The organism is Allochromatium palmeri (assembly GCF_009720725.1).
Lineage (GTDB): Bacteria > Pseudomonadota > Gammaproteobacteria > Chromatiales > Chromatiaceae > Thermochromatium > Thermochromatium palmeri.
Genome location: NZ_WNKT01000006.1, coordinates 1 through 113,490 on the forward strand (window position 1 = coordinate 1; position 113,490 = coordinate 113,490).

104 protein-coding genes (1 of these 104 only partly in view) are annotated in these 113,490 nt (G+C 63.1%); 56 read left to right on the plus strand and 48 right to left on the minus strand.

Annotation, left to right across the window (positions count from 1 at the left end):
• Positions 1-219: 219 nt before the first annotated feature.
• Complete coding sequence (locus GJ668_RS04375; RefSeq protein WP_155448907.1) at positions 220-1,440, minus strand: argininosuccinate synthase; 1,221 nt, start codon at positions 1,438-1,440, stop codon at positions 220-222.
• A 193-nt stretch (positions 1,441-1,633) separates the two neighbouring features.
• Here GJ668_RS04375 and GJ668_RS04380 point away from each other — a divergent pair, with 193 nt between their 5' ends.
• The gene (locus GJ668_RS04380) at positions 1,634-2,455 is read left to right on the plus strand and encodes a UDP-2,3-diacylglucosamine diphosphatase (RefSeq protein WP_155448908.1); all 822 of its coding nucleotides are present in this window, start codon (positions 1,634-1,636) and stop codon (positions 2,453-2,455) included.
• Between the two features lie 30 nt (positions 2,456-2,485).
• On the opposite strand, the gene GJ668_RS04385 is transcribed toward GJ668_RS04380, so the two are convergent.
• The 5 genes from GJ668_RS04385 to GJ668_RS04405 all read right to left on the minus strand — a co-directional run bounded on the left by GJ668_RS04385 (position 2,486) and on the right by GJ668_RS04405 (position 6,796).
• Positions 2,486-3,445, minus strand: coding sequence for an HD-GYP domain-containing protein (locus GJ668_RS04385; RefSeq protein ID WP_155448909.1), 960 nt, complete (start codon positions 3,443-3,445; stop codon positions 2,486-2,488).
• Positions 3,446-3,579: 134 nt separating this feature from the next.
• Positions 3,580-4,011 carry a BLUF domain-containing protein gene (locus GJ668_RS04390; protein ID WP_186342887.1) on the minus strand — a complete coding sequence of 144 codons (432 nt, stop codon included), beginning with the start codon at positions 4,009-4,011 and terminating at the stop codon, positions 3,580-3,582.
• Between the two features lie 276 nt (positions 4,012-4,287).
• The gene (locus GJ668_RS04395) at positions 4,288-5,637 is read right to left on the minus strand and encodes an ammonium transporter (protein WP_155448911.1); all 1,350 of its coding nucleotides are present in this window, start codon (positions 5,635-5,637) and stop codon (positions 4,288-4,290) included.
• Between the two features lie 24 nt (positions 5,638-5,661).
• Entirely contained in the window at positions 5,662-6,000 is a 339-nt protein-coding gene (locus GJ668_RS04400) for a P-II family nitrogen regulator (RefSeq protein ID WP_155448912.1), read from the minus strand.
• Between the two features lie 73 nt (positions 6,001-6,073).
• Positions 6,074-6,796, minus strand: a complete 723-nt coding sequence (locus GJ668_RS04405; protein ID WP_155448913.1) for a TorF family putative porin — start codon at positions 6,794-6,796, stop codon at positions 6,074-6,076.
• A gap of 485 nt (positions 6,797-7,281) precedes the next feature.
• Here GJ668_RS04405 and ubiK point away from each other — a divergent pair, with 485 nt between their 5' ends.
• From ubiK to GJ668_RS04425, 4 genes are all read left to right on the plus strand, one after another.
• Positions 7,282-7,548: a ubiquinone biosynthesis accessory factor UbiK gene (gene ubiK / locus GJ668_RS04410; RefSeq protein WP_155448914.1), complete on the plus strand. Its 267-nt coding sequence runs from the start codon at positions 7,282-7,284 to the stop codon at positions 7,546-7,548.
• 15 nt (positions 7,549-7,563) lie between these two features.
• Complete coding sequence (locus GJ668_RS04415) at positions 7,564-9,081, plus strand: YifB family Mg chelatase-like AAA ATPase (RefSeq protein WP_155448915.1); 1,518 nt, start codon at positions 7,564-7,566, stop codon at positions 9,079-9,081.
• A 130-nt stretch (positions 9,082-9,211) separates the two neighbouring features.
• Entirely contained in the window at positions 9,212-10,453 is a 1,242-nt protein-coding gene (locus tag GJ668_RS04420) for a PilT/PilU family type 4a pilus ATPase (protein ID WP_155448916.1), read from the plus strand.
• Between the two features lie 27 nt (positions 10,454-10,480).
• Positions 10,481-11,536, plus strand: coding sequence for a PilT/PilU family type 4a pilus ATPase (locus GJ668_RS04425; protein WP_155448917.1), 1,056 nt, complete (start codon positions 10,481-10,483; stop codon positions 11,534-11,536).
• Here GJ668_RS04425 and GJ668_RS04430 read toward each other — a convergent pair.
• The 5 genes from GJ668_RS04430 to GJ668_RS04450 form a co-directional block, all read right to left on the minus strand.
• Positions 11,466-12,719, minus strand: a complete 1,254-nt coding sequence (locus GJ668_RS04430; RefSeq protein WP_155448918.1) for a DUF3322 domain-containing protein — start codon at positions 12,717-12,719, stop codon at positions 11,466-11,468. The two genes, GJ668_RS04425 and GJ668_RS04430, sit on opposite strands and share 71 nt — an antisense overlap.
• Complete coding sequence (locus GJ668_RS04435; protein WP_155448919.1) at positions 12,716-16,123, minus strand: ATP-binding protein; 3,408 nt, start codon at positions 16,121-16,123, stop codon at positions 12,716-12,718. The genes GJ668_RS04430 and GJ668_RS04435 overlap by 4 nt, the downstream gene beginning before the upstream one ends.
• Entirely contained in the window at positions 16,116-16,790 is a 675-nt protein-coding gene (locus GJ668_RS04440; RefSeq protein ID WP_155448920.1) for a DUF4194 domain-containing protein, read from the minus strand. Before GJ668_RS04440 ends, GJ668_RS04435 begins: the two co-directional genes overlap by 8 nt.
• 44 nt (positions 16,791-16,834) lie before the next feature.
• Entirely contained in the window at positions 16,835-18,301 is a 1,467-nt protein-coding gene (locus GJ668_RS04445) for a DUF3375 domain-containing protein (protein WP_155448921.1), read from the minus strand.
• 61 nt (positions 18,302-18,362) lie between these two features.
• Positions 18,363-18,932 carry a Uma2 family endonuclease gene (locus tag GJ668_RS04450; protein ID WP_155448922.1) on the minus strand — a complete coding sequence of 190 codons (570 nt, stop codon included), beginning with the start codon at positions 18,930-18,932 and terminating at the stop codon, positions 18,363-18,365.
• 176 nt (positions 18,933-19,108) lie between these two features.
• Between GJ668_RS04450 and GJ668_RS04455 the strand changes: the two genes are divergently transcribed.
• Both GJ668_RS04455 and GJ668_RS04460 read left to right on the plus strand, forming a co-directional pair.
• Positions 19,109-19,495 (plus strand): VanZ family protein, encoded by a 387-nt coding sequence (locus GJ668_RS04455; RefSeq protein ID WP_155448923.1) that lies wholly within the window; start codon positions 19,109-19,111, stop codon positions 19,493-19,495.
• A 40-nt stretch (positions 19,496-19,535) separates the two neighbouring features.
• On the plus strand, positions 19,536-20,411 hold the full coding sequence (locus tag GJ668_RS04460; RefSeq protein WP_155448924.1) for a TauD/TfdA family dioxygenase: 876 nt from the start codon (positions 19,536-19,538) through the stop codon (positions 20,409-20,411).
• Between the two features lie 33 nt (positions 20,412-20,444).
• Here the strand turns inward: GJ668_RS04460 and GJ668_RS04465 are convergent, their stop codons facing one another.
• The gene (locus tag GJ668_RS04465) at positions 20,445-23,033 is read right to left on the minus strand and encodes a hybrid sensor histidine kinase/response regulator (protein WP_155448925.1); all 2,589 of its coding nucleotides are present in this window, start codon (positions 23,031-23,033) and stop codon (positions 20,445-20,447) included.
• Between the two features lie 152 nt (positions 23,034-23,185).
• On the opposite strand from GJ668_RS04465, the gene GJ668_RS04470 reads away from it, so the two are divergent.
• From GJ668_RS04470 to GJ668_RS04480, 3 genes are read left to right on the plus strand one after another with little or no spacing between them, the layout of a single operon-like run.
• Entirely contained in the window at positions 23,186-26,131 is a 2,946-nt protein-coding gene (locus GJ668_RS04470) for a chemotaxis protein CheB (RefSeq protein ID WP_155448926.1), read from the plus strand.
• Positions 26,128-27,795, plus strand: coding sequence for an ATP-binding protein (locus GJ668_RS04475; protein WP_155448927.1), 1,668 nt, complete (start codon positions 26,128-26,130; stop codon positions 27,793-27,795). The genes GJ668_RS04470 and GJ668_RS04475 overlap by 4 nt, the downstream gene beginning before the upstream one ends.
• Positions 27,792-29,237 (plus strand): ATP-binding response regulator, encoded by a 1,446-nt coding sequence (locus GJ668_RS04480; RefSeq protein WP_155448928.1) that lies wholly within the window; start codon positions 27,792-27,794, stop codon positions 29,235-29,237. Before GJ668_RS04475 ends, GJ668_RS04480 begins: the two co-directional genes overlap by 4 nt.
• Before the next feature lie 32 nt (positions 29,238-29,269).
• Here GJ668_RS04480 and GJ668_RS04485 read toward each other — a convergent pair whose 3' ends face one another.
• From GJ668_RS04485 to GJ668_RS04510, 6 genes are all read right to left on the minus strand, one after another.
• Positions 29,270-30,364, minus strand: coding sequence for a TRAP transporter substrate-binding protein (locus tag GJ668_RS04485; RefSeq protein WP_155448929.1), 1,095 nt, complete (start codon positions 30,362-30,364; stop codon positions 29,270-29,272).
• 31 nt (positions 30,365-30,395) lie between these two features.
• Positions 30,396-31,688, minus strand: coding sequence for a cation:proton antiporter (locus GJ668_RS04490; protein WP_155448930.1), 1,293 nt, complete (start codon positions 31,686-31,688; stop codon positions 30,396-30,398).
• Between the two features lie 42 nt (positions 31,689-31,730).
• Positions 31,731-32,213, minus strand: coding sequence for a Crp/Fnr family transcriptional regulator (locus tag GJ668_RS04495; protein WP_155448931.1), 483 nt, complete (start codon positions 32,211-32,213; stop codon positions 31,731-31,733).
• 124 nt (positions 32,214-32,337) lie between these two features.
• On the minus strand, positions 32,338-32,574 hold the full coding sequence (locus GJ668_RS04500) for a hypothetical protein (RefSeq protein WP_155448932.1): 237 nt from the start codon (positions 32,572-32,574) through the stop codon (positions 32,338-32,340).
• Complete coding sequence (locus tag GJ668_RS04505) at positions 32,561-32,872, minus strand: hypothetical protein (protein WP_155448933.1); 312 nt, start codon at positions 32,870-32,872, stop codon at positions 32,561-32,563. Before GJ668_RS04505 ends, GJ668_RS04500 begins: the two co-directional genes overlap by 14 nt.
• 76 nt (positions 32,873-32,948) lie before the next feature.
• Entirely contained in the window at positions 32,949-33,986 is a 1,038-nt protein-coding gene (locus tag GJ668_RS04510) for a TerC/Alx family metal homeostasis membrane protein (protein ID WP_155448934.1), read from the minus strand.
• A 325-nt stretch (positions 33,987-34,311) separates the two neighbouring features.
• On the opposite strand from GJ668_RS04510, the gene tal reads away from it, so the two are divergent.
• Complete coding sequence (gene tal / locus GJ668_RS04515; RefSeq protein WP_155448935.1) at positions 34,312-35,280, plus strand: transaldolase; 969 nt, start codon at positions 34,312-34,314, stop codon at positions 35,278-35,280.
• Between the two features lie 4 nt (positions 35,281-35,284).
• Here the strand turns inward: tal and GJ668_RS04520 are convergent, their stop codons facing one another.
• The gene (locus GJ668_RS04520; RefSeq protein WP_155448936.1) at positions 35,285-36,232 is read right to left on the minus strand and encodes an AEC family transporter; all 948 of its coding nucleotides are present in this window, start codon (positions 36,230-36,232) and stop codon (positions 35,285-35,287) included.
• Positions 36,233-36,277: 45 nt separating this feature from the next.
• A complete protein-coding gene (locus GJ668_RS04525; RefSeq protein WP_155448937.1) occupies positions 36,278-37,876 on the minus strand; it encodes an ATP-binding protein in 1,599 nt (532 codons plus the stop codon).
• A 273-nt stretch (positions 37,877-38,149) separates the two neighbouring features.
• Between GJ668_RS04525 and GJ668_RS04530 the strand changes: the two genes are divergently transcribed.
• Genes GJ668_RS04530 through GJ668_RS04545 form a run of 4 tightly spaced genes read left to right on the plus strand, consistent with a single transcriptional unit; the run spans position 38,150 to position 42,408 of the window.
• Positions 38,150-39,247, plus strand: coding sequence for a hydrogenase small subunit (locus GJ668_RS04530; RefSeq protein ID WP_155448938.1), 1,098 nt, complete (start codon positions 38,150-38,152; stop codon positions 39,245-39,247).
• Positions 39,244-41,034, plus strand: a complete 1,791-nt coding sequence (locus GJ668_RS04535) for a nickel-dependent hydrogenase large subunit (protein WP_155448939.1) — start codon at positions 39,244-39,246, stop codon at positions 41,032-41,034. Before GJ668_RS04530 ends, GJ668_RS04535 begins: the two co-directional genes overlap by 4 nt.
• A 16-nt stretch (positions 41,035-41,050) precedes the next feature.
• Complete coding sequence (gene cybH / locus GJ668_RS04540) at positions 41,051-41,743, plus strand: Ni/Fe-hydrogenase, b-type cytochrome subunit (protein ID WP_155448940.1); 693 nt, start codon at positions 41,051-41,053, stop codon at positions 41,741-41,743.
• Positions 41,740-42,408 (plus strand): HyaD/HybD family hydrogenase maturation endopeptidase, encoded by a 669-nt coding sequence (locus GJ668_RS04545; RefSeq protein ID WP_246194630.1) that lies wholly within the window; start codon positions 41,740-41,742, stop codon positions 42,406-42,408. Before cybH ends, GJ668_RS04545 begins: the two co-directional genes overlap by 4 nt.
• 37 nt (positions 42,409-42,445) lie before the next feature.
• Here the strand turns inward: GJ668_RS04545 and GJ668_RS04550 are convergent, their stop codons facing one another.
• The 7 genes from GJ668_RS04550 to GJ668_RS04580 form a co-directional block, all read right to left on the minus strand.
• Positions 42,446-42,781, minus strand: a complete 336-nt coding sequence (locus tag GJ668_RS04550) for an HVO_A0114 family putative DNA-binding protein (protein WP_343032175.1) — start codon at positions 42,779-42,781, stop codon at positions 42,446-42,448.
• Positions 42,782-42,815: 34 nt separating this feature from the next.
• Positions 42,816-43,553: an anaerobic ribonucleoside-triphosphate reductase activating protein gene (locus GJ668_RS04555; RefSeq protein ID WP_155448942.1), complete on the minus strand. Its 738-nt coding sequence runs from the start codon at positions 43,551-43,553 to the stop codon at positions 42,816-42,818.
• Positions 43,554-43,601: 48 nt separating this feature from the next.
• A complete protein-coding gene (gene nrdD / locus GJ668_RS04560; protein ID WP_155448943.1) occupies positions 43,602-43,790 on the minus strand; it encodes an anaerobic ribonucleoside-triphosphate reductase in 189 nt (62 codons plus the stop codon).
• Between the two features lie 137 nt (positions 43,791-43,927).
• Positions 43,928-46,918, minus strand: a complete 2,991-nt coding sequence (locus GJ668_RS04565; RefSeq protein WP_155448944.1) for a ribonucleoside triphosphate reductase — start codon at positions 46,916-46,918, stop codon at positions 43,928-43,930.
• 371 nt (positions 46,919-47,289) lie between these two features.
• Positions 47,290-48,444 carry an LbtU family siderophore porin gene (locus GJ668_RS04570; protein ID WP_155448945.1) on the minus strand — a complete coding sequence of 385 codons (1,155 nt, stop codon included), beginning with the start codon at positions 48,442-48,444 and terminating at the stop codon, positions 47,290-47,292.
• A 193-nt stretch (positions 48,445-48,637) separates the two neighbouring features.
• Complete coding sequence (locus GJ668_RS04575) at positions 48,638-49,144, minus strand: hypothetical protein (protein WP_343032176.1); 507 nt, start codon at positions 49,142-49,144, stop codon at positions 48,638-48,640.
• A gap of 8 nt (positions 49,145-49,152) precedes the next feature.
• Positions 49,153-49,866 (minus strand): SDR family NAD(P)-dependent oxidoreductase, encoded by a 714-nt coding sequence (locus tag GJ668_RS04580; RefSeq protein ID WP_155448946.1) that lies wholly within the window; start codon positions 49,864-49,866, stop codon positions 49,153-49,155.
• A 282-nt stretch (positions 49,867-50,148) separates the two neighbouring features.
• Between GJ668_RS04580 and lapB the strand changes: the two genes are divergently transcribed.
• The 5 genes from lapB to GJ668_RS04605 all read left to right on the plus strand — a co-directional run bounded on the left by lapB (position 50,149) and on the right by GJ668_RS04605 (position 55,150).
• A complete protein-coding gene (gene lapB, locus GJ668_RS04585) occupies positions 50,149-51,336 on the plus strand; it encodes a lipopolysaccharide assembly protein LapB (protein ID WP_155448947.1) in 1,188 nt (395 codons plus the stop codon).
• Between the two features lie 57 nt (positions 51,337-51,393).
• Entirely contained in the window at positions 51,394-52,104 is a 711-nt protein-coding gene (gene pyrF / locus GJ668_RS04590) for an orotidine-5'-phosphate decarboxylase (protein ID WP_186342888.1), read from the plus strand.
• A 3-nt stretch (positions 52,105-52,107) separates the two neighbouring features.
• Complete coding sequence (gene galU, locus GJ668_RS04595; protein WP_155448948.1) at positions 52,108-52,989, plus strand: UTP--glucose-1-phosphate uridylyltransferase GalU; 882 nt, start codon at positions 52,108-52,110, stop codon at positions 52,987-52,989.
• A gap of 122 nt (positions 52,990-53,111) precedes the next feature.
• Positions 53,112-54,200 (plus strand): cobalamin B12-binding domain-containing protein, encoded by a 1,089-nt coding sequence (locus GJ668_RS04600; protein ID WP_155448949.1) that lies wholly within the window; start codon positions 53,112-53,114, stop codon positions 54,198-54,200.
• The gene (locus GJ668_RS04605) at positions 54,197-55,150 is read left to right on the plus strand and encodes a GGDEF domain-containing protein (RefSeq protein WP_155448950.1); all 954 of its coding nucleotides are present in this window, start codon (positions 54,197-54,199) and stop codon (positions 55,148-55,150) included. The genes GJ668_RS04600 and GJ668_RS04605 overlap by 4 nt, the downstream gene beginning before the upstream one ends.
• On the opposite strand, the gene gluQRS is transcribed toward GJ668_RS04605, so the two are convergent.
• Together gluQRS and dksA are read right to left on the minus strand one after the other, a co-directional pair.
• Positions 55,102-56,079, minus strand: a complete 978-nt coding sequence (gene gluQRS / locus GJ668_RS04610) for a tRNA glutamyl-Q(34) synthetase GluQRS (protein WP_155448951.1) — start codon at positions 56,077-56,079, stop codon at positions 55,102-55,104. The two genes, GJ668_RS04605 and gluQRS, sit on opposite strands and share 49 nt — an antisense overlap.
• Before the next feature lie 10 nt (positions 56,080-56,089).
• Positions 56,090-56,524, minus strand: coding sequence for an RNA polymerase-binding protein DksA (gene dksA / locus GJ668_RS04615; RefSeq protein WP_155448952.1), 435 nt, complete (start codon positions 56,522-56,524; stop codon positions 56,090-56,092).
• Positions 56,525-56,782: 258 nt separating this feature from the next.
• Between dksA and GJ668_RS04620 the strand changes: the two genes are divergently transcribed.
• The 3 genes from GJ668_RS04620 (at position 56,783) to zapE (ending at position 60,078) form a co-directional block, all read left to right on the plus strand.
• Complete coding sequence (locus GJ668_RS04620) at positions 56,783-57,562, plus strand: HAD-IA family hydrolase (protein WP_155448953.1); 780 nt, start codon at positions 56,783-56,785, stop codon at positions 57,560-57,562.
• Entirely contained in the window at positions 57,562-58,779 is a 1,218-nt protein-coding gene (locus GJ668_RS04625) for an aminotransferase class I/II-fold pyridoxal phosphate-dependent enzyme (protein ID WP_155448954.1), read from the plus strand. Before GJ668_RS04620 ends, GJ668_RS04625 begins: the two co-directional genes overlap by 1 nt.
• Positions 58,780-58,992: 213 nt before the next feature.
• Positions 58,993-60,078 (plus strand): cell division protein ZapE, encoded by a 1,086-nt coding sequence (gene zapE, locus GJ668_RS04630; RefSeq protein ID WP_155448955.1) that lies wholly within the window; start codon positions 58,993-58,995, stop codon positions 60,076-60,078.
• 6 nt (positions 60,079-60,084) lie between these two features.
• On the opposite strand, the gene infA is transcribed toward zapE, so the two are convergent.
• From infA to trxB, 4 genes are all read right to left on the minus strand, one after another.
• Positions 60,085-60,303 carry a translation initiation factor IF-1 gene (gene infA, locus GJ668_RS04635; protein ID WP_100917997.1) on the minus strand — a complete coding sequence of 73 codons (219 nt, stop codon included), beginning with the start codon at positions 60,301-60,303 and terminating at the stop codon, positions 60,085-60,087.
• A 112-nt stretch (positions 60,304-60,415) separates the two neighbouring features.
• Positions 60,416-61,183 carry an arginyltransferase gene (locus GJ668_RS04640; RefSeq protein ID WP_155448956.1) on the minus strand — a complete coding sequence of 256 codons (768 nt, stop codon included), beginning with the start codon at positions 61,181-61,183 and terminating at the stop codon, positions 60,416-60,418.
• Positions 61,180-61,923 (minus strand): leucyl/phenylalanyl-tRNA--protein transferase, encoded by a 744-nt coding sequence (gene aat, locus GJ668_RS04645; protein ID WP_155448957.1) that lies wholly within the window; start codon positions 61,921-61,923, stop codon positions 61,180-61,182. The genes GJ668_RS04640 and aat overlap by 4 nt, the downstream gene beginning before the upstream one ends.
• A gap of 9 nt (positions 61,924-61,932) precedes the next feature.
• The gene (trxB, locus tag GJ668_RS04650; RefSeq protein ID WP_155448958.1) at positions 61,933-62,895 is read right to left on the minus strand and encodes a thioredoxin-disulfide reductase; all 963 of its coding nucleotides are present in this window, start codon (positions 62,893-62,895) and stop codon (positions 61,933-61,935) included.
• A 307-nt stretch (positions 62,896-63,202) separates the two neighbouring features.
• Between trxB and GJ668_RS04655 the strand changes: the two genes are divergently transcribed.
• The 8 genes from GJ668_RS04655 (at position 63,203) to GJ668_RS04690 (ending at position 70,046) form a co-directional block, all read left to right on the plus strand.
• Positions 63,203-63,691 carry a C40 family peptidase gene (locus GJ668_RS04655; RefSeq protein ID WP_155448959.1) on the plus strand — a complete coding sequence of 163 codons (489 nt, stop codon included), beginning with the start codon at positions 63,203-63,205 and terminating at the stop codon, positions 63,689-63,691.
• 259 nt (positions 63,692-63,950) lie between these two features.
• A complete protein-coding gene (locus GJ668_RS04660; RefSeq protein ID WP_155448960.1) occupies positions 63,951-64,319 on the plus strand; it encodes a high-potential iron-sulfur protein in 369 nt (122 codons plus the stop codon).
• Positions 64,320-64,417: 98 nt separating this feature from the next.
• On the plus strand, positions 64,418-65,263 hold the full coding sequence (locus GJ668_RS04665) for a hypothetical protein (protein WP_155448961.1): 846 nt from the start codon (positions 64,418-64,420) through the stop codon (positions 65,261-65,263).
• A gap of 118 nt (positions 65,264-65,381) precedes the next feature.
• Complete coding sequence (gene rlmE / locus GJ668_RS04670) at positions 65,382-66,002, plus strand: 23S rRNA (uridine(2552)-2'-O)-methyltransferase RlmE (RefSeq protein WP_155448962.1); 621 nt, start codon at positions 65,382-65,384, stop codon at positions 66,000-66,002.
• A 62-nt stretch (positions 66,003-66,064) separates the two neighbouring features.
• Positions 66,065-67,984, plus strand: coding sequence for an ATP-dependent zinc metalloprotease FtsH (gene ftsH / locus GJ668_RS04675; protein WP_155448963.1), 1,920 nt, complete (start codon positions 66,065-66,067; stop codon positions 67,982-67,984).
• Between the two features lie 3 nt (positions 67,985-67,987).
• Positions 67,988-69,322 (plus strand): phosphoglucosamine mutase, encoded by a 1,335-nt coding sequence (glmM, locus tag GJ668_RS04680; protein WP_155448964.1) that lies wholly within the window; start codon positions 67,988-67,990, stop codon positions 69,320-69,322.
• A gap of 18 nt (positions 69,323-69,340) precedes the next feature.
• Entirely contained in the window at positions 69,341-69,778 is a 438-nt protein-coding gene (locus GJ668_RS04685; RefSeq protein ID WP_186342889.1) for an SRPBCC family protein, read from the plus strand.
• A complete protein-coding gene (locus tag GJ668_RS04690; RefSeq protein ID WP_186342890.1) occupies positions 69,771-70,046 on the plus strand; it encodes an RnfH family protein in 276 nt (91 codons plus the stop codon). Before GJ668_RS04685 ends, GJ668_RS04690 begins: the two co-directional genes overlap by 8 nt.
• Positions 70,047-70,058: 12 nt before the next feature.
• On the opposite strand, the gene GJ668_RS04695 is transcribed toward GJ668_RS04690, so the two are convergent.
• A complete protein-coding gene (locus GJ668_RS04695; protein WP_155448966.1) occupies positions 70,059-70,937 on the minus strand; it encodes a metal ABC transporter solute-binding protein, Zn/Mn family in 879 nt (292 codons plus the stop codon).
• A gap of 103 nt (positions 70,938-71,040) precedes the next feature.
• The gene (locus GJ668_RS04700) at positions 71,041-71,535 is read right to left on the minus strand and encodes an outer membrane protein assembly factor BamE (RefSeq protein WP_155448967.1); all 495 of its coding nucleotides are present in this window, start codon (positions 71,533-71,535) and stop codon (positions 71,041-71,043) included.
• A gap of 139 nt (positions 71,536-71,674) precedes the next feature.
• Here GJ668_RS04700 and fur point away from each other — a divergent pair, with 139 nt between their 5' ends.
• Positions 71,675-72,091: a ferric iron uptake transcriptional regulator gene (gene fur / locus GJ668_RS04705; protein ID WP_155448968.1), complete on the plus strand. Its 417-nt coding sequence runs from the start codon at positions 71,675-71,677 to the stop codon at positions 72,089-72,091.
• Positions 72,092-72,093: 2 nt separating this feature from the next.
• Here fur and GJ668_RS04710 read toward each other — a convergent pair whose 3' ends face one another.
• Entirely contained in the window at positions 72,094-72,408 is a 315-nt protein-coding gene (locus GJ668_RS04710) for a hypothetical protein (RefSeq protein ID WP_155448969.1), read from the minus strand.
• A gap of 220 nt (positions 72,409-72,628) precedes the next feature.
• Between GJ668_RS04710 and GJ668_RS04715 the strand changes: the two genes are divergently transcribed.
• Positions 72,629-72,904: a hypothetical protein gene (locus GJ668_RS04715; RefSeq protein ID WP_155448970.1), complete on the plus strand. Its 276-nt coding sequence runs from the start codon at positions 72,629-72,631 to the stop codon at positions 72,902-72,904.
• A gap of 34 nt (positions 72,905-72,938) precedes the next feature.
• Here GJ668_RS04715 and mfd read toward each other — a convergent pair whose 3' ends face one another.
• Complete coding sequence (mfd, locus tag GJ668_RS04720) at positions 72,939-76,436, minus strand: transcription-repair coupling factor (protein WP_155448971.1); 3,498 nt, start codon at positions 76,434-76,436, stop codon at positions 72,939-72,941.
• A gap of 411 nt (positions 76,437-76,847) precedes the next feature.
• Between mfd and GJ668_RS04725 the strand changes: the two genes are divergently transcribed.
• The 8 genes from GJ668_RS04725 to GJ668_RS04760 all read left to right on the plus strand — a co-directional run bounded on the left by GJ668_RS04725 (position 76,848) and on the right by GJ668_RS04760 (position 84,279).
• Entirely contained in the window at positions 76,848-77,213 is a 366-nt protein-coding gene (locus GJ668_RS04725; RefSeq protein ID WP_155448972.1) for a response regulator, read from the plus strand.
• Positions 77,214-77,244: 31 nt separating this feature from the next.
• The gene (locus tag GJ668_RS04730) at positions 77,245-79,614 is read left to right on the plus strand and encodes a chemotaxis protein CheW (protein ID WP_155448973.1); all 2,370 of its coding nucleotides are present in this window, start codon (positions 77,245-77,247) and stop codon (positions 79,612-79,614) included.
• A gap of 49 nt (positions 79,615-79,663) precedes the next feature.
• Positions 79,664-80,167 (plus strand): chemotaxis protein CheW, encoded by a 504-nt coding sequence (locus tag GJ668_RS04735; RefSeq protein ID WP_155448974.1) that lies wholly within the window; start codon positions 79,664-79,666, stop codon positions 80,165-80,167.
• A 10-nt stretch (positions 80,168-80,177) separates the two neighbouring features.
• Positions 80,178-81,029, plus strand: a complete 852-nt coding sequence (locus tag GJ668_RS04740) for a CheR family methyltransferase (protein ID WP_155448975.1) — start codon at positions 80,178-80,180, stop codon at positions 81,027-81,029.
• Positions 81,030-81,041: 12 nt separating this feature from the next.
• The gene (gene cheD, locus GJ668_RS04745) at positions 81,042-81,653 is read left to right on the plus strand and encodes a chemoreceptor glutamine deamidase CheD (RefSeq protein WP_155448976.1); all 612 of its coding nucleotides are present in this window, start codon (positions 81,042-81,044) and stop codon (positions 81,651-81,653) included.
• 527 nt (positions 81,654-82,180) lie between these two features.
• Positions 82,181-82,870, plus strand: coding sequence for a methyl-accepting chemotaxis protein (locus GJ668_RS20485; protein WP_281350184.1), 690 nt, complete (start codon positions 82,181-82,183; stop codon positions 82,868-82,870).
• A gap of 15 nt (positions 82,871-82,885) precedes the next feature.
• Positions 82,886-83,947, plus strand: a complete 1,062-nt coding sequence (locus tag GJ668_RS04755) for a protein-glutamate methylesterase/protein-glutamine glutaminase (RefSeq protein ID WP_155448978.1) — start codon at positions 82,886-82,888, stop codon at positions 83,945-83,947.
• A gap of 26 nt (positions 83,948-83,973) precedes the next feature.
• Positions 83,974-84,279 carry an STAS domain-containing protein gene (locus tag GJ668_RS04760; RefSeq protein WP_155448979.1) on the plus strand — a complete coding sequence of 102 codons (306 nt, stop codon included), beginning with the start codon at positions 83,974-83,976 and terminating at the stop codon, positions 84,277-84,279.
• 15 nt (positions 84,280-84,294) lie between these two features.
• Here GJ668_RS04760 and GJ668_RS04765 read toward each other — a convergent pair whose 3' ends face one another.
• A complete protein-coding gene (locus tag GJ668_RS04765; protein ID WP_155448980.1) occupies positions 84,295-84,714 on the minus strand; it encodes a flagellar basal body-associated FliL family protein in 420 nt (139 codons plus the stop codon).
• A gap of 170 nt (positions 84,715-84,884) precedes the next feature.
• Between GJ668_RS04765 and GJ668_RS04770 the strand changes: the two genes are divergently transcribed.
• Entirely contained in the window at positions 84,885-85,136 is a 252-nt protein-coding gene (locus GJ668_RS04770) for a hypothetical protein (protein ID WP_246194631.1), read from the plus strand.
• 9 nt (positions 85,137-85,145) lie between these two features.
• On the opposite strand, the gene GJ668_RS04775 is transcribed toward GJ668_RS04770, so the two are convergent.
• Positions 85,146-85,523, minus strand: a complete 378-nt coding sequence (locus tag GJ668_RS04775) for an Hpt domain-containing protein (protein ID WP_246194632.1) — start codon at positions 85,521-85,523, stop codon at positions 85,146-85,148.
• A gap of 276 nt (positions 85,524-85,799) precedes the next feature.
• On the opposite strand from GJ668_RS04775, the gene cysM reads away from it, so the two are divergent.
• Positions 85,800-86,696 carry a cysteine synthase CysM gene (gene cysM, locus GJ668_RS04780; protein ID WP_155448981.1) on the plus strand — a complete coding sequence of 299 codons (897 nt, stop codon included), beginning with the start codon at positions 85,800-85,802 and terminating at the stop codon, positions 86,694-86,696.
• Positions 86,697-86,727: 31 nt separating this feature from the next.
• The gene (locus GJ668_RS04785; protein ID WP_155449022.1) at positions 86,728-87,531 is read left to right on the plus strand and encodes a TatD family hydrolase; all 804 of its coding nucleotides are present in this window, start codon (positions 86,728-86,730) and stop codon (positions 87,529-87,531) included.
• Here the strand turns inward: GJ668_RS04785 and cobF are convergent.
• The gene (cobF, locus tag GJ668_RS04790; protein ID WP_155448982.1) at positions 87,505-88,275 is read right to left on the minus strand and encodes a precorrin-6A synthase (deacetylating); all 771 of its coding nucleotides are present in this window, start codon (positions 88,273-88,275) and stop codon (positions 87,505-87,507) included. The genes GJ668_RS04785 and cobF overlap by 27 nt on opposite strands.
• A 317-nt stretch (positions 88,276-88,592) precedes the next feature.
• Here cobF and bchE point away from each other — a divergent pair, with 317 nt between their 5' ends.
• From bchE to GJ668_RS04810, 4 genes are all read left to right on the plus strand, one after another.
• Positions 88,593-90,239 carry a magnesium-protoporphyrin IX monomethyl ester anaerobic oxidative cyclase gene (gene bchE / locus GJ668_RS04795; RefSeq protein WP_155448983.1) on the plus strand — a complete coding sequence of 549 codons (1,647 nt, stop codon included), beginning with the start codon at positions 88,593-88,595 and terminating at the stop codon, positions 90,237-90,239.
• A 108-nt stretch (positions 90,240-90,347) separates the two neighbouring features.
• Positions 90,348-91,916 carry a cobyric acid synthase gene (locus GJ668_RS04800; protein WP_155448984.1) on the plus strand — a complete coding sequence of 523 codons (1,569 nt, stop codon included), beginning with the start codon at positions 90,348-90,350 and terminating at the stop codon, positions 91,914-91,916.
• Positions 91,917-91,990: 74 nt separating this feature from the next.
• Positions 91,991-92,209 (plus strand): toxin-antitoxin system HicB family antitoxin, encoded by a 219-nt coding sequence (locus tag GJ668_RS04805; protein WP_155449023.1) that lies wholly within the window; start codon positions 91,991-91,993, stop codon positions 92,207-92,209.
• A gap of 5 nt (positions 92,210-92,214) precedes the next feature.
• Entirely contained in the window at positions 92,215-94,536 is a 2,322-nt protein-coding gene (locus GJ668_RS04810) for an ABC transporter substrate-binding protein (RefSeq protein WP_155448985.1), read from the plus strand.
• Here the strand turns inward: GJ668_RS04810 and GJ668_RS20895 are convergent.
• From GJ668_RS20895 to clpS, 3 genes are all read right to left on the minus strand, one after another.
• Positions 94,533-97,175 (minus strand): Cache 3/Cache 2 fusion domain-containing protein, encoded by a 2,643-nt coding sequence (locus GJ668_RS20895; RefSeq protein ID WP_155448986.1) that lies wholly within the window; start codon positions 97,173-97,175, stop codon positions 94,533-94,535. The genes GJ668_RS04810 and GJ668_RS20895 overlap by 4 nt on opposite strands.
• Positions 97,176-97,515: 340 nt before the next feature.
• Positions 97,516-99,786 carry an ATP-dependent Clp protease ATP-binding subunit ClpA gene (clpA, locus tag GJ668_RS04820; RefSeq protein WP_155448987.1) on the minus strand — a complete coding sequence of 757 codons (2,271 nt, stop codon included), beginning with the start codon at positions 99,784-99,786 and terminating at the stop codon, positions 97,516-97,518.
• 56 nt (positions 99,787-99,842) lie between these two features.
• Complete coding sequence (gene clpS / locus GJ668_RS04825; protein ID WP_155448988.1) at positions 99,843-100,166, minus strand: ATP-dependent Clp protease adapter ClpS; 324 nt, start codon at positions 100,164-100,166, stop codon at positions 99,843-99,845.
• A 261-nt stretch (positions 100,167-100,427) separates the two neighbouring features.
• On the opposite strand from clpS, the gene GJ668_RS04830 reads away from it, so the two are divergent.
• On the plus strand, positions 100,428-100,634 hold the full coding sequence (locus tag GJ668_RS04830; RefSeq protein ID WP_155448989.1) for a cold-shock protein: 207 nt from the start codon (positions 100,428-100,430) through the stop codon (positions 100,632-100,634).
• Positions 100,635-100,688: 54 nt separating this feature from the next.
• On the opposite strand, the gene icd is transcribed toward GJ668_RS04830, so the two are convergent.
• From icd to GJ668_RS04845, 3 genes are read right to left on the minus strand one after another with little or no spacing between them, the layout of a single operon-like run.
• On the minus strand, positions 100,689-101,945 hold the full coding sequence (gene icd, locus GJ668_RS04835) for an NADP-dependent isocitrate dehydrogenase (protein ID WP_155448990.1): 1,257 nt from the start codon (positions 101,943-101,945) through the stop codon (positions 100,689-100,691).
• A 39-nt stretch (positions 101,946-101,984) separates the two neighbouring features.
• Positions 101,985-103,568 carry an AmpG family muropeptide MFS transporter gene (locus tag GJ668_RS04840; RefSeq protein WP_155448991.1) on the minus strand — a complete coding sequence of 528 codons (1,584 nt, stop codon included), beginning with the start codon at positions 103,566-103,568 and terminating at the stop codon, positions 101,985-101,987.
• A 3-nt stretch (positions 103,569-103,571) separates the two neighbouring features.
• A complete protein-coding gene (locus GJ668_RS04845) occupies positions 103,572-105,833 on the minus strand; it encodes an NADP-dependent malic enzyme (protein WP_155448992.1) in 2,262 nt (753 codons plus the stop codon).
• Positions 105,834-106,050: 217 nt separating this feature from the next.
• Here GJ668_RS04845 and GJ668_RS04850 point away from each other — a divergent pair, with 217 nt between their 5' ends.
• From GJ668_RS04850 to GJ668_RS20065, 6 genes are all read left to right on the plus strand, one after another.
• Complete coding sequence (locus GJ668_RS04850) at positions 106,051-107,820, plus strand: SLC13 family permease (RefSeq protein ID WP_155448993.1); 1,770 nt, start codon at positions 106,051-106,053, stop codon at positions 107,818-107,820.
• Positions 107,821-108,077: 257 nt separating this feature from the next.
• The gene (locus tag GJ668_RS04855; RefSeq protein WP_155449024.1) at positions 108,078-108,317 is read left to right on the plus strand and encodes a ParD-like family protein; all 240 of its coding nucleotides are present in this window, start codon (positions 108,078-108,080) and stop codon (positions 108,315-108,317) included.
• A complete protein-coding gene (locus GJ668_RS04860) occupies positions 108,310-108,579 on the plus strand; it encodes a type II toxin-antitoxin system RelE/ParE family toxin (protein WP_155448994.1) in 270 nt (89 codons plus the stop codon). The genes GJ668_RS04855 and GJ668_RS04860 overlap by 8 nt, the downstream gene beginning before the upstream one ends.
• Before the next feature lie 527 nt (positions 108,580-109,106).
• Positions 109,107-109,367, plus strand: a complete 261-nt coding sequence (locus tag GJ668_RS04865; protein ID WP_155448995.1) for a hypothetical protein — start codon at positions 109,107-109,109, stop codon at positions 109,365-109,367.
• The gene (locus GJ668_RS04870) at positions 109,364-109,651 is read left to right on the plus strand and encodes a hypothetical protein (RefSeq protein WP_155448996.1); all 288 of its coding nucleotides are present in this window, start codon (positions 109,364-109,366) and stop codon (positions 109,649-109,651) included. The genes GJ668_RS04865 and GJ668_RS04870 overlap by 4 nt, the downstream gene beginning before the upstream one ends.
• A gap of 235 nt (positions 109,652-109,886) precedes the next feature.
• The gene (locus GJ668_RS20065) at positions 109,887-110,060 is read left to right on the plus strand and encodes a hypothetical protein (RefSeq protein ID WP_186342891.1); all 174 of its coding nucleotides are present in this window, start codon (positions 109,887-109,889) and stop codon (positions 110,058-110,060) included.
• 31 nt (positions 110,061-110,091) lie between these two features.
• Here the strand turns inward: GJ668_RS20065 and GJ668_RS04880 are convergent, their stop codons facing one another.
• Positions 110,092-111,366, minus strand: a complete 1,275-nt coding sequence (locus GJ668_RS04880; RefSeq protein WP_186342892.1) for a CNNM domain-containing protein — start codon at positions 111,364-111,366, stop codon at positions 110,092-110,094.
• A 116-nt stretch (positions 111,367-111,482) separates the two neighbouring features.
• On the opposite strand from GJ668_RS04880, the gene GJ668_RS04885 reads away from it, so the two are divergent.
• The gene (locus tag GJ668_RS04885) at positions 111,483-112,433 is read left to right on the plus strand and encodes a recombination-associated protein RdgC (RefSeq protein ID WP_155448998.1); all 951 of its coding nucleotides are present in this window, start codon (positions 111,483-111,485) and stop codon (positions 112,431-112,433) included.
• Positions 112,434-112,600: 167 nt separating this feature from the next.
• Here GJ668_RS04885 and GJ668_RS04890 read toward each other — a convergent pair whose 3' ends face one another.
• Positions 112,601-113,490, minus strand: the 3' portion of a protein-coding gene (locus tag GJ668_RS04890; protein WP_155448999.1) for an NAD-dependent epimerase. The gene runs 115 nt beyond the window's last position; 890 of the gene's 1,005 nt are visible here — the last part of the coding sequence; its start codon lies off the right edge, out of view; it ends in the stop codon at positions 112,601-112,603.

Consider the following 113,490-nt stretch of genomic DNA (forward strand, 5'->3'; position numbering starts at 1 on the left):
CAGGAACCGTTCACGGCGGGTCTGGTACTTCGGCTTCGGGGCGCGTTTCTTGGGCATCGTCGTCAGGCTGAGGGCGGTGGAGAACACAGGGCACAAGGGTATCACTCAGACCCCTTCGCCAAAACGGAATTGTTCAGCGTTTCCCTGAAGGCGGAAAAACCAGCCAGCACCTCGACATCATGCCGTCCATCCGGGATTGCTCCCGGATGGACGCCGAGCTCAACCCCGCTTGCGTCCAGCTACGCGTAGACGCAGGGCATTCAGACGGATGAAGCCGGTGGCGTCGGCCTGATCGTAGGCGCCGGCATCTTCCTCGAAGGTCGCGATCGAGGCATCGAACAGACTGTTGGTCTCGGACTTGCGGCCGACGACCATGACGTTGCCCTTGTAGAGCTTGAGCCGCACTTCGCCGTTGACGACCTGCTGGGTCTGGTCGATGGCTGCCTGCATCATCTTGCGCTCGGGCGCGAACCAGTAGCCGTTGTAGACCAGACTGGCATAGCGCGGCATCAGCTCGTCTTTCAGGTGCGCGGCCTCACGATCAAGCGTGAGCGACTCGATGGCGCGATGGGCCTTGAGCAGGATGGTGCCGCCGGGCGTCTCGTAGCAGCCGCGCGACTTCATGCCGACATAGCGGTTCTCGACGATGTCGGCGCGCCCGATGCCGTTGGCGCCACCGATGCGGTTGAGTTCAGCGAGCAGCTCGGCTGGGCTGAGACGCTGGCCGTCGATGGCCACCGGATCGCCCTGTTCAAAAGCGATCTCGATCGTGGTCGGCTCGTCGGGCGCCTGCTCGGGCGCGACCGACCAGCGCCACATATCTGAACCCGGCTCGACCCAGGGATCTTCCAGATCATAGCCTTCATACGAGATGTGCAGCAGGTTGGCGTCCATGGAGTAGGGCGACTTGGTGCCGTCGCGCTTCATCTCGACCGCGATGCCGCGGCTCTCAGCATAGGCCATAAGTTTTTCGCGCGAGAGCAGATCCCATTCGCGCCAGGGAGCGATGATTTTGATCTCGGGATTGAGCGCATAGGCGCCCAGCTCGAAGCGTACCTGGTCGTTGCCCTTGCCTGTGGCGCCGTGAGAGATGGCATCGGCGCCGGTCTCGGCGGCGATCTCGATCAGACGCTTGGCGATCAGCGGACGGGCAATCGAGGTGCCGAGCAGATATGCGCCCTCATAGAGGGTGTTGGCGCGGAACATCGGAAACACAAAGTCGCTGACGAACTCTTCGCGCAGATCGTCGATGTAGATCTCCTTGACGCCGGCGGCCTGGGCCTTGGCGCGTGCCGGCTCCAGCTCCTCGCCCTGGCCGATGTCGGCGGTGAAGGTCACCACCTCGCAGCCATACTCTTCTTGCAGCCATTTCAGGATGACCGAAGTATCCAGTCCGCCGGAATAGGCCAGGACCACCTTCTTGATTGCGCCTTGCGCCATCGTCTTGCTCCAGATCTAGGGGTAAAACAGCCCATGCGGGCAAAGCCGATAGTATAGATCGGGAGCGATCCGGAATGGGCCACCGACTGGTGTGTGCGTCCAATTTAACCGCATCTTCACCAAGCCTCAACGGCCTGGTCATCAATCTTGGCGACCATAGCGCCCAGTCGTTTCATCAGAGGCTGGACACGCGATGTCAGACGTCAAGCGCATGCATCCACTGAAATATCGCAGCATCTTCATCTCGGACGTGCATCTGGGCTTTCGCGGCTGTCAGGCGCGGTTTCTGCTCGATTTTCTGCAATCGACCCACTGCAAGCAGCTCTATCTGGTCGGTGACATCGTCGATCTCTGGGCGATGAAGGGCGGTCTCTACTGGCCGGACGCGCACAATCAGGTGGTGCGCGCGCTGCTCGAAAAAGCCCGCACCGGCACCGAGGTCATCTATATCCCCGGCAACCATGACGCGCTCTTTCGCGATCATCTCGATGTCTGTTTCGGCGATGTGCGGGTGTGTGACGAGGTGGTGCATACGACCGCCGACGGGCGCCGGTTCCTGGTGCTGCATGGCGACAAATTCGATGGGGTTGTCCAGCATAGCCTGTGGCTGGCGCGGCTCGGCTCGCAGGCCTATGACCAACTGCTGGCGCTCAACGGATTCATCAGCCGGGTGCGGGCGCTCTTTGGACTCAAATACTGGTCGCTGGCCGGTTATCTCAAGCAGCGAGTCAAGGATGCCGTCAGCTATATCGGCAACTACGAGCACGCGCTGGCCAATGAGGCTACGCAGCGCGATCTGGACGGCATGATCTGCGGCCATATCCATCATGCCGAGATGCGCGAAATTGCGGATGTGACCTATTGCAACTGCGGCGATTGGGTCGAAAGTTGCACCGCCCTGGTCGAGCATCACGATGGTCGGCTGGAGCTTCTGCGCTGGACCGATGCCTATCCCGAGTCGCTGTCCGTCGCGCCTGTGCCGGAACCGGCGATGGCGCTCGCACGCGCCGGCTAGCTCTGGGCCGGCCGTAAGTTGAACGCCAGCCTAAAGCCGTTCGAGCAGACGCGCGAGATCGATGCGCACCCGCACCTCTTCCGGGTCCATGTGGCGCTTGACGCCAAGTCCGGGCAACTGGGTGTCGCGCACCTGGGGTGGGCTCAGCGGAATACCGAGCGGATCAGCGATCGCGACGGTCAGCGGGCCGTTGACACGCTCGCCACGCCGGATGACGACGGCTGTCTCACCACTCTGGAGCCGCACATAGGCTCCGGGTGGATACATCCCGATTTGTTTGGCGAAGATCGCGCCGAGTTCGCCAGCATAATCGCGCATCTCCAGATAGAGATTGCGCACCGCCACATTGGGCGCTAGAGCGCGCCGGCTCTTGCGCGGGCTGATACGCGCCACGAACAGATCGCTCATGCGCAGCAGATGCTGGAGCGGGTCGTGCACGAGCTTGCGGTTCGGATAGCCCCGACCATCCGGGGTTTCATGATGATCCTCGACCAGCGATAGCCAGGTCTCGTCGTCGACGCCCAATCGGCGTAGCCGGCTGGCGCCCTCGGTTGGATGAAGCTCGATCTGCGCGCGTTGGTCGATGTCCAGGGGTTGGGTCTGATGGGCGAGCCGGTCTTGCAGCGCGCTCATGCCAATGTTCATCGTCAAGGCGGCCCGCGTCAGCGCGTCGAGTTGCTGGTCCGTGATGTTGGCGAGTGGGGCAATCAGGCGGCAGGTGAGCGCCGACAGCAGGGCATGACTGGCGCTGTAACCGTAGCGCAGGTCGTGGAGCATCTGCACCAGGACGAACAGACTGTCATCGGGGCGGTCATCGAGTGACTGCACCGCTTCGTGTTCAATCTTGGTGATATGCCCTGTAAAGTCCGAACCAATGGTGTTGGGACTGTTTTCAGACAGTTTGTTGAGCCGCCGATGCAGTGCGGGCCACAGATCCGTCGGTTCGAGACGGGGCTGTGTTTGGATAACTTCACTGTCTGTCGTGGACATGATGCAGACGGCTACCGAATGGCGATACCTGCATTCTAAACCGGTCTATCGCGCCTTGTTCAATAGATCGCGGGCGAAGCCTGAGCGTGGTCCGTATGGAATTCGCGACACTGGCAGGCCGTTTGAGCCAGGCTTTACAGGCGCTGTTGATTGCGGGCGAAGGCTTGCAGGAGATCGAAGGCAAGTCCAGGATGGGCGCCGATGCTGGCCGGATCAAATCCGTGCTCGAAGAAGGGCGCGAAGCTCGGGTGACGACGAATCTCTTCTTCGGTCACCTGCTTGAAGCCCATGCTCCATTGCTCGAAACTGCGCGCCTGAATTTCATCGCGCTCCAGCTCGATCAGACCAAAATGACGCGCGTCGCGTGCAACACGGGCATAGGTCTCATCGACCGGCCCGGCCTCGCCCTCCAGGATCTGCAGAAAACATCCCTCCGCGTAGAGCAGCATGCCCGTGATGCCGTGGCGTGCATTGTGGCGCGCGGAGCTTTCGAGGATCGCTTTCAGTTCGGCGGGACTGCACTCTTGGTGGGCCGTGCTGACGTAGATGATATGGATCAGGGGCATGGCGGTCTCCATGGATTGAAGGCGATTGTGCGCCAGATCAAGGTCTAAAGATAGACGCTCGACCCGAGAGGATGGCCATGATATTTATCGTTCGACCTGTGTTGCGAACAGACAGACAAAAGAATGGGGCCGAATGGCCCCAAAATCACAACAACAGTCAAAGCATGAAGGCGTGTCCCGGTTTCGGATGTCCGGATCGACGCTGGAGCCATCGACCCGGACCGCGCTCACCGGAACGGTGGCTGGACACAGCGCCAGCCACCAGCGCGCGTTTTTTTAGAGGATGTAGCCGCGTTCGTCGTGCTGCGACAGATCCAGACCCATGGTCTCTTCCTCCTCATTGACACGCAGACCCATGGTGGACTTGACCACCAGCAGGATGAGCAGGCTCAGGGCACCGCCATAGACCAGGGTGACTACGACTGAGACAAATTGGATCAGCACCTGCACCCCGATACTGTCGACACCTCCGGCTAGTCCGGCACCGCCGAGAAAGGGCGCGGCAAAGACACCGGTGAGGATCGCGCCGACGATACCGGCCACGCCGTGCACGCCCCAGACGTCCAGTGAGTCGTCATAGCCGAACTTACGCTTGAGCTTGGTCGAGGCGATGAAGGCGAAGAACGCGCCGGCGAAGCCGATGGCGATGGCCCCCATGGGGCCAGCTGTGCCCGAGGCCGGCGTAATAGCAACCAGTCCGGCCACGGCGCCGGTGGCGATACCCAGCACCGAGGGTTTGCCGTGGTTGATCCACTCAGCGAACATCCAGGTTAGAGCGGCTGTCGCCGTCGCCAGTTGCGTAACCGTCATCGCCATACCGGCGGTGCCGTCGGCGGCCAGTTCCGAGCCGGCGTTGAAGCCGAACCAGCCAACCCACAGCATCGAAGCGCCCATCACCGTCAGGCCCAGGTTGTGCGGCGGCATGGCCGTTCCCGGATAGCCCTTGCGCGGACCGAGCACAATGGCCGCCATGAGCGCGGCGATACCGGCATTGATGTGCACCACGGTGCCGCCGGCGAAATCGAGCGCCTCGCCGCCTTCCTCGGTCAGACCCATGATCGTGCCCAGATGCGCGATCCAGCCACCGCCCCAGACCCAATGCCAGATCGGCACATAGACCAGGGTCAGCCACAGGGCCATGAAGACCAGCATGGCCGAGAACTTCATGCGCTCGGCAAAGGCGCCGACGATCAGCGCTGGGGTGATGATGGCGAAGGTCATCTGGAAGGTCATGTAGACCGACTCAGGAATGGTGCCGGCGACTGAATCGACCGTCATGCCGGAGAGAAAAAGCCTCTCGAAGCCGCCGATGACGCTCTGCAGCGAACCGCCGTCGGTGTAGGCCAGGCTATAGCCGTAGATGGCCCACAGCAGGCTCATCATGGCCGTGATGGCGAAACACTGCATGAGCACCGAAAGCACGTTCTTGGCGCGGACCAGACCGGCGTAGAACAGCGACAGTCCGGGGATGGTCATGAACAGGACCAGCGCCGTGGCCGTCAGCATCCAGGCGGTGTCGCCGGTGTCGATAGTCGCCTCTTCCTGGGCGAACGCCAGGAGTGGCGTGAGGATCAGACCGACCGCCAGCAGCGGTCGGAGCAGTCGTGGGATACGGATCGAATTCATCGTGCGGATCTCCGGGGGCCTGAATCAGAGCGCATCTACGCCGGTCTCGCCGGTGCGGATACGGATGACCTGTTCGAGTTCGAAGACGAAGATCTTGCCGTCGCCGATCTTGCCGGTACGGGCGGCGTTGCTGATGGCTTCGATGACTTGATCGACCATAGCGTCGTCGACAGCGATCTCGACCTTGATCTTCGGCAGGAAGTCCACGACGTATTCGGCGCCGCGGTAGAGTTCGGTATGACCCTTCTGTCGGCCAAAGCCCTTGACCTCGACGACGGTGATGCCGGAGACGCCGATATCGCCGAGCGCCTCGCGCACGTCGTCGAGCTTGAAGGGTTTGATGACGGCTGAAACCAGTTTCATGGTAAATGAGCTCCGAGTGCGGCCAGGGTCAGTTCCCTGGACGATGGGTTGCGAGTCAGGTGCGGTGTCGCGCTCAGAATTCCTTCAGCCAGCCGACCCAGATCTTGGGATCGTCGTCATAGGTGTCGCGACCGATCTGATCGTAGTTGAAGCTGAAGGTACCGAAGTCGCCCGCCTCACGACTGATCGAGGCGCCCCAGTGTCCGTAGTCGTTGCCGCCGTCGTTGTAGCGGAAGTCGTAGTAGCCGCCGCGCAGACTCAGGCCCAGCTCATAGGGCAGTTCGAAGTCGAGACTGACGTGGTAGTAGAGATCGCCTTCGATATAGTTGGCCTGGCCGTTGTCGACACCATCGGCATCATCGCCCTGACCGTAAATGGTGTAGGCGATACCGGCGGTCAGCCATTTGTAGGTCGTGCTGGCGCCGATCTCGGAGAAGTCCAGATCACGCCCATCGGGGTAGCCGTAGTAAATGAGATTGAACTCATAGCTCAGATCGTCGTTGATCGAACCGCCGAATCCGCCATACACATCGAGTTCATAGTTGGTGTCGTCGTCGAAGTCCACGTTCGAGACCCAGGTGCCGGCTGAGAAACCGCTCTCGTGGGCGTAATCGAGTCCGCCCTGGATGGCTGGGCCATTATTGGTCTGGCTCTGGCCGCGCCATATATAGTTGCTCACCACACCGATGTTGGCGCTGATCGGGTTCGATCCCTCGGCGAAGGCGATCGGCGAGGCGCTCGCGCCCATGATCAGGAGGCCGGCGGCCGCGAGTGCACTGATACTCTGTGTCTTCATGGATGATTTCCTCGTACTGGGTTGTTGCCGGATAGGCTCGATCGGGTGGTGTGGGCCGTCCGACCGGATGGCGTGTTTCGAGGGGGTGGCCCTGAATACCATGTTGGCTCTAAAGCAGGTAACGTGCCACTGAACGTCTCAGGCCTGATTCGGCCTGTGGTCGACGCCATTCAGTCCGAATGACCGCAAGACATCGAAGGGTTCGAGGGCGGCGTGCGATCGGTTGCCTGGGTGATACAGGCCGCCCGAACGGATGTTTTTCGGTCCCATGTGCGAACGCCGCCACAGCCGCATGCACCAAAATAATGCACATCAATCCGGTCGAGGCAGCAGGATGCACGTTCATAGCGCACGCGCTGAATAGGAGACGGTTCGCGAACACGCCCCTATAATGACCCTTCAAGGGTTCATCCAAATCCAGTTTCTTCCAACCCGAGTTGTTTCAACCTGAATTGTTCCAACTCTCAATCACAAGGTCTTTGCCGATGTTGGATCCAAAACACTTCGACGACCTGGTTCAGCGCCTGTCGACCGCCATGCCGAAGGGCTTGCAGCTCTTGCAGGACGACATCAATCGCAATCTGCGCACCTCGCTGGAGTCCGGACTGGCACGGCTCGATCTGGTCACGCGCGAGGAGTTCGACGTGCAGTCGGCGGTGCTGGCGCGCACGCGCGAGAAGCTGGCCGCGCTGGAGTCGCAGGTCGCCGTCCTGGAGCGTGCGCTCGCCGCTCCCGGTCATCAGTCGGACTGATCCAGGGGCCGGGTCTTGGCCCTCTGCATTCTCTATAGCCGCGGGCGACTCGGGATCGAGGCGCCGCCGGTCACGGTCGAGGTCCAGCTCTCGAGCGGGCTGCCGGCGATGTCAATCGTGGGTTTGCCCGAGATGGCGGTGCGTGAGAGCAAGGATCGGGTGCATGGCGCGCTCGTCAACAACGACTTCCAGTTTCCCAACGGACGGGTCACGATCAATCTCGCGCCAGCCGATCTGCCCAAGGAAGGCGGACGTTTCGATTTACCGATTGCACTCGGCACCCTGGGCGCCTCGGGTCAACTGCGCACCGAGCTGCTTGCACACTATGAGTGCATCGGCGAGCTGGCCCTGTCCGGTGAGCTGCGCCCGCTTCAGGGCGTGCTGCCGATCGCGCTGGCCGCGCGCGCGGCTGGTCGGGCGCTGATCCTGCCGCACGGAAATGCCGCCGAGGCGGCCATCGTCGAGGGGTTGGAAGTGCGCCCGGCGGCGCATCTGCGCGAGGTGTGTGCGCACCTCAATGGCACCGAGCCACTGCTGATCCAGAGGAGTGATGACCGGTTCCAGATCCGGCCCGACTATCCGGATCTGGCCGATGTGCGCGGTCAGGAGCACGGCAAACGCGGTCTGGAAATCGCCGCCAGCGGCGGGCACTCGATCCTCATGTCCGGTCCGCCTGGAACCGGCAAGTCGATGCTGGCCATCCGGCTGCCGGGACTGTTGCCGCCCTTGAGTGAGTCCGAGGCGCTTGAGGCTGCCGCGATCCGCTCGGTTGGCGGGCGTGATCCCTTCGATCCGGCGCGCTGGCTGGAGCGCCCATTCCGCTCGCCGCATCACACGGCCTCGGCCGTGGCCCTGGTCGGCGGCGGTACCCATCCGCGACCGGGTGAGATTTCGCTGGCGCATCATGGCGTGCTCTTTCTCGACGAGCTGCCCGAGTTCGATCGGCGGGTGCTGGAAGTGCTGCGCGAGCCGCTGGAGTCAGGCTGGATCGACATCTCGCGCGCGGCGCGTCAGGTCCGCTTTCCAGCGCAGTTCCAGATGGTCGCAGCCATGAATCCCTGTCCCTGCGGCTATCTGGGCGACAGCACCGGGCGCTGCCGCTGCACCAATGAACAGGTGGCGCGTTATCGTCGGCGTCTTTCCGGTCCGCTGCTCGACCGCATCGATCTGCATGTCGAGGTCTTGCGCCTGGAGGTGGGCCAGCTCACAGGCCCAGCATCGCGCGTGACCGAGAGCACGACCCAGGTGCGCGCCCGCGTGAGCGTGGCCCGCGAACGCCAGCTCGCGCGTGCCGGCAAGCCCAACGCCGCCCTGACGCCTGCCGAGATCGATCGCGACTGCGCGCTCGATGCCGCCGGCCAGCGCCTGATCGAGCAGGCCCTGACACGGCTCGCGCTCTCGGCACGCGCCTACCATCGCATCCTGAAGGTTGCGCGCACCATCGCTGATCTGGCCGGTGCCGAGCAGATCGACACCACGCATCTGAGCGAGGCCATTGGTTATCGTCGACTCGACCGGGGCGCGACAGTTTGAAGCCGCGCCATTTTCCGAACGCGACGCGCGGCTTATCATATGAATGCGTGCCGGTTCAGACTGTAGAGCACCGTGCAGCGCGACCGTCGAAGTGATCGTTGCTCGTCATCCGTACTATTCAGAGGGCGCCATGGACCGTCAACAAGCCGCAAATTTCATGCTCGAATGTCTGCGTAAAATGATGCAGAAGAATGGGTCCGACCTCTTCATCTCGGCCGGATTCCCGCCTGCCTGCAAGATCCACGGACGCATGACGCCGCTGAGCACTCAGCACCTGAGCGGAGAGCAGACCAACACCCTGGTGCGCTCGATCATGAACGACCGTCAGGTGCGTGACTTCGACGCACATAAGGAGTGCAACTTCGCGGTCAGTCCCAAGGGTATCGGGCGCTTCCGCGTCAATGCCTTCGTGCAGCAGGGGCTGTCCGGCGCGGTGCTGCGCACCATCAATTCCAGCATCCCGACCCTTGAGGAGCTGAGCCTGCCGCCGGTGCTCCAGGAAATCGTGATGAACAAGCGCGGCCTGGTGCTCATGGTCGGCGGCACCGGCTCGGGCAAGTCCACCTCGCTGGCGGCCATGCTCGGGCATCGTAATCAAAACAGCTACGGCCACATCATCACCATCGAGGATCCGGTCGAGTACGTGCATCCGCACGGCAACTGTCTGGTCACGCAGCGCGAGGTCGGGGTCGATACCGAGAGCTGGGATGCCGCACTCGTCAACACCCTGCGTCAGGCTCCGGACGTGATCCTGATCGGCGAGATCCGCACCCGCGAGACCATGGAGAACGCGATCAACTTTGCCGAGACCGGCCATCTGTGTCTCTCGACCCTGCACGCCAACAACGCTAACCAGGCGCTCGACCGCATCATCAATCTCTTCCCCGAGGAACGGCGCAGTCAGCTGCTGATGGACCTCTCGCTCAATCTCAAAGCCATCATCTCGCAGCGTCTGCTGTCCTGCACCGACGGCGGGCGTATCGCCGCTGTCGAGGTCATGCTCAACTCGCCGCTGATCCAGGATCTGATATTCAAGGGCGATGTCGGCGGCATCAAGGCGGTCATGAAGAAGTCGCGCGAGCTGGGGATGCAGACTTTCGACATGGCGCTGTTCGATCTCTACGAAGCCGGCAAGATCAGCTACGAGGATGCACTGCGCAACGCCGACTCCATGAATGGTCTGCGCCTGGCGATCAAGCTCGAAGGTCATAGCGCACATGAGAAGGATCACTTCAGCGACACGGGCGCACTGTCGATTGTCAGCGACGAGGACGAGGAGGAGGGCGGTGGTCCGGATTCGAGTCTCTTTGGCGAGTCATCGCCGGTCTCGACCATCGAGGATCCGCCGACACGTCTTACGCCGAATCGATGACAGAGCCAGCAGCGACGGTAAGCATTCATGGACATCAAGCCCTATCTCGAACTCATGGTCAAGCACAAGGCTTCGGACTTGTTCTTCGCCGCCGGCACTCAGGTCAAGATCAAGATCGAGGGCGTCATCCGCTCGATCGGTGAGACGGCGCTGACGGCCGCCACCTGTCGTGAAGCGGTCGAGGCGATCATGACTCCCGAGCAGATCGAGGAGCTGGAACGCGAGCGCGAGCTGGATTTCGCCATTGCCCTGGAAAGCAAGGCGCGTTTTCGCGTCAACGCCTATTTCCAGCGCGGGCAGCCGGCGATGGTGTTGCGCTACATCCGCGCCAATGTGCCCACGCTCGAAGAACTCAATGTCCCATCGACCCTTGCGCCGCTCATCATGCACAAGCGCGGGATCATTCTCATGGTTGGCGCCACCGGCTCGGGCAAGTCGACCACGCTCGCGGCCATGATCGATCACCGCAACCGCAACTCCACCGGGCACATCGTCACCATCGAGGATCCGATCGAGTTCACCCATACGCACCAGCAGTGCCTCGTCAGCCAGCGCGAGGTCGGCATCGACACCAAAAGCTATGCCAACGCGCTCAAGAGCGTGCTGCGCGAGGCGCCGGACGTGGTGCTGATCGGCGAGATTCGTAATCGTGAGACGATGGAAGCGGCGATCGAATTGGCCGGGACCGGACATCTGGCGATCTCGACCCTGCATGCCAACAATGCGCATCAGGCCATGGAGCGCATCATCAACATGTTCCCGCAGGACATGCACAAGACGCTGTTCATGGATCTCTCGGCCTACATGCGCGCCATCCTGTCGCAGCGGCTGGTGCGCACCAAGGACGGCTCGCGCTGCGCGGCGATCGAGATCCTCGTCAACACGCCGCACATCGCCGACCTGATCCGCGACGGACGAGTTGATGCCATCAACGAGGCCATGCAGGAGAGCGGCACCGAGGGGATGTGCACCTTCGATGATGCGTTGCTGGCGCTCTACAACGCCGGCACCATCACCATGGAAGAGGCGCTGGCGAATGCCGACTCGTCGGCCAATCTGGAGGCAAAGATCCATTTTGGCTGAGGAGTTCCACTCCCAGACGGCGCAGATGCTCGACCAGCCATTTGAAGCCGACGTGCTCCTGCTCCAGGCGCAGGTTCGGGCCGAGGCGGTTCAGACGCAGATCCTGGTATAGGGCGCGTTCCTCGTCCGTTAACCGCTGTAGCTCGGCGCGCGATGGCTTGTCCTCGACGCCCCAGAGGGCGCGATGGGCGTCGAGTGTCGCGCGGTCCATGAGCAGTGAGCGCACCGAATCGAGGTGCGCACGCAACTGATCCAGGATAACGAAGCCGTGGGTGTCGATGTCGCCCCAGTAATGGATGGTGCAATCCCGCAGCCAGTGCGCCTGCGCCAGTGACTCCCAGCCATAGCCGGCACCAAAGAGCAGCATGGCGTCCCGGAGGCGCGGAAAGGCCAGGAAATTGGTCTCATTTTCGGTGATGAAGACATGCCGGACTGGCCAGCGCAGACGGCTGAAATCCGCTGCGTCCAGGGTGAGGTCCGGGCATTCCAGGTCGGGAATAGAGTTGAGCAGCGGATCGAGCAGGCGCAGCCGGATGCGCACCGGCTTCTCGCGAAAGCCATAGCGGGCCGCAAACTGGCCAACGCCGGTTTTCGTGGCATCCACCTGTTCGCCCGGCAGGGCCAGATCCAGCAGTTCGGTCAGAACGCCGCGATGCGCCTCGATGAATTTGGTATGCACGCCGGGCAGATCGACCTGGCGCAGATAGATCTCCGATCGCGGATGCGCACTCACCCAGCCGACGACGGCCAGCAGGCGCGGCCAGTCATCAGCCAGCTCCAGCGCCTGCAAGGGGCGTCTGGCCAGCCAGGGCAGGAGTGCGGGATTAGTCTGGCGCGTGGTCTCGGTCAGCGCCATGAAGCGCTGCCAGTCGCGGCGTTTGCCGAGTGCGGTCAGCACCTGATCGAGACTGTCGATCCAGGCCGCCGCCGGCAGGCGTTGCGTGCCCTGGACGCGGTGGCGCACCTCGCGCCATTCGAGCCGAATCCAGTCGATCTCCGCCAGCTCAACGGCCCAGGCGCGCACCGCCTCGAAGCGCTCCGTGACATCGGTCGAGCCGGGTGTCTTGAGGGTCAGGCGTCGCGGGAAGTTCGCTTCATCACTCAGTCCGGCGCGCAGCCAGTCGCCGCGCTCCCACAGCCGCGCCAGTTGCGCCCGCAGATCCTTGGGTCGGGTCCAGTTCAAGGCGTCGCGTCCAGAACGTCGGTCTTGGGCGTGCTCGTGGCAGCGGCCTTCTCGATCCGGTAGTCCTCGATCGACAGCGTGCGCAGTTTGGAGGCGCGCCCGCCCTCGTTGTGAACAAAGCCGACGCTGGAGACGAATGGCTCGATGATGTGGATCTTCTGCAGCGGCGTGACGATCAGCAGTTGCAGATTGAGCTGCTGGAACAGCCGCAGACCATAGTGAGCGGATTCATCTGAGCCGCGTCCGAAGGCTTCGTCGATGACCACGAAGCGGAAGGAGCGCGAGCGCACCGCGCCCCATTCCAGACCGAACTGATAGGCCAGACTGGCGGCGAGGATGGTATAGGCCAGCTTCTCCTTCTGACCGCCGGATTTGCCGCCCGAGTCTGAATAGTGCTCGTGCTCGCTGTCGTCCTCGCGCCAGCGCTCGCTGGCCGCGAACAGGAACCAGTTGCGCACGTCGGTGACCTTGGCCGTCCAGCGCGCATCGAGATCGGATTTGCCGTCGCGCCCCCGGAAGCGGTCGATGATCGCCTTGACCGCCATGAACTTGGCCTCGGAATACTGCGCCTCTTCCGAGCCGGTCACCGCGCCCTCGGTACAGGCGCGCAGATCGCGCAGGAAGTCGCGGATCTCGGAATCAGGGGTGGGCTGGGATTCGAGCCGGATGTAGCGGCCGGGGTTGTAGTCGATCTCGCTCAGCGACTGGTTGATGTGGTCGATGCGCTCCTTGATGGTCTCGCGTTCGCGGGCCAGTTGAGCGTTGAAGTTGGCGATCTCGTTGATGGTGTTGACGTTGAGCATCTCCTTGAACTGGGCGACAAAGCGCGGCAGATCGTCGCGCTTGAGCTGGTCGAGGAGCTTTTCGTATTCGAAGGCCGCGTCCAGACTGGCGTCGAACTCGGCCGTTTCGAGCTGGAACTCGGCTTTGAACGCGGTCATGGCGCTGGTGATGCGCCCGGTCAAATGCCGGATCTTGCTATCTTCGCTTTCGATCTGCTTCTGCAACCAATCCCGGACCTCACGCTCGCGGTTGTCGCACGATTCGACGCTTAGTTGATGCTCGCCCAGAGCCTCGGCGCGCATGGTCTCCAGGCGCGCCGAGAGTGCCGCATCGGCCGGAATCTCCTGGAGCAACGTGGTCGTTTGCTGCTTCAAGTCCAGGGCTTCAGACTGGCGCCGCTGGGCTTCGCCGAGTTTGACGAAGACATCCTTCAAGTCGAGCGCGTTCTTTTTAGCGGCTTCCTCGAACTCACGCAGACGCTCGTTCAGTTGCTTGAGGATGTCGGAGGCCGATTCCAGCCGCCGGCGCTCGTCTTCGAGCATGGCGATCTCGGTGGCCGGGCCGGCCCAGTCGAGTTCCTCGAAACTGGTGAACTCATCCAGGCGCGTCAGGGCATCGAGTCGTTTCTGCACGGTCTTGCGTTCGGCGTCGATCGTGCTGATCCGGCCGGCGACTTCGCTGAGTCGCTGTTCGAGCTGACGGCGCTTGGCCTCCAGGACAGCGATTTTGGCGCTATTGCTCCAGCCGAGCACATAGCGGCTGCGATCGTCGATCCGGTGGCGGTCGTCCTTCTCGTGCCGGCCGCTGGGATCCTTGATCTGTCCGGCTGGGGTGATGGCGCGCGTTTCGCGGCGGAACTGCTCCTGGGTGGCGCAGCAGGCAACATCGAAGCGGTGTGCCAGCTCGCGCTCCAGCCAGTCGTAGTGCGGTGAATCCGGCTTGACGGAGAGCTTGCGGACCAGCGAATCCGGGTGCAACTGGGGCAAGTCCGCCGGCTTGCGGGGGCGAACGTGGAAGTAGACCAGACGGCCCCGCAGATGACGGCTGTCGACCCATTCAGCCACAGCCCGGTAGTGGTCGTCCGGCACCAGCAGGGACAGACCGAAACCGCGCAGCAAACGCTCGGCCGCGCCTTCCCAGTCGCGCTCGTCGTCGCGTACCTGGATCAGTTCGCCGGCGAAGGGCATGTCGTCGACATCCACATCCAGGGCGGCACAGAGCGCGGCCCGGATCTGGATCTGCTGGTCGTCGATGTTGCTGCGCCGACGTTTGAGACTGTCGATCTCGGCGCTGAGCTGATCATGCTCCAGCTTGCCCTGACGCAGCTCCACCTCCTGTTCGGTGCGGGCGTTCTGCAGCTCGGCCTCACGGTTGTGCGCCTCCTCGCGCCAATCCCGGAAGCGCGTCCGCTGGTCGTTGAAGGCGCTCTCGTCGGTCGCCGTCGTCTCGCCCAGCACGGTCGCCAGCGCGCCATAGCGCGCGGCCTTGGCCTGACGCTGATCCCGCAGTTGCTCGCGCTTGCGGATGTCGGCCGCCAGCCGTTCCAGGCGGTCGCCGCCGTTGTCGTTGATCGCCTGCTTGAGTTCGTCGATCTGGCGGCCGTGCTCTTCGCGCCGAGTCTCCAGGCGCTGCACCTGAGCATCGAGCCGCTCCAGTTCCTCACTCACGAGTCCCAGGCGCTTGTCGAGCAAGCCCAGTTTCAGCCGGGCGAAATGGGCGCGCAGTCCATCGCGACAATGGCGCAACTGTTCAACCTCGGCCATCAGCTCGCCATGACGCGTGCAATCGGCCACCAGCGGGGTCAGCAATTCAACCTGCCGCTGCGCCTTGAGCACCGAGCGATGGGCACGGTCGAGATCGTCGAAGTGGCTGATCAGGGCCTTGAGGCGCGGGTCCACCTCGAAGGGTTCGAGCATGTGGGTGCGCACGAAGTCAGTGAGATTGCCCACGGATTTCATCGATACCGTCTGATGGAACAGCCCCATGGCCTGATCGTTCTGGATGCCGAGATGACGCCGGAACCAGGCGCCATAGGGTGGGAAGCTGTCGAACAGCTCAGCTCCGCGCCCGCGCAGCTTGCGGCGCAGTCGGCCGATGTCCGAACCGAAGTCCGCAAAGTCATCGGCGATCGTCAGTGCTCGCTCGGCACCCAGGAACAGCCGTACCGGCTGCCCCAGACCCTCCTTCATCCAGAACACCTGAGCCAGGGTTACCGTTTGCCCATAGCCGAGGTTCTCGAACACGCCGAGGATGACCGAATAGCTGCTGTGATCGCGCAGCGAGACGGGTTTGGCCGCGCCCGTGACTTCGTTGCGCTCGGATTTGTAGTGACCGAGCACATAGGAGCGCAGACTGCGTTCCTTGTTATCGGCCCCGGCGGCCTTGTTGTAGGCGACACGATGCGCCGGCACCAGCAGCGTGGTGACGGCATCGACCAGGGTCGACTTGCCCGAGCCGATGTCGCCGGTGAGCAGTCCGTTCTGGCCGTCGAGCTGGAGCGTCCAGACCCGACCATCGAACGTCCCCCAGTTGAACACTTCCAGCCGCTGGAGCCGGAAGCCCGAGCGTGTGTCGTCGGCGATAAACTCCAGTTCCAGAGCAGCTTGATCGGTCTCAGTCATGGCGCCGGCCCTCCGCAGTCGCCGACTCCGGCATGAGTCGCTGTCGATAGACCGCCAGACGTGCATCGAACTCGCTCAACCATTGCGCATCGACGAAGGCTTTGAGGATGCGCTTGACCTCATAGTTATCTGGAGCCGCCGCCGCGCCCGCGCCGGGTTTGAGCCGATGCAGAAAACCCAGATCGACCACCTTGTTGATGTGGGTGTCGATCTGGTCAATGAGCCGGGCCTCGTTGGTGCCCTCGGGCAGAAACACCCGCACCAGCTCGACGATCTCATCGCGACTGAGCACCAGCCGGGTATCGCCCGCGCCGGCATCGAACTCAAGCAGCTTCTTGCGCAGCAGCGCCAGCAGCAGGCTGACCGGAAAAGACAGGGGGCGGCGGGCAATCAGACGCGGCAGGCGGGTGCTGCCTTCATCGTCGTCGTCGGAGTCGTCACGGCTCTTGAGAAAGGCATAGCCCTCGGCCTCGTCGAGCACCAGCTCCAGGTCGAGCAAGCGCATGGTGTCGCGCACGGCGGACTGGAGTGTCAGCAGCGCGGCCCAGAGTGGCTCGTCGCTCTCGCGGTAGAGCACGCCCTTGAGCAGGCCGATGAGCAGCCGCGACAGATCCTGATTGGGTTTGGTGGTCGGCGTCGTATCGAGGGTGGCGTCGGGTTGGTCCATCCAGGGTTCCGGTGTTGGTGAAGCGGTGAGTGGGCGTCAGTGCATCAGCGCATGAAGATAACGCGCGGCAGTTGGGCGCGGCGGATCCGGGTTTCGCCATCGGCCATCGCGACCGACCATTCAATCGGCTCGGGCCGATCCTCCTCGATCGCGGTGGCGAAGGTCTCGCTGCCGAGTTGCAGATAGGCCACCAGCTCGGCCAGACCCTGTTCGAGCGGCTGGCGCTCGATGAGTTCGCGCAGGGTCGTCTGCGCCCGATCCTGCAAGCACTGCCGAATGTGGCGCATCAATCGCGCCCGGTCCACGACCACCTGCTCGAAGAGTGCGCCGGCATCAATGTCATCATCGTCGCCGACTTCTACAGCCAGATCGGCAATCACCGGCTTGACGGCGGGCGTGAACAGCGGACGCTCCAGCGGCAGCTCGATGTCGGCACGGAACTCGGCGATCTCCATCACTGGACCGTCGGGCAGCTTGGCACGCAGGGCCAGCGCCTTGCTTTCGATGCCATGCAGCAGGTCCATGATGCGCCGGTTCTCCAGCCAGGCTTGATCGTCGAGAAAACGGCGCAGTTGCTGCGAGAGTTGGGCCACGGTGCGCTGGGTGTGCTCACCGGCCTCCAGCCAGTCGTAGTGTACGCGGCGCAGTCGAGTGTCCGGATTCAGCGCGCTGATGGCCGGCTGCGCCAGCACCTGATCGAGCCGCGCGGAGAGTTCTTCCTGGCGGCGGCTGGAGAGCAGAAATTCCCAGAAGGCGCGAAAACTGCGGCCCTGATCGGAGTCGGCGATCGCCTCGCGCGCGCCCATGATCTCGGCGAGCAGCGCGCCCTTGCCGCCGTCCCAGAGTGCGATACGCTCGCGCACCCGGCGGTCGAGCTGACGAAAGTTGTACTCGACCTCGCGGAAGTCGGCCAGTAGCTCGCGCGCGCCGCGCATGAATTGCTGGAAGCGGTCCTTCAGCCCGGTGTCGTCGAGCAGCGGCACGTCGCCCGACAGAACCCGGGCGATCTCGGTGTCGAGCTCGTCGCGTTTGCGCTGCAGCTCGGCCAGACGCTTGGCCGGGTCGGTCTCGCTGCCCTCGCTCATCTGCTGGAGCAGGTCGAAGAGCACCAGCAGACGCGATTCGGTGCCGATGAACTGGCGCTCGGCGAGCTGGGTCAGCCAGGCGATGGCCTTCTCGGTCGCCGGGGTCAGATCGAACTGCGGCTCGTCGGTGCCGGGGCGATAGAACTTACGCAGCCAGCCCTTGTCCGGCGCGGCCCAGTCGTTGAGATAGGCGAGGGCGGATTTGGGAAAGGCCGTCTCGCCGAGGTGTTGGCGCAGGGCGTATAGCTCGTCTTCGAGAGCCTCGGCCAGGTCCGCCGCGCCCATCACCCGCACATTGGGGACCACGAACACCCGATGCAGAAAGCTCGCGATCAAAGGGGCATGATCCGAGCGCAGCAGGCGCCAGGCCGGGTGGTGGATACGCAGGGCGTCAAGCGTGGCGAAATCGAGTGTTGAGTCGGTCATCAGTCCAATCCAGGCGGCAAATCGCCAGGGATCAGATCCTACAGCGTGTCACGGCCATCGGCTACACCCAGAGTGATTGAAGTTCCAGGGTCAACTCGACGAAGGGTGGCGCCTGGACCTTATCCTCACCGCTGGCTTGGAGCTGAAGCTGCCAGGCACCGTCTTGCAGCGCATAGACTTCCAGGGTGCGTTTGGTCGGGTCGACCAGCCAGACATGGGCCACGCCATACTGCGCATAGAGCGGCAGCTTGATCTTACGATCCTTGCTTGCAGTGGCCGGCGAGAGGATTTCGCAGATCCAGTCCGGCGCGACTTCGAAGCGATGGCCCTCGGGGATCCTGGGCATTCGCTCACGTCGCCAACCGGCCAGATCTGGGACGGCGACTTCCTGGTCGCGGATGAAATGCACCTCAGGTTCGACCAGGATCCACCAGCCGCCCGGGCCGCCATCGCCGTCATCGTAGCCGCGCCCGATGGTACGATCGAGTCGCACGGAGGCTCGGCCATGCGGTCCCGTGGGTCGTGGCTGGGTGTGGAGCTGCCCGGCGAGGATCTCGCCAGTCAGCCCCTCTGGCAGGGCCGCGAGCTGCTCATAGAGTGTCGGGCGATAGGTGAAGGCGAGGGCGGACATTGAGCAATCTCCAGTGTATCGAGAGGCAATCGGTTCGATCAGGGTGAATTTTGCTGCATTTGCCGCGAAGGCTCTTGATACTACAATAGCCAGCTACGGCTTGGCGAAACCTGAAGTCATCCGCTCAGGTCGTCATCACAATCACACGCAACCCAGATACATACACCGAGACGCTCATGTCACTCGACATCCCCAAACCACTCTATCGTATTGCCCTGGTGATCTGCCTGCTGGCCGTGCTCTATCTGGCCCTAACGCCCGTCGAGTTGGTGTCTGGACTCGGCTATGACAAGGCCAATCATCTGCTGGCCTTCCTGGTCATGGCCTGGCTGGCCGACGGCGGCTGGCCGGGAGGCGAGCGGGCCTGGAAGCGCTGGGGCTGGCTGCTGTGCTACGCCCTGTTCATCGAGTCATTGCAATACGAACTGCCCTATCGCGAATCCTCCTGGTTCGACGTACTGGCCGATCTGTTGGGACTGGCGCTCTACTCAGGACTCAAAGCCGCCTTTCCTCAGTGGGCGATCTTTCCGCGCCCGCCACTGCAATCGCCGCCGCGACCCTAGCGACAACCTCCACACTAAGCTCCCGGAGATACCTGACGCCATGCTGGATTCACCCTTCGCGCTCGACGACGACTCGGCCTACCAACGCTGGCGTGAGCGCAAGCTTGAGCAGGCCCCGACCGAACTCGGGGCGCTGATCGTCGAGATTCGCGACCCGCGCCGGCTCAGCGAATCGGAGCGCACGGCTATCCTGGATCGCTGCCGGCTGGCCAACATGGCCATCTATATCAGCGCCACGGGTGATGACCCGGACAAGGAGATCCCGCGCGCGCTCGGCGCCAGCCTGGGCCTGAATCGGCTCGACCACAACCCAGGGGCCGACGAGGACGCCATCACCTCGCTGACGGTGCAGACTGACGCCCGTCATCGCGACTATATCCCATACTCCAATCGCCCCATCTCCTGGCACACCGACGGCTATTACAACAGTCCCGATCATCAGATCTATGGTCTGCTGCTGCACTGTGTCCATCCGGCCGAGGAGGGCGGGGCGAACGACCTGCTCGACCACGAGATCGCCTATATCCTGCTGCGCGATCAGAACCCCGCGTTCATCCGTGCCCTGATGCACCCGGCGTGCATGACTATTCCCGCCAATCGGGTCGATGGCAAGGAAGTCCGGCCCGAACAGCCCGGCCCGGTGTTCTCGGTGCGGCCCGACGGGCGGTTGCACATGCGCTACACCAATCGCGCGCGCAACATCCGCTGGCGCGATGATTCACTCACCGGCGAGGCCGTCGCCGCGCTCAAGTCGCTGTTCGAAGCGGGTACAGCCTGGCACCACAGCGGTCGGCTGGAGTCCGGCTGGGGATTGGTGAGCAACAATGTCCTGCACACCCGCAGCGGTTTCACGGACGGTTCAGTGCCGCGTCTGCTCTATCGGGCGCGCTATTACGATCGTCTCCAGGACACCTGAAGCCCTGAGCCACGCCCGAGGATGTTGGCCGCGCTAGCCGTGCTCCACCAGGAAGTGCCGAAGCTGCTCGCGGGCGGTCTTGAAATCGAGCGCGACGATCGATTCTGCAATGGGCGCATAGTCGGCCCGCCACGCAGTCGCGTCGAGTTGCTCCAGGATTTGACGGCTCAAAGGACGCGCACGGCTGTTGTTGGCGGCCAGGAGCGCATCGAGCGCGCTCAGTTGGCCGAGAAGGCAGGCGAAATCGAGAGCTGGTGCGGTCGCCGGGTTGGCCGTTTCAGCGGCGGCGCCCGTGCGCTCCGAGTCTGTATCAGGCTGGGATTCGTGGCGTCGCGGCATCCCTTTGAGCCGCGTTTGTGCCGGCTCGTGCCGACCAACAGGCTGGACGACCGCTTCCGCCGGGTGCGATTCGGCCTCGGACATCAGAGGTTCCAGACGCACCGTGAACCAGAAGGTGCTGCCCTGGTCAGCGATGCTTTCGACGCCGATCTCGCCACCCATCAGTTCGGTCAAGCGTTTACAGATGCTCAGTCCCAGCCCGGTGCCGCCGTACTGGCGTGTGGTGGAGGCGTCGGCCTGATGGAAGACGTTGAAGAGCCGTGCCTGCTGCGCCTGGGTCAGACCGATGCCGGTATCCTGAACCGAGACCCTGAGGAGCACCTGTCTTGATGTGCGCTCCTGACACGCGACACGGATTCGGATGCCCCCAGTGTGGGTGAATTTGAGCGCGTTGCCGACCAGATTGTTGAGCACCTGCAACAGACGCAACGGATCGCCCAGCAGGCGTGCGGGCACATCCGGGTCGAGTTCGACCTCCAGGCTCAGATGCTGCTTCTCGGCCTGCACCTCGAACAAAGCGTGCACAGTGTCGAGCACCTCCTGGAAGCATATCGGAATCGACTCCAGGTGCATCTGCCCCGCCTCGATCTTTGAGTAATCGAGGATGTCATTCAAGATTCCCAGCAGGGTCTTTGCAGCGAGATGAATCCGCTCCAGATAGTCGCGCTGGTGGCCTGTGAGCGCCGATTCAAGCAGCAGGCTGGAGAGTCCGATCACGGCGTTCATCGGGGTGCGGATCTCGTGACTCATGTTGGCCAGGAACTCACCCTTGGCGCGATTGGCCGACTCGGCGGCGGCGCGCGCCTGTTCAAGCTCCAGTTCATGATGCTTGCGCTCAGTGATGTCGCGCCCGTTGAGTACCAGACCGCCGACGGCTGGATGATGACTCAGGTTGGTGGCCAGGATCTCGATATCGCGCCAGGTGCCGTCGGCATGGCGCATCCGCCACTCGGTGACGAGCGTGATGTCCTGGGTGGCCAGCACCTGGGCGATGAAGCCGGCAGCGCGTGCCTGATCCGCCGGATCAAGCCGTTCGAGCAGCGGCACCGCCAGCAACTCACTCGGCGTGAAACCCAGCACCCGTTGCGCCGAGTCACTCACGAAGCGCGGACGCAGGGTCGCGTCCGTCAGGTAAATCAGGTCCGATGAGTGACGCGCCAGCGAGGCAAAGCGGTTCTCACTCGCTTGGGTCGCACGCGCGGCCCGCAGTCGTGCCATCTCCCGACCGGCGAAGGCTTGACGCAGCATGACCAGGATGATGAGCAGGGCGGCCACCAGGATCAGGATGCGCAGCGTACCCTCGGCATGACCACGGTCACTGACCGGCGACCAGTCGAATACGATGGCGATGAGCAGGACATAGACGGCGCTGATCGACAGATAGGGCAGAAACGCGAGGCGCCAGACGGGACGCTCCAAGTCATTCAGCGGCGGATCGGATTGGCCATGCCCCCAGTATTCCAGATAGGCGGCCATCGCCATCATCAGGGTTCCCAGGAGATAGAAGGCATCGGTGACACCGCCCACGGCATAGGCGTCGATGGCGCTCTCCTGAGCAAAACGCAGATCGCCGAGCAGAAACCCCAGCACCCCACCGATGAGCCACACCATAGGCACCATCGAGCGCGCGCCCCTGGGGTGAAGCAGCCAGACCGCCAACCCGACCAGCAGCACTGTATCGCCGACCGGATAGGTCAGTGTCAGCGCCAGCTCCAGAAACGAGTCGTACTCGGCCTGAGTGAGCGCGCTCAGCGGGAAATACCAGACCAGGGTGGCGACCCCGATGGCGATCACGCTGAGATCGAGCCAGAACAGGATACGCTCGATGCGATTTTCCAGCGGGCGTGCGAAGCGCAGTATCCCGGCCAGTATCAGCGGGAAGAATCCCAGATAGCCCAGGTCGGCCAGCGAGGGAAAGGGGCTGATCCCGAGCAGGAGTTCGTAGACGGACCAGAGGATTTCGCCGATCAGGTAGGAGAGGACGCCCAGGGTGATCAACCACCAGCCGCGCCGCGTGTTTGGATCGATCCAGGGCGCGCGGGCAGTGCGCAGACTCAGGATCACCAGCAACAGATTGGTGGCGACGAAGAGCAGGTTGGCCGCCAGGGTTCGGTACCGATCGTCGCCCCAGCCCTGATACTGCCAGGACAGAAAGCCGGCACCCAGGGCCAGATTGAGCATCAGCAGCCAGAGCCCCGGCTCTGCGAGACGCCTGCCCCAGCCAGCCGGAGCACGGAGTGCGGGAGCTAGCGGGGATGCATGGCTCACCGATGGATCAGGCATGTCGCGCTCGTTCGGGCATAGGGTATGGACTCAGTTTCGAATCTCGACGCTTTCCTGGCGTGCCTTTTCGATAGAATGCCGTATTCTAAACCGTGCCAGCGTTGAGTGCCGTCAATTCGGCCGCGTCCACCCCACATAGATCGTCCTTGCTGATGAAAAAGAACGCCCCGCCCAAGACTGAAGGGTCCAGGCCCTCCAAGTCCGCGCCCTTCGATGGCTATGTCGTCTGCATCGGCGCCTCGGCCGGTGGTCTCGACGCGCTGGAAAAATTCTTCAAGGCCTGCCCGACTGATCTCGGTTCTGCCTTCGTGGTGGTGCAGCATCTGTCACCCGACCACAAGAGCATGATGAGCAATCTGCTCGCGCGTCACACCGAGATGCCGGTGACCATGGTCGAGGATGACATGCCGATGGACGCCAACCACGTCTATCTGATCCCGCCCGGCGCCATCATGCATGTGACCAAGGGGCATCTGCATCTGACCCCGAAGAACCCGCGTGGTCTGACGCTGCCGATCGACATCTTCTTTTCCTCGCTCGCCGACATCTACGACCGGCACGCCGTTGGCATCATCCTCTCAGGCACCGGCACCGACGGCACCCGCGGCTCGGTGGCCATCAATGCCGCCGGTGGTTTTTTGATGGCGCAGGAGCCGGAATCGGCTAAGTTCGATGGCATGCCGCGCAGCGTGATCGCCACCGGGCTGGTCGACGCCATTCTGCCGGCAGAGGAAATCTCGGCACGGCTGCTGGCGCACATCCGCAATATTCCCTATAAGGAGCCGGAGGTCGAGCCACAGCATCTGGTGCCGCGCGCCAACATGACCAACGAGGAGGTGCTCGCGGCACTGCTGCACCTGTTGCACCAGATCGGCGGCATCGACTTCTCCGATTACAAGCCGACCACGGTCATGCGACGCATCGACCGGCGGATGCAGGTGCGCCACACCCCAGAGCTGTATCAGTATTACGACCTGCTGGAGCATGATCGCAACGAGGTCATCACGCTCAGGCGCGAAATGCTGATCTCGGTTACCAGCTTCTTTCGTGATCCCGAAACCTTCAATGTGCTGGCCGAGAGCGTGATCAGCCCGATGGTCTCGGAGCGTCCGCCCAATGAGCCGATCCGAGTCTGGATCGCCGGTGTCGCGACCGGTGAGGAACCCTACACCATCGGTATGCTGTTCATCGAAGCCTTCGAGCGCGAACGCCGCTGGCCGAACCTCAAGATCTTTGCCACCGATGTCGATCAGTCGTGCGTTGAAACCGCCAGTGTCGGTCAGTATCCCGAATCCGCCGCCGCTGAACTCTCACCCGAACGTCTGGAGCGCTTCTTTACCAAGCAGGGCGACCGCTTCGTCATCAAAAACGAACTGCGCCAGTGCATCGTTTTTGCGCGCCACAATCTGCTCGCCGATCCGCCCTTCACCAAGATGGATTTGGTGGTTTGCCGCAACACGCTGATTTATTTTAATTCGTCCGCTCAGGAACATGCCCTGCGTTCGCTGCAATACGCGATCCGCGAGGGTGGGGTGCTGCTGATCGGCCCCAGTGAGTCACTGTCCTCCGTGACCGAAGGCTTACAGACGATCAGCGCCAAGCACAAGATCTTTCGGCGCGTCGGGGCCATTTCGATGCCGTTCTTGGAGCGCCGTGCTGCCGCCTTGCTCACGCCGCCGACGCTCGGCAAAGCACCGCAACTGACAAAAACGCGCCACGGTGTCAGCGAATCCTCCATCGCCAATTTGGGCGTCACAGCACTGCTCTCGCTCTATACGCCACCGGCCATTGTCGTCAATCACCAGCATGAAGTGATCCATCTCTTCGGCGACGTCAACCCCTATCTCCAGACCCGCGAGGGCGCGGCCAGCCTGGAGATCAGTCGGCTGTTGCCCGAAAAACTCACGCCAGTGGCCGCGGCGCTGCTCTACAAAGCGGCGCGCGACCGCTGTTCGATCATCTCCGATCTGATCGACACCACGCTCAAAAGTGGCGAGCAGCGCACCATCCGGCTGTCGGCCCATCCGCTGCATACCGATAGTGATGAACGCTTAACGCTGCTCTGCTTCGAGAATAAGCCTAATCAATCCGTCGATACCCCGTCTGAGCCGGTCAACGTCGATGCCGAGACCATGGCGCGTGTGGCCGTGCTCGAACGCGAGCTGGGCGCAACCCGTGAGAGTCTGCAAGCGACCATCGAGGAGCTGGAAACCTCCAACGAAGAATTGCAGGCAACCAACGAGGAGCTCATGGCCTCCAACGAGGAGCTGCAAAGCTCCAACGAGGAGTTGCAATCGGTCAACGAAGAAATGAGCACCGTCAACGCCGAGTTCCAAGAGAAGATGCTGGTAGTCAACCGCGTCAATGCCGACCTCGACAGCATGGCCAAGGCCGCCGGCGTGGCGACCATTTTCCTGAACTCGGATCTGCACATCACGCGCTTCAGCCCAGACGCGACCCAGATCTTCAAGCTGCGCGAGTCCGATGCCGGACGCCATCTGGGCGACATCTCGCATGTGCTGCGCTATCCGGATCTGCTGGAGGATCTGCGCCAGACGCTCGTTAATCAGCGTCTGATCGAGACTGAGGTCGTCACGCTCGATGACAAGAAGACCTATCTGGTGCGCATCCTGCCGTATCTGATCCCCTCGACCACCATCAATGGCGTGGTGGCGACCTTCGTTGACGTGACCGCGTTCCATGATGCCCGCCGCCTGCAAGCGATCCTCGATGCCCTGCCCGAGCACATCGCCGTGCTCGATCACTCCGGCAGTATCATTCTGGTCAACACCGCCTGGCGGCGCTTTGCGCTCGCCAATGGCGACAAGAACCTCAAACACAGCGGCCCAGGCGTGAACTATCTGGAGGTCTGCCAGCCCGCCCTGCCCAAGGAGGACGCCTATGCTCAGGAGGCTTATCGCGGTCTGCGCGGTGTACTGGAAGGCACGCTGCCGATCTTCTCGATGGAATATCCCTGTCACTCATCAACCGAGGAGCGCTGGTTCGTCATGAACGTCGCGCCGGTGATGAGTCAGGAGATCGGCGTGGTGGTCAGTCACATCAACATCAGCGCCTGGCATCGGAGTCGTACGGCTTGAAACCGCGTCACTTCAGTCTGAACCGACTGCGTGAGCGCGCTGAACGGGCGATCGCTGAAGGACAAGCCAATCTGGCGCTGAATCAGGACGGCGCCAAGGCACTGGAGATCTCCCAACTGATCGAAGAGCTGCGGGTCTATCAGGCCGAACTGGAGATCCAGAACGATGAACTGATTCAGGTGCAAGAGCGCATGGCGGTCGCGATGGACCGGTATCAGCAGCTCTTCGAGTATCTGCCTGTTCCGGCCATCGTAATCGATGCGGGCGGTTTCATCGTCGAGACCAACGAGCAGGCGTGCGCGGTGCTTGGCATCAGCCGGCATGTCGCCTTGCATCGCGGCTCGCTGTTTCAGCTCTTCGATTTCCCGAGCCGTACCCGCTTGCACAGTCTCATGCGCGCGCCGCTCGATGCCTGTCCCTGTCAGTTGGAGTCCATGGTGCTGAGGAACGGTGGTGGCGGCAACCTGTACTTCGATGTGCACATCATGCCACTGAGCGAACACACGCCAAACGATCGGCAAATGCTGGTGGCGCTGGTCGATCGCAGCGCCGAACAGTCCCTGCACACACTCTCGCGCGAGCTCATGCAGGCCAAGCTGGCCGCCGAGCAGGCCAGCGCGACCAAAAGCGCCTTTCTGGCCAACATGGGTCACGAGCTACGCACACCCATGAACGCGCTCATCGGGTTATCGAACCTGTTGCTCGATGAAGCCGTGGCGATGACCGCGCATCAGCGTGACTATTTGCTCAAGATCCATGATTCGGCGGCGGCGCTCTCGAGCCTGCTCAACGACATCCTGGATTATTCCAAGATCGAGGCCGGTTCACTGCACCTGGAGTCGATTCCGCTGAATCTCGACAATCTCCTTGATCGAACGCACCGGCTCTTCGCGCCGCGCGCCGATGAGAAGGGTCTCGATTTCTCCTGCCTGAAAGCGCCCGAGGTGCCGACGGTCCTCGCGGGCGATCCCTTGCGGATTCAGCAGGTTCTCAATCATCTGGTCGACAATGCCATCGAGTTTACCGAACGCGGTCGCATCCAGGTTCGCGTCGCGAGGAGCACCGACCCCGAGCCGATCGCCATCCAAACGACCGGCAGCGAGCAAATCACGCTGCGCTTCTCGATCGAGGACACGGGTATCGGTTTATCGCCGGAGCAGTACCAATCGCTCTTCACCCCCTTTCAGCAAGCCGATATGTCGGCCAGCCGCACCCATGGCGGTACCGGGCTGGGCTTGAGCATCAGCCAGCGTTTGGTTGAGCTGATGGGCGGCATGATCAGCGTCGAGAGCCGGCCTGGCGAGGGCAGTACCTTCTGGTTCGAGGTTCCGCTGCGTCTCGTCGAGGTTCCTGATGACTCCAGAGGTGAGTTCTGTACGACGCTGCTCGCTGCGCCGCGCGACCAGTCGCCGGAGACGCGCGCGGTAACGCGACCGATCGATCTGGATGAACTTTATCCAAAACTCAAAACACTGGCCTGGATGCTGGACAGTCGTCAGAGCCGGGCGCGCCGACTCAGTCTCGAAATCGAATCCCTGCTGCAAGGGTCCGCCTTAGAAGCCGACTATGGGCTGATCGCGGCGGCAATCGCCCAGCTGGATTTCGAGACCGCACTCTCGGGTCTGCGCGGTCTGGCTCAGCAACAGGGTTGGAATTTGCAATGAAAGAACACGCGCTTCCGCGCTTACTGATCGTCGACGATACATCGACAAACATCGAGATCCTGCTCGGGATGCTGGAAGACAGCTATGACACCAGCTTCGCGACTTCCGGGCGTCAGGCGCTCGATCTGCTCGCCAAGACCGACCAGCCGGATCTGATCCTGCTCGATGTCATGATGCCCGAAATGGACGGCTATGAGGTCTGTGCCGCACTCAAGTCCGATCCGGCCACATGCGAGATTCCGGTGATCTTCGTCACCGCACGCACCGACTCGGAGAGCGAGGCGCGCGCCCTGTCAGTCGGTGGCGTGGACTTCGTGCACAAGCCGGTCAACAAGGCCGTACTGCGCGCCCGCGTCGCGATGCATCTGGAAATGGAGCGGCGCGCGCATGAATTGCAGGCCGCCAATGCCGAGCTGACGCGCCATCGCGATCATCTGGAAGAGCTCATCGACGAACGGGTGCGCGAGCTGGCGCTGGCGCGCGATGAAGCCGAGAGCGCCAACCGCGCCAAGAGCGTCTTTCTGACCAACATCGGCCATGAGCTGCACACGCCCATGCATCAGATCATGGGGCTGACCTATCTGACCAAGCTCGATCAGCAGGACGTCAAAACAGGCACCCGTCTCGAACATCTGGAACGGGCCGCTGGTCGCTTGCTGCAGAACATCGATGGCCTGCTGACGCTCGCCCGCGCCGAATCCGATCGACTTGAAATCGTCGATGATGACTTCGATCTTCAGGCGCTCTGCGCGCGTGTCGTGGCGCGTTTCGCGCCGAACGCGGCGACCAAGGGGCTGGAGTTGGTCCAGGACATCGACCCGGCGCTGCCGGTCTGGGTGCGGGGCGATGCGCGTCGTCTCGAACAGATTCTCGACAATCTGCTCGGCAATGCCATCAAATTTTCCGAGCGCGGCTGCATTCGGCTGCTGGTCAGCCAGATCGAAGCGCGTGAAAAAGCCGTGAAGCTGCGGTTCGCGGTGATCGATCAGGGCATTGGTCTGTCCAACGACGTGCGCGCCCAACTGTTCGAGCCCTTCCGTCAGGGCGATGACGCCATGACCCGCCGCTACGAGGGCATGGGGTTGGGGCTGGCGCTCTCCAAGCGGCTGGTGACGCTGATGGGCGGTGAGATCGGGGTCGAGAGCGCGCCGGGGGCGGGCAGTACCTTTTGGTTCTGTCTGCGTCTGCCGATCAGTGACGCGCCGGTGGCTGCCGGCGCGCCGCAACCGGCCCAGGGAACGGAGTCGCTCGATGACGAAGCCGTCCGCCGGGCCATCGACGACCTGTCGCGCCTGCTCGAACAAAACGACGTCAGCGCGCACAGTCTCTATGCCGATGCACCGAGTCTCTATGAATCGGTGCTCAAGGGGCGTGAAGCGGCATTTCGTGCGGCGATGGCCAGTTATGACTTCGAGGAGGCGCTAGAGTTATTGCAGGGTTGATCGGACCTGGACGCGACGTCGCGCGCCCAGGGTCACTTCATCCGCCGTACTGCCTGCCGGAAGTTGGACATGGGCGACTCACCGACGCCCCACCAGGCATCTGAGCGTTCCTGGAAGGTCATCATGGAGTCATAGAGCCGCTTGAAGGTGGGATTCTTCTCGGCCTCTTCGGCATAGACCTGATGCGCGGTCTCATACGCCTTGAGCAGCACGTCGTCGGGGAAGCGCCGCAGCTCGGCGCCGCCGGCGAGCAGCCGCTGCAGCGCCGGCGGATTCTTGGCGTCGTAGCGGGCGAGCATTTCCAGATGCGCCTCATTGGCGGCGACCTCGAAGGCGGCCTGATAGCTCGGTGGCAGCGCCGCCCACTGATCCTTGTTCACATAGAAGACCAGATGGGTGCCTGGCTCCCACCAGCCGGGGTAGTAGTAATACTTGGCGACCTTATGGAAACCGAGCTTTTCGTCGTCATAGGGCACAGTCCACTCGGCGGCATCGATGGCGCCGCGCTCCAGCGAAGGATAGATCTCGCCGCCGGGCAGTGACTGAGGCACGGCACCCAGACGCGAGAAGATCTCGGCGCCGAAGCCGGGGATGCGGATCTTGAGTCCCTTGAGATCCTCCAGCGACTTGATCTCACGACGATACCAGCCGCCCATCTGCGCGCCCGTGCTGCCGCCGAGGAAGTTGAGGATGTTGTACTCGGCAAACATCTCGCGCAGCAGTCCCATGCCCTCGTCGGCCAGCACCCAGGAGGTGAGCTGGCGGGTGTTCATCCCGAAGGGCAGGGTGGTCTCAGCCGCCAGCGCCTTGTTTTTGCCGTAGTAGTAATAGGAGGCGGTGTGGCCGCACTCGACCGTATTCTGCTGCACGGCATCCATCACTCCGAGCGCGGGCACCAGCTCGCCACCGGCGAAGACGCGGATCTCGAAGCGCCCGTCGGTCAACTCGGCGACCCGCTTGGACAGGGTCTCGGCGCCGCCATAGATCGTATCCAGGCTCTTGGGGAAGCTGGAGGCCAGGCGCCATTTGATGCTTGGCGCTTCGTCGGCGCGGGCTGGGAGCGAGACACTGGCTCCGGCGGCGAGTGCACCGGCACCGGCGGTCTTCAGGAAGTCGCGTCTTTGCATGGCTGTGTCCTCACCAGATCGTTATCGTTGGTCAGTTATGAGTGAAGGCGGATGAATCGGCGTCGGCCGTGACCTCGGCGAGTTCACGATCGGCGCGCCGACCGATGACCCGCACCAGCGGCCCGAGCGTCAGCCCCTGGACCAGGATCGAGAACACGACCACCACATAGGTGACACTCACCAGGATATCGCGCGTTTCGCCGTCCGGCAGCGAGAGCGCCAGTGCGATCGAGATGCCGCCACGCAGTCCGGCCCAGGTCAGCAGGGTCACGGTGCCGGGTGCGAAGTCGCGCATCCGGCGCATCAGCCCGATCGGTAGTCCCACGCTCAGCGCCCGCGCGGCCAGCACCAGCGGAATCGCCAGCGTCCCGGCTATCAGTGGACCGCCGCTCAGATCCAGCACCAGCACTTCCAGCCCGATCAGCACGAAGAGCACGGCGTTGAGGATCTCGTCGACCAGCTCCCAGAAATCGTCCAGATGCTGGCGCGTTGTCTCGGACATGGCGCGTTGGCGCCCATGATTGCCGATCATCAGTCCCGCGACCACGATGGCGATCGGCGCCGACAGATGCAACTGATCGGCCAAAGCATAACCACCGGTCGCCAGGGCCAGGGTGAGCAGAATCTCGACCTGATAGTCGTCGACGTGGCGCAGCATCAGGAGCACCAGACCGCCGCTCAGGAATCCCAGGAGCGCGCCGCCGATGACTTCGTAGCCCAGCATGCCGAGCGCGTTGAACAGGCTCGCTTGGTGCGCGCCGGTAGCGATTCCGACCAGGGTCAGGAACAGCACCACGGCCACGCCGTCGTTGAACAGCGACTCACCCGTGATCTTGGTGTTGAGCGACTCAGGCGCTCCGGCGCCCTTGAGGATACCGAGCACCGCGATCGGATCGGTCGGCGAGATCAGGGCGCCGAACAGCAGACAATAGATGAAGGGCACATCCAGCCCGAGCAGCCAAAACAGCAGCCAGGCGCCCATTCCGATCAGCAGGGTAGCGACAATGACGCTGGCGCTCGCCAGGATGGCGATGACCCCTTTGTGACGCGCCAGATCGTGCAGATCGACATGGAGCGCACCGGCGAACAGCAGGAAGCCGAGCATCCCATGCAGCACCGTGTCTTCGAAGTCGACCTCTTCGAGCAGTAGCTTCAAGGTCGAGTGCCACTCGGCATCGAGTGGCGCGATCAGCAGCCCGAGCGAGAGCAGGAGCGCGATCAGCATCAGACCGATGGTGGTCGGCAGCCGGATGAAGCGATGGTTGATCCAACTGAAGGCCGCCGCCAGGCTCAGCAGGACGGCGAGGATGTCGAACAGGTGCATCGGCGTCTCCGGGGGCTACTGGGGTTTATAGCGCGCGCCGGCTCAATAGCGTCCGCCGCTCTTGAGCAGATAGTTGCGCATCTCGGCGCTCTCCAGATTCATGCGCATCAGATTGCTGTGGGTGATGCGGAACATGGCGCGCATGACCTTGAAGACCAGACGCGGGTGGGTTTCGATCAGCGCGTCGAAGTCCTCTGGCTCCAGGGTCAGGACGCTGACGGGTTCCTCGGCGCGCAGGGCGGCGCGGCGCGGCTTGCCATCGACGAAGGCGCGGGTGCCGGCGCATTCGCCGGGTCGCATCTGGTAGACCGTTTCTTCGATGCCGCCGACCGATTTACAGACGCAGAGTCGGCCGCGCGCGAGCACAAAGAGCGTGCGGCGGTCCTGGTCCTCGTCGACCAGCGTCTCGCCGGCCTGGAGTGAAATGACGCCCGTGCGCTCGGCGAGCGCCTGGCATTCGTCGGCGTCCAATTCCCCGCCCAGGGTCGAGCTGGCGAGGACCTGTGCTTTGTCGATGTCGGTCATTGGGTTGTGGCTCCCGTGAATCCGCGAATGAATCGGCGAAATGGCGTCTATCATACCGGACACGGTTCAATGGTCGATAGGTCCGAGTAACGGTTCGAAGAAGAGCGGGATGTAGCAATCAATCTCAGGCGGCTTTGCGTGGAGAGAGCATGGAATCCGGGTTGAAATCCTGCATGCCGAAATCGGCTGGATCGAGATCGAACAGTCCGGCCTGCTCGAACGCCACGCTCAGCACGTCGTAATAGGCGGCCTGCAAACCACTAGCGAATTGGCCTTGATCGTCCTTTGACTTCTCAGCCGCACGTCTGGCCGCCCATAGGACTTCCTCGAGGACCGCGAGTGCGGCGTCATTTTTGGTCACTGTCTCGCTCACGAAGCACCCCCTCGATGATGTTGATTTGCTCGCGCTGGCGCGCAATATCGCTCGGCCATTTCTGCGTCTGGTAATACCGCACTTTTTCAGGATCGTGATCGGAGGCGCACTTCGACCACGGATCTGCAATCCAGGCTTCATGCTGCTCGATCTGCTTTTGCAGCGTTCTGATCGATTTCAAAAGTTTGACCGTGGGCAGTTTGCGTTGTTGCAGCATCCATCCGTGGTGTGGATTGCCGGCGGTCTGTGCGATCTCATACGCCGATGGCTTGACGTCCTTCAGCATAGCCGCTTATCCAGGCGCCGGATTCGATCTTTCGACGGGCCGGTCCCAGCGAACCGGCCCGTGGCTCAGAACGCGCTCAGCCCTTGGCTGAGCCAGCCGCGTCATCGTCCGTCTTCTCAGGGAAGAGGAACGAGGCGATGACACCCAGCGCCAGCACACCAAGCACCACCATCAGACTAGTTCCGGGCGAGATGTGCAGACCCGTGTCGCCGATGGCATGGTTCCAGGATTGCAGCGCCATCTTGCCGGCGATATAGAACAGCAGCACGATGACCGCTTTCTCCAGATGCACCAGATAGCGCGTCAGGGCCGCGAGCACGAAATAGAGACTGCGCAGACCCAGGATGGCGAAGATCATCGCCGCATAGACCAGCAGCGGTTCCTGCGTCACGGCAATGACCGCCGGCACCGAGTCGAACGAGAACGCCAGGTCCGAGGTCTCGATCGTCGCCAGACAGAGGAAGGCCGGCGTGGCATAGAGCGCGCCCATGCGCGTGACCGACGTCTGACGCTCGGCCTCCTCGCGTCCGACGAACAGCTCCTCGTGCTTGACGAAGAAACGGTCCAGATGCAGCCGGGTGTAGACCGGCATCATCTTGCCGGTCAGACGCACGCTCCAGTGGTCGGAATAGTCCTCGATCTCCTCCCCATCACCGCGGCTCTTGAGCATCTGCACACCGCTCCAGGCCACCAGGATGGCGAAGAGGAAGCCGACCCAGGGGCTGGCCATGAACAGACTGGTGCCGAGCAAAACGAAGATGGCGCGGAACACCAGCGCGCCGATGATGCCCCAGTAGAGGATGCGATGTTGCAGCCCCGAACGGATGCCAAAGGAGGCGAAGATGGCCATGAAGACCATGAGGTTGTCGACCGAGAGGCTCTTTTCAAGCACATAACCGGCCAGATAGAGATCGGCCCACTCCTTGCTAAAGCGCCCCCAGAGATAGCCGTAGAAGCTGAGCGCGAGCACGATCCAGAATACCGACCACTTGGCGGCGTCGGCGACACTGATCTCATCGGTCTTGCGATGCGCGAAGAGATCCAGATAGATGGAGACGGCGACCACCGTGATGAAGATGGCGATGGCTTCCATCGGAAAGCCGAAATGGCCCATAGAGACTCCGTGGTTGAGGTTGGTTGATCAAAACGAGAAACCGCCGCGAAGAGCGGCGGTCGGGACGTGTGCGAGGGGCGGGACGGACCCAGGTACCCCTTCAAGGACGTCGAGCATAGGCCAGATCGCGGTTTTGCTCCAGTCCCGTGTGTGCCGCGCATCGGCTTGGACCTGAAGAGAAAGGCGCCCGTCAAACGTTCGACATCTACGCCATCCATACTCATCAGGATCGAGCGTTTCACGGCACTCGTGCGCTACCCTGCATCAATGGGTCACGCTTAACAATTCATCCCTTTCGTGTTCCGCGCTGGAGGCGCTTTCACTCATGAACAGACTCGAAGCACTCAAGAGCATGACCACCGTGGTCGCTGATACCGGCGACTTCCAGGCGATCATCGACTACCGGCCCCAGGACGCCACCACCAATCCCTCGCTGCTCTACAAGGCCGCGCAGATGCCGGCCTATCGCGAGCTGGTCGAGGACGCACTGCTCCACGGCGCCCGCCACGGCGGCGACAGTCAGGCCCAGGCGCGTCTGACCATGGATAAGCTAGCGATCAACTTCGGAACCGAAATTCTCAAGGTCGTTCCGGGACGGGTCTCGACCGAAATCGACGCACGGCTCTCGTTCGACGAGGACGCTACGGTGCGTCGCGCCGAGGCACTGGTCGAGCTTTATCAGCAGGCCGGGGTGGATGCGCGCGAACGGGTGCTGTTCAAGATTGCCTCGACCTGGGAGGGCATCCGCGCCGCCGAGCGTCTGGAGCGCCAGGGTATTCATTGCAATCTGACCCTGCTGTTCGGCTTCGCCCAAGCCGTGGCCTGTGCTGACGCCGGTGTCACGCTCATCTCACCCTTCGTCGGGCGCATCCTCGACTGGTACAAGAAGGCCGAGAATGTTGCCGGCTATCCGGCCGACGAAGATCCGGGCGTGCGCTCGGTCACACGCATCTACAACTACTACAAGCGTCACGATTACGCGACCGTGGTCATGGGCGCGAGCTTCCGCAATCTCGACGAAATCCTTGAGCTGGCCGGCTGCGACTATCTGACCATCTCCCCGGCGCTGCTCGGGGAGCTGGACTCGACCGAAGGCGAGGTGCCGCGCCGGCTCGATCCGGACCGGGCACAGGCGCTCGACATCCCCAGGGTCGGCTATGACGAGATCGGTTTTCGCTGGGAGCTGAACGAGGACGCCATGGCGACCGAGAAGCTTGCCGAGGGCATCCGGCTCTTTACCGCCGACACGCTCAAGCTCGAACGCTTCGCGCACGAGATCAACCAAAGCACCTGAGCGACTAACCCGGCACGCCGATCCCCCACAGCCACAACCCGAGATTCAGCGTCACGAAGGCCAGCAGCGTCGTGACCACCAGCGCCGTGGCCGGGATCTCGCCCTGGCCATAGCGCTGGGCGATCAGCGGGAAGATGGTCACCATCGGCAGTCCCGCCAGAATCAGCGCGGCCTGACCGAGTGTCGGATCCAGGGTCGGCACCAGCAGCAGCATGCCAAAGGCCACCAGCGGATGAACCACCAGCTTGCCGGCGGCGATGGCCGTCGCCGGGCCGAGCGCGCCCCGCACCCGCTGTCCGGCCAGACTGCCGCCGATGGCGAACAGCGCCACCACCGCTGCCGAGCCGGCCAGCAGCTCGATGGTGCGTCCGATCGGCACCGGCAGGCGCCAGCCGAGCGCGGCAAACGCCAGCCCGGCCGCGATCGCCAACAGGATCGGGTTGGTGCCGACCGTGCGCAGCACCCGCCCCAACGTCCGCAGTACACTGCCGCGTCCGCGCTCGCGATGGAACTCGGTCAGGATCAGGGTCAGCGGCAGGATGATCAGCACCTCGGTCAGGATGGCCATGACCACGGCGATCAGGGCCGGTTCGCCCAGCAACTGCGCTACCAGCGGATAGCCGATATAGCTGCTGTTGGACATCGAAAGCCCCATGCCGAAGAAGGCGTTGTCGAGCGGTGAGGTGCGCCGCGCGATGGAGGCGACCAGCACGCCGATGCCGTAGGTGATCATCGAGGCGCTGACATAGACCAGCAGGAAGTCGGGCACCAGGATGCTGTCGAGCGAGCGTTTGGAGAGCGTGTCGAACAGCAGCGCGGGCAGGGCGAACAGCAGGGCATAGCGGCTCATGGCCACCGCCCCCTCGCGCGGCATCCAGGCCTGACGCACGGCGACGAAGCCGAGCGCGATCAGCAGAAAGATGGGAGCAGTGACAGCAAGGATGGCGAACAAGACGGACTTCCTGAATAGGGGTGATTGGAGACGGATGGAGTCCGGTCAGACCGCCACCCAATCCCCCTGAATCAGGTTGCGCGCGTCTGGATCGAACACCAGCCCGACCTCGAACAGCCCCCGCGACGGCAGGCCGCGATATTTGGCACTGTAGCCGCGCGCCTGGATCTGCGCCAGCGCCGGATTGTCGACCGGCTCCTGATCAGGCGTTGGGGAGGGCCGACCGCGCTCGACCTTGATCTCGATAACATAGACGTAGCCTTCCAGTTTCACCGTCAGATCCACCTGCCCGTGATGGCTGATGTCCTCGGCGATCACTTCGGCGTTGAGACTGACGAAGAAGGCATAGAGCACGCTGGCGTAATAGCCCTCGTATTCAGGCAGGTCGCTGTAGGTGAAATTGCGCCATGGGATGCCAGCGAACAGACGTTTGATGGCCGCGATCAGGCCGGCGACATCGCCACGGATCAGCGGCTCATGGATCGCCAGCTGCCAAGGCATGCGTTCGCTGGGCAGGCGGTCGGTCCAGGCATCGACGAGGTGATTCATCAAGGCCAGGCGGACTTCTTGATTCGGGATGCGCAGCCTGAACAGCAGTTGACCGAACCGTTGCTCGACTTGATTGATGGTCAGATAGCCGGTTTGGAACAACAGCGTCACCGGGTCGATGCGCTCGATGTCGAACGAATCCAGGATCTCCTCGCTGGTTTCGACGGACTCCAGATCCGGCAGGAAATAACGCCGCTGCTGGAACAGCTTGATCAGAAAACTCGGACTGCCGGTCTCGAACCAGTAGTTGCGATAGGTCCGGCCCTGGCTGATGAATAATAGGATATCGAAGGGGTTATAGACCGGCTCGCCGAGAAAGCCGTAGCCATTGTACCAGCGCCGGAGTTCGTCCCAGTCCACGCCGGCCAGATGGTCGGCGAACACGGTCTCCAGGTCATGCTGAGTGTAGCCGCACAGGGTCGCGCAGCGGGGATCCAGGGTGAGATCCTGAAGCTGGTTGATCCCGGAGAACAGGCTGACCTTGCTGAACTTGGTGACGCCAGTCATGAAGACGAAGCGTAGCTCGGCATCCCGGCCCTTCATGGCTGAGTAAAGATTCTTGAGCCCTTCACGCACCTCGGCCGCACGTTCGGGATGGTCGATGTTGTCCAGGATGGGCTTGTCGTATTCGTCGACCAGGATCACCACGCCCTGGCCGGTCTCGGCATGCAGGCGCTCGATCATCTCAGCGAAGCAGCCGGTAAGGCTGGTCGCCTCACAGTTCAGGCCCAGCTGACGCTGATTGAACCGCAGCAATTCATGGATGTGCCGATCCAGTTGCTCCCGGTTCTCCAGGATACCCGCCGAGAAGTCGAGCCGGATCACCGGATGGCGTTGTGACCAGTCCCAGCGATCATGGACGTACAGCCCCCGGAACAGCGGTTCATTGCCCTCGAACAGTTCCTTCAGCGTATCCAGGAACAGGCTCTTGCCGAAGCGGCGCGGACGCGACAGAAAGTAATACTTGCCCGCCTCGGCCAGCGCTAGGGCATGCGGTGTCTTGTCCACATAGCAGTAGCCGTCGGTGATGATCTCGCGCAGGTTCTGGAGGCCGATTGGGAGCTTGCGCGGGCGGGACGGATCGGGGGTGGGCATGGGATGGTCTCCGGAGTCGTGCGGATGTCTGCCTGGATTTCAGTCTAAACCAGGCACCGCCGCCTCGGTAGTCACCGCCCAGCGCATCCGACCCCGATGTCCTCCGGTCATCTCAATTGATGATTATCATTGATAACGCAAATTTTATTTGCCCCGCTATCTTGATGAATTCACTCAAGAGGTGCTCTAATTCCCACACTCTTTGGAGGAGATAGCGCGTCACGACCGAGCGAAACCCGCGTGACGCCACCAACAACAAATAGAGACACCAAGATGGCAACCACCGATACCTTCTATGAGGCGATGCGCCGGCAGGGGATCAGCCGGCGCGGGTTCCTCAAATTTTGCAGCCTCACGGCGGCGACCCTGGGTCTGGCCCCCGGCTTCGCGGGCCGCATCGCCGAGGCCATGGAGACCAAGCCACGCATCCCGGTGCTCTGGCTGCACGGTCTGGAATGCACCTGCTGCTCGGAATCCTTCATCCGCTCGGCCCATCCGTTGGCCTCGGACGTCGTGCTGTCGATGATCTCGCTCGACTATGACGACACGCTCATGGCCGCCGCCGGGCATCAGGCCGAGGCGATCCTCGATGAGATCCGCCACAAGTATAAAGGCCGCTACATTCTGGCCGTCGAGGGCAATCCGCCGCTGGGTCAGGACGGCATGAGCTGCATCATCGGCGGGCGGCCCTTCCTCGATCAGTTGCGCGAGGTCGCCAGCGACTGTCAGGCCGTCATCGCCTGGGGCACCTGTGCATCATGGGGCTGCGTGCAGGCGGCGCATCCGAACCCGACCCAAGCCGTTTCGATCGACAAAGTCATCCACGACAAGCCCATCATCAAGGTGCCCGGCTGTCCGCCGATCGCTGAAGTCATGACCGGCGTCATCGCCTACATGCTGACCTTCGAGCGCCTGCCGGAACTCGACCGTCAGGGGCGGCCGAAGATGTTCTACGGCCAGCGCATCCACGACAAATGCTATCGCCGCCCGCACTTCGACGCGGGTCAGTTCGTCGAGTCCTGGGACGACGAGGGCGCGCGCAAGGGCTACTGTCTCTACAAGATGGGCTGCAAGGGGCCGACCACCTACAACGCCTGCTCGACCGTGCGCTGGAACGATGGGGTCTCCTTCCCGATCCAGTCCGGTCACGGTTGCCTTGGCTGCTCGGAGAAGGATTTCTGGGACAAGGGCCACTTCTACGACCATGTCACCGACACCCGCGTCTTCGGTATCGAGGCCAATGCCGATGCCGTCGGGATCGCGGCCGCCGGCACGGTCGGCGCGGCCATCACCGCGCATGCGGCGGCGAGCGCCGTCCATCGTATCAAACAGCGCACGGGCGCTCAGCACACCGAGGATGAGCAGGCATGAGCGTGCAGACACCCAACGGCTTCCAGCTCGACACCGCCGGGCGGCGTGTCGTCGTCGACCCCGTGACCCGCATCGAGGGTCACATGCGCTGCGAGGTCAATCTCGACGAAAGCAATGTCATCCGCAACGCCGTCTCGACCGGCACCATGTGGCGCGGTCTGGAGGTGATCCTGCGCGGACGCGACCCGCGCGATGCCTGGGCCTTCACGCAGCGCATCTGTGGCGTCTGCACCGGCACCCATGCCCTGACCTCGGTGCGCGCCATCGAGGACGCGCTCGACATCCAGATCCCGGAGAACGCCAACTCCATCCGCAACATCATGCAGTTGACGCTCTACGCGCATGATCATCTGGTGCATTTCTATCATCTGCATGCCCTGGACTGGGTAGACGTGGTTGCGGCGCTCAAGGCCGATCCCAAGGCGACCTCGGCGCTGGCGCAGTCGATCTCGGACTGGCCGCTGTCCTCACCCGGCTATTTCCGCGACGTGCAGAATCGGATCAAGCGCTTCGTCGAGTCCGGTCAGCTCGGTCCCTTCACCAACGGCTACTGGGGCAATCCGGCCTACCGGCTGCCGCCCGAGGCCAATCTGCTGGCCGTCACCCACTATCTGGAGGCGCTCGATTTCCAGAAGGAGATCGTCAAGATCCACGCCATCTACGGCGGCAAGAATCCGCACCCGAACTGGCTGGTCGGCGGCGTTCCCTGTGCCATCAACCTCCATGACACGGGGGCGGTGGGCGCGATCAATATGGAGCGGCTGAATCTGGTCTCCTCGATCATCGATCGCACCATCGAGTTCATCGACAAGGTCTATCTGCCGGACCTCATGGCGATTGCGTCCTACTACAAGGACTGGACTCACGGCGGCGGCCTGAGCAGTCAAGCGGTGCTCTCCTATGGCGACATCCCCGAGCGCGCCAACGATGACTCGTCCGACAACCAGCTCCTGCCGCGCGGCGCCATCATCAACGGCAAGCTCGATGAGATCCACGAGGTCGATCTGCGCGATCCCGAGCAGATCCAGGAGTTTGTCGCCCATTCCTGGTTCAAGTACAAGGATGAGTCTCAGGGACTGCATCCCTGGGACGGCGTGACCGAGCCGGATTTCGTCCTGGGTCCGAATACCAAGGGCACCCGGACCCGGATCGAGGCCATCGACGAGAACGCCAAATACAGTTGGATCAAGGCCCCGCGCTGGCGTGGGCACGCGATGGAAGTCGGGCCGCTGGCGCGCTACATCATCGGCTATGCCAAGGGCATCCCGGAGTTCAAGGAACCGGTCGAGAAGGTGCTGACCGACTTGCAGCTACCGGTCTCGGCGCTGTTCTCGACGCTCGGGCGCACGGCCGCGCGCGGGCTGGAAGCGTCCTGGGCGGCGCACAAGCTGCGCTATTTCCAGGACAAGCTGGTGGCCAATCTCAAAGCCGGCGACAGCGCGACCGCCAATCCCGATAAATGGGAGCCACGGACCTGGCCGAAGGTGACCAAGGGTGTCGGCACCACTGAGGCCCCGCGCGGCGCGCTCGGCCACTGGGTCGTGATCGAGAAAGGCAAGATCGCCAACTATCAGGCCGTGGTGCCGACCACCTGGAACGGCTCGCCCCGCGATCCGGCGGGCAACATCGGTGCCTTCGAGGCGGCGCTCCTGAACACGCCGGTAGCGGTGACCGATCAGCCGCTGGAGATCCTGCGCACCCTGCACAGCTTCGATCCCTGTCTGGCCTGCTCGACGCACATCATGAGCCCGGACGGCGAGGAGCTGACACGGGTCAAGGTCCGTTGATTTGGAGATCATGCCTATGTACACCGGCGTCCCAACGGTCAAGCGCACGGCCGTCTATGTCTACCAGACCCCGGTCCGGATCTGGCACTGGGTCAATGCGCTTGCAATCACGGTCCTGGCCATCACCGGCTATCTGATCGGCAGTCCGCTGCCGAGTCTGTCGGGCGAGGCCAGCGATCACTATTTGATGGGTAACATTCGCTTCCTGCATTTCGCGGCGGGCTATGTGTTCCTGGTCGGCTTTCTGTTCCGGCTCTATTGGGCGGTCGTCGGCAACCGCTATTCGCACCAGTTGTTCACCTTGCCTTTCTGGCGTCGCGCCTTCTGGCGCGAACTGGTGCACGAGCTGCGCTGGTATGCCTTCCTGGAACCGGAGCCGCGCAAATACGTCGGGCACAATCCGCTCGCGCATCTGTTCATGGTCGTCATCATCACGGTCGGCGGGCTGGTGATGATGGTCACGGGGTTTGCGCTCTATTCCGAGCAGACCGGGCCGGGGAGCTGGCAGGACACACTCTTCGGCTGGGTCATTCCGGCCGTCGGCCAGAGCCAGGACGTGCGCATGTGGCATCACTGGGGGATGTGGGTCATCGTCGTGTTCGTGATGCTGCACGTCTATACCGCCATCCGTGAGGACATCATGTCGCGTCAGAGTCTCATCAGCACCATGGTCAGCGGCTGGCGCATGTTCAAGGATGATCGGCCATGAGCCGGGCTTCGCAACCAGGCTCGTCGCACTCCGCCTCTCCCCTGGCGGGAGAGGGCCGGGGAGAGGGGGAGGCGCGGCAGGACAGCGCCCCCAATGTCCTGCTGCTTGGCATCGGCAACGTGCTCTGGGCCGACGAGGGTTTCGGCGTGCGGGTGATCGAGGAGATCGCCCGCCGCTATCGCTTCGGTCCCACTGTGCGTCTGCTCGACGGCGGCACCCAGGGCATCTATCTGGTCGACGACATCCGCTGGGCCGAGGTGCTGGTGGTGTTCGACGCCGTCGACTATGGGCTGACGCCCGGCACGCTCAAGCGGGTCGAGGGCGACGAGGTGCCCAAATTCATGGGCGCCAAGAAGATGAGCCTGCACCAGACCGGCTTCCAGGAGGTATTGGCGCTGGCCGATCTGCTCGGTGACTATCCACGCCATCTGCTGTTGATCGGGGTTCAGCCGGTCGAACTGGACGACTTCGGCGGCAGTTTGCGTCCCGAGGTCAAGGCACAGATCGAGCCAGCGATCGGACTGGCGCGCGAGTATCTGGAGGCGTTTGGTGTCGTCTGGGAGGATTGTGAGGCGTCTGAATCGGCAGACTATCGCGATCTGCCGCATCCGTCCCTGGGGCTGGAGGTCTACGAGTCCGGACGTCCGTGCATGGATGCCGTTTAAGGCGATTTCTGGAAGACAGGTTGCGGTAGAGCCAAGATCAAGCCGCCGCGCGCCATCCAAGCCGGATATCGAAAGCGTCATACGGAAAAAGCAGCGTGCCATCGGCGCTCTTCTCGATAATCCCGATTCCCGCCAGTCGCTGCGCGTCGGCGTGGACCGCACGCACATCGCGTCCGACGCGCCGTGCCAACTCGCGCACGCCGATGGGACCGGCGCCGGCCAGAGCTTTGAGAATGGCGAAACGGTTGGCCGTGAGTGTGTCGAGCAGGTCTTCCTCGGTCTCGAAGAAGTACCCTGGCGGTTGAGGTTCTCCGCGCTCGGCGGCCCATAGGATTCTGGCATTCAACTCGGCGTCTGTTGCCACTTCAATCACGAGGGTTTCCATTGGTCTCTTTGCCGGGTAGCGGTTACAAGCCTCGGATATCCAGATGCTCGAAGGCCGTCGGGTCGACGGCTTCAACGAGTTCGCGTGGCATGATCGAGTAACCGGGCAGGTTTGGATCAAGCGCCCGCTGGGGCGCGCAGGCTTGCAGTACATAGTGCCGAACACCCTTGGCGGCCAGCCTCTGGCTCAGTGTTCGCAGGTAGTCGGGTGTCCAGCCAGGCATCAGCGTGGTGCGGACTTCCAGGTTCACTCCCGCTTCCAGCAGCAAGGCCAAACTCGACCAGGCCCGCTCACCCGAGTCGGGCACGCCGGTGAGGGCCGCATAGTCCTCGGGCATGGCCTTGATATCGAGTCCGACCCAGTCGATTAGCGGCAGGAGTGGGCGCAAGCGTTCGGGATAGGCGCCGCTGGTGTGCAGACCGATCTTATAGCCGAGGGCGCGTGTTTCGTGCATAGCCGCACCAAGCGCCGTCTGTACGATCGGCTCGCCGCCGCTGAAGACCACGGCATCGAGCAATCTGACACGCTGGCGCAGAAAGGTGCGGATGTCCGCCCAGTCGATCAGTGATTCGACAGCGGTCGCGTCCAGCAGATCACCGTTTTGACAATACCGACAGCGCCAGGGACAGCCCTGACAGAAGACCACCGCCGACAGCTCGCCGGGATAGTCGATGGTCGTCAAGCGCGTGAAACCGCCGACCCTCAGCCGCTCGGCGGTCTGAGGATGGTCGGACGTGGCAAGTGGAGCACTATCAGGCATGAGCAGGGGATTCAGGCGCCGCGAGGGCCGCCAGGGACGGGCGCGTGCTCAGGCGGCGACCCGCTGGTCCTGCTGGCGCAGCGAACCCCGGGGCTGCTCGTTGAAGTAGCAGCGCTCGGCGTGCTCGGCCTGCTTGCCGGCATTGAAGGCCGTAACCGGACGGTGATAGCCCATGACGCGGGTCCAGACCTCGCAGGGGGTCCGTTCTTCGGTCTTGAGTTCGATGGTGTCGTTCATGTGCGCATTCTCCTTAACTTCGATGCGTCGATGTTATCGCTCGCCGCGCGTGCGACGAGGTCGGGTCCGTGGCCGGCTCGCTGCCGCTCGCGCGATGGCACTGGGGCAATCGAGTCCAGCCGTTCGGGTTTGGGTGTTCAGTGGATGGACTGACAGTCCGCACTCGCGCACTGCGCCTTGTGCTTGCGCGCGATCAGCTCCTGATCGCAGATCGGGCAGAACTGGTGCTCGCCGGCGATATAGCCATGCTTGGGGCAGATGGAGAACACCGGCGTGATCGTGATATAGGGCAGCCGGAAGTTCTCCAGCGCGCGGCGCACCAGACGCTTGCAGGCTTCGGTCGAGGAAATCTGCTCGCTCATGTACAGATGCAGCACCGTGCCGCCGGTATATTTGCTCTGGAGCGTCTCCTGCATCGCCAGCGCCTCGAACGGATCGTCGGTATAGCCGACCGGCAGCTGTGAGCTGTTGGTGTAATAGGGCGTGTCCTGGGTGCCGGCCTGAAGAATGTCCGGGAAGCGTTTCTGGTCCTCGCGCGCGAAGCGGTAGGTCGTGCCCTCGGCCGGCGTGGCCTCCAGGTTGTACATGTTGCCGGTGGCTTCCTGGAACTCGACCATGCGTGCCCGCACCCGGTCGAGCAGCCGGCAGGCCAGCTCGTGACCCTTGGGCGTGGTGATGTCCTCGGCATTCTGGGTGAAGTTGCGGACCATCTCGTTGACGCCGTTCACGCCGATGGTCGAGAAGTGATTGCGCAGCGTGCCCAAGTAGCGCTTGGTATAGGGGAAGAGTCCGGCGTCCATGTGACGCTGGATGATCTTGCGCTTGATCTCCAGACTGTTGCGCGAGATGTCGAGCAATTCGTCGAGCCGCGCCATCAAACCGGCCTCATCGCCGCGATGCGTATAACCGAGCCGCGCGCAGTTGATCGTGACCACACCCAACGAGCCGGTCTGCTCGGCTGAGCCGAAGAGTCCGTTGCCACGCTTGAGCAGTTCGCGCAGATCGAGCTGGAGCCGGCAGCACATGGACCGAACCATGTTGGGCGACAACTCAGAGTTGACGAAATTCTGGAAGTAGGGCAGGCCATACTTGGCCGTCATCTCGAACAACTGCCCGGCGTTCTCGCTCTCCCAGGGGAAATCCGGCGTGATGTTGTAGGTGGGGATCGGGAAAGTGAAGATCCGCCCCTTGGCATCGCCCTCGGTCATGACCTCGATATAGGCGCGATTGATCATGTCCATCTCGGCCTGGAGATCGCCATAGGTGAAGGGCTGCTCCACACCGCCGATCACCGGCACCTGCTCGCGCAGATCCTCGGGACACACCCAGTCGAAGGTGAGGTTGGTGAAGGGCGTGTTGCCGGTGATGAAGGTCTTGCCGCGACGACGGGCGACGAAGGTGCCGTTGCGGGTGGTCGGACACCAGACTTTGCCTTTATAAGGCTTGCGCTCGATGAGCTGGATATAGGTCTCGCGGTTGCGCACGATGTTGAGCACATGCACGCCCGAATCCTGGCGCGTGTGCACCGTGCTGCCATAGCCGGCGAGCGCGCACAGCTCCTGGAGTGCGTCGAGATTGTCGCGGTCCTTGGTATAGATGCGCGTGCGGCCATTTTCTTCGACGTGGCCATCGCCCTTGACGTAGGTGTCGAGGAAGAGCCGGATCTGACGCGCCGATAGGGTGCGGATGACATCCGGGACGCACTTGCGCTCCAGATAGCCCAGCACGAACTCGCTCGCATCCTTGTTCAGACGATAGCGATAGACCGGATAGTTGGAGTAAGTTCCAGTGCGCTCCTGACAGTGCCAGCTCAGGCCCAACTCGTGCAGCAGCCATTCGATCTCGGCGGCGTGCTCCGGATGGCCCGTGGACTGGAAGAGACTGACGCGCGCACGTCCTTCGCTGAAATCGAAATTGCCCTCGGCCACGATCCACGCCAGCAGCATGACGACCTTATCGTCGATCTCATGCTCGGACGCCGTCTCCCAGGCATTGGGGATGATAACCGGCGACTTGAGTTCGGCCACCTGCTCGATGTCTTCGAGGATCCAGCGATCCTCGCTGTTGAAGACCTTGCGCAGCACCTTGTGACGCGGCGTGATCCACTGCTCCTGGGTGCGGTTGCGCAACACGTACATCTCGCCGTCGAAGTCATAGGCGGTGATGGCCAGCGGCTCCAGATATTCCAGCCGATTGTTGCGCCAGTCGAAGGTCGCGATCTTCTCACCGGGCTGGATCTGATCGTGACGCTTCCAGCCGTGCTCGGTCAGACACTCGGTCTCGGCATCGACGCACTGGGTGCCCCAGCGTGACGGCACGTTGAGGTTATAGATCAGCTCCTGGATGTACTGCTTGACCTGCTTGTAGGGCAAGCCGTCGACGCGCACGAAGGGCGCCATGTAGGTATCGAAGCTCGAAAACGCCTGCGCTCCGGCCCACTCGTTCTGGAGCGTGCCGAGAAAGTTGACGATCTGCCCGATGGCGCTCGACATATGCCTGGGCGGCCCGGCCTCGACCTTGCCGGGCACGCCGTTGAGCCCTTCGTGCAGCAGGGTGCGCAGCGACCAGCCGGCGCAGTAGCCCGAGAGCATGTCCAGGTCATGGATGTGCAGATCGCCCTCGCGATGCGCGGCGCCGATCTCGGGCGGATAGACATGATTGAGCCAGTAGTTGGCGATCATCTTGCCCGAGGTGTTGAGGATCAGCCCGCCGAGCGAGTAGCCCTGATTGGCATTGGCCGCCACGCGCCAGTCGGAGCGGTCGAGATATTCGTTGATCGAGCTGCCGACATCGACCAGGGTGCGGCTGTCGGTGCGCAGCTTGTTGTGCTGCTCGCGATAGACGATATAGGCGCGCGCGGTCTCAAAATGGTTGGCGGCGATCAGCGTCTGCTCGACGACATCCTGGATACCCTCGATATCGGGCAGACGGCCATCGCTGAAGCGATGCGTGAGCACCTTGATCGCCTGCGCGGTCAGCAGACTGGCCTCGGGTGCGCCAAACTCGCCGCTGGCCTGACCGGCACGCCGGATCGCCGATTCGATCTTGGCCGCATCGAAACGCACCTCCTGCCCATCACGCTTGACCACGCGGGTCGGGGGAGCAGGTGAGTGCGTCTGATTGGCCATCGTGATCCTCGGTCGGCGGTACGGTTTTGAACTGAAAAATCGGTGCCCCAGACTCGCTGGAATCGCGCTTTTCGTTCCAAATCAGTACCCTTGGTGAGCGGCTGGAACGCAAAGCGCCCGCAGGTGCGGGCACAATATGTAGTAGCTGGCGAGTATACCTCTAACCAGATGCTGTGGCTAGAGACAAATGAGCTTGACAAGAGCCATCGCTGGCAGGGGCGCGCGGAAGGTGCTGTATGGACGTCAGTTTTTGGCGAGCGTCGACGGCAAGAAAATGGTTTGGCGGGGATTCGGCGACTGAGATGGTAGGGGATAAGAACACGGCGGAATCGTCGTCGATCGGCCCCGCCACAGGAGAACGGCGAACGCGGTCAGAACTCGACCGCCAGTTGCGCGATGATGGCGTCGGCCGACTTGCCGGTGCCACCATCGCGTGTGCTGTAATCGCGGTCACGCGCCCATTCGAGTCCAAGCGAGGTGCGATCGTAGAGTTCGATCGACCAGCCGAGCAGCCAGCGCTCTCTGGGCAGTTCGAGTGCCAGTGCTTCGCGCGTGCCCTGATAGGCGACCGCTGCCACCGATTCGCGGCCCAGGACGCTGAAGCTGTAGCCGGCCTCGATGTTCCAGGCCGAGGGACGCGCCCCCTCACCCTTGAACTCCAGACTGGCCGGATCGAAGTCGTCGGTGGCGGACAGATACTCGCCGATGAGGCTGAATGACCCGAGATTCGCGGCGGCGTTGAGGGTCCAGCCACCGGTGCGCTCGGTCGGATCGAGGCTCAGGCTCGGGTCGAGTTCGACGGCACTGGCGCGGCTGTCGTTGATACTCTCATACAGGGTGTCCGAGTCGCCCAGATCATTGATGTAGCCGACACCGACTGACCAGGTCCGATCGTCGCCGTCCTGTACAAAGCCGAGAGTGGCACCCCAGCTCCCGATCCGATCCTGACCCTCGATCTCGTTGTCGCCGTTGAAGGCATAGAGACTGCCCGCAAAGCCACGCTGCACGAAGCCCAGTTGCAGTGCTGTCTCACGCGTCTCGCCGATGTCCAGCGTCAGCGGGTCGGAGACCAGATTGGTCTCATAGACGCCGAAGGGCACATAGACCTGGCCGGCGGTCAGGAACAGCAACGAGACATGAGCGTTAGCGAGCGTCAGAGAGGCGGTGTCGACCTCGAGATCGGTCGCGTCCTGCTCATAGAGGAACGAGATCCCCGCCTCGACCCAGTCGTTGACCGGCGCGCGGATGCCCAGCTCGGCGGTGGACAGCCTGATGTCGCTCTCGCTGTCACCCGTATAGGGCGAGAGATAACTGGCCTCGACCTCGATCAGAGCGGCGATCTCGATGTGGCGATACCAGGCAGATGCGGCGTCGGTTTCCGCCGGCGGACGATCGAGCGCTTGGTCGAGACGTTCAAGGCGTTTGGGTTCGCCAGGGTGCTGAGCATTCGATGATCCCGCCGCCTGGGCGGTGCCGGCTGTGGCGAGCGCCAGCGCGATGGCGGCGGAGAGTCGTTGGATTCTCAAGGTCGGTGCTCCTGGGTCGAGTCGATGCCAGTCACGCCGGCCAGACGATGTCCTGATGCGACTGCAAATGCGAATTATTGCTATTTATATAGCAGGCCGACAGGGCTTGTAAAGACCCATCGGCTGTGACGTGACGCAGGAGTGGTCCGGCCTGCTTCGAGCTGGAGCAGGCGGAGTCAGGCGGGATGTGCGCTCAGGGGAGTTGTTGAATCGATTCGAGCGCGGCCTCGTAGCGTTGTCGGAGTTCTTCGGGCAGCGTCGAGTCTTTGGCGCCCTGGCAGCCACCGGCCGCCTGGAGACGCTCGACGAAATCGCGTTCGAGCCGCTCCTGGGTGCGCCGGTAGTTGCGCTCGGGAAAGAGGTCGTCCTGGACTGTGAGCACGGTCGTGCGCAGCTTGCCAACGATGAGCTTGCTGAGATTTTCGAGCCGCCGCCCCGAGCCGTCGCCCCGGCAGCGGGCATGATAGGCATCCAGATCAGCCGCGGCCTCGACCGCCTCGACGAGAAGCGCCTGGGTGTCGGCATCGAGACTGGACCTGGCCATGACGACTGGCAGGATAAGCAGGCCGCCGATCAGCAGGATGACGATGACGCGGTGCCTCCGGTCCAGTGGGGAAGGGAACTGGGATTGCACGTCCTGGAGCACTTGGGCGTCGAGGTCGTCGGTGTTGGGTGTCTGGGTGTCGGCTTTGAGTCGCACGATGATCCTCAGCTGCGTCCGTATACGGGGATGGCCGCCCCGGTGATGCCACGCGATAGGTCCGACGCCAGAAAGACGATGACGTCAGCCAGAGCCTCCAGGCTGACCCAGGTGGAATGATCCTGGTCGGGCATGGCCGCGCGGTTCTGGGGTGTGTCCAGGGTGCCCGGAAGTACGCAGTTTACCCGGATTCCACTGGGCTTGAGTTCATCGGCGAGCGTTTCGGTGAGGGTGACGACAGCGGCTTTGGAGACACAATAAGGCCCCATGTGAGCAACGCCGCGCCGGGCCGCGCGCGCCGCGACATTGATCACGCTGCCCTGGCCCGCCGCCAGGAGCTTGGGCACGACCGCGCGCGCGCAGTTGAAGACGGTGCGCGCATTGAGATCCAGCATGGCGTTCCAGTCGGCGTCGGTTGTGTCCTGGATCGTCGGTCCCATGCTGAAACCGCCGGCGATGTTGGCCAGCCCATGGATGGCGCCGAAATGGCTCGCGACCTGCTCGACCATGGCCGCGACCTGATCCGTGTCAAGCAGATCGACGCTCAGCGCCAGCGACTCGACGCCGGCGGGCAGTGTCGCCTGCGTGTGGCTCAGTGCCTCGGGGTCGCGTCCGATCAGGGCCAGACGTGCACCCTGGGCGCCAAAGGCGCGCGCTGTGGCACTGCCCAGGTTGCCCGAGGCGCCGGTGATGAGGATGGTCTTGTCGTTGAGATGGTGCATCGTGAAATCCTGACTCGACGGTGGATGGTGATGCCGGATGGCTGGTTGCTGACACCTTGACAGTAAGGGTCGGACGTCCATTGGACAATTCCCCGGTCATGCGAGTCCGGTCGCATGTCTGTATGATTGGGGCCTGAGCCTGGATGGCGAACCGGAACCAGGGCCGTCGGTCTGTTGCCATGCCCCCAGCCAGGATATCGGGGCTTCTCTTCGCTTGATCCATGGGGGTGAAGTCGTGTCGAACTGGAGGCCCGAAGGGCGGAGTGTCTCGCGGAGGAGCGGATGATCGAGCTGTTTTTTCTGCTCCTGCCCGTGGCGGCTGCCTCGGGGTGGTGGCTGGCGCGTCGCGACATCCGCCGCAAAATAAACGTCTTGCCTGCGGCTCATCCGGATTTTCTGCGCGGTCTGAATTATCTGCTCGAAGAGCAGCCGGACAAGGCGATCGATCTCTTTCTGCGTCTCACCGAGGTCGACAGCGAGACGGCCGAGACACACCTGGCGCTCGGCAGTCTGTTTCGGCGCCGGGGTGAAGTCGATCGCGCCATTCGCATCCATCAGAATCTGGTCGAGCGCCGTCATCTGAGCCCGGAATTGCGCGGTTTCGCGCTCTTCGAATTGGGGCAGGACTACATGGGGGCCGGACTCCTCGACCGCGCTGAGACGCTGTTCCAGGAGCTCGTGACCCTGGGCCTGCACAGTCAGCGCGCCCTCCAGGCGCTGCGCGAGATCTATCAGCGCGAGCGCGAATGGGGCCGCTGTCTGGAGGTGGCGGCCCAACTCGAAACGCTGACCGGCCAGAAAATGCCGGTCGAGATCGCGCACTATCATTGTGAACTGGCCGAGGAGGCGCGGCGTCGGCAGGATACGGCTGGCGCGCGCGTGCAACTGAGTCAGGCACGGCGTATCCAGTGCGACTGTGTCCGTGCGACCATGCTGGAAGGATTCATGGCACTGGAGGACAATGATGCCGAGCAGGCTGTTGCGCTCTTCGAGCGCGTCGTCGAACGCGGGGCGACCTATGTCCCCGAGGTGCTGCCGGCCTTGATTGAGTCCATTGAGCGACTGGGCGAGGATGTGGTCGTGCACCTCGAAACCCTGGCGGCCGGTCAGGCCAGTCCGCACCTGATGCTGGCGCTCGGCGAGCGTGTGGAACAGACGCGCGGCCCCGAGGCCGCACTGGATCTGCTGGCCGACTATCTGGCGCGCTGGGCTGATCTGGCGGTGCTGGAGCGTTTTCTCGACCTGCGCGCACGCGGGCCGGACCCGGATGGACGCGCCCATCGCTATGCCCGGGTGGCCCTCGGTGTGGCGCGTCATCTGTTGCAGCGTCAGTCGGTCTATCATTGCGAGCACTGCGGTTTCCAGGCGCGCGCGCTGCACTGGCAGTGTCCGAGCTGTCGCAGTTGGGGTACGGTCGTCGCCGTTTTGCCCGATCCCATCCAGGGCGATGGGGCGCGCTCGCTGGTCTGAGACTCGGCGATGCGGCCCCAGCGTCAACACATTCATTCTATGGACCACTGAAGATCCGTGACACAGGCTAAACCCATCATCGTCGCACTCGATTTTGCCAGCGAACAGCCCGCGCTGGCCCTGGCCGAACGGCTTGATCCGGCACGCTGCCGGCTGAAGGTCGGCAAGGAGCTGTTCACCCGGCTCGGGCCGGCCTTCGTCGAACGGCTCCAGCGCCTGGGTTTCGAAATTTTTCTCGACCTCAAGTTCCACGACATCCCCAACACGGTCGCGGCGGCCTGTGCGGCGGCCGCCGATCTCGGGGTGTGGATGGTCAATGTCCATGTCTCGGGCGGGCGCGCCATGATGGCGGCGGCGCGCGAACGTCTGAGCCAGTACGAGCACCCGCCGCTGCTGATCGGGGTGACGGTGCTGACCAGTCTCGACCGTGCGGATCTGGACGCCATCGGCTGTCCCGGTGAGCCGCGCGCGCGCGTCTTGACGCTGGCGACCCTGGCGCGTGACGCGGGTCTGGACGGCATCGTCTGCTCGCCGCTGGAGGCGGCACCGGTGCGCGCGGCGCTGGGGCCGGATTTCCGGCTGGTCACACCCGGCGTGCGGCCGGCCGGTGCGGCGAGCGGCGATCAGAAGCGGGTCATGACGCCCGCCGAGGCCCTGGCCGCCGGTGCCGATTATCTGGTGATCGGGCGTCCCATCACCCAGGCGCCCGATCCGCTATCCGTGATTGAAGAGATCGATCGATCCTGTCAGAACAGTTTGGAGAATTGATACATGGCTAAGGTTCGTAAGGCCGTTTTTCCAGTTGCCGGTATGGGCACACGCTTCCTGCCGGCGACCAAGGCCAGCCCCAAGGAAATGCTGCCCATCGTCGACAAACCCCTGATCCAGTACGCCGCTGAGGAGGCCGAAGCCGGTGGTGCCGATCAGCTGGTCTTCATCACCGGGCGCAACAAGCGCTCGATCGAGGATCATTTCGACACCGCCTACGAGCTGGAGTCCGAACTGGAGCGTGCCGGCAAGGACAAGCTGCTCGACATCATCCGCAATGTCCTGCCCGGATCGGCCTCCTGCATCTATGTCCGTCAGGCCGTGGCCCTGGGACTGGGTCACGCGGTGCTGTGCGCCAAGCCGGTGGTCGGCGACGAGCCCTTCGCGGTGCTGTTGGCTGACGACCTCATCCACTCCAGCGGCAAGGGTGTGGTCGCGCAGATGGCCGAGGTCCATGCCCGCCACGGGTGCAGCGTGCTGAGCGTCCAGGAGGTACCGCGCGAGGAGACCAATAAATACGGTATCGTCCAGGTCGAAAAAGACGCCGACGGCACCCTGCGCGTGATCTCCATCGTCGAGAAGCCGGATCCGGCCGACGCGCCCTCCAATCTGGCCGTGGTCGGGCGCTATCTGCTCACGCCGCGCATCTTCGACAAGCTCGAACAGACCGGCAAGGGCGCCGGTGGCGAGATCCAGTTGACCGATGGCATTTCGGATCTGCTCCAGGACGAGCCAGTGATCGCCTATCCGTTCGAGGGCAAGCGCTACGATTGCGGCAGCAAGCTCGGCTATCTGGAGGCTACGGTGGAATATGCCCTGGCCCATCCCGAACTCGGCGAGCGATTTGCGACCTATCTGCACGCCCTGAAAGCCGAGCTGTCCTGACGCGCGCTTCAGGTCGCCAGGGTTCAGGAGTGGTCTTGATCGCCCTGGCGGCTGGAGCGGCGCAGTCTACAATGCTCGCCTTTCCGGTAATGGATCATCGCTGAACAGTCTCAGGCACCTCGATGTCGACCGATCCACCCTGGTGTATTCCAGCCAGCGCCGCCGAGCACTATCGGTCCAACAAGGACGCGATGGCGGCCGCCGTCAGCCAGCGTCTTGCCGCGCATCCGCGTTTCGCCGAGTTTCTGGGCGGCAATCCGCGGCGACTCCTGGACACCAACCATCGCAACCATGCGGCCTTCATGGTCGAGGTCTTGAGCGCCAACGACCGGAGCTTGCTGGACAGTACGCTGCCCTGGGTCTATTCGGCCTATCACAATCAAGGCATCGCGTTCGACTATTTCGCCGCTGAGCTGGAAGCCTGGATCGCCGTTATTGGCGAGACACTGCCGGCCGCTGATGCGGCGGCCATTCTGCCGGTCTATCGCTGGATGCTCGATGTCCATCCGCATTCCGTCGAGCGCGCGCTCCAGTATGAGGCCCGACGTCTGCCGGTATCCAAGGTCTGGCGGCATGATTACGACTTCATCCTGGAGCATCTCTTCCAGGGCGACTATTCGGTGGTCATCCGTCATTGTCGCGTCCTGATGCAGCGCGGCATGTCCTATGCGCAAGTGCTGCGCGAACTCTTCTACCCGGCCATGGTGGAAGTCGGTGCGCGCTGGGAGGCCGGCGAGTTCTCGGTGGACATGGAGCATCAGACCACAGCTATGGTCTATGGCATCCTCTCGGCACTCTATTACGATCAACCCTTTCCGGCCCTGAGCCGGGGGCGGGCGCTGGTCGCGCCTGTCTCCAACGAGTTCCATGAGCTGGGCGCCTGGATGCTGACGACCACGCTGGAGCTCGATGGCTGGGAGGTCACGCTGCTCGGCTGTGACACCACGCCCGAGTCGCTGGTGGCTACGGCGCTCGCCGAGCACCCGAGGTTCATTGCGCTGTCGGTGACGCTCGTGAGTAATGTGCAGGAGGCGCGACGTGCCGTGACGGCCCTGCGCGCCGCCCTGGGTGCCGAGACGCCCCCGATCCTGGTCGGCGGCCAGGCGTTTATTGCGGCCCCCACGCTGGTGGAGACTGTAGGGGCGGATCTCTTTCTCGAAAGCGCCGAGGTGCTTGTCGACTGGGCGCGTACACTGGAGACAGGCGGATGACCCTGGTATCCCAAGATCGTTCGTTACACCCCGAACTGGCGTCGGCCTTGCTTGGTTATGTCATGGACTCCGGACGCCTGGTCGTCGTGGAGGTGGACCGGGATGGTGTGATCCTGGACGCCAACGTGGCTTTTCGATCCCGCTTCGCCGGGTTCGCCAATGTGCGCGGCGAACCCCTGTCACGGTTTCTTCGCAGTGGCGGCCAGCGACCGGACATCGAGCCGGGCCTGCCCAACCGCCAGCCGGTGGCGCGCATTTTCAAAACCATCATGGGCGGGGAAAGCTATCTGTTCCATGCCTATCCGCTGAGCGAGAACGCCCTGCTCATCGGCGAGCGGGCCGGGGCCGATGACAACGACATCATCGCGCGTATGGGCAACCTGACGCTGGAGATGTCGCGCCTGGTGCGCGATCTGCGCAAGGCCAACCACGATCTGGAGCAGGCCAATCGCTTGAACGAGCGGTTGGCCCGCACCGACGCCCTGACCCAGTTGCCCAATCGACGTTACTTCATGGAGCGTCTGAGTCAGGTCGTGGCCCAGGCCCGGACGCGCTCGCATCCGCTGTCGGTGCTCATGATGGATCTGGATCACTTCAAGCGTGTCAACGACACCTTCGGCCACGCGGCCGGCGACCGGGTGCTGATCGCCTTCGCTGAGCTGATGCGCGCCGAGGTGCGGCTCTCGGATCTGCCCGGCCGCTTGGGCGGCGAAGAGTTCGGACTCTATATGTTCGATGTTGAACTTGAAGCGGCCCTCTCGGTGGCCGAGCGTTTGCGTACTCATGTCAATTTGATGCGACCACTCGAGGCGAACTACCAACCCAGCGTCAGCATCGGCGTAGCGGCACTCACACCCGACGAAGACATCGAGCAGCTGCTTAAGCGTGCCGACGATGGTCTCTATCGCGCCAAGGAGAGCGGGCGCAATCGCGTGATGGCGGCGGCCTGAGCCTTGCGCTCTGCTTCCAGCCGAAGCGAGACGCTTGAGCGGGGCGGAACGCGCTCGATGCGCCAACTGGCGGCGGCACGTTTCCAGAATGCGCACGGCGAGCCGGCGTCATCCAGCGGTTCCTGTCCAAGCAGACGCCAGGCCAGCCGCAGGGCAGGCAGCGGGTCGCGATCATCGACGGGCGCGGCGGCCAGCGACTTGCTCAGCTTGCGCCCCCGCTCGTCGAGCACCAGCGGGACATGAGCGTGGCTGGGCGTGGGCAGTTCCAGCGCCCGTTGCAGCCCGATCTGGCGCGGTGTCGAGAGCAGCAGGTCGGCCCCGCGCACCACATGGGTGACAGCCTGCCAGGCATCATCCACCACCACGGCGAGCTGATAGGCATGGAGTCCGTCAGCGCGCCGCAGCACGAAATCCCCGATCGACTCGGCGACCGAGTGACCTTGCCGGCCCTGGATGCGATCCTCGAACCAGATGGGCTCGGTCTCGGTGCGCAGACGCAGACTGCGCGCGCGCCGGCCGGCCGGCAGACCATCGCGGCAGGTGCCGGGGTAGATCGGCCCTTCAAGGCCGGATCGGGCGCGCGCGGCGATCTCGGCGCGACTGCATCCGCAGCCATAGACCCGCCCAAGCGCGTCCAGGCGGGCAAGTGCCGCGTCATAGGCGTCGAGACGCGCGCTCTGGAAGATCACCGGCTCATCCCACGCGAAGCCGAAGGCGCGCAGTGTGCGCTGGATGGCGTCGGCGGCGCCAGGAACCTCGCGCGGGCGGTCCAGATCCTCGATGCGCAACAGCCAGACACCATCCTCGGCGCGCGCATCGGCATAGCTCGCGACAGCAGCGAGCAGTGAACCGAAGTGGAGCGGGCCAGTCGGGGAGGGGGCGAAGCGCCCCCGGTAGCCGGATGCGACCGATGGGGCTTCGCCGTTCATGCAGGTGGTCTCAGCCGCGCTGCTTTTCGCGGATCTCGTCAAGCGTCTTGCAGTCGATGCAGAGCGTGGCGGTGGGGCGCGCTTCCAGGCGGCGGATGCCGATCTCTACGCCACAGGCCTCGCAATAGCCGTAGTCGTGATCGTCGAGCCGGTCGAGCGCCTCGTCGATCTTCTTGATCAGCTTACGCTCGCGGTCGCGTGTGCGCAGTTCCAGACTGAACTCGGACTCCTGGGTCGCGCGGTCGTTGGGATCGGGGAAATTGGTCGCCTCGTCCTGCATGTGATGCACGGTGCGGTCGACTTCTTCCATCAGCGAGCGCTTCCAGGCGAGCAGGATCTCGCGGAAGTGGGCCTCCTGCTCGGGGTTCATGTATTCCTCGTCGCTGCCGGCCTTGTACGGCTCGAAGGAATAGCCCTCGACGTTATGTTCGCGTGCTTCGGTCATCATGTGCTCCTCCCATGAACCGCGCTGGCTCTCTAACCAGGGTGCGGCTTGGATTCAGTGGCTCCCGGCGGCTCGCAATCGACCTCCGCCAACGGTCCGAGCCGAGAAAGCGTGCTTAAGTACCAGATCGCGAACCGGCGGGCAACCTTATTCGCGGCCTCGCCCGCTCAAGGCGATGCGAGCGCGCGCTGATTTGGGTAATCTTGCGCGTTCGGTTCATTTCGAGCACGCTCGACGAGCGGATTGGAGCAGACGCGCATGTATGGATTCAAGGCACTCATTTTCGACGTGGACGGGACTATCGCCGACACCGAGCGCGACGGTCATCGTCCCGCCTTCAATGCCGCCTTCGCGGCGGCTGGTTTGGACTGGCATTGGGATCCTGAACGCTATGGCGAGCTGCTGGCGGTGGCTGGCGGTAAGGAGCGTATCCGTTATTTCATGCAGCGCGCCGGGATCGAGCTGGACCCAGGTGTCGATGTCGAGTCCTTCGTCGCCGGTCTGCATCGCGACAAGACCACGCACTATCTGGCGCTGTTGCGTCAGGGGGCGATCCCGCTGCGGCCGGGTGTGTTGCGTCTGTGGCGCGAGGCGCGCGCAGCGGGTGTGCGGCTGGCGATCGCGACCACGACCACGCCCGAGAACGTCGTCGAGCTGCTGGAGAATGCCGGCGAGCCGGGACTCGCGGACTGGTTCGAGGTCATCGCCGCCGGCGACGTGGTGCCAAACAAAAAGCCGGCGCCGGATATCTTCACCTATGCCCTGGAACGACTCGGTCTCAAGCCCGAGGATGGCGTGGCCATCGAGGACTCGGACAATGGCGCGCGGGCGGCGCTCGAAGCCGGGATTCGCACCCTGGTGGTCACGGTCAACGATTATACGGTCGATCAGGACTTTGGCGCGGCGGCGCTGGTGGTCGATCAGCTCGGCGAGCCGGATTCGCCGTCTCGGGTGCTGGCCGGTGATCTGGGCGGTCGGTCGCTGGTCGATCTAGCCGTGCTCGATCGGCTCCATCGTCAGATCCATGGAGCCGGTTGATGGCAGAGTATCCGGCGAGTCGACTGGCCGAGCGTGCGTGTCGGGTCGAACCCTTCCATGTGATGCGTCTGCTCGGTCGCGCCCGCGAGCTGGAAGCGTCCGGGCGCTCCATCGTGCATCTGGAAGTCGGTGAGCCGGACTTTCCGACCCCGGAACCGATCCTGGCCGCTGGTCGGGCCGCGCTCGACGCTGGTCTGACCCACTACACCCCGGCGGCTGGATTGCCGGCCCTGCGTCAGGCGATTGCGGCGCACTATGGCCAGCGCCACGGGGTCGACGTCGATCCGGCGCGCGTGCTGGTCACGCCCGGCGCCTCCGGGGCGCTGCAACTGGTGTTCTCGGTACGCTTGGAGCCGGGCGACCGGGTCATCCTGGGCGATCCGTCCTATCCCTGTTATCGCCAGATACTCGGACTCATGGGCGCCGAGCTGGTCGCGGTGCCGCTCGGCCCGGAGACCGGCTATCGGCTCACGCCCGAACGGCTCGACGCGGCCTGGGTGCCCGGCACGCGCGCGGTGGTGGTGGCCTCGCCGGCCAATCCGACCGGCGCGGTCACGGGGTTGGACGAGCTACGTGCGCTCCACGCCATCTGCCGCGCGCGTGGGGCGGCGCTCATCGTCGACGAAATCTATCGCGGTCTGACCTATGACGTGCCCGACACCACGGCGCTCGCGCTCGCGCTCGCCGTCGAGGATCTCTATGTCATCGACAGCTTCTCGAAATACTTCGGCATGACCGGCTGGCGGGTCGGCTGGGTGGTGGGGCCGGAGGAGGCGGTCGCGGTGATGGATCGCCTGGCGCAGAACCTCTTCATCGCGGCCAATACGCCGGCGCAACAGGCTGCGCTCGCGGCCTTCGCGCCCGAGACCACCGCCGTTCTCGAACAACGGCGCGCGATCTTCCAGCAGCGACGCGATCGACTGCTACCGGCCCTGCGCGCGCTGGGGTTCGGCCTTTCAGGCGCGCCGGACGGAGCCTTCTATCTCTATGCCCGGTTGCCGGAGTGGCTGGAGATGGATTCGATGGACTTCGCCACGCGTCTGCTGGAGGACGCCGGAGTCGCCCTGACCCCAGGCCAGGACTTCGGCACACATGAATGCGACCGCCATGTCCGTCTGGCCTATACGCGCGACTTCGAGGTGCTCGACGAAGGCGTGCGCCGTATCGGTGAATTTCTCGCCGACTGCGGGTCGACGAAGAAAAAGCCGCAGGTCTGATGGTTGCAGTTCTCCGAGGCGATGCGCGGATATTTGCGACAACTCGGCGGACGCACGCGGTAGACGATACACTGACTCAGCCCGGCTTTATCGAAGCGCAGAAAGGGACAGGGATAATCGAGTTTGCAACATTCACCGCACCGGTTGCAGGCGCCGCGCCGATTGGCGTCCACCGGTAGCATCGAGGTCAAAAATCGCTTGAGTTTGTCGAACATGCCAGTGTCCCTCCAATCGACGTCGTTTCGACCGCGTGACAGCGCTCAGCAGCAGGCGGCTGAGTTGTTGCTCACTCTGCATCATAGACTGCTTGACGAGGCACAGCGCCGTCCACCGGCCGGCTGGTTCGGGCAGTTGCGGGCGGCGCTGTCCAAACCGGCGGTTCCGGTGCACGGACTCTATTTCTGGGGCGGGGTGGGGCGCGGCAAGACCTATCTGATGGACTGGTTCGCCGATGAGCTGGAGCTGCCCGGCAAGCGGCGGCTGCATTTCCATCACTTCATGCGTGACATCCACGCCGCGCTCGCCGTCCTGCCCAAGCAGCCCGATCCGCTGGAAGTGGTGGCCGACCGGCTGTGCGCCGAGACGCGCGTGCTCTGTCTCGACGAGTTCCTGGTCACCGACATCACGGATGCCGTGATTCTGCATGGACTGTTGCGGGCGCTGTTCGCGCGCGGTCTGACTCTGGTGACGACCGCCAATACCAAGCCGAGCGAACTCTACCGCAACGGCCTGCAACGCCAGTCTTTTCTGCCGGCGATCGCGCTCATCGAGCAGCACACGGAGGTCTTCGAACTCGACGGCGGGGTGGACTATCGGCTACGGACCCTGACCCAGGGCGGGCTGTTGTTCGAGTCGGGCGCGACGGGCGAGCGCCAACTGGCGGACTATTTCGCGCGTCTGACCGGCGGGCATGTCGAGTCGGTCGACGCCATCGAGATCAACGACCGTTCCATCCCGGTCAAGGGACTGGGCATGGATGTGATCTGGTTCGATTTCGCGAGCCTGTGCGGCACGGCGCGCTCGGCTTCTGATTACATCGAGATCGCCCGTGAATACCACACGCTGCTGCTCTCAGATGTGCCAGGACTCGATTCGCGCCAGGAAGCCGCCGCACGCCGCTTCCTGCATCTGATCGACGAACTCTACGATCAGCGGGTGAAGCTGGTGATGTCGACGTCCGCGCCGATCGATCAGCTCTATGCCGGCGGCCTGACCGAGTTCGCGCACGAGCGCCTGATCAGCCGTCTGATCGAGATGCAGTCGCGCGACTATCTGGCGGCGTCCGCCGATCCGGGCTGAGTCGATTCAGCGTGCGCGGTAAACGATGCGGCCCTTGGTCAGATCATAGGGCGTCAGCTCGACCGTGACCTTGTCGCCGGTCAGGATGCGGATGTAGTGTTTACGCATCTTGCCCGAGATGTGCGCGGTCACGATGTGACCATTCTCGAGCTGGACACGGAACACGGTGTTTGGCAGGGTCTCGGTGACCGTGCCCTCCATCTGGATGACGTCGTCTTTTGACATAGTGAACTTATTATTTGGATTACGAAGGCGGTCCTTGAAACCGCCGGAGTTTAACACATCCGCCACGAAAGGCATGAAGGGGATGAACGATCGCGTGTGTCCAATTCCGGCGTCAGACGCTGTCGTCGAACCTCATGGCCTGCCCGCGCTCGAAGCGCCGCCAGCACTGGCCGTCCCAGGCTTCGATCGGGCGGAAACGTTCCTTGTAGACCATCTTGCGCGACTCAGCGATCCAGTAGCCGAGATAGAGATAGGGGCGTCCAAGGCGCTGGGCGGTCTGGATCTGGGCCAGCACGCCGAACGTGCCGAGCGCGCACTCGCCCAGTTCTGGATCGAAGAAGGTATAGACCGCCGACAGTCCCTGTTCGAGCATGTCGGTGACAGCCACGCCGACCAGTCGTCCGTCGCGCCTGAATTCGATGAAGCGCGTCGTCCCACCCCAGGATTCGACCAGGAAACGTCGATAGCTGTCCTCGGTCGCGTCCTCAGCCATGGCGCCGTCGGCGTGGCGTGCGGTCAGATAACGTCGGTAGAGATCGAATTGCTCCTCGCGGAACGCCGCCGGATCGTCGCTCAAGGCAATCATCGGGGCGTTGAGCCGCCAGTTGCGCCGCTGTGAGCGATTCGGCGCGAACTCGGCGACCGGCAGACGCACCGGGATGCAGGCCGAACAGCCACGGCAGGCTGGACGGTAGACATGAGCACCGCTGCGCCGGAATCCCTGATCGATGAGCGTCTGATAGGTCGCTCCATCGAGGCGTGCGGCCGGGTCGACGAACAGCGTCCGCGCCTGGACACCGTCGAGATAGGAGCAGGCATGTTCGCCGGTCAGATAGAGCGGCAGGTAGCGTCCGCGCCTGGTGTCCAGTCCATGCATCATCCGATTTCCTCGCCAGATGGCGCGACCTGGAGCGCGCCCGCCGGACGCTCCGTGCCGTCGTCCCAACTCCGGTCGTATCCGGGACGCGCGCCATGCCGGTCCAGGAGCGTCAAAAATTCGGCGCGCGGCGCCTCGAACGCCCCCAGGCTCAGCAGATGCTCAGTCGTCATCTGGCAGTCGATCACCCCGAACTCCCAGGCCCGGAGCTGTTCACAGAGACGCGCTAGGGCGACCTTGGACGCATCGCTCACGCGGCTGAACATGGATTCGCCGAAGAAGGCGCGCCCGATAGCCACGCCATAGAGTCCGCCGACCAGCTCGCCCGCGCGCCAGACCTCGACCGAATGGGCCACGCCAAGCGCATGGAGCCGCCGATAGGCCGCGATCATCTCCGGGACCAGCCAGGTGCCGCCATCGGCCTCGCGCGGCGCGGCACACCCCTGGATGACCCCCGCGAAATCGCGATCCAGCGTGGTAACGAGATCACCGCGCCGCAACCGCTTGCGCAGACTGCGTGAGCTGTGGAAGCGTGCGGGAATCAGGATTGCGCGCGGGTCGGGCGACCACCAGAGGATGGGGTCGCCCGCGCTGAACCAGGGGAAGATGCCATGTCGATAGGCACTGATCAGCCGCTCCGGACTCAGATCCCCGCCAACCGCCAGCAGTCCATTGGGCTCCCGCAGCGCCTGAGCCGGATCGGGAAAGCGCGTGCGATCGCGTGGATCGAGTAGGGCGATCATGGCGGCGCGTCAGGACTGCGCCTCCAGTGCATCGAGATACTTCTCGGCGTCGAGCGCCGCCATGCAGCCGGTACCCGCCGAGGTGATGGCCTGACGATAGACCTGATCCATCACATCGCCCGCCGCGAACACACCGGGGACAGAGGTCGCGGTCGCGTTGCCCTGGGTGCCGCTCTGGACCCGGATATAGCCGTTCTCCATGTCGAGCTGGCCGGCGAAGATGGCGGTGTTGGGCGTATGGCCAATGGCGATGAAGACGCCTTGCAGGTCGATGTCCTGGGTCTCGCCGGTCTGAACCTGCTTGATGCGCATCCCGGTCACGCCGGTGGCGTCGCCGAGGACTTCGTCGAGCACATGGTTCCAGGCGATGCGGACGTTGCCCTTTTCGGCCTTCTCGAACAGCTGCTGTTGCAGGATCTTCTCGGCACGCAGCGCATCGCGCCGATGAACCAGGGTCACCTCCGAGGCGATGTTGGAGAGATAGAGTGCCTCCTCGACGGCGGTGTTGCCGCCGCCGATCACGGCAACCTTCTGGTTGCGATAGAAGAAGCCGTCGCAGGTCGCGCAGGCCGAGACGCCGCGTCCGCGGAAGGTCTGCTCCGAGGGCAGGCCCAGATACTGCGCACTCGCCCCGGTGGTGATGATCAGCGCATCACAGGTGTAGGTGGCCGAATCGCCGATCAGCCGGAACGGCCGGCTGGAGAGATCCGTAGTGTGGATGTGATCGAAGATGATCTCGGTCTCGAAGCGCTCGGCATGACGACGCATGCGTTCCATCAGCTCCGGACCCTGGACGCCGTCCGGATCGCCGGCCCAGTTGTCGACCTCGGTCGTAGTCATCAATTGACCGCCCTGTTCCAGACCCGTGACCAGCACCGGCTTGAGGTTGGCGCGCGCGGCATAGACGGCGGCTGTGTAACCGGCCGGACCTGAACCCAGGATCAGGAGTCGGCAGTGCTTGGTTTCGCTCATTGATTTGATACTCCAAAGCGCCCGATCAGATCGGGGGCAGGGTTTCGCCGTCTCTGGCCCGGAATTCGCAAGCCAGCGGGGCGAAACAGTGAGAAGGGCCGTGTTGAATGGCGCCAATTTAAGGCTTGACCGACGGAGCGTAAAGCCCGAAGCGGACAGGCGCGCCGTAGCCGACCTCTCAGGCCCGAGCGTCGCTTGGTGCGCCAGGATCGTGTCAGGTGACAATTGACAGCCGGCGTCCAAGGGATATAAAACTCGCTAAACTCCATATATTCCAGCAATCTGGCCACTTGATCGAGAGTGATTTATGAAGATTCGAGCCTCCCGTAAAACCCTGTCCCCTCTGGCATTCGTCAGCGTCTCGCTGCTGGTATTGACGACGCTAACCGGCTGCGCGAGCCGTGGGCGTGACGATGGACTCAGTGGGCGTCGCGCCGAGCTGGTCGACAACGGCCTGGCGCAGATCGGAACGCGCTATCTCTATGGTGGCGAATCGCCTAAAGAGGGCTTCGATTGCAGCGGTCTGACGCAGTACGCCCATTCTCAGGCCGGGCTGGCAATTCCGCGCACCGCCGCTGCTCAGCACCGGGCCGCACGGCCCGTGGCCCGCCGTCGACTGCAACCGGGCGACATGGTGTTCTTCAAGACCGGACCCAATTCTAATCATGTCGGCCTCATGATCGATGGCAAACGCTTCGTCCATGCCTCGACCTCGCGCAGCCGGGTGCGCATCGATTATCTTGACACCCCCTACTGGAACAGGCATTACGTCGGCGCGGGAACCTATCTGCGTTGACGGCGTCGAATGGCGCGTCCACAAAGACGATCGAGGCGCCGCCCCCATTGACAAAGATCAGGGCGGATCGGGTGCCAGGCACGGACAATCGTGCTGCTCAAAGGCACCGAGCCACACCACTGTATGCACGGTCCTGTCGTGGATACGGCTTTAAACGGCTCGCCTTTTCGGGCCGCCTGTAGGAAAATGCCAAACGGCTTCCGGTACTGGACCGGGAGTGTCGGAATCACCACACCATATTCTGCTAGGAGTGACATTCATGTCCGATAAGCCAATCAGCAAGAGCCGTCGTGACGCTGTCAAAGTGATGCTGGGCACCGCCGCCGCCATCCCGATGATCAACCTGGCCGGTTTCGGCACTGCCCGTGCCTCCGCTCCCGCCAATGCCGTAGCCGCAGACGATCCGACCGCGGTCGCTCTCAAGTACCACGCCAATGCCGCTGAGTCCGAGCGTGTTGCCGCCGCCCGTCCTGGTCTGCCGCCCGAGCAGCAGCACTGTGCCAACTGCCAGTTCATGCAGGCTGATGCAGCCGGTGCGACCGATGAGTGGAAGGGCTGCCAGCTTTTCCCCGGCAAGCTGATCAACGTCAACGGCTGGTGCGCTTCCTGGACCCTGAAGGCCGGCTGATCACCACCGCCTGCGTGGTTCGGATGAAACGGGGCCATTGGCCCCGTTTTTCGTTCATAATCACGCAACGATCTTCAGTCTCTCCAGGGTTGTTCGTCATGTCATCCGAAGGCTCCAGCGAGTTCGCTAATGCCCGTCCTTACAAAGGCTTGAGCGAAAATAGGCGCACGGCGCAGGTACGCTGGCGGCTCGTTTTTCTCAGAGCCATCATCTGGGGCCTGATCGGGATAATCTACGCTCCCTTGTTCATTGGATTGCTGTCACTGGCGCGCGGAGCCGAACTGGGCGGATTCTCATACGTCCTAGCCGCCTCACTGGCCGGCGGAGCAGGAGCCGTACTCTATGGCGCGCGTGAACTGGCCCTGATCAGCACCGGCATCGGTGCGGTGGCGGGCGTGGTGCTGCTCATCCTGATGCCTGGTCAGGCCACCCTGACCAACGCGGTCGTGATCGCCTCGGTCCTGGCGGCCACGGTCGGTTTGACGCTCTCATTCCCTCGTCGCTGCACCCGGCACGTTCCAGGTAAACTCCTGGCCGGACTCGTGACGGGAGCCTTCGTCGGCGCCGTGCTGGCTATCGCCGAACCCCTGCATTCGGCGTCGTTTTCGACCTTCTCCATCCTGCTCTTCCTGGCGAGCGTGAATGGCATCCTCTATGTCGGAACCGTGCGTGGCTGGATTCTGCTGTCGCGCCGGATTGGGCTGGAGTCGCGTCCCTGTGATTTGATCGAAGCCACGACCATGGCGATCCTGGCGGCTGTCGCGGCCGGTAGCGTCTGGATGGTGGTCGCACCGCTTATGGGGCTCGATCCAGGGTTTTGGCAGTTGGCCAGTCTTTCGATGCATGATGAAATTCCGTCGGCCTTCATGGGCGGATTGCTCGGTGGCGCCATGACGGGCCTGCTGCTTGAACTCTTCCGCTTTCCCTGGGTCCATGACGTCTGAGAGCCGCGCCTCCGCGCCCGCGAGTCGATCATGATGGGGACTCTTGTGTTAGGCTTTGTGGCCCGCCACTCGCCCTGGGTGGTCATAGATCCGTTTTGGTCAAATCCTCGTCAACCGCATGTCACGCAGCAAATCCAGCCGCCGCTGGCTCGACCGGCACCTCAACGACCCATACGTCAAGCGCGTTCAGGTCGACGGCTATCGTTCGCGAGCCGCCTATAAACTGCTGGAGATCCAGGAAAAAGACCTCATTCTCAAGCCAGGGATGCGCGTCGTCGATCTGGGCGCCGCCCCCGGAAGTTGGTCGCAGATCGCACAGCGGCTCGTCGGCCCCAAGGGGCGCGTGGTGGCCCTGGACATCCTGCCGATGGAGCCATTACGAGACGTCGTCGTGCTTGAGGGCGATTTTCGCGAGGAGACGGTTCTGGACCAACTGCGCGCGGCGCTCGGCGAGGCGCCGCTGGATGTGGTGCTTTCGGATATGGCCCCCAATATCACTGGGACGTCGGTCGTGGATCAGACGCGCGTCATGTATCTGGTCGAGCTGGCCTTAGAGCTGGCGCGCGCGCATCTGAAGCCGGGCGGCACCCTGGTGACCAAGGTTTTCCAGGGCGCGGGCTTCGACGACTATGTGCGCGAGCTGCGTGCGAGCTTCAAGCAGGTCGCTACACGTAAGCCCAAGTCTTCGCGTCCGGAGAGTCGCGAGGTGTTTCTGGTGGCCAAGGGCTTTCGGCCCTAGAATCCATGAATCGAGTTGTTTTCTAGCGTTTTACCGTTCAGGGGTCGCGAATCGTGAGTGACATGGCGAAAAATTTACTGCTCTGGGTGGTCATCGCCATCGTGCTGATGTCCGTGTTCAACAATTTCACCGCGACCCAATCGACGCCCAGAAATCTGGATTACTCCGATTTCATCGAGCAGGTCAAGCAGGGTTCTGTCAAGGAGGTCACCATCCAGGGCCGCCTGATCGAGGGCACGAGCGAGACCGGACAGCGCTTCAGCACCTATAGCCCCGGCGACGACGGACTGGTGGGCGACCTGCTCAACAACAATGTCATCATCAAGGCCGCGCCGCCCGAGAAGCAGTCGGTCCTGATGCAGATTCTCATCAACTGGTTCCCGCTGCTGATCCTGATTGCACTCTGGATCTTCTTCATGCGCCAGATGCAGGGCGGGGCGGGCGGACGCGGGGCGATGTCCTTCGGCAAGAGCCGCGCGCGCATGCTCTCGGAGGATCAGGTCAAGGTCACCTTCCAGGACGTCGCCGGCGCCGAGGAGGCCAAGGAAGAAGTCGTCGAGATGGTCGACTTCCTCAAGGATCCGACCAAGTTCCAGAAGCTCGGCGGCAAGATCCCCAAGGGCGTGCTCATGGTCGGGCCACCCGGAACCGGTAAGACGCTCTTGGCGCGCGCCATCGCCGGCGAAGCCAAGGTGCCCTTTTTCACCATCTCGGGATCGGACTTCGTCGAGATGTTCGTCGGCGTCGGCGCCTCGCGCGTGCGCGACATGTTCGAGCAGGCCAAGAAACATGCGCCCTGCATTATTTTCATCGACGAGATCGACGCCGTGGGCCGGCATCGTGGCGCAGGTCTGGGCGGCGGTCACGACGAGCGCGAACAGACCCTCAATCAGCTCCTGGTCGAGATGGACGGCTTCGAGGGCAACGAAGGTGTGATCGTCATCGCCGCCACCAACCGGCCTGACGTGCTCGACCCGGCGCTGCTGCGTCCGGGCCGTTTCGACCGTCAGGTGGTGGTGCCGCTGCCTGACGTGCGCGGACGCGAGCAGATCCTCAAGGTCCACATGCGCAAGATCCCGGCCGCCGAGAACGTCAAGGCCTCGATCCTGGCGCGCGGCACGCCCGGCTTCTCGGGCGCGGATCTGGCCAATCTGATCAACGAGGCGGCGCTGTTCGCCGCGCGCGCCAATAAGAAATTGGTCGAAATGAGCGACATGGAGCAGGCCAAGGACAAGATCCTGATGGGCGCCGAGCGTCGTTCCATGGTCATGACCGAGGACGATAAGCGGCTGACCGCCTATCACGAGTCGGGTCATGCCATCGTTGGCCGTCTGGTGCCGGATCACGATCCGGTGCACAAGGTCAGCATCATTCCGCGCGGACGCGCGCTCGGCGTGACCCTGTTCCTGCCCGAGGACGACCGCTTCAGCTACAGCAAGCAACGTCTGGAGAGCAATATCTCCAGCCTGTTCGGCGGGCGCTGTGCCGAGGAGATCATCTTCGGCGAAGACAGCGTGACCACGGGCGCCCAGAACGACATCCATCGCGCCACCGAGATCGCACGCAACATGGTCACCAAGTGGGGCCTGTCCGACCGGCTCGGTCCGCTGACCTATAGCGAGGAAGAGCAGGAAGTCTTCCTCGGCCACTCGGTCACCCAGCACAAAAGCGTCTCGGACGAGACCTCGCACCTGATCGACGAGGAGATCCGGCGCGTCATCGATCGCAACTATGAACGTGCACGCGACCTGCTCCAGGAGCACCTCGACAAGCTCCATGCCATGGCCGCCGCGCTGGTGAAGTACGAGACCATCGACGCCTCCCAGATCAATGACATCATGGAGGGGCGCGAGCCGCGTCCGCCGCGTGATTGGGAGGACGATGAGCCGCGCCGTCCTGCTGCCTCGAGCGATGATCGCGAGGACGATACCGATGACGGTTTCGAAGCCGGCCAGGTTGGTCGCCCGGCGGGAGAGCACTGAGTCATGCGTCGATATTTTGGCACTGACGGCATCCGTGGACGGGTCGGCCAGGGGCATATCACGCCCGATTTCGTCCTCAAGCTCGGCTGGGCCGCCGGGCGTGTGCTGGGTAATGGCCGCGGCAAGATCCTGATCGGCAAGGACACCCGGATCTCGGGCTATATGTTTGAGTCGGCGCTGGAGGCCGGCTTGGTCGCTGCCGGGGTCGACATCCGGTTGCTCGGGCCTATGACCACACCCGGCGTGGCCTATCTGACGCGCACCTTCCGCGCCAGCGCGGGCATCGTCATCACCGCCTCGCACAATCCGTTCGAAGACAACGGCATCAAGTTCTTCTCCGCTGATGGCGACAAGCTGCCCGACGAGGTGGAACTGGCGATCGAGGCCGAACTCGACCAGCCGATCCGCACGGTTGAATCGAGCGCGCTCGGCAAGGTCAAGCGCATCGAAGACGCCAACGGGCGCTATATCGAGTTCTGCAAGAGCACCATCCCGGCGAGTATGAACTTCCGGGGGCTGAAGATCGTGGTCGACTGCGCCAATGGCGCGACCTACAACACCGCGCCCTTCGTCTTCGAGGAACTGGGCGCCAGCGTCGTGCGCCTCGGCACCGAACCGGACGGCTTCAACATCAACCACGGTGTTGGCTCGACCGAGCCGGGCACGCTGCGCGAGGCCGTAGTCCGCGAGGAAGCCGATCTCGGCATCGCCTTCGACGGCGATGGCGATCGCGTGCTCATGGTCGACTCACGCGGCCACCTGATCGACGGCGACCAGTTGCTCTATCTGATCGCCAAGTCGCGCCTGCTCACGGGCGCCATGCGCGGCGAGGTCGTGGGCACTCTGATGAGCAATCTCGGTTTCGAGCACGCGCTCAAGCGGCTCGGCATCGGTTTTGCCCGCACCAAGGTCGGAGACCGCTACATCATGGAGCGGCTCAAGGCCAGCGATGGCATCCTTGGTGGCGAACCCTCGGGACACATCATCTGCCGCGACCGCACCACGACCGGCGACGGCATCGTCTCCGCGCTCCAGGTGCTCGCCGCGCTCGATCGGCTCGGCACCCGGCTCGATGACATCGGCAGCGAGGTCGAACTCTATCCGCAGGTGCTCATCAATGTACGTCTCGACGCGCCGCGTGACGTGCTGAGCCTGCCCGAGGTCCAGGACGCCGCGGCCAGCGCCGAGCGCGAACTGGCCGGGCGCGGACGGGTGCTGCTGCGTCCATCCGGCACCGAACCCCTGGTGCGCGTCATGGTCGAGGGCAGCGACCGCCCACAGGTCGAACAGCTCGCCGAACAGCTCGCCGAGGTCGTGCGCGCTCAACTTACCGCTTGATATCGTTTCGGAACCATCGTGGCTATCGTCAGAAAAAGCGCTCTGGTGCCCTATTCGGCATCCCGCATGTTCGATCTCGTCTATGACGTCACGTCCTATCCGCAATTTCTGCCCTGGTGTGACAGCGCCAGCGTGATTTCCGAGACCGATGAGAAAATCTGCGGTCAGATCGGCGTGCATCGGATGGGGATTCGACAGACCTTCAGCACCTGCAATCGCTTCGAGCGCGATCGTCTGATGCATATCGATCTGCTCGACGGGCCCTTTCGCAAGCTGGTCGGCGCCTGGCGCTTTACGCCGCTGCGCGAGAATGCCTCCAAGGTCGAGCTGGAGCTGGAGTTCGAGTTCTCGGGGCGGCTGATCGACAAGGCCTTCGGCGGCGTTTTCCATCAGATCGCCAACACGCTGGTAGACGCTTTCTGCAAGCGCGCCGAAGAGGTCTACGAGCGTGACTGAGTATCTCCAGGTGTCGGTGGCCTATGTCGGTACGGATGGACAGGCGCTGCGTGCACTGGAAGTCAGAACCGGCACCAGTGTCCGCGAGGTCATCGAGCAATGTGGTCTCCTGGACCAGTTCCAGGAGATCGACCTCGACACCAACAAAGTCGGCATCTTCGGCAAGCTGGCCAAGCTGGAGCAGGCCGTCGAGGAGGGTGATCGGATCGAGATCTATCGCCCCCTGATCGCTGATCCCAAGACGGCGCGCAAGCGACGCGCCGCCTGATCCAAAGACCGCCTACTCGTCGGCGGTTGTCAGCACTCGGGTGAGGTGGCGGATGGTGCCGACATAGTCGGCGGCCAGCGTATCGACGACCTCCACCCGTCCATCGATCTCCTGGGCGACCTGCTCGGCGGCCTTGGTCGACAGTTGAGGCTGGACGAGGATGACCCGCACATCCTCGCGTCGCGCCTGATCGATCAGGGCCGCCAGCCGTCGCGGCCCCGGCTCCTTGCCCTCGGACTGGATGGGGATCTGGGTCAGGCCATAGGTATCGGCGAAGTAGCCCCAGGACGGATGGTAGACCATGAAACGACGGTGCTTCAGCGTGTCGAGTGTGGAGCGGGTGTCGGCGTCCAGACGCTTCAGCTCGGCGACGAAGTCGGCCAGCCGCGCCTCGTACCCGGCGGCCTGCTCCGGGTCGAGTTCACTCAGCGTCCCGGCGATGCGTTCCGCCATGCCGATCACGAGCGGCGGGCTGGTCCAGATGTGCGGATCCTGCGCCGTGTCGGATGCCTCGTGATGATCCGGCCCCGCTCCGTGCTCATGCGGGTGTGCTTCGAGACGACGCCGTGAGACTCCTTCGCTGAGATCCACTACTCGGATATCCGGATTCACGGCCCGGATCCGCTTCATCCAAGCCGCTTCCATCGGCAGCCCGATCCCAAAGTAGACATCAGCCTCGGCCAGCCGCGCGATCTGACCGGGTGTCGGCTCATAGGTGTGCGGATTCGAACCGGTGCCGACGAGTGCCTCGACCTGTACCTGCGTTCCCGCAACCCGCTCGACGAAGGTCTGCTGTGGCGGCACAGTGACGAAGACCTGGATCCGGTCGGCGCCCAGCAGGGCAGCGGGCATGCAGACCAGGACGATGAACGATAGGATTCGCGTTCGCATGGCTTCCTCGGAGTGGCTCGCGGCCTGGAGTGGATGGGGCGCCGCCGCTTCCTACTGGGTCAAAATCAGCGTGTTGTTGCGCAGCATCCGCCGTGCGCCGCCTTCAATCCTTGGTTTCCAGCCCAAGGCTGTTGAGTCCCTTGCGGACCAGTCCCTCCCGTGGCTTGTAATCAGGCACCTCAATCAGGATCTGCTCAGGCGTGCTTGCGGCGGCGAGCGACGGGTCGGACCGCAGATCGCCCTCGATACGCACCAGTTGTTCGCCCTCGAAGTAGAGCGTCAGATCGCGCTGTTCCATCGGCTGATGGCCGCGTTTGATGGTATAGATGTAGTCCCAGCGATTGGTATGGAAGAAGCTGACCAGCAGCGGCGTGCCCAGTACGAAGTGGGCCTGACGCTTGGTCATGCCGAGTTCGAGCGCATCGACCATCTCCTCGGTGAGGATGTTGCCCTGCTGAACCGTCATTCTATAGACGAAGGGCAGATTTTCCAGGACCGAGGTCTGCGTCTCGTCCGGTTTGGTGTCGCGCGCGCATCCCGTGGTGACGATCGAGACCATCACGGCGCCCAGTATTGGAAAACTGAAAATCTTTCGCATCTTGTCCTGATCACGACTTTGCGCTAAATCAGGGCATCATACCGTAGCGCCGTTCCTGGATCACAGGGGGCGCTGAGCCAAGTAGCCGAGTGCGATCATCCAGGTCGGTCGTGTCGGGCGCGTTACGTGGAGAATTCATTTGGAAAACGAGCAGATCAAGCAGGCCGGACTCAAGGTCACGGCGCCGCGCATCAAGATTCTGGGCATTCTCGAGCGCAGCGGCAAGCGTCACATGAGCGCCGAGGACGTCTACAAGGAACTCCTGAGTCAGGACGAGGAGATTGGTCTGGCCACCGTCTATCGCGTGCTGACCCAGTTCGAGGGCGCCGGCCTCGTCTGTCGTCGCCACTTCGAGAGTGGTCAGTCGGTCTTCGAACTCAATAACGGCGAACATCACGACCATCTCGTCTGCATCAAGTGCGGCGCGATCGTCGAGTTCCTCGACCCCACGATCGAGACGCGCCAGAAACGGATCGCCGCCGAGCATCACTTCAAGATCGAGGACCACTCGCTCGTGGTCTATGGCCTCTGCCCGAACTGCCAGGGCACGCGCTGAGTCTATTTGCTGACGTCCAGGTATTCGCGCTCGATGGCCGTCTCCAGCGCCTGGGTGCCCTTGACGAGTTCTTCGTAGACCTGGCGCAGCTCTGCGAGCTGCTTGATGTCGGCCGCACTTGGCAAGCCATTCGGTGTCTTGATGGCGATGTCATAAAGCGCGCGCAGATACTGGGCGCGAGTCTTGGCGACCAGCTCGATCACCGGAGTGAGGTCGGCGAGCTTGAGTTCCTCGAACAGCGGATTGATGGCTTCGCGATTGATGTCGCGGATCTCGGCGTCGATCGCAATGAGCAGGCGTCGATTCTGGGTCGTCATCTGGGCGTCCTCGGTGGTTGATCTACGTCTAGGGTCGCTGATCGGTACGGCGACGGGGTTCTGCCGCTTGCCGCCGGGTTGAGTGACGGAAATCCGTCACATCATGATCGAAACGCTCGGTTTCCGGCGCCTTTGGGCGTTCAAAGAGTGGCGGATCACAAAATTTTTGGCACGGAATTCGCTTTGAGTCAATCAGGATCTGACTTTCAGGGGAATCGCCGTGAACTCGAACACTCCAGCCACTACCGCCTACCAGACTCGCTTGCCCCTGGCCACCGTGCCCGTGATGGATCAGGATACCCTGGATCAGGCTGGATGGTCTGGGCTGGCGACACCCCTGGTCGAACCCTCGACTTCTGAGCCGGAGGGGATCGATGCTGCCGGCTATACGGATCTCCAGAGCGCGATGGCGCTCGCCGAGCAGATGCGCCAGCTTCTCGATCTCTACCGTGCGCTCTACGGCGAACTCTACCCGCCACTGTATCGCCGCAATTGAACCGCCTCCAGCCTGTGCGCGTGACCACCGTCCATCAGGTCGGCGTGGTCGATCCGGTCAGCTGCTCGATCACGCGCCGCACTTCGCGCAGGCGCGCTTCAGGCTCGGCCATGTCGCGGAAGAATTTGAGCTTGTCACCGCCGTCCAGTTTGTACTCCTTGGGTTTGGTCTGAATCAACTGGATCAGATTGGCCGGGTCGATCCTGGGTGATTCATCGAACAGCAGGCGCCCACTGGCCGGTCCGGCCTCGATCTTGCGAATCCCCCAGGGCTGGACCAGGAGCTTGAGTTCAGTGATCTCCAGCAGGTTTCTGGCCGGTTCGGGCAGCAGTCCGAAACGGTCGATCATCTCGACCTGCAACTCGCGCAGTTCGTCCCGATCGCGGGCGCTGGCCAGGCGTTTGTACATCACCAGACGTGCCTGGACATCGGGCAGATAGTCGCTCGGCAGCAGCGCCGGAATGCCGAGATCGATCTCGGTGCCATGGTCGAGCGGACGATCCAGTTCGGGCGCGCGTCCCGACTTGAGCGCCTCGACCGCACGCTCCAGCAGCTCCATGTAGAGCGTGAAACCGACCTCGGTGATCTGCCCCGACTGTTCGTCGCCCAGCAACTCGCCCGCGCCCCGGATCTCCAGATCATGGGTAGCGAGTGTGAAACCGGCGCCCAGATCCTCCATCGATTCGATCGCTTCCAGCCGCTTTTTGGCGTCCGCCGTCATGACCTTGGTCGGCGGCGTGATGAGATAGGCGTAGGCACGGTGATGCGAGCGTCCGACCCGTCCGCGCAACTGGTGCAGCTGGGCCAGACCCAGCTTGTCGGCGCGGTTGATGAGAATGGTGTTGGCCGAAGGCACGTCGATGCCGCTCTCGATGATGGTCGTGCATACCAGCAGGTTGAAACGCTGGTGGTAAAAATCGCGCATGATGCGCTCCAGCTCGCGCTCGCGCATCTGACCGTGTGCCACCGCGACCCGCGCTTCCGGGATCAGGGCTTCGAGCTTCTGGGCCTGATTTTCAATGGTCTCGACTTCGTTGTGCAGGAAGTAGACCTGACCGCCGCGCTTCAATTCGCGCAACACGGCCTCCTGGACCAGCGCATCGTTCCAGGGACTGACGAAGGTCTTGATCGGATGGCGCTCGACCGGCGGGGTCGCGATGATGGAGAGATCGCGCAGACCAGACATGGCCATGTTGAGCGTGCGCGGAATCGGCGTGGCCGTGAGCGTCAGCACATCGACCTCGCTGCGCAGATTCTTTAACTGCTCCTTGTGACGCACGCCGAAGCGGTGTTCCTCGTCGATAATGGCCAGACCCAGGTTCTTGAAGCGGATTGTCGGCTGCAACAGCTTGTGGGTGCCGACCACGATATCGAGCGTGCCGTCGGCCAGTCCATCGAGGACGGCTTTCTGTTCCTTGGCGGTCCGGAAGCGCGACAGGCTTTCGATGTGCACCGGCCAGTCGGCGAAGCGGTCGGAAAAATTTTCGAAGTGCTGTTGCGCGAGCAGCGTAGTCGGCACCAGCACCACGACCTGCCGTCCGCCATGCACCGCCATGAAAGCCGCACGCATGGCGACCTCGGTCTTGCCGAAGCCGACATCGCCGCAGACGACTCGGTCCATCGGCTTGGACTCCGCCATGTCGGCGATCACCGACTCGATGGCGCGCCGCTGATCCGGCGTCTCCTCGAACGCAAAGGCGGCCGCGAACGCGGCATAGTCCGAGCCGCCCTCGGGGAAGGCCACGCCCTGACGCGCTGCGCGCCGTGCATGGATGTCCAGGAGTTCAGCCGCTACATCGTGCGCCTTTTGCGCCGCCTTGTGCTTGATCCGCTCCCATTGATCGCCGCCGAGCCGGTGCAGCGGGGCATTCTCGGGCGAGGTGCCGGTATAACGCGAGATCAGATGCAGCGAGCCGACCGGGACATAGAGCTTATCGCCATGGGCGTATTCGAGGGTCAGAAACTCGGTAGTCAGGCCGCCGACCGCCAGCGTTTGCAGTCCCAGATAGCGTCCGACGCCGTGCTCCTCGTGGACCACGGGCGCGCCTTCGGTCAGCTCGGTGAGGTTGCGGACGATGGCATCGCTGTCGCGTTCGCGCTCACGTCGGCGCCGCTCCTGACGTACCCGTTCGCCATAGAGCTGGGTCTCGGTGATGATGGCCAATCCGGCGTCTTCCAGCCGCAACCCCTGCTCGATGGGCGCGACGGTCAGGGCAATCGGTTCATCGCCATCGCAGAATTCACGCCAGCCCGACACCGGGCGGGCGCGGATATCGAAGCCTTTGAGCTGTTCGGCGAGCAGTTCGCGTCGTCCCGTACTCTCGGCGACGAAGAGCACGCGCTGCTCGCCGCTGTCCAGAAAGGTCTTGAGCGCCTGAGCCGGTTGTGCGGCGCGGGCCTGGATGGCCAGCGGTGGCAGACTGGCGGTCGCGAAGTTGCAGACATCCATGTAACCCTTGCGTCGCGCGTCGAACGGATCGGCCTGGTAGAGCACGCCCGAGAGCCGGTTGAGGGCGCCGGCCAGATCGTCCGGTGTCAGATAGAGCCGGGCCGGCGGCAGCAGGGGACGTTCGATGTCATGCCGGCGCTGTTCATAGCGCTGCTCGACAGTGGCGAACAAGCGACTCGCGGTCTCGCGGCAGGCAACCGATTCGATGGCAAGCACGCCGGCGGGCAGATAGTCGAAGAGCGTGGCCGTCTGCTCGAAGAACAGCGGCAAATAGTATTCAAGTCCGCCGGGCGCCTGGCCGTTGGAGACCTCGCGATAGATGAGACTGCGCTGCGGATCGCCGGCGATGGTGGCCCGATAGCGCTGACGAAAACCGGCGATAGCGTCCTCGTCGAGCGGCAGTTCGCGTGCCGGCAGCAGACGAATGTGCTCGATCCGGTCTTTGGAGCGCTGTGTCTCGGGGTCGAAGACGCGGATGCTCTCGATTTCGGTATCGAACAGATCGATGCGCAGCGGTACCTGGCTGCCCATGGGGAAGACGTCCAGCAGCGAACCGCGCACCGCATACTCGCCATGCGTGATGACCTGGGAGACGCTGGAATAGCCGGCACGCTCCAGCCGACGGCGCGTGGCGTCCAGATCCAGTCGATCGCCGACTGCCAGCACCAGTGAATGGCCATCGATATACGCACGCGGCGCCAGACGCTGCATCGCGGTCGCGACCGGAACGATCAGCACGCCGCGCTCCAGGCCGGGTAGCTGGTGCAATGTCAGCAGCCGTTCCGAGACCAGCTCGGGCAGGGGCGAAAAGACGTCGTAGGGCAGGGTCTCCCAGTCCGGAAAGCCCAGGATCGGCCATTCACGCGCGTCGAGGAAGAACTCCAGCTCGGCCCGCAGATGCTCAGCGCTCTGCACTTCATCGACTAGCGCCAGCACCAGGCCGGGATGACGCTCGGCGGCGCGAGCGATGGCCAGGGCGCTACCGGCGCCCTGGAGCTGCCCCCAGAGTCGACGCTCGCCCGCACGGCGAGGAAGCGGTGGGTCCAGGGGGGAGTGCAAGTCTGGCGAGGATGGTGATGGCATCGGGCTGACAGCGGCTGTGATGGTTCGGACGTTCAGGTCTGGGTTCGAGTCGGATTTTCGCACAGCCGCGCGGGTGCGTTCAGCGCGATTGCGCATCTGGCCCGAACAAGGCCCTGAGCGGCCTCAAGGTAGAGATCTGTTTCGCCTTTCTGCGTCCTGATTCGGGTCGTATCGGGGGCGAGCATGGTTTTATGCTGGCATTGGGGCGAGTCGTCGGTATATAAGAGCAGATCGATTTTTAGTGTGAATTCTGTGCCGGCTGTCGACAACGCCGTCGCAAATCTCCAGTATTGCCTTTTTGATCGGGTCGCGCGCTGGACTCTGGGGTCGCGACCTTTTCCATATCCAGCGCGGCCGGCAAGACGGTTCGCGCGGATCTGAATACGCGTAATTCTTAGGATCAAATAGAACATGGCCAAGACAATACTTACCGTGGACGATTCGGCGTCCATTCGACAGATGGTGTCCTTCACGCTCAAGGAGGCCGGCTATGCGGTCACCGAGGCCGTCGATGGTCAAGACGGACTCGACAAGGCGCGCGCGGGCAAATTCGATCTCATCTTCACCGATCAGAACATGCCGCGCATGGATGGTCTGAGCCTCATCAAGCAACTGCGCGGTCTGCCGCCATACAAATCGGTTCCTATTCTGATGCTCACCACCGAATCGAGCGATGCCATGAAGAGCCAGGGACGCGCGGCCGGAGCAACCGGCTGGCTGGTCAAGCCCTTCGATCCGGCCAAGCTGCTGGAAGTCGTCCGCAAAGTTATTGGTTGAGCGCACCGCGCCAGAGTTGAGGGGAGGGGCCATGACCATCGACATGAGTCAGTTCTATCAGGTGTTCTTCGAGGAGGCCGGCGAGAACCTGGCGGCGATGGAAAGCCTGTTGTTGGAGTTGGACGTCGACGCGCCGGATCTGGAGACCCTCAACGCCATCTTCCGCGCGGCGCACTCCATCAAGGGTGGAGCCGGTACCTTCGGCTTCAGCGATATGGCCGGGATGACCCACGTCCTGGAGAGCCTGCTCGATCGCTTGCGCAAGCAGGAGCTGGTGCCGACGGTCGAGATGGTCGATGCCTTTTTGCAGGCGGGCGATGTGCTCAAGTCGCAGCTCCAGGCCCATCAGGAGGGCGAGGAGTACGAAGATCCGCGCGTGGCCGAGGTCAGCGAACACCTGGAACGGCTGGCGCATTCGGACGAAGTCGGTCCCGAGTCCGCACCGCCCGTCGCGTCGGATGCGCCGGCGGCTGTCGTCAGCTGGCGGATCATGTTCGCGCCGACGGCCATCGGTCAGGGGACACCGGCCGAACGTCAAGCGCTCCACGAAGCGCTCAGTGAGTTGGGAACCATCGAGGAGCTGGCCGGCGCTGACGCGGATCACTGTGTCTGGCAGCTCGCGACGGCCGCCGGGCCGGGGGCGATTGAGGAGATCCTGGCCTTCGTCTGCGAGCCGAGTCAGGTGCGTCTTGAACCGGCCGATAGTCAGTCCGCCCCAGAAACGGACGAGGAGGCCTACGGGTTCTTCGTGGAGGTCTCAGGGACGGGCGATGCGCCGCCGGCCGCCGAGCAATCATCGGATCAAGATGATCCCGGCTACGGATTCTTCGCAGATGCGCCCGGAGCCGAGAACAGGTCCGAGGATCAAGACAGCCTCCAGGCTGAGGATGCCGATCAGGATCAGGAGCCGGTCCAGGTCCAGGAGTCCACTGGCTACGGCTTCTTCCTGAATGCCCCAGGGGCCGAGACCGCGCTCGATCAGGAGCACGAGGGCTTCGGACTCTTCGGCGGCAGCCCAGGCATGGAGCGGGTGGGCGCCGTGGTCAAACAGGAGCGTCTCGACGACGAATTCGGGTATGGCCTGTTCAATCCAGCGCCCGGATTTCCAGAGCCGCGCGCGGACGATGAGGCCGAGCCATCGGCGCGTTCGACGACCGCCGCGCCGCCGGCCAATTCGACTTCAGAGCGCGCGAGCCGCACTGGTGCGGCGGCATCCAAGCGTCCAGCCACGGCGGACTCGTCCATCCGCGTCAGTGTCGAAAAAGTCGATCAACTGATCAATCTGGTCGGCGAGCTGGTCATTACCCATGCCATGCTGGCCGAATCGGCCTCGGGACTCGACCCGGTCATCTATGAACACATCACCGGCGGGCTGTCGAACCTGGAGCGCAACTCGCGCGATCTCCAGCAGGCGGTGATGTCGATCCGCATGATGCCGATCAGCTTTGTCTTCAACCGCTTCCCGCGCGTGGTGCGCGACACGGCGGCCAGTCTCGGCAAAAAGGTCACGCTCAAGCTCGTCGGCGAGGACACCGAGCTCGACAAGGGCCTGATCGAGCGTATGGCCGATCCGCTCAACCATCTGGTGCGCAACAGCATCGACCACGGCATCGAGGGGCCCGAGGCGCGGCTGGCCGCCGGCAAGCCCGAGACCGGCGAGATCGTGCTGCGCGCCAGCCATCGCGGCGGCAGCGTGGTGGTCGAGGTCAGCGACGACGGCGCCGGACTCAATCGCGAGAAGCTGCTGGCCAAGGCCGCCAAGCAGGGCATCCCCATGCCGGACAATGCGTCCGACAAGGACGTCTGGCAGCTCATCTTCCACGCCGGCTTCTCGACCGCCGAGCGCGTGACCGACATCTCGGGACGCGGCGTGGGCATGGACGTGGTGCGACGCAACATCGAGGACATGAACGGCCGGGTCGAGGTTGATTCGAGCGCCGGACGCGGCACGCACATTACCATCCGGCTGCCGCTGACACTCGCCATCCTCGATGGACTCTCGGTGCGCATGGGCAGTGAGATCTTCATCCTGCCGCTGACCGTCATCCAGGAGTCGATCCAGCCGTGCGCCGAGCAGTTCAAAACAGTCGTCGGCAAGGGGCGCGTGGCCCAGATCAACAACGAGTATCTGCCGCTGGTCAGCCTTCACGACGCCTTCAGCAGTGGTCAGCCCGCGCCCGATCCACTCGATGGCATCCTGGTCATCGTCGAAACCAACGAGGGGCGTGCCGCCGTGCTGGTCGACGAGCTGGTCGCGCAGCATCAGGTCGTCATCAAGAGCCTGGAGACCAACTATCGCAAGGTGGAAGGGGTCTCGGGCGCCACCATCATGGGTGACGGGCGCGTGGCCCTGATCCTGGACGTCGATGCCCTGGTCCGGCTCAATCGCCGGACAGGCTGATCGCCGCGTCGACACTGAACACTCACAGATACAGCGGGAGAGCAAGCACATGAACGATGAGCGTCGGGAGGGCAGCGCGGTCGCGACCGACAGCACGCGCGAATATCTGACTTTTACGCTGGGCGATGAGGAGTATGGCATCGACATCCTCAAGGTCCAGGAGATCCGCGGCTATGATGCCGTGACCAAGATCGCCAACTCGCCCGATTTCATCAAGGGCGTGATCAATATGCGCGGCGTGATCGTGCCGATCATCGACATGCGTCTGAAGTTCCATCTCGGGCAGGTCGATTACAACGAGTTCACGGTGGTCATCATTCTCAATATCAGCGGTCGTATCGTGGGGCTGGTGGTCGATGGTGTCTCGGACGTCATCGCGCTGCACGGCAATCAGGTCCAGCCGGCCCCTGAGTTCGGTTCAGTGCTCGACACGGCCTATATCGATGGTCTGGCCACGCTCGACGAGCGCATGATCATCATGGTCGATATCGAGAAGCTCATGACCAGCCAGGAGATGGGCCTGGTCGATCAAACGCATCTCGTGACGGCTTGAGCGCGGCAACATGGCCGAGAGCGCGGCAGCGGTGATGCGCGAGCGTGAGTTTCAGTTCACGCAACATGATTTCGAACAGATTCGACGGTTGATCTATGAGCATGCGGGGATCTCGCTCAGCCCGGCCAAGATGGACATGGTCTACAGCCGCATCGCGCGACGTTTGCGTGCCACAGGTCTGAGTACCTTCCAGGACTATCTGGAGTTCCTGGATTCCAATCCGGATGAATGGCCGCACTTCACCAACTCGCTCACGACCAATCTGACCTCGTTCTTCCGCGAATCGCATCACTTTCCGGTGCTCGCCGAGCGTGCGCTGGAAGCCAAGCGCCAGGGACGCCGTCCGATCCGGCTCTGGTCCTCGGCCTGCTCGACCGGCGAGGAACCCTATTCGATGGCCATGACCCTGATCGAGGCCTTCGATTCCTGGACGCCGCCGGTCCGGATCCTGGCGACCGACCTGGATACCAATGTCGTGCGCCATGCCGCTGATGGCATCTATCAGATGGACCGGGTCGAGAAACTGCCCGAGGCCCAGCTCAAGCGTTTTTTTCTGCGCGGCAAGGGCGCGCGCGCCGGTTTGGTACGATTGCGTCCCGAGGTGCGGGCCTTGATCGATTTCCAGCCGCTCAATCTGCTCAGCGAGCACTGGCCGATGCGTGAGCCGTTCGATGCTATTTTCTGTCGTAACGTCATGATTTATTTCGATAAACCGACGCAAGCCAAAATCCTGTCACGGTTCCATCCCTTGTTGCATCCGGACGGGCTGCTGTTCGTTGGTCATTCCGAAAGCCTGGCGCATGTCGCGACTTTATTCCGCCTGCGGGGTAAGACGGTTTATGCGCCCGTGCACACCAACTGAGATGTCATCGCTATGCAGCATGGATTCGAAGAAGTCTTAGCGCCCAATCTCTATTACGACCGCCACTTCGAGATGGATGCGGTCAAGATCCTGCCAGGCGAGTACTATGTCTCGACTCGTGAGATCCTGATGGTCACGGTGCTTGGCTCCTGTGTCGGCGCCTGTGTGCGCGACCGCATCAAGGGCATCGGCGGCATCAACCATTTTATGCTGCCGGACGACAAGCGCGAGGAAAGCGAGCGCTTCAGCCGCTCGATGCGCTATGGCGACTATGCCATGGAAATCCTCATCAACCAGTTGATCAAGCTCGGCGCGCGGCGCGCCAACCTGGAGGCCAAGGTCTTCGGCGCCGGCAATGTGCTGCCCGGCTTCAAGAATCATGTCGTGGGCGAGCGCAACGCCCAGTTCGTGATCGATTATCTGACCACCGAGGGTATTCCGGTGGTCGCCAAGGATCTGCTGGGCAACTACCCGCGCAAGGTCTATTTCTTCCCGACCAGTGGTCGGGTGCTGGTCAAGAAGCTACGTAGCATGCACAACGACACCATCATCGAGCGCGAACTCAGTTACAGTGAGACATTGCGTCGGGCGAAGGTCGAGGGCGAGGTGGAGCTGTTTTCATGAAGCTGGCATGGATCCAAGTCGAGGCGATGCGTGAATTTCTGCCAGGGCACTGGCCACCGCTGCTGTTGAGTCTGGTGCCGCTGGGGCTGTCACTGTGGCCGGGGCTGGTGCCCGGCTGGCTCGGGGTGCTGCTGGTGGGGTTGATCTGGCCGCTCTGGCTCGTGTTCAGGCCAAGGCAAGCGGCGAGCCGTGATTTCAGGGCGCCTGATAGTGCTCCAACCTTTGAGTATGAACACGACTTCCTGGATCTGGTGGTCGAGACCGACCGCCTGTTCGGACCCTTGATGATGGAGTTGAAGGAGCTGGTGCAACAGGCGCGGGATCTGGTCGGCCATGCGGCTAGCGACCTGCATGCCAGTTTCAACGGACTCTCGGGTGAGTCCAAGGCCCAGCAACAGCTCGTCATGCGCCTGATCTCCAATGGCGAGGATCGCTCGAACCCGTCTCAAAACAAGCTGATCGACATCAATGATTTCCTCGCTGCCAACAGCCGCTTGCTGGGGCAGAACGTCGAGCGTCTGATCGACATGGGCAAGCACAGCGTCAAGGTGGCGCACCAGATCGATGATCTCTCCTCGCATATGAGCCGCATCTTCGATCAGCTCGATGGCTCCAAGCGTATTGCGCGCCAGACCAATCTGCTGGCGCTCAACGCCGCCATCGAAGCGGCGCGCGCCGGCGAGGCGGGGCGCGGTTTCGCCGTGGTGGCCCAGGAAGTACGCAAGCTCTCGCAGGATGCCACCGATTTCAACGATCAGATTCGCCAGCAGGTCGAGCAGGCACAGTCGGTCTTCGCCGAGACGCGCGAAATCGTCGGACGCATGGCCTCACAGGACATGAATGCCTCCATCAGTGCCAAGGGTTCGATGGATGAAATGATCTATCAGGTCCAGGCGCTCAATGCGCAGATGTCGGCGGGACTCAGTGAGCTGAATCTGATCGTCGACCGGCTGCAGAGCAATGTCGGTTCGGCGATCCGGCTGTTGCAGTTCGAGGACATCGCCCGGCAGGTGTTGGAGCGCGCGGAGATTCGGATCACGCTCATGGAGCGTTTCGTGGCCGAACTGCGCCTGATCCCGCTTGAACAGACGCGCTCGTCCGACGACATGATCCAGGCCAGGGCGCGACTGGAGGCGCTGCAAGCGGATCTGGTCGCCACGTCGCACCGCGCGGTCAGCCAGAAGTCGATGGACGAAGGCGATATCGAGCTGTTCTAAAGGAAGGCCAAGACCATGATTCGTGTGCTGATCGTCGACGACTCGGCTCTAATGCGCAAGCTGCTGACCGAAATCCTGGAAGAGGCTCCCGGAATCGAAGTGGTGGGAACCGCTCAGGATCCCTATGTGGCACGCGAGCGCATCAAGGCGCTCGATCCGGACGTGCTCACGCTCGACGTCGAGATGCCGCGCATGGATGGCCTGACCTTTCTGCGCAACCTCATGCGGCTGCGCCCGATGCCTGTGGTCATGGTCTCCTCGCTCACCGAGCGCGGAGCCGAGGTGACGCTCCATGCGCTCGAACTGGGCGCGGTGGATTTTGTCCGCAAGCCTGACGGCCCGATTGCCGCCGGTCTGCGCGAGTATGCCGATGAACTGATCGAAAAGATCCGGCTGGCCGCGACCATCAAGGTCAAGCCCTTGCGGACGGCGCCAGCCGCTGCGCCCGAGGCACGCGATCAACTCGCCGTGCGCGCTATTTCATCATTTCGCACCACCGACCGGGTGCTGGCCATCGGCGCCTCGACCGGCGGCACCGAGGCGATCAAGGAGGTGCTGATGCGTCTGCCGCCCGATACGCCGGGCGTGGTCATCGCACAGCACATACCCGCGGGCTTCAGCGCCGCCTTTGCCGAGCGCATGAACCGTCAGACCGGACTGGTCGTCAAGGAAGCGGCCGATGGCGATCGCATTATGCTGGGGCATGCGTATATCGCGCCTGGGGATTACCATCTGCAACTCGCGCGCGATGGGGCGCGCTATGTCTGTCGGCTTGACCGGGGTGAGCCGGTCAACCGCCATCGTCCCAGTGTCGATGTGCTCTTTCGTTCGGTCGCCCAGGCCGCCGGAACCAATAGCGCGGCGGCCTTGCTGACCGGCATGGGCGCCGATGGGGCTCAGGGTCTCAAGGAATTGCATGATCTCGGGGTGCATACCATCGCCCAGAACGAGGCCACCAGCGTGGTTTGGGGGATGCCGGGTGAGGCCGTCAAACGCGGTGGCGCCGTCGAGGTGCTGCCCCTGCAAAACATTGCCGAAGCCCTGCTCAAGGGGCTGTCGGTCAAGCGTAAACATTGAACGATTCCAAGACCGGGAGTTGATGAATGAGTGTCACATCGCGTATCGACCGAGAGAAGGGTTTAGTCACCATCTCCATCGACGGGCGTTTCGATTTTGCGCAGCACAAGGACTTCAGAAATGCCTATCAGAATATCGCCCCAGGATCCATGAAGTTCGTCGTGGATCTCTCCAGAGCCTCCTATCTCGACAGCTCGGCACTGGGGATGCTGCTGTTGCTACGCGAGCATCTGGGCGGCGATCCTGGCAGCGTGCGCATCACCGGCAGTAGCGAGGATGTGCGGCGGGTGCTCAAGATCGCCAACTTTGACAAGCTCTTTCAACTCGATTGAAGGCCGTGTCGGTTTTTATTGAACGATGAAATCGGTGAAGTAGATCGCGCCGATCGCCGGTCGGCCCGTTTGCTCCATCATGGTCTTGCGCAGGCTGTCGAGCAGTTCGATCCTGAGCTGATCGCGCGCCTCAGTGGTCATGATCTCCTGGCCGTCGCGTCCGCCGAGCAGGCTGATCATGCGATCACGCAGACGTGGCATGTGCTGGGTGATCAGGTCGGCGTCGGACTGCGTCTCGATGTAGAACTGCAAACTCAACTTCAGGTAACTGCGCGGTTTGGCGAGATTGACGATCAGCGGCGGCTCCAGCGCCATATAGCCTGGATAGGGCGCCACGGCGGCGTCCTCGCTCGCATGGGCGGTTTGGCTGATCATCGGCGTCAGTCCAATGAACAGCGCGAGTAGAACGGCCGTCGTCCGGGTTAAAACGTTCATTCTAAAAGACCCTCTGGGGCTATCGGTGTGTGTCGAGCTGGGCGACCACCATTGACCGTCTTCATGGGCGCCGCTCAGGCATGCGTTGTCTGGAAAAGAACGAAATGATGACACAGATCAGCCGTTCTCAGGGCGAATCTTCGCCGCGAAAGCCTGATGTCCCGACGGCAATGCGCGATCTGATCCAGACCCTGCGCGCGACCCTGCCGTTCGGAGTGCCCGAGGCCCAGATCTGTTCAGGCAACTGCCAGGGCTGCTCGCGCACGCTGCTCGACTTTCTGGAGAGCGAACTCGATGACTGGGAGCGACGGCTAGCGGCCGGCGAGCGCCTTGGCTTGAGCGAGTTCTCGCGGTTGATCCAGACCAGCCACAAAGTCAGGCGTGTCCTGATCCGTAATGGACTGCTCGCGGCTGGCGACTGACCCCGAGCGCTATTCAGCGTCGCGCGCCGTCATCGCCTCCTGGAGTCGGCGCGCCTGCAACTCGACACGCAAAAAACAGTCCTCGCAGCGCAGGCCGTCACCGAGGCGCGCGGCACGCTCCAGCGCCTCGATGGCCGCGTCCAGGGCCGGCACGCCGCAATAGCGCGTAGCGCCACGCACCTGATGGGCATATTCGGCCAGTCCCGGCCAATCGGATTCAGCCAGGGCGGCGCGTAACGCTGCGATCTCATCCGGCAGTCCATCCAGCAGTGCCTGCATCAGCTCGGCGGCCAGCGCGGCGTCGCCGCCAACAAGATAAAGCGCCGAGTCCGTATCGTGAACGCTGCTGCTGTCCATCCCATACACTGGATCGATCATCTCGGTCATGATTCGCCTCCCGTGAGCTGTTTTGGTCTGACGAAGACTCTAACCAAAACACGGTTCGCTGGTCCAGTTCGAAGCGCCCGATAATCCGTCCGGTCGGACGCACGCGTTCAGTGCAAGCAGGCTGGATCGCGGTTTGTCTTCGAGGACGCACGCGGTTTAGAGTGTGGCGTCATCGGCTCATGTCGGCGGTACGGTACCCTGGCTCGATGCTCCCGCACACAGGCACCGGCGCATGATATGCGCTTGCGATCTCACGAATCCGTTTCGAGAACCTCCATGTCCCAGTCCTATCCAACCATCGAAGACTATGTCGGCCAGACCCCGCTCGTCCGGCTCCAGCGCCTGCCCGGCACCACCGACAACCTGGTGCTGGCCAAGCTCGAAGGCAACAACCCGGCCGGCTCAGTGAAGGATCGCCCGGCGCTCAACATGATCCGGCGTGCCGAAGCGCGCGGCACCATCCGTCCCGGCGACACCCTGATCGAGGCCACCAGCGGCAACACCGGCATCGCGCTCGCCATGGCGGCGGCCATCAAGGGCTATCGGATGCGGCTCATCATGCCCGAGCACATGAGCGAGGAACGCCGTGGTGTCATGCGTGCCTTTGGCGCCGAGATCGTGCTCACGCCGCGGGAAGGCAGCATGGAGGCGGCCATCGATCTGGCCATTGCCATGGAGGCGCGCGGGGAGGGCATTCGGCTCGACCAGTTTTCCAACCCGGACAATCCGGCGGCGCACTACGAGACCACCGGCCCTGAGATCTGGCGCGATACTCAAGGGCGCGTGACCCACTTCGTCAGCGCCATGGGCACCACGGGCACCATCATGGGCACGGGGCGTTATCTCAAGGAGCAGAATCCAGGGGTCCAGATCATCGGCGTGCAGCCGGACGAGGGTTCCAGCATTCCAGGCATCCGCCGCTGGCCCGAAGCCTATCTGCCGAAGATCTACCAGCCATCGGGCGTCGACCGGATCATCGACATCTCGCAGGCCGTGGCTGAGCAGACGGCGCGCGATCTGGCCGCGCGCGAGGGAATCTTTGGCGGCGTCTCCTCAGGTGGAGCGATTGCGGCGGCGCTCAGGCTCTCGCAAGAGGTCAGCGGGGCCGTGATCGTGGCTATCGTTTGCGACCGCGGCGACCGCTATCTCTCGACCGGGGTGTTTCCGGCCTGATCGACTTCTGATGCGGATTCAAGACATGAGCATGCTGATCGATTCACACTGCCACCTCGACCGGGTGGATCTCAAGACCCATGACAATGACTTCGGCGTTCTGATGCGCGCCTGCAACGAGGCTGGCGTCGCGCGGATGCTCTGTGTCGGCATCGACCTTGACGCCTATCCGGCGATGCGCCGTCTGGTCGATCCCTATCCCGAGGTCGATGTCTCGGTCGGCGTTCATCCCAATGAGAGCGGAGGCGAGGAGCCGAGCGTCGAGCGCCTGCTGGAGCTGGCGGCTGATCCGCGCGTGGTGGCCATCGGCGAGACTGGACTCGACTACTATCGGCTTGAAGACGGTGATTCGGCTGGACAGCACGCCCGCTTTCGCACCCACATCGCCGCCGCGCGCGCTTGTGGCAAGCCGCTGATCATCCACACGCGCCAGGCGCGCGCCGACACTATCCGTCTGCTCCGCGAAGAGGGCGCTGAGGCGGTCGGCGGGGTACTGCACTGTTTCACTGAGGACTGGGAGATGGCGCGTGCGGGGCTGGATCTCGGGTTCTCTGTGTCGTTCTCGGGCATCATCACTTTCAAGAGCGCCGAGTCACTGCGCGAGGTGGTGCGTCAGGTGCCGCTCGACCGGCTGTTGATCGAAACCGACTCGCCCTATCTGGCGCCCGTGCCCTATCGCGGCAAGCCTAACGCGCCGACCTATCTGAAGCACGTCGCGGCGTGCATCGCCGAGTTGCGTGGTCTGGACGTCGAGCGCCTGGCCGAAGTGACGGCTGACAATTACCGGCGCTTGTTTGGCCGCGAACAGTCAGGCATCGGGTTCACGGCGGCGTAGCAGATAGATGTCGAGCAGCCAGCCCTTCTCCTCGCGGACGCGGGCCTTGGTGCTCAACAGCTCATCGAGCACCGTATCGACCGGCCCGGACACCAGCACCTCGTCCGGACACCCCAGATAGCCGCCCCAGTAAACGTCCATATCCTGCCCGGCGAAGCGCTGGAAGGAGGCGTTGTAGTCGAGCATGACGACTGCGTTGTGGATCTCGGCTGGATCGCAGTGCTCAACATGACGTCCGGTGGTGATCGTGATGTTCTCGCCGATGCGGTTCAGTGGGATCTTATGCTTGGCGGTCAGCACCTGCACTGAGGTGATGCCGGGGATGATCTCGAACTCGAGCGCGCCATCGGATGACTCAACCAGCTCGGCGATCATGGTGACGGTCTGATCGTAGAGCGACGGATCGCCCCAGAGGAGCAGGGCGCCGCACTGGCCGTCCTCCAGCTCGGTCTCGATCAGACGCGCGAAGAGTTCGCGCTTGGTCGCGTGCCAGGCGCGCACCGTCTCCTGATAGCCGTCCGGAAGCGTGCGCCGCTCGGGACTGGTCGCGGTGACGACCCGATAATTCGAATCGCCCAGATAGCGTTCCAGAATATCGTGGCGCATCCGCAGCAGCTCGTCCTTGCCGCGTCCCTCCTTCTCCAGCATGAAGAAGACATCGACCTGTTTCAGGGTCTCGATGGCCTGGATCGTGAGGTATTCGGGGCCACCCGGGCCCATGCCGATCAAATACAAGCGTTTCATTCTTTGCCAAATTGAGATGAGCACCCGGTCAGCGTCGCGGCGGGTGCATGGAGTGGGTTAATCGGAGAATCATCGCGGTCGCGTGTTTCGTCAGTTCGGGCCACGTCCAGCATGGCGATTCGGGCGCGTCATTGGTACCATTGCCCGCTTGAGTCCAATTCGGTATCGCTGCCGGAGCGATGGCATCGAAGACCCTCCTCGATCCAGGGTTGCCTGACCAGGCGCGACCGACGCATTCTCCTTATTCTGTGGCCGAGCCGCCGCCGTCCTTAGAGGCGTCCGTGACCGACCCTTCATGAGACAACCCGGAGCTGACGATGCGAATCCTTTTCATCCACCCAAACTATAGCGCCGGTGCCGCCGATATCGCGGGTAACTGGTCGCCGGCCTGGGTCGCCTATATCGCGGGCTATCTGAAGGCAGGTGGCTATCAAGATTACCATTTCATCGATGGTCTGGTGGACAAGCTCGACGACGACCAGATGCGCGCCGCCATCCGCGCGTCCAAGCCCGACATCATCGCCACCACCGCGATGACGCCGATGATCTATGCCGCTCAGCGCGTGCTGCAGATCGCTAAGGAAGAGCATCCGAACGCCGTCACCGTGCTCGGCGGCATCCACGGCACCTTCATGTTCCAGCAGGTACTGGGCGAGGCGCCCTGGATCGATGCCATCGTGCGTGGCGAGGGCGAGGCCGTCACCCTGAATCTGGTGCGCTGCATCGACGAGGGCCGCTGGCTGACCGATCGCGAGAAAGTCAACGGCATCGCCTATCTCGACGAGAACAACCAGGTCATCGCCACGCCGGCCGAGCCGTCGATCAAGGACGTCGATTCGATCTGGCCGGACTGGGGCATCCTGGAGTGGAAGAAGTACATCTACATCCCGCTCGGCGTGCCGGTCGCGACCCCCAACATGGCGCGCGGCTGTCCCTTCACCTGTAGCTTCTGCTCGCAGTGGAAATTCTGGCGCGACTATCGCGTGCGCGATCCCAAGCGTATGGTCGACGAGATCGAGGAATTGGTGAAGGTCCACGGCGTGGGCTTCTTCATCCTCGCCGACGAAGAGCCGCAGATCAACAAGAACAAGTTCGTCGAGTTCTGTCAGGAGCTCATCGACCGCGATCTGGGCATCCACTGGGGCATCAACACCCGCGTCACCGACGTCATGCGCGATGAGGAGCTGCTGCCCTTCTACCGCAAGGCCGGTCTGGTGCACATCTCGCTCGGTACCGAGGCGGCGGCTCAGCTCAATCTGGATCGCTTCGTCAAGGAGACCACGATCGAGCAGAACAAGCGCGCCATCCAGCTCCTGCAGCAGAACGGCATCGTCACCGAGGCGCAGTTCATCGTCGGTCTGGAGAACGAGACCCGCGAGACCCTGGAAGAGACCTATCAGATGGTCATGGACTGGGGCGCGGACATGGCCAACTGGTCGATGTACACTCCCTGGCCGTTCTCGGACATGTTCGCCGAGATGGGCGACAAGGTCGAGGTGTTCGATTATTCGAAATACAACTTCGTCTCGCCGATCATGAAGCCCGACAACATCGACCGCGCCGAGCTGCTCGACGGCGTCATGGCCAACTACCGACGCTTCTACATGCGGCGCATGTTCTTCCAGTATCCCTGGGTGCGCGATCCCTTCCGTCGCAAGTATCTGATCGGCTGTATCAAGGCGTTCCTCAAGAGCGCCATGGAGCGTCGCTTCTATCAGCTCGGCAAGCAGAACTACTGGGGTCCGCTGTTCAAGAAGTTCATCAAGTTCGACTACGACAAGAGCCGCTCGAAGATCGTCGAGCCGGATCACAACGCCTGGAAGAAGGCACCGCCGGCCAAGCGTCCGGCGGTCATCAGCGCGGTCGGCGCCGCGCCTCAGGCGTGCGGCGGCGGTGCCAAGGCCTGCGGTGGCGGCACCGAGCAGATGACCGAGGAGCAGATCAAGCAGTACGAGAACGCTTGATCCCCGTTTTGAGCCGTCTGTAGGGTGCGCATGGCGTACCCTACGCCATGATCCGGCCCGCATTCGTTCGCTAGCGAATGCGGGCCTTGTCATTTTGAGAGAAACCGCATGACCGATTCTGCCCCCACCATCCGCCTCGAACTGCCGCCACTGCAAGAGCACGGCCCACGCCGGGCGCGAACCCTCATGATCCAGGGCACTGCCTCAGACGTCGGCAAGAGCCTGCTGGTCGCCGGACTCTGCCGCGCCTATACGCGCCGCGGGCTGGTGGTGCGCCCGTTCAAGGCGCAGAACATGAGCAACAACGCGGCCGTCACCCACGACACCGACGCTCAGCCCGGACCCGATGGCGAGCCGCCGCGCGGCGAGATTGGACGTGCTCAGGCACTCCAGGCGCGCGCCTGCGGCGTGCCGCCCTCGATCCACATGAATCCCGTACTTCTGAAACCCCAGACCAACATCGGCTCGCAGGTAGTGCTGCGCGGACGCGCGCTCGGTAACTGTCCAGCGCGGATCTATCACGAAATGCGCCAGGGACTGATGCCGGCGGTGCTCGACTCCTTCGAGCGGCTGTGCGCCGAGGCCGATCTGGTGATCGTTGAGGGCGCGGGCAGTGGCGCTGAGGTCTATCTGCGTCGTAGCGACATCACCAATATGCACTTCGCCGAGCGTGCCGGGGTACCTGTGGTGGTGGTCGGCGATCTGGACAAGGGCGGCACCATGGCCTCGCTGGTCGGCACCTGGCGGCTGCTCGATCAGGCCGACCGCGACCGGGTCGTCGGCTATCTGGTCAACAAGTTCCGGGGCGACTTCTCGCTGTTCGAGCCGGCGTGCGAGACCATCACCGAGATCACCGGCTGGCCGTTCCGGGGCATGGTGCGCTGGTTCGAGGGCGCTTCGCGTCTGCCGGCCGAGGACTCGCTGGCGCTCGAACGCCCGGCCGAGACCACGGGCGGCACGCTCAACGTCGTCATCCCGCGTCTGTCGCGCGTGGCCAATTTCGACGACATGGACCCGCTGGCCGCTGAACCTGCCGTCAATCTGCGCTGGATCGAGCCGGGTCGGCCAATTCCGGCCGAGACCGATGTCGTCATCCTGCCCGGCTCCAAAGCTACACGCGCCGATCTGGACGTGCTGCGCCGCGAGGGCTGGGACATCGATATCCTGGCCCATGTCCGGCGTGGCGGACGGGTCGTGGGTCTGTGCGCCGGCTACCAGATGCTCGGGCGCGTGGTGCGCGATCCGCTCGGCATCGAGGGCGAACCAGGCGAGACGCCCGGACTGGGTCTGCTCGACATCGAGACCGAGATCGGCGCCGACAAGCGTCTGATCGAGATCGACGGGCAGGAGCAACGCAGCGGCTGCCGTCTCACCGGCTATGAGATGCACATGGGCCGCACCACCGGAGCTGGATTGGAGCGCCCCTGGCTGCGGCTGGAGGATGGAAATGGTGACGTGCGTCCCGAGGGGGCGATCAGCGCCGACGGGCGGGTCATGGGCGGCTATCTGCACGGCCTCTTCGGTGCCGATGCGTTCCGCGCTCACTGGCTCGAACAGGTCGGCGCCCAGGCGGCACACCTCGACTTCGAGGCACGCATCGAGGCGGCGCTCGACGAGCTCGCCGATCATATCGAAGCCTGTCTGGATCTGGATGCGCTGCTGGCGTTGGCACGATAAAGGAGTTGGTTTTGGGCGAACGCCCAGCGCCCTATTTTTTGTGGCGGCCCTGCCTGCCGGATGCCAAGGACGATATGGTTCTGGAGCTGGCTGTGGCCGCGCAAGTGCCGCGTATCCTGAGCTTCGATGGCGTATCCGTCGATCAGTTCGTCATGAGTGCGGTCACTGAAAAGATTTCTGCGCTGACAGCCGAAACCTATCTCCGTACTCATGCCGCTCGCGCCGATCCTGAAGCGTTTCGGGCCATTCTGGATAAGGTACCGCCGCGCGCGCCGGTTGTCGGCGATGAATAAAGCTTATGATGGCAAAGATCCTGTCCCTGTTGCTGCTGCTCATGATCGGCGCTCCGGCCCTGGCGGGCGAGGCGGTGCGGATTCAGCTCAAGTGGTACCACCAATTCCAGTTCGCCGGTTACTACGCGGCGCTGGAAAAGGGCTTCTTTGCCGAGGAAGGACTCGATGTCGAGCTGCTGGAGCGCGACCCGTCCAAGAACAACATCCTGCAAGTCTATGAGGGCGAGGCCGAGTACGGCGTCGCCGACTCGGTCCTCCTGCTCTATCAAACCTCGGGACTGGGACTGCGCATCGTCGCGCCCATCTTTCAGCAGTCGCCCAGTGTCCTCATGACACTGGCCTCGTCCGGCATCGAAACGCCCCAGGATCTGGTCGGGCGACGCATCCGTCTCTACGATAACGAGACCGATGGCTTTCCGCTGCTGGCCTTCCTCGCCGAGCAGGGCGTGCTCGAGCGCGGCTTCACCCGCCAGGCCTTCAACCCGGACTTCGAGTTACTGATTCGCGGCGACAGCGATGCCATGCATGGCTATGCCGGCAACGAGCCCTATCGCCTGCGCGAACTCGGGCACGAGGTGCGACTCTTCCACCCGGCCCATTACGGCATCGATCTCTATGGCGACATGCTCTTCACCACCGAGCGCGAAGCCGAGCAACACCCAGAACGCATCGCCGCCATGCGCCGGGCGGTACTCAAGGGCTGGGAATACGCCCTTGATCACAAGGAAGAGATCGCCCGGCTGATCCTGGAGCAATACAGTCGGCGCAAGAGTTTCGCGGCGCTGATGTACGAGGCCCAGGCCACCGAACAGGCCGTGGCCCGCTTCAGCGTCCCGCTGGGCACGCTCGACCCCGGACGTCTGCGTTACATCCAGGCGCTCTATCAGCGTCATGGCCTCCTGGACAAGCAGTTGACGATCGAGACCCGAAGCTTCTTCCTCGACGAGGAGCAGGCCGGCATCCCGCTGACCGAGGACGAGCAGGCCTTCCTGCGGGCACATCCGGTCATCCGGGTCGGCATCGATCCTGACTGGTATCCGCTGGAGTTCGTCGATGAAAACGGCCGCTTCGGCGGCATCTCGGCCGATTATCTGGCGCTACTGGAAGCGCGGCTGGGGATCCGGTTCGAGCCGGTCACCGACCAGTCCTGGTCGCGCGCCATGGAACTGGTACGCACGCGTGAACTGGATATGCTCTCCATGGCGGCTCAAACGCCTGAGCGCTCAGCCTATGCGCTGTTCACCGAGCCCTATATCCACTCGCCTATGGTCATCGTCACGAACGATCAGGTGGACTATATCGGCGATCCGGCGCGACTGCTCGGACACGAGGTCGCCGTCGTCCAGGGTTATGCCCCGCAGGAATGGCTGAAGACGCATCAACCCAGGCTTCGATTGCGCCCGGTCGACAGCACGCGGCAGGGTCTGGAGCAGGTCGCCACCGGCGAGATCTTCGCCCTCGTCGACAATCTGGCGGCGGTGAGTTTTCTGATCAAGCAACAGGGGTTTTCAAACCTCAAGATCTCCGGCCAGCTCCCGCTCGCCTTCGATCTGGCCATGGCCGCGCGCAGTGATTGGCCGTTGCTGCGCTCGATCCTGCAGAAGGGGCTGGACGCCATCAGTCAGGACGAGAAGCACGCGATCTATGACAAATGGATTCGGCTGCAATACGAAACCCGGCTCGATCTCAAACGGATCGCGCCCTATTTCCTGGTCCTGCTCGGCATCCTCCTGGTCGTCACCTTCGACGCGCTACGCTTTCGGCGGCTGCATCTGCGCCTGAAGCTGTCCAACCAACAGCTCAAAGCGGCCGAGGAACAGCTCATCAACCAGAACCGCGAGCTGAAGCGTCTCTCCATCACCGACACGCTGACCGGCGCCTGCAACCGGCTCAAGCTCGACGCCGTGCTCGGCGAACTCCAGGCCAGGGCGCAACGCTACGGCGGAGGCGTCTCGATCATTCTGTTCGATCTGGATCACTTCAAACAGGTCAACGACCGTCATGGTCATCCGGTTGGCGACGAGGTTCTGCGCCGCTTCGCTGATCTGGTGCGCCGGACCATTCGCGAGACCGATGTCTTCGGCCGCTGGGGCGGGGAGGAATTCATGTTGGCCTGCCCCGAGACCGGCCTCGCGGAGGCCGTCCAGCTCGCCGAGCGGATCAGACAGGCCTTCGCGACGCTGGAGCTGCCCAGCGGCCGCCAGACCCTGAGCGCGGGTGTCGCCGAATGGCGCACCGGACAGTCGGTCGAGACCTGGATCGACCTCTGCGACCAGCGGCTCTATCAGGCCAAGTCGCAGGGACGCAATCGGGTCATCGGCGTCTAACGCGATTCCAGCCGGAACAGGGCTACGGCTCTGGCCAATGACCGCGCCTGTTCCTCCAGGCTCTCGGCGGCCGCCGCCGCCTCCTCGACCAGGGCCGCGTTCTGCTGCGTGACCTCGTCCATCTGGGTCACGGCGCGCGAGATCTGTTCGATGCCGCTGCTCTGCTCGCGGCTGGCCACGGCAATTCCAGTCACCAGGGTCGTCACCTGCTGGAAGGAATCGACGATCTCGGTCATGGTCTGACCGGCCTGCTCGGCCAAATTCACCCCGCCGTCGACCTGATCGACCGAGCCGACGATCAGCGTCTTGATCTCGCGCGCGGCCTGGGCACTGCGTTGCGCCAGATTGCGCACCTCGGCGGCCACCACCGCGAAGCCGCGTCCCTGCTCACCGGCACGCGCCGCCTCAACGGCGGCGTTGAGCGCCAGGATATTGGTCTGGAAGGCGATAGAGTCGATCACGCCGATGATGTCGGCGATCTGGCGGCTCGAATCCTGAATGCCGCCCATGGTGTCGACCACGCGCCGGACGATCTCGCCACCGCGCGCCGCGACCTGATTGGAACTCTGAGCGAGCTGATTGGCTTCCTGGGCGTGATGTGCGTTCTGCTTGACCGTGGCGCTCAACTGCTCCATGGCGCTGGCGGTTTCTTCCAGGGTGCCGGCCTGGGTCTCGGTGCGGGCCGAGAGATCGCTGTTGCCGGAGGCGATCTCGGCGGCGGCCGTATTGATGGCGTCGGTCGAGTCTTTGATGCCTTCGACGACCTCGCGCAGACGCTCGACTGTCAGGTTGGTGTCGTCTTTGAGCTGACCAAAGGTGCCGGCATAGTCCGCTTCGATGCGCCGGCTCAGATCGCCCTGAGCGATGGCTCCAAGCACCTGGGCCACATCGGCGAGTCCGGCGGAGAGGATATCGACCAGGCGGTTGAGTCCGTCGGACAGATCATGGAAGAACCCGGTCTTGCCCTCCAGCGTCAGGCGGCGCGAGAAGTCGCCCTGGACGGCGGCTTCGAGCAAGGACGCCAGTTCGGCCTCAGTCTCGACCTCGCTGGTGCGGTCGGTCCACTCGACCACAGTGCCCAGACGTTCGCCTTGGGCGTCGATGACCGGATTGAGGATCAGCCGGAAGGTGCGTCCGCCGATACGGATCTGGGCGAAGTGATTGTTCTGGAGGGTCGCCAGCATCGACTGCTGACGCTCCGGATGACGGTGGAAGACGTTCAGGTGGCTGCCGAGCAGGCTGTCCACCCGGAACTCGGGCAGGTCGCGACGCAGGTCGGATTCAGCCAGGCGCAGCATTTGAAGCAGCGCTTCGTTGCTGTAGATGATGATCCCGTCCGGGTCGGAGAGCATCATGTTGGTCGAGGACTTGTCGAGCGCGCTCTTGATGCGCAGGGCCTCGGCGGCGATCCGGGCATCGGCGCGGGTGCGCTCGTCGAGGTTCGTCTGCATCCGCGCCAGGGCGCTGAACAGGGCGCCGATCTCGTCGCGTCTCGTGGTGTCGATCCGGCTGTCGTAATGTCCCGCGCCGATGCGCTCGAAGATCTTCGTGGCCTCGCCGAGCGGTTGGCCGATCAGGCGTCGCGTGAGCCAGAAGAGGATGAGCGCCAGCACCACCACTACGACCACGGCGGCACCGAGCGTCAGATTGCGCAGCAGAACGCTGTCGCGGCTCAGTTCGTCGTCATAGGAACCACCGCCGATCACCCAATCCCAGGCCGGAAAGTGGGTGTAGGCCACCACCTTCATGCGCGGCGCGGTCTCGCCCGCCTCGCGGTTGATCCAGGGATAGTGAATCACGCCTTCCTTGCGCTCCAGGATCTCGCGGATGAAGGATCGGCCGTCGGCGTCCTTGGCATCAAGGATGTTGGCGCCTTCCTGGGCCGGATGAATCACCAGCCGTCCGAAATCCGGGCCGGGGCGCGCATCCAGCGCATAGAAATAGCCGGTCTCGCCGATCTTGATCGCAAGGATCTCGCGCTTGAGATGGTCCAGCCCCTCAGTCATGTCGAGTCCGATGAAGAGCGCGCCGATGACTTCGCGGCGTGCGTTCAGCATGGGGCGGTAGACGGTCATGTAATCGCGCCCGAAGAGCGTGACACGTCCGATGAATTCCTCGCCGGCGAGCAGACTCGGGAGCGCGGGATGGTCGCTGGCGAGCTGGGTGTCAAGTGCGCGCTCGCCTTGTTCGGTCCTGAGCGTAGTGGCGACACGCACGAAATCATCATTCGTGCGCGTGAAGAGCGTGGCGACGGCGCTCGTGGCCGCGGTGAAACGGTCGAAATCCGACGTGTCGAGTGTGAAGCGGCGCTCACTGTCGTTGAGCAACGGGGTGATCGGCTCGTCGACCTGCATCGGTTCCTCAGGGTTGAGTGTGAAACCCGAACCGAAGCGCGTGGCCAACTGCTCCATCAGACGCTGGGCCTCTTCGCGTAGCGTCGAATCATGGTTGGCGAGCATGGACCGCACCAGCTTACTCTGCTGTTCGAGCTGAGCAATGACCCTGAGCTCCATGAGTGAGTGGTTGAACTGGGCCACACCGATGGCGAACAGACCCATGAGGATCGCAATCGCCGCCACGGAGGCAAGCGTCAGAACGGCGGCGACCGAGCGACCGCTGGCAGGTTTCTGTACAGTCATTCCAGGGAAATCTCTATCCGAACCGAAGTGTATGAGTCTCGACACAACCTTGGCTTGCCAAGGCACACACCCGGGGCCAGACGAGACGATGCGCGCTGTCGCACAGGAAGGGAGGATGCCGCCAAGCGGTCTGATTCGAATGCGCGCTTGGGCATCACCTGAAGACGAGCAGGGGTATTTTGGCAGGATTTTGGGGTGTCAGGCCACAATTATCATTGCGACATGAAGAAAGCTGTGAACTCAAGCACAGTTGATCGGTGAGACAGGGCCTCTGGGGCTTGGTCGAGCGGGCGGACGGCGGACCCGGATGAGCCGGGTTCCGCGCCCGGATGTCAGCCGCTCAGAGCTCGCGCACCTCACCATTGATCTCGAAGGCGACCTGACTGTCCTGGATGAAGACCCGCACCGAGCCGCCGCCCAGCAGATCGCCAAATAGCAGCTCATTGGCCAGCGGCTTCTTGATCCGCTGCTGGATGAGGCGTGACATGGGCCGCGCGCCCATCTTGGGGTCATAGCCGGTCTCCGCCAGCCAGCGCCGCGCATCCTGATCGATGGTCAACGCGACCTTCTTCTCCTCCAGTTGCTGCTCGAGCTCGAAGATGAACTTGTCGACCACGTTGAGGATGGTGTCCTCGCCGAGCGGGCCGAACTGGACGGTAGCATCGAGCCGGTTGCGGAACTCGGGCGTGAAGTAGCGCTTGAGTGCTTCCATGCCATCGGTCGCATGATCCTGCTCGGTGAAGCCGATCGAGCGGCGCGAGGTCTCCTCGGCGCCGGCATTGGTGGTCATCACCAGCACCACGTTGCGGAAATCGGCCTTGCGTCCGTTGTTGTCGGTCAGGGTGCCGTGGTCCATGACCTGCAACAGCAGATTGAAGACATCGGGATGCGCCTTTTCGATCTCGTCGAGCAGCAGCACTGAGTGCGGATGCTTGTTGATCTGCTCGGTGAGCAGCCCGCCCTGATCGAAGCCGACATAGCCGGGCGGGGCGCCGATCAGGCGCGAGACGGTGTGACGCTCCATGTACTCCGACATGTCGAAACGTAGCAGCTCCATGCCCAGGATGCGCGCGAGCTGGCGCGTGACCTCGGTCTTGCCCACGCCGGTCGGTCCGGTGAACAAAAATGAGCCGATGGGCTTTTCCTCATGACCCAGCCCCGAGCGGTTCATACGAATCGCGGCGGTCAGGGCGTCGATGGCCGCGTCCTGACCATAGACCACCATCTTGAGATCGCGGTCGAGATTCTTGAGCGACTCGGCATCCGAGGCCGACACCCGCTTGGGCGGGATGCGCGCGATCTTGGCCACGATCGCCTCGACATCGGCCACATCGATGCGCTTCTTGCGCTTGGACGGGGTCATGAGCTGTACATTGGCGCCGGCCTCGTCGATGACGTCGATCGCCTTGTCGGGCAGATGGCGGTCGTTGATGTGACGTGCGGCGAGTTCAGCGGCGGCACGCAGCGCCGGTTGAGTGTAGGTGACCTGATGATGCGCCTCGAAGCGCGATTTCAGTCCCTTGAGGATGTCGATGGTCTCCTCGACCGATGGCTCCTCGACGTCGATCTTCTGGAAGCGACGCGCCAGTGCCCGGTCCTTCTCGAAGATGCCGCGATATTCCTGATAGGTGGTCGAGCCGATGCAGCGCAGATCGCCTGAGGCCAGCACCGGCTTGATGAGATTAGAGGCATCCATCACTCCACCTGACGCGGAACCGGCGCCGATGATGGTATGGATTTCGTCGATGAAGAGGATGGCGTGCGGCTGGCGCTTGAGCTGGGCGAGCACGGCCTTGAGCCGCTTCTCGAAGTCGCCGCGATACTTGGTACCGGCTACCAGTCCGCCGAGATCCAGCGAATAGATCACGGCGTTAGCCAGCACCTCGGGCACTTCGTTGTCGACGATTTTCTTCGCCAGGCCTTCAGCGATGGCGGTCTTGCCGACGCCCGCTTCGCCGACGAACAACGGATTGTTCTTGCGGCGCCGGCACAGGATCTGGATGGTGCGCTCGACTTCGGGCGCGCGTCCGATCAGCGGATCGATCCGGCCCTGACGCGCCATCTCGTTGAGATTGGTGGTGAAGCTCTCCAGCGGGCTGGCGCCTTCTTTTTCCTCGCCGCGCGCTTCCTCGGCCTCACCGCCGCCACCATGACCGTCCTCGTCACGATTCTCGCCCGGCACCTTGGAGATGCCGTGCGAGATGTAATTGACCACGTCGAGCCGGGTCACGTCCTGCTGATTGAGCAGATAGACGGCCTGTGAGTCCTGTTCGCTGAACAGCGCCACCAGCACATTGGCTCCGGTCACTTCCTTCTTGCCCGCTGACTGGACATGGAAGACGGCGCGCTGGAGCACGCGCTGGAAGCCGAGTGTCGGCTGGGTGTCGCGATCCTCGTTGGACGGGATCAGCGGCGTGGTCTCCTCGATGAAGGTCGCGATCTCGCGGCGCAACCGTTCGGCATCGGCACCGCAGGCCCGCAACACCTTGGCGGCGGTCGGGTTGTCGAGCAGCGACAGCAGCATGTGCTCCACGGTCATGTATTCGTGGTGCTTGGTGCGAGCCTCCTTGAAGGCCCGGTTCAGCGTGAATTCGAGTTCTTTGCTCAGCATCGGCCTGTCCCAAGGGTTGGATTCAACGATAAGCGGTATTCAGTCGTGGACGCGGTTCAGGCCTCTTCCATGGTGCACATCAGCGGATGCTGGTTGCCACGCGCATAGTCGTTGACCTGCGCGACCTTGGTTTCGGCGATGTCCTTGGTGAAGACTCCGCAGACTCCGACGCCCCGTGTATGCACGTGCAGCATGACCTGGGTCGCCTTTTCCCGATTCATACCAAAAAAGATCTCCAGAACCAACACCACGAACTCCATCGGGGTGTAGTCGTCGTTCAGCAACAGAACCTTATATAGGGGCGGGCGGCGCAATTTGGGACGGGCTTCCTGCACGCTCAGGCCGGATTCGCGCTCCTCGCCGGATCTAGGGTTACTCATGGGTATCAAGGTGTTCGTCGATGATGGGTCAAACAATGCACGTTTGACCATGGAAATCAAGTCACTATACTACCGAATCAGGGTGCCGTTCGTCGGATTCAAGTCCCGATGTCCGGTCAGGCCCAGGGTGTAAAGTGCGAGGACCACCCGCCAGGATGCGTCGTCGGCGCTGTGTCCTGTCACTACATAAAAAGCCGTCTTCAAGCGGCAATAACGATCCCGAAATTACCCTGAAGTGTGGAGTCTAGCGAGGAGTCCGTGATGATTACTGGTGTCGTTAAATGGTTCAACAACGCGAAGGGCTATGGATTCGTGCAACCCGAGGGACGTGAGGAGGACGTCTTCGTCCATTTCTCATCGATCGACATGGACGGCTACAAGACCCTGCGCGAAGGTCAAAAGGTCGAGTTTGAACTGACTGAGGGGCCGAAGGGACTGCATGCGGCCAATGTGCATCGCCTCATGTAAGGCGCGTATCAAGCCCCTCTCCCTCAAAGGAGAGGGGCTTTTCTGGAGTCCGGCTTACATCTTGTCGACGATGGCCTCGCCGAACTCCGAGCAGCTCAGCTTGGTCGCGCCATCCAGCAGACGATGCAGGTCATAGGTCACGGTCTTGGCCGCGATCGCCCCTTCCACACCCGTGATGATGAGATCGGCCGCCTCGGTCCAGCCCAGATGGCGCAGCATCATCTCGGCCGAGAGAATGAGCGAGGCCGGGTTGACCTGATCCTTGCCCGCGTACTTGGGTGCGGTGCCATGGGTGGCCTCGAACATGGCCACGCTGTCCGACAGGTTCGCGCCCGGCGCCATGCCGATCCCGCCGACCTGCGCCGCCAGCGCATCCGAGATGTAGTCGCCGTTCAGATTGAGCGTGGCGATCACGTCGTATTCCTTCGGACGCAGCAGGATCTGCTGCAGGAAGGCATCGGCGATCACGTCCTTGACCACGATCTCACGCCCGGTCTTGGGATTCTTGAACGCGCACCAGGGACCGCCGTCGATCTCCGTCGCGCCGAACTCACGCTGGGCCAGCTCATAGCCCCACTGCTTGAAGGCGCCCTCGGTGAACTTCATGATGTTGCCCTTGTGGACCAGGGTCACGGAGGCACGATCATTGTCGATGGCGTACTGGATGGCCTTGCGCACCAGACGCTCGGTGCCTTCGCGCGAGACCGGCTTGATGCCGATGCCTGAGGTCTCGGGGAAGCGGATCTTGGTGACGCCCATCTCGTTCTGCAGGAACTCGATGACCTTCTTGGCCGCCGCCGTGCCTTCCTGCCACTCGATGCCGGCATAGATGTCCTCCGAGTTCTCGCGGAAGATCACCATGTCGGTGTGCTCGGGTTCTTTCAGCGGGCTGGGCGTGCCGCTGAAATAACGCACCGGACGCAGACAGACATAGAGGTCGAGTTCCTGACGCAGGGTAACGTTCAGCGAGCGGATGCCGCCGCCGACCGGCGTGGTCAGTGGTCCCTTGATCGAGACCACGAAATCCTTGACCGCCCGGAGCGTTTCTTCCGGCAGCCAGACGTCCTCGCCATAGGTGCGCGTCGACTTTTCGCCGGCGTAGATCTCCATCCACTGGATCTGGCGCGCGCCGCCATAGGCCTTGGCGACCGCAGCGTCGACGACGGCGCACATCACCGGCGTGATATCGATGCCGATGCCGTCACCCTCGATGAAGGGGATGATCGGCTTGTCCGGCACGTTCAGTGAAAAATCGGCGTTGACGCTGATCTTCTCGCCGGTGGTTGGAACCTGGATCTTCTCGTAAGACATGGAGTCTTCTCTCTCTGGCCATAGAATCGGCCTATGCTATCACTCAGATCCACCCTTGCGCATCGCCCCGACCTGCTCCCCGGCGATCTCCAGCCGTCGTCCGGCGATCCAGACCAGCGCGATCACCGGCACCCCGATCAGGGTGGTGAAGACGAAGAAGCCCGGATAGCCGATGCCGTCGACGATACTGCCCGAATAGCCGCCGAGCACCTTGGGCAGAAGCGTCATCAGCGAGCTGAAGATGGCGTATTGCACCGCAGTGAAGGAGACATTGGTCAGGCTCGACAGAAAGGCGACGAAGGCCGCGCTCGCCAGCCCAGCGGCCAGATTGTCCGCGCCGACCGCCACATAGAGCAGCGTCACATCCGCGCCTGCATGCGCCAGCACCACGAAGATCAGATTGGTCGCCGCCGAGAGGATCGCGCCCAGCATCAGGATGCGCACCACGCCATAGTAGGTCGCCATCAGCCCACCGAGCACCCCGCCCGCGATGCTGACGAAGACGCCGAAGGTCTTGACCGCCGTGGCGATCTGCGGCTTGCTGAAGCCGATGTCCTGATAGAAGACATTGGAGATCACGCCCAGCACGATATCCGAGATCCGATACAGCCCAATGAGTGCCAGCAGCAAGAGCGCGGTCTTGAGACCGTAGCGGGCGAAGAAGTCGAGCACCGGCTCGATCCAGACCGCGCGCGCCATGGCCCGATTGATCGCGCCCAGGCGCACCAGCGCCCAACCGGCGAGCGCCGCCACGCCCACGGCCAGCGCGAAATGCAGGGTTTCCAGCAGAAACGCACCGAACGCACCGCCGCCGAGCCACTGCTTGAGATCGCCAAACAGCGTCCCGCTCAGAAAGAAGCCGCCGACGAAGGCGCCGGCCATGAGTGCGAACACCAGCACCAGGCGCAGATAGTCGCGCGTCGCATAGGTGAGCGTTTTGGGCCGATAGGTCTCAGGCTCGCGGATGATGAGCGTGGTGAGGATCCCAACCAGCATGACCGCCGCCATGATCAGATAGGTCAGGCTCCAGGCGGCGTAACTGTAACTCCCCATCTCCGAGCCGAACGCCGAGGCCAGCACCAGCGCGCCCGCGCCCGAGGCCACCATGCCGATGCGATAGCCGGCGATATAGGTCGAGGACATCAGCGCCTGGAGCCGGGGCGGGGCCGACTCGATGCGATAGGCGTCGATCACGATGTCCTGAGTCGCCGAGGAGAACCCGAGCAGCACCGCCGCCAGCGCCAGGCGCGTGAGACTGTCGCCGCCGCTGGCCGGATCGACCAGGGCCATGAGCAGGATGGCGCTGATGATCGCCAGTTGCGCGACCAGCAGCCAGGCGCGTCGTCGGCCCAGCCAGCGTGTCAGCCAGGGCAGGGGCAGGGTGTCGATCAGCGGCGCCCAGACGAACTTGAACGAATAGCCAAGCGCCGCCCAACTGAAGAAGGTCACGGCATTGCGCTCGATCCCGGCCTCGCGCAGCCACAGCGACAACGAGGAGAAGATCAGAAGCAGCGGCACCCCGGCCGCGAAGCCGAGCAGGAGCATGGCCAGCACGCGCCGGTCGAGCAATTCGCCGAGCGTCTGGCGCCAGTCGCGTGGCGCCGCCACTGAGATCGGCTCCATCCGTCAGCCCGCCTGCACGACCGCGAGCGCCGTCATATTGAGCAGGCCGCGCACCGTGGTGCTGGGCGTGACGATGTGGGCCGCCTGGGTCGTGCCGAGCAGCATGGGTCCGAAGGTCGCCGCATCGTCGAGCGTGCGCAGCAGATTGAAGGCGATGTTGGCCGCGTCCTGATTGGGCATGATGAGCAGATTGGCGCGTCCGCTCAGACGCGAGTCGGGGAAGCGTGCCTGACGCCCGACGGCATCGAAGGCCAGGTTGGCGTGCATCTCGCCTTCGACTTCCAGCTCGGGTTCCTGTTCGCGCAGTAAACACAGCGCCTCGGTCATTTTGGACGCACTCGGCGAGTCGTCGCTGCCGAAGTTGGAGTGCGAGACGAAGGCGACCCTGGGCGTGAGACCGAAACAGCGGATTTCCGCCGCGCACAGTCGGGTGATCTCGGCCAGATCCGCGGCGCTGGGGTCGATCTGGACATAGGTGTCGGCGATGAACAGCGGCCCGGACGGCAGCACCACGGCGTTCATGGCGGTCAGGCGGCGCACGCCGGTGGCGGTGCCGATGGTTTCCTCGACATGCTTGAGATGGCGTGAATAGCGTCCGACCAGGCCGCAGAGCATGGCATCGGCATCGCCACAGCGCACCAGGGTCGCGGCCAGCACCGTGGGGTCGTTGCGGATGTATTCGCGCGCCTCGTCGGGGGCATAGCCGCGCCGCTTGACCCGGTCGTAGAAGGTCCGCCAGTGGGTCTCGATCCTCGGGTTGTCGCCGGGAACGACGAGCTCGAAGTCGCGCTCCGGGCGCAGGCTCAGTCCGAGCGCCTGGAGCCGCTCGACGATCACCTCGGGGCGTCCGATCAGCATCGGGCGGGCGATACCTTCGCTCACCGCCTGCTGCGCGACCTGGAGCACGCGCTCGTCCTCGCCCTCGGCGAAGACCACGCGCTTGGGCGCGGCGCGCGCCTGGTCGAACACCGGCTTCATGGTCAGCCCGGTGCGATAGGCCCGATGCCGCAGCGACTGACGATAGGTATCCAGATCGGCGATCGGACGTGTTGCTGCGCCGCTGTCCATGGCCGCACGCGCTACGGCCGGGGCCAGATGCTCCATCAGACGCGGATCGAAGGGCTTGGGGATCAGATACTCGGGTCCGAACTGGAGCTGATGTCCGCCATAGGCCGCGCGCACGATGTCGGATGGCTCGGCCAGGGCCAGATCGGCGATGGCGCGCACGCAGGCAACCTTCATGGCCTCGTTGATCTCGCTGGCGCCGCAGTCGAGCGCGCCGCGGAAGATGAAGGGGAAACAGAGGACGTTGTTGACCTGATTCGGAAAGTCCGAGCGGCCGGTGGCGATGATGGCGTCGGGACGTGCGGCGCGTGCCAGATCCGGCATGATCTCGGGGACCGGGTTGGCCAGGGCCATGATGATCGGTGCCTCGGCCATCCTGGCCAGCCACTCGGGCTTGAGCACGCCGGCGGCCGAGAGTCCCAGAAAGATGTCCGCGCCCGCGATCGCCTGCTCCAGTGTGCGCTGCTCGGTCGCGATGGCGTAGCGGCCCTTGTAGGGGTCCATCTCCTCGGCGCGGCCCTGATAGACCACGCCGGCGATGTCGGTCAGGGTCACATTCGCCTTGGGCAGTCCCATCTCGACCAGCAGATCCACGCAGGCCAGCGCGGCGGCACCGGCACCGGCCGTGACCAGCCGTACCTGGCCGATGTCCTTGCCGACCACGCGCAGGGCGTTGAGGATGGCGGCGCTGACTACGATCGCGGTGCCGTGCTGGTCGTCGTGGAAGACCGGGATACCCATGCGCTCCTTGAGCGCGCGCTCGATGATGAAGCAGTCCGGAGCCTTGATGTCCTCCAGATTGATGCCGCCGAAGGTCGGCTCCAGCCGTGCCACGGTCTCGATGAAGGCTTCGGGATCGCGCTCGTCGATCTCGATGTCGAAGACGTCGATGTCGGCGAACTGCTTGAACAGCACCGCCTTGCCTTCCATCACCGGCTTGGAGGCCAGCGCCCCGATCGCGCCCAGACCCAGGACGGCGGTGCCATTGCTGATGACGGCGACCAGATTGCCGCGTGTGGTGTAATGCGAGGCGGTGAGCGCGTCCTGTTCGATTTCGCGGCAGGCGGCAGCCACGCCGGGCGAATAGGCGAGCGCCAGGTCGCGCTGGTTGGCCAGCGGCTTGGTGGCCTTGATCTCCAGCTTGCCTGGCTTGGGATAACGGTGATAGTCCAGGGCGCTTTGATCAAATTCGTCCGACATGTGAGGCTCCGGTGAGGTGTGCGCTGGGGCGATCTGTTGTGCGAATGATTATGTTGCAACGCAATATGGCTTTGCAAAGCTCACGCAAGGTTCAACGACGCGCGTTGCGTGGCTGTGCCGGTACAATCCTGACAGCTCTGACGCCATTGTCGACCGTCCGGATGATTTTCGACTCAATCATATAGGCACTGACGAGAGAACAGGAGAGGCTGAGCGTATGACATGGGAAGCCTGGCTGGCGTTGAGTCTGGTTGTGGGTGTGATCGGATCCCTGGCGCTGACGCGCTGGCCGGCTGATCTGGTGCTGGTAGGCGGTGTGAGCATTCTGTTGCTGGCCGGTGTGCTGACTCCGGCTGAGGCCCTGCAGGGTCTGTCCAATCCGGGCGTGGTGACGGTCGGCGTGCTCTATGTAGTCGCGGCCGGTCTGCGCGAGACGGGCGCCATCGGCTGGCTGGTGCAGGGCGTGCTGGGCCGGCCGCGCACCCTGGCCCGTGCTCAGATCCGGCTCATGACGCCGGTCATGGGTCTGAGCGCTTTTCTCAATAACACGCCGGTCGTGGCCATGTTTCTGCCGGCGGTCAACGACTGGGCGCGTCGCAACCGTCTGCCGCTCTCCAAGCTGCTCATCCCGCTGAGCTATGCCTCGATCCTGGGCGGAACCTGTACGCTGATCGGCACCAGCACCAATCTGGTCGTCAATGGACTCATGGGGGCGCAGGGTGATCTGCCGACCCTGGGGCTGTTCGAGATCGCCTGGGTCGGCCTGCCGTGCGCGCTGGCCGGTCTGCTGTATCTGGTGATCGGCGGGCGCTGGCTGCTGCCTGACCGGCGTCCGGTGATGAGTGATCTCGACGATCCGCGTCAATACACGGTCGAGATGCTGGTCGAGTCGGGCAGCCCACTGGCCGGACGCACCATCGAGGCGGCCGGTCTGCGCCATCTGCCGGGCGTCTATCTGCTCGAACTGGAACGCGACGGCGAGATCCTGCCGGCGATTGCGCCGCACCAGCGCTTGCAGGCGCGGGATCGACTGGTGTTCGTCGGGGTGGTGGATTCGATCGTGGACTTGCAGCGTTTTCGCGGTCTGGTGCCGGCCTGTGATCAGGTGTTCAAGCTCGACGTGCCACGTCCTGAGCGCTCGCTGACCGAGGCCGTGGTTTCGGATAGCTGTCCGCTGGTGGGCAAGAGCATCCGCGAGGGGCGCTTTCGCAGCCGCTACGAGGCGGCGGTGATCGCGGTGGGGCGCAATGGCGAGCGTCTGTCGGGCAAGCTCGGCGACATCGTGCTGCGACCTGGTGACACGCTGCTCATGGAGGCCGATCCGGGGTTCGTCGAGCGTCAGCACAATTCGCGCGATTTCTTCCTGGTCAGTCAGATCCCGGATTCGCATCCGTTGCGTCAGAACCGCGCGCTGCTGGCGGTACTGATCCTGGTGGCGATGGTGATGGCGGTCACGCTCGGCTGGCTGCCGATGTTGCAGGCGGCGCTGCTGGCCGCCGGGCTGATGCTGGTGACGCGCTGTCTCGGCTCCCAGAGTGCGCGGGCGGCGATCGACTGGCGGGTGCTGATTGCCATTGCGGCGTCCTTCGGACTCGGGCGCGCGCTGGAGGTCACGGGGGCGGCCGGTTTCATCGCCGAGCAGTTGGTCGGGTTCGCCCGCGACGAGCCCTGGGTCGCGCTGGGGCTGATCTATCTGGTGACCATGCTGTTCACCGAACTCATCACCAACAATGCGGCGGCGGTGCTGATGTTTCCGATCGCGCTCTCGACGTCGCAGACGCTGGGAGTCGCCTTCATGCCGTTCGCCGTGGCCATCATGATGGCGGCCTCGGCCAGCTTTTCGACGCCGATCGGCTATCAGACCAATTTGATGGTCTATGGTCCGGGCGGCTATCGCTTTTCGGACTATTTCCGGGTGGGCATTCCGCTCAATCTGCTCATGGCCGCTATCACCATCAGTCTGGCGCCGCTGGTTTGGGGGTTTTGAGGCGCCTCGGCCTGCCCTTCCCCCGTTGATAATATTAAGGATTATTTGCTGTGAGCCAGCGGGCTGGTCATGAGTTGATCCAGCTCCAGAGGCCCAGTGAGAAGCCTGGGAAGAGGTTGATGTACTCTCCGTTCTCCGGGAGCGAGTGCCGCGAAACCCACCGAACCCACTGCTCCCGGTTTTTCCGACTTGGTACTTGCAGCGTATTGTCCGCCAATCTAGACTACAAAAGTAGTAAATTTTTGGGAGTGAGAGACATGGGCATGCCAGTACGTATTGACGAATTCCTCTACGAGGACGCCAAGCGCCACGCTAAAGCGGAGTGTCGGACCATCGCCGGTCAGATCGAGTTTTGGGCCAAGCTCGGCAAGGCCGCGCTGGATAATCCGGATTTACCGGTGGATTTCGTGCGTGATCTCCTCATCTCGCGTGCTGAGCCGCGCGATCAAGCAACACCCTTTGTTCCTGAAGGGCGTCGATCAGAGAGCCATGATTGAGGTCTGCCAGTCGAATGGTTTCCGCCGCGCCTACAAACGCCTGAATCCGAATCAGAAGGCGGATGTGGACGATGCTGTCTCAGCTATCGTGAAAGATCCAACGCAGGGCGAAGCAAAGAAGGGTGACCTCGATGGCGTGTTTGTCTACAAGTTTCAATGTGTCGGCAGCCGCTTTTTGCTTGCCTACGAGTACGACCCCCAGACACGGTGGCTGCTGTTAGTTGGAGCGCATGAGAATTTCTATCGGGATCTGAAACGCTAAATGTCCCGGCAATCCGCTCATAAAGATCTACTCAAAATGACACGAAGCTGAATCCTCGTGAAATGATTGCGCGCGATGACGAGCGGATGGGAGGGTGCAGAGGCTGAGGAAGAGGTCGATGTCGGCGGCGGATTTGGCGATGTAGAGCGCCAGGAGTCCGAGCAGGGTGCAGAGGGCGAGGAATCTGCAGGGCAGGATCCTGGCGCAGGGCTTGGAGGGGGGCGTGTTCGGGTGTGGTTTGGAGTGTGTCCATCGCTGATTTGGCTGTTGAGGTGCGGCTTGGGGGGGCGGCGAGCGTGCCGCCTGTTCCATGGAGGGGTTGCTGCGCGCGCTGAAGGTATCAAAAACAGTCTCCTGTGTGTATTATCCGCGCCTTCGGAGGATCCAGGGTCTCCGTGATTCAATGGTCCGTGGTTCGACAGTTCGTGAGAGGGAATCGTCGCCTGTCGCCGTGTTTGCCCAAGTACGTCAGGCTCCTGTCTGCTGGCTCGCTCTGACTCAGGTGCCGCTCCATCGGAGATACATGAATGAAGTGGACAGAGATTCAGGTTGAGTATCCAGACAAATGGCTTGTTGTCGAGGCAATCCGATTCCATGAGGAGGGAAACGTTTTCGTCGCCGATGACCTGGCCGTGGTCGAGCTCTGTCAGGATGGCGCCGCCGCATTTGCGGCTTATCGGCGTCTTCATCGTGCTGATCCCACCCGCGAATTTGTGTTCGCACATACGAGCCGCCAAGATTTGCGGATCGAGGAGCGACACTGGATTGGTGTTCGAGCGGGCGCATGAAGCTCGTGCTCCGCGACTCCTTGCTGTTTGTACCGGTGACGTTGATCTATCGCGGCGTCAGGCTGGATATTGACGATGTGTTGATCGATACCGGTTCGGCCACCACGCTGCTGTCGCGCCTCTGGGCATTTATCCCGAAACCACTGATGTCCTGCGTCGAATTCGGGGAGTGGGTGGAGTGGAGTATGTGTTTTCCAGGCGAGTCGATGCGATTTTCATCGGGGAACACGAAATCTCATGGCTGGAGATCGAATTCGGCGGATTGGACTATGGCTTCAAAATGAATGGCATATTGGGATTGGAGGCGTTGCTGCGGGCAGGCGCCGTTCTTGATCTCAAGCATCTGACCATCGAATGTTCAGCCGGGTAGATACGCATCGCGTACCTTTCACCTGGCAAGCGGTACGGACGCCGCTTGGATACATGGATCGCTTGATTCAACCGCCGCGCTTCTTCCCGGAACGAGGCGGTTTTTGATGCCTTGGCGGAACGGTACTACGGAACTGTCGACCATAATTGATGCGTTTCACCACGACGATGACGGTGGTTGCGTATCCGAGCGAGCGCGGTCTGCCGGTGCATCAGGTCGCGCCCAATCTCACGGCCTATGACGACAATGGTCAGGTGATCGCCGAGGTCGATCTGAATTTCTTGGGCATGGAAAACCGTAAAGAACGCGGACACCCTTGCTAGGTGATGAGCGTCTAGCGTTTCGTGAACAAGCTCAATGCCGGACCTTGCGCGGCGGTGTCGGGACGATCTTGACGGTTTTAACGCCATTGTCGGCCGTCTGGATGATCTCCAGCGGGTGATCGGCGAGCTTGAGGCTGGTTCCAGGCTCGGGGATGGTTTCCATGTACTCCAGGATCAGCCCATTGAGCGTCTTAGGCCCGTCGGTCGGCAGCTCCCAGCGCAGCGCGCGATTGAGGTCACGCAGACTGATGGCGCCATCGACGAGCAGGCTGCCATCCTCGGCGCGATGGATCTCAGGGAGGCTGTCGGACGGGTCAGTGGTGAACTCGCCGACGATCTCCTCCAGCAGATCGGTCATGGTGATGAGGCCCATGAAATCACCATACTCATCGACGACCAGTCCGACCTGCTGTCTGGCGCGTTGAAAGTTGAGCATTTGCTGGTAGAGCGGCGTGCCCTCGGGGACGAAATAAGGCTCGCGGGCGATCGCGCTCAGCGACGCCTTGTTCAATCCCTGATCCAGCATCGCATGCAGGGCATTGCGGGCGTGGAGTACGCCGATCACGTTGTCGATGCTGCCATCGTAGAGCGGCAGCCGCGTATAGCTGGTGTTGCGGATCGTCTGGAGGATCTCCTCCTCGCTGTCGCTCAGATCGATCCCCTCGACTTCATTGCGCGGGATCATGATGTCCTCGACGGTCGCATTCTCCAGATCCAGGATCGCCAGCAGCATGGAGCGGCTGCGTTCCGGGATCATGGCCCCGGCCTCGCTGACCACGGTGCGCAGTTCCTCACGGCTCAGATCGGTCGGCGGCGCGCCCTCAGGAACGATTCCGATCAGCCGCAGAATGCCGTTGGTGAACAGATTGACGAACCAGACGATGGGGTAGAGCAGCTTGAGCAACGGCCTGTAGACATAGGCGGCCGGAAAGGCAAGGCGCTCCGGATGCAGGGTCGCATAGGTCTTGGGCGCGACTTCGGCGAAGATGAGGATGACGAGCGTCAGGAGTCCAGCCGCAATGCCAATCGCCGCCTCGCCGCCGAGCCGCAACGCGATCACGGTCGCCAGTGACGAGGCCATGATGTTGACGAAGTTGTTGCCAAGCAGAATGAGCCCGATCAGTCGGTCTGGACGGTCGAGCAGGCGGCGGGCAATGCGCGCCCCGCTGTGACCGCGTTCGGCGAGATGCTTCAACCGGTAGCGATTGATCGTCAGGAGCGCGGTCTCGGAACCTGAGAAGAAGGCGGAGAGACCGATAAGGACGACGAGCGCGATGAAGAGTCCGGGCAGTGAAAGTTCGTTCACGATATACCAAGCTGTGGCCGAGATTGCGGACATTCTAAACTGCTTGCACGCGCCTTGCCCTTTCCGCATGGCGCCGAGTGGGGCATACTCCGCGCCTTTTCGTACAGGGGCCCGCCATGTTCAAGAATGCACGTTTCTTTCGGTTGGATCAGCCGTTCGAGTTTACGGCCGCCGAGCTGGAGGAGGCTCTGGGTGGTCGGCGCTTCCGTCCCTGTGGCCCGATCGAGACCGCGACCCTGGGCTGGACCTCGCCGCTCGGTGAGGAGACCTCGGCGCTGGTCCAGGCCGTGAGCGGCTGCTATCTGATCTGTGCGCGCCGGCAGGAGCGGTTGCTGCCCTCAGCGGCGGTGGCCGAGGCGCTCGATGAGCGGGTGAGCGAGCTGGAAGCGGGCGAAGCGCGCGATGTCGGACGCGCCGAGCGTCGGCGTCTACGCGAGCAGATCATCAACGAGATGCTGCCGCGCGCCTTTACCCGTTCGCGTCGGACTCAGCTCTACATCGATACTGAAAGCGGCTGGCTGGTGGTAGATGCATCGAGCGAGAAGCAGGCCGAGGATGTGGTGTCACTGTTGCGCGAGACGCTCGGTTCGCTGCCGGTCAAGCTGCCCGATCCGGCGCGGCCGGCGGCCAATGTGCTGACGAGCTGGCTGCTGGAGGACGGTGCGCCGAGCGATTTCGTGGCGGGCGATGCCTGTGAACTGCGCGATGTCGATGAGAAGGCGGGTGTGGTGCGCTGTAGCCGTCAGGATCTGGCGAGCGAGGAGATTCTCAATCATCTGCGTGCCGGCAAGCAGGTGACCAAGCTGGCGCTGGAGTGGGATGAGCGTTTGAGTTTCACCCTGGCCGACGATCTGTCGCTCAAGCGGCTGCGGGTGGGGGATGCGCTGCTGGAGGAGCTGGACGGCGACGATATGGATCCGGCGCAGCGGTTGGATGCGGAGTTCGTGATTCTGGCGTTGCAGGTGCGTCAGTTGATCGTGCGGCTCGATGAGGTGTTTGGCCTGCTGGCGCCAAACAGTCCGGCCGTGCCTAAGACCTCTGCGAGCAGGCTGGATGCGCCGTTCTGAGGTTGGACTTGGGCATGATACCGGCTTCCGGGTCGGGTGTCGGCGGGCGGGGGTGTCGACCGCATGGAGGCGGTCGTCAAGCCTCCAGGGATGGATTCACGGCGTCCCCCGCCCACCGTCACCCGACCCTCCCTCACGAGCATTGAGCGTCAATGGGCGCGGGCTTGTTAGGCGTAGAAGCCCTGGTACCACTCGACGAAGCGTGCGACGCCGACCGAGACGGGCGTGTCGGGTTTGTAGCCGGTGTCCCGGACGAGATCGGCGACGTCGGCGAAGGTGTCGGGGACGTCGCCGGGTTGCAGCGGCAGCAGTTCCATCTCGGCTTTGCGACCCAGGCACTGTTCCAGCACGCCGATGTATTCCATCAGTTCGACCGGCTGGTTGTTGCCGATGTTGTAGACCCGATAGGGCGCGCGGCTGCTTGCCGGGTCGGGTTGGGCGCCTGTCCAGTCGGGATTGCCGGCGGGCACACGGTCGAGGACACGGATCACGCCTTCGACGATGTCGTCGACATAGGTGAAGTCGCGTCTGTGTTTACCGTAGTTGAAGACCTGGATCGGTTCGCCGGCGAGGATGGCGCGGGTGAACTTGAACAGCGCCATGTCCGGCCGGCCCCAGGGACCGTAAACGGTGAAGAAGCGCAGTCCGGTGGTCGGGAGCTGGTAGAGATGGCTGTAGGTGTGGGCCATCAGCTCGTTGGCCTTCTTGCTGGCGGCATAGAGGCTGAGCGGATGGTCGACATTGTCGTGGACCGAGAAGGGCATCTCGGTGTTGGCGCCATAGACCGAGCTGCTGGAAGCATAGACCAGATGCTCGACCTCGTGATGGCGGCAGCACTCCAGGATGTTGGCGAACCCCACCAGGTTGGTGTTGACATAGGCCATGGGGTTTTCGATCGAGTAGCGCACGCCGGCCTGGGCGGCCAGGTTCACCACGCGCTCGGGCCGCTGGGTGCGGAAGACCTCGGCCAGTCCGGCGCCGTCCTCGATGTCGAGTCGCACGTCGGTGTAGTTCGGATGGTCGAGGGTGCGTGCCAGCCGGGCTTCCTTGAGCCGGA

Excerpts from the sequence above, each read along its gene's own strand:
- GJ668_RS04375 (WP_155448907.1), bottom strand. The coding sequence starts at position 1,440 with ATGGCGCAAGGCGCAATCAAGAAGGTGGTCCTGGCCTATTCCGGCGGA.
- GJ668_RS04380 (WP_155448908.1), top strand. The coding sequence starts at position 1,634 with ATGTCAGACGTCAAGCGCATGCATCCACTGAAATATCGCAGCATCTTC.
- GJ668_RS04385 (WP_155448909.1), bottom strand. The coding sequence starts at position 3,445 with ATGTCCACGACAGACAGTGAAGTTATCCAAACACAGCCCCGTCTCGAA.
- GJ668_RS04390 (WP_186342887.1), bottom strand. The coding sequence starts at position 4,011 with ATGCCCCTGATCCATATCATCTACGTCAGCACGGCCCACCAAGAGTGC.
- GJ668_RS04395 (WP_155448911.1), bottom strand. The coding sequence starts at position 5,637 with ATGAATTCGATCCGTATCCCACGACTGCTCCGACCGCTGCTGGCGGTC.
- GJ668_RS04400 (WP_155448912.1), bottom strand. The coding sequence starts at position 6,000 with ATGAAACTGGTTTCAGCCGTCATCAAACCCTTCAAGCTCGACGACGTG.
- GJ668_RS04405 (WP_155448913.1), bottom strand. The coding sequence starts at position 6,796 with ATGAAGACACAGAGTATCAGTGCACTCGCGGCCGCCGGCCTCCTGATC.
- ubiK (WP_155448914.1), top strand. The coding sequence starts at position 7,282 with ATGTTGGATCCAAAACACTTCGACGACCTGGTTCAGCGCCTGTCGACC.
- GJ668_RS04420 (WP_155448916.1), top strand. The coding sequence starts at position 9,212 with ATGGACCGTCAACAAGCCGCAAATTTCATGCTCGAATGTCTGCGTAAA.
- GJ668_RS04425 (WP_155448917.1), top strand. The coding sequence starts at position 10,481 with ATGGACATCAAGCCCTATCTCGAACTCATGGTCAAGCACAAGGCTTCG.
- GJ668_RS04435 (WP_155448919.1), bottom strand. The coding sequence starts at position 16,123 with ATGACTGAGACCGATCAAGCTGCTCTGGAACTGGAGTTTATCGCCGAC.
- GJ668_RS04440 (WP_155448920.1), bottom strand. The coding sequence starts at position 16,790 with ATGGACCAACCCGACGCCACCCTCGATACGACGCCGACCACCAAACCC.
- GJ668_RS04445 (WP_155448921.1), bottom strand. The coding sequence starts at position 18,301 with ATGACCGACTCAACACTCGATTTCGCCACGCTTGACGCCCTGCGTATC.
- GJ668_RS04450 (WP_155448922.1), bottom strand. The coding sequence starts at position 18,932 with ATGTCCGCCCTCGCCTTCACCTATCGCCCGACACTCTATGAGCAGCTC.
- GJ668_RS04455 (WP_155448923.1), top strand. The coding sequence starts at position 19,109 with ATGTCACTCGACATCCCCAAACCACTCTATCGTATTGCCCTGGTGATC.
- GJ668_RS04460 (WP_155448924.1), top strand. The coding sequence starts at position 19,536 with ATGCTGGATTCACCCTTCGCGCTCGACGACGACTCGGCCTACCAACGC.
- GJ668_RS04465 (WP_155448925.1), bottom strand. The coding sequence starts at position 23,033 with ATGCCTGATCCATCGGTGAGCCATGCATCCCCGCTAGCTCCCGCACTC.
- GJ668_RS04470 (WP_155448926.1), top strand. The coding sequence starts at position 23,186 with ATGAAAAAGAACGCCCCGCCCAAGACTGAAGGGTCCAGGCCCTCCAAG.
- GJ668_RS04480 (WP_155448928.1), top strand. The coding sequence starts at position 27,792 with ATGAAAGAACACGCGCTTCCGCGCTTACTGATCGTCGACGATACATCG.
- GJ668_RS04485 (WP_155448929.1), bottom strand. The coding sequence starts at position 30,364 with ATGCAAAGACGCGACTTCCTGAAGACCGCCGGTGCCGGTGCACTCGCC.
- GJ668_RS04490 (WP_155448930.1), bottom strand. The coding sequence starts at position 31,688 with ATGCACCTGTTCGACATCCTCGCCGTCCTGCTGAGCCTGGCGGCGGCC.
- GJ668_RS04495 (WP_155448931.1), bottom strand. The coding sequence starts at position 32,213 with ATGACCGACATCGACAAAGCACAGGTCCTCGCCAGCTCGACCCTGGGC.
- GJ668_RS04505 (WP_155448933.1), bottom strand. The coding sequence starts at position 32,872 with ATGCTGAAGGACGTCAAGCCATCGGCGTATGAGATCGCACAGACCGCC.
- GJ668_RS04510 (WP_155448934.1), bottom strand. The coding sequence starts at position 33,986 with ATGGGCCATTTCGGCTTTCCGATGGAAGCCATCGCCATCTTCATCACG.
- tal (WP_155448935.1), top strand. The coding sequence starts at position 34,312 with ATGAACAGACTCGAAGCACTCAAGAGCATGACCACCGTGGTCGCTGAT.
- GJ668_RS04525 (WP_155448937.1), bottom strand. The coding sequence starts at position 37,876 with ATGCCCACCCCCGATCCGTCCCGCCCGCGCAAGCTCCCAATCGGCCTC.
- GJ668_RS04530 (WP_155448938.1), top strand. The coding sequence starts at position 38,150 with ATGGCAACCACCGATACCTTCTATGAGGCGATGCGCCGGCAGGGGATC.
- GJ668_RS04535 (WP_155448939.1), top strand. The coding sequence starts at position 39,244 with ATGAGCGTGCAGACACCCAACGGCTTCCAGCTCGACACCGCCGGGCGG.
- cybH (WP_155448940.1), top strand. The coding sequence starts at position 41,051 with ATGTACACCGGCGTCCCAACGGTCAAGCGCACGGCCGTCTATGTCTAC.
- GJ668_RS04545 (WP_246194630.1), top strand. The coding sequence starts at position 41,740 with ATGAGCCGGGCTTCGCAACCAGGCTCGTCGCACTCCGCCTCTCCCCTG.
- GJ668_RS04555 (WP_155448942.1), bottom strand. The coding sequence starts at position 43,553 with ATGCCTGATAGTGCTCCACTTGCCACGTCCGACCATCCTCAGACCGCC.
- nrdD (WP_155448943.1), bottom strand. The coding sequence starts at position 43,790 with ATGAACGACACCATCGAACTCAAGACCGAAGAACGGACCCCCTGCGAG.
- GJ668_RS04565 (WP_155448944.1), bottom strand. The coding sequence starts at position 46,918 with ATGGCCAATCAGACGCACTCACCTGCTCCCCCGACCCGCGTGGTCAAG.
- GJ668_RS04580 (WP_155448946.1), bottom strand. The coding sequence starts at position 49,866 with ATGCACCATCTCAACGACAAGACCATCCTCATCACCGGCGCCTCGGGC.
- lapB (WP_155448947.1), top strand. The coding sequence starts at position 50,149 with ATGATCGAGCTGTTTTTTCTGCTCCTGCCCGTGGCGGCTGCCTCGGGG.
- galU (WP_155448948.1), top strand. The coding sequence starts at position 52,108 with ATGGCTAAGGTTCGTAAGGCCGTTTTTCCAGTTGCCGGTATGGGCACA.
- GJ668_RS04600 (WP_155448949.1), top strand. The coding sequence starts at position 53,112 with ATGTCGACCGATCCACCCTGGTGTATTCCAGCCAGCGCCGCCGAGCAC.
- GJ668_RS04605 (WP_155448950.1), top strand. The coding sequence starts at position 54,197 with ATGACCCTGGTATCCCAAGATCGTTCGTTACACCCCGAACTGGCGTCG.
- gluQRS (WP_155448951.1), bottom strand. The coding sequence starts at position 56,079 with ATGAACGGCGAAGCCCCATCGGTCGCATCCGGCTACCGGGGGCGCTTC.
- dksA (WP_155448952.1), bottom strand. The coding sequence starts at position 56,524 with ATGACCGAAGCACGCGAACATAACGTCGAGGGCTATTCCTTCGAGCCG.
- GJ668_RS04620 (WP_155448953.1), top strand. The coding sequence starts at position 56,783 with ATGTATGGATTCAAGGCACTCATTTTCGACGTGGACGGGACTATCGCC.
- GJ668_RS04625 (WP_155448954.1), top strand. The coding sequence starts at position 57,562 with ATGGCAGAGTATCCGGCGAGTCGACTGGCCGAGCGTGCGTGTCGGGTC.
- zapE (WP_155448955.1), top strand. The coding sequence starts at position 58,993 with ATGCCAGTGTCCCTCCAATCGACGTCGTTTCGACCGCGTGACAGCGCT.
- infA (WP_100917997.1), bottom strand. The coding sequence starts at position 60,303 with ATGTCAAAAGACGACGTCATCCAGATGGAGGGCACGGTCACCGAGACC.
- GJ668_RS04640 (WP_155448956.1), bottom strand. The coding sequence starts at position 61,183 with ATGATGCATGGACTGGACACCAGGCGCGGACGCTACCTGCCGCTCTAT.
- aat (WP_155448957.1), bottom strand. The coding sequence starts at position 61,923 with ATGATCGCCCTACTCGATCCACGCGATCGCACGCGCTTTCCCGATCCG.
- trxB (WP_155448958.1), bottom strand. The coding sequence starts at position 62,895 with ATGAGCGAAACCAAGCACTGCCGACTCCTGATCCTGGGTTCAGGTCCG.
- GJ668_RS04655 (WP_155448959.1), top strand. The coding sequence starts at position 63,203 with ATGAAGATTCGAGCCTCCCGTAAAACCCTGTCCCCTCTGGCATTCGTC.
- GJ668_RS04660 (WP_155448960.1), top strand. The coding sequence starts at position 63,951 with ATGTCCGATAAGCCAATCAGCAAGAGCCGTCGTGACGCTGTCAAAGTG.
- GJ668_RS04665 (WP_155448961.1), top strand. The coding sequence starts at position 64,418 with ATGTCATCCGAAGGCTCCAGCGAGTTCGCTAATGCCCGTCCTTACAAA.
- rlmE (WP_155448962.1), top strand. The coding sequence starts at position 65,382 with ATGTCACGCAGCAAATCCAGCCGCCGCTGGCTCGACCGGCACCTCAAC.
- ftsH (WP_155448963.1), top strand. The coding sequence starts at position 66,065 with ATGGCGAAAAATTTACTGCTCTGGGTGGTCATCGCCATCGTGCTGATG.
- glmM (WP_155448964.1), top strand. The coding sequence starts at position 67,988 with ATGCGTCGATATTTTGGCACTGACGGCATCCGTGGACGGGTCGGCCAG.
- GJ668_RS04695 (WP_155448966.1), bottom strand. The coding sequence starts at position 70,937 with ATGCGAACGCGAATCCTATCGTTCATCGTCCTGGTCTGCATGCCCGCT.
- GJ668_RS04700 (WP_155448967.1), bottom strand. The coding sequence starts at position 71,535 with ATGCGAAAGATTTTCAGTTTTCCAATACTGGGCGCCGTGATGGTCTCG.
- GJ668_RS04710 (WP_155448969.1), bottom strand. The coding sequence starts at position 72,408 with ATGACGACCCAGAATCGACGCCTGCTCATTGCGATCGACGCCGAGATC.
- mfd (WP_155448971.1), bottom strand. The coding sequence starts at position 76,436 with ATGCCATCACCATCCTCGCCAGACTTGCACTCCCCCCTGGACCCACCG.
- GJ668_RS04725 (WP_155448972.1), top strand. The coding sequence starts at position 76,848 with ATGGCCAAGACAATACTTACCGTGGACGATTCGGCGTCCATTCGACAG.
- GJ668_RS04730 (WP_155448973.1), top strand. The coding sequence starts at position 77,245 with ATGACCATCGACATGAGTCAGTTCTATCAGGTGTTCTTCGAGGAGGCC.
- GJ668_RS04735 (WP_155448974.1), top strand. The coding sequence starts at position 79,664 with ATGAACGATGAGCGTCGGGAGGGCAGCGCGGTCGCGACCGACAGCACG.
- GJ668_RS04740 (WP_155448975.1), top strand. The coding sequence starts at position 80,178 with ATGGCCGAGAGCGCGGCAGCGGTGATGCGCGAGCGTGAGTTTCAGTTC.
- cheD (WP_155448976.1), top strand. The coding sequence starts at position 81,042 with ATGCAGCATGGATTCGAAGAAGTCTTAGCGCCCAATCTCTATTACGAC.
- GJ668_RS20485 (WP_281350184.1), top strand. The coding sequence starts at position 82,181 with ATGGGCAAGCACAGCGTCAAGGTGGCGCACCAGATCGATGATCTCTCC.
- GJ668_RS04755 (WP_155448978.1), top strand. The coding sequence starts at position 82,886 with ATGATTCGTGTGCTGATCGTCGACGACTCGGCTCTAATGCGCAAGCTG.
- GJ668_RS04760 (WP_155448979.1), top strand. The coding sequence starts at position 83,974 with ATGAGTGTCACATCGCGTATCGACCGAGAGAAGGGTTTAGTCACCATC.
- GJ668_RS04765 (WP_155448980.1), bottom strand. The coding sequence starts at position 84,714 with ATGAACGTTTTAACCCGGACGACGGCCGTTCTACTCGCGCTGTTCATT.
- GJ668_RS04770 (WP_246194631.1), top strand. The coding sequence starts at position 84,885 with ATGCGCGATCTGATCCAGACCCTGCGCGCGACCCTGCCGTTCGGAGTG.
- GJ668_RS04775 (WP_246194632.1), bottom strand. The coding sequence starts at position 85,523 with ATGACCGAGATGATCGATCCAGTGTATGGGATGGACAGCAGCAGCGTT.
- cysM (WP_155448981.1), top strand. The coding sequence starts at position 85,800 with ATGTCCCAGTCCTATCCAACCATCGAAGACTATGTCGGCCAGACCCCG.
- GJ668_RS04785 (WP_155449022.1), top strand. The coding sequence starts at position 86,728 with ATGCTGATCGATTCACACTGCCACCTCGACCGGGTGGATCTCAAGACC.
- cobF (WP_155448982.1), bottom strand. The coding sequence starts at position 88,275 with ATGAAACGCTTGTATTTGATCGGCATGGGCCCGGGTGGCCCCGAATAC.
- bchE (WP_155448983.1), top strand. The coding sequence starts at position 88,593 with ATGCGAATCCTTTTCATCCACCCAAACTATAGCGCCGGTGCCGCCGAT.
- GJ668_RS04800 (WP_155448984.1), top strand. The coding sequence starts at position 90,348 with ATGACCGATTCTGCCCCCACCATCCGCCTCGAACTGCCGCCACTGCAA.
- GJ668_RS04805 (WP_155449023.1), top strand. The coding sequence starts at position 91,991 with ATGGTTCTGGAGCTGGCTGTGGCCGCGCAAGTGCCGCGTATCCTGAGC.
- GJ668_RS04810 (WP_155448985.1), top strand. The coding sequence starts at position 92,215 with ATGATGGCAAAGATCCTGTCCCTGTTGCTGCTGCTCATGATCGGCGCT.
- GJ668_RS20895 (WP_155448986.1), bottom strand. The coding sequence starts at position 97,175 with ATGACTGTACAGAAACCTGCCAGCGGTCGCTCGGTCGCCGCCGTTCTG.
- clpA (WP_155448987.1), bottom strand. The coding sequence starts at position 99,786 with ATGCTGAGCAAAGAACTCGAATTCACGCTGAACCGGGCCTTCAAGGAG.
- clpS (WP_155448988.1), bottom strand. The coding sequence starts at position 100,166 with ATGAGTAACCCTAGATCCGGCGAGGAGCGCGAATCCGGCCTGAGCGTG.
- GJ668_RS04830 (WP_155448989.1), top strand. The coding sequence starts at position 100,428 with ATGATTACTGGTGTCGTTAAATGGTTCAACAACGCGAAGGGCTATGGA.
- icd (WP_155448990.1), bottom strand. The coding sequence starts at position 101,945 with ATGTCTTACGAGAAGATCCAGGTTCCAACCACCGGCGAGAAGATCAGC.
- GJ668_RS04840 (WP_155448991.1), bottom strand. The coding sequence starts at position 103,568 with ATGGAGCCGATCTCAGTGGCGGCGCCACGCGACTGGCGCCAGACGCTC.
- GJ668_RS04845 (WP_155448992.1), bottom strand. The coding sequence starts at position 105,833 with ATGTCGGACGAATTTGATCAAAGCGCCCTGGACTATCACCGTTATCCC.
- GJ668_RS04850 (WP_155448993.1), top strand. The coding sequence starts at position 106,051 with ATGACATGGGAAGCCTGGCTGGCGTTGAGTCTGGTTGTGGGTGTGATC.
- GJ668_RS04855 (WP_155449024.1), top strand. The coding sequence starts at position 108,078 with ATGGGCATGCCAGTACGTATTGACGAATTCCTCTACGAGGACGCCAAG.
- GJ668_RS04860 (WP_155448994.1), top strand. The coding sequence starts at position 108,310 with ATGATTGAGGTCTGCCAGTCGAATGGTTTCCGCCGCGCCTACAAACGC.
- GJ668_RS04865 (WP_155448995.1), top strand. The coding sequence starts at position 109,107 with ATGAAGTGGACAGAGATTCAGGTTGAGTATCCAGACAAATGGCTTGTT.
- GJ668_RS04870 (WP_155448996.1), top strand. The coding sequence starts at position 109,364 with ATGAAGCTCGTGCTCCGCGACTCCTTGCTGTTTGTACCGGTGACGTTG.
- GJ668_RS20065 (WP_186342891.1), top strand. The coding sequence starts at position 109,887 with ATGCGTTTCACCACGACGATGACGGTGGTTGCGTATCCGAGCGAGCGC.
- GJ668_RS04885 (WP_155448998.1), top strand. The coding sequence starts at position 111,483 with ATGTTCAAGAATGCACGTTTCTTTCGGTTGGATCAGCCGTTCGAGTTT.